We start from the raw sequence: 115,343 nt of genomic DNA, 5'->3' as shown, positions 1-115,343 counted from the left end.
CTCACAAGGGCACCGGACCGATCGAGGCGCTCGCCACGATGATTCTGGCATTGCAGACCATCGTGAGCCGTAACGTCTCGCCATTCCACCCGCTGGTACTGTCCATCACCGAACTGCACGGCGGGCACGTGTGGAACGTGGTGCCCGACAAGGCCAGCTTCCAAGGCACCGTACGCTACTTCCATAAGTCCGACGGCGAACTGGTCGGCCGTCGTTTCGAGGAACAGGTCAACGCCATCGCTGCAGGGTACGGCATCACCGCCGATATCGATTGGGATGATTTCCAGGATCCGCTCGTCTCCGACGAAGGACTGTCCAAAGCCGTTGCCGACGATGTGCGCGAATACGCCCAACTCGAGCCGATCCACCCTTCGATGGCGGGGGAGGATTTCTGCGAGTACGGCAAGGTCACATTGCCCGTATTCGCTTTCATCGGATCCAATGGCGAGGCGGGATGCCCGGATTGGCACAGCCCGAACTTCGTGGGACTCGACGAGTCGTTGCAGGCCGGTGTGGAATTCTACGCCAACGCGGCGCTTACCGTGCTCAATGAGCTTGCATGATGCCAGACTGAACGGAATGGTGCGGGCGAACGGCGCGCATGTGGTTTTTCATGCCATATGCGCGCCGTTCGCGTGGACGATACGCACAGCGCAATAGACTAGGCAAGTATGACTGACATTCGTTTCGCCCTCGCCCAAATCGACACCTGCGTAGGTGACCTCGACGCCAACGCCGACAAGGTCATGCACTACGCGCATCTGGCGGCAGCGCAGCACGCCAGGGTGGTCGTGTTCCCGGAAATGACCCTGACCGGCTACCCGATCGAAGACCTCGCCCTACGTGGCACCTTCCGCAAAGCCGCATGGGACAAGGCCAACTGGCTTGCCACCGAACTCGCCGCAGACGGGCTCGACGACCTGTTCGTGGTGGTTGGCACCGTGGGCACCGACCGTGAGAACTCCAAACCACGCAACCGACTCGTCGTACTGCACGATGGCGTGGTCTGGGCCGGTTACGACAAACACTTCCTGCCCAACTACGGCGTGTTCGACGAATTCCGCATCTTCAGCCCCGGCAACAAATCCACGGTGCTCGACGTGGACGGCGCACGCATCGGCGTGGCCATCTGTGAGGACATCTGGCAGGATGGCGGCCCGGTCGCCGAACTCGCCGAACAGAACATCGATCTGCTGCTGACCATGAACGGCTCGCCGTATGAGGAGGGCAAAACCGACACCCGCTTCGACCTGGCGGTACGTCGTGCGGCCGAGGTGAACGCGCCGATGATCTACCTCAACCAGGTCGGAGGGCAGGACGACCTCGTGTTCGACGGCGGCAGCTTCACCGTCGATGCCGACGGCACGTTGCTGCAGCGCTCGCCTATGTTCATGGAGGACCTGGCACTCTTCGATCTCGACACCACCGCCGAACGTCAGAACATCGGCGTCATCGCAGCCAAACCCGATCCGGACGAGGAGGTGTACACTGCGTGCGTATTGGGATTGAAGGACTACATGGCCAAGAACCATTTCAAGGGTGTGTGCCTCGGTCTGTCCGGCGGCATCGACTCCGCGCTGGTGGCGGCCATGGCGGCCGACGCTGTGGGTGGCTCCAATGTGTACGGCATTTCCATGCCAAGCATGTACTCGTCCGATGGCTCCAAGGACGATGCGGCCGATTTGGCGAACAACATCGGCGCGCATTACGACATCCAGCCCATCGAACCGCTATTCGTGGCCTATCAGAAACAGCTCGATCTGGAAGGCGTGGCCGCCGAAAACCTGCAGGCCCGCATTCGTGGCGTGATCGTGATGGCCTACTCGAACTCCAAGGGCCTGCTTGCGGTGGCCACCGGCAACAAATCGGAGCTCGCCTGCGGCTATTCCACGATCTACGGCGATGCGGTCGGCGGCTATGCTCCGATCAAGGATCTGCTCAAGACACGCGTATGGGAGATTTCCCGTTGGCGTAATAAGGCGGCCGCCGACGGCATGGGCATCGGTGGGTTGCGTATCGTTGGCAATGAGTCCGGTTCGGCGGGTGTCGCGCTACCCGACGGCGTGATGATTCCCGTCAACTCGATCGAGAAGGCGCCGAGCGCCGAGCTGCGCCCAGGTCAGAAGGATTCCGATTCGCTCCCTGAGTATGCGTTGCTCGACCAGGTGCTCGCCATGTACATCGAACATGCGCACGGGCGCGCCGACCTGTTGGCCGATGGCTTCGACGAAGCCACCGTCGACACGGTGATGCGCCTGGTGGACCGTGCCGAGTGGAAGCGCCGCCAGTATCCGCTGGGACCGAAGGTCACCGCGCTCGCGTTCGGGCGTGACCGCCGGCTGCCGATCACCAACGCCTTCCGTGAGTAGACCGCAAAGCGAGTAAAGGAGCATGGATATGGAAAAGCAGTGGTACTTTAACACGGTGACCGAGCAGCCCGAGCTGGGCATGATCTCCCCGGCCAGCCATCGCATGGGCCCGTACAAGACCCGCGAGGATGCTCTCGACGCATGGAAAATCGTGCAGGAGCGCAACATCAAGTGGGAGGAGCAGGACCGCGAATGGAAACGCTGGTCGGAGGATTCGAAGGATTCCGCCGGCGACAGGCCCGATTCGGTCTGATCTGATTCGTTCGGTCCTGCGCCGTTCAGCGTAGGCGGCGGCTATGTTGCCTGCGCAGAAGAAATGCCAGCGCCAGAACGGTGTGGTCGTTGAGGTTGCGCGGATTGTAGCCGGTGACGGCGGCGATGCGGTTCAGATGGTTCTGCACCGTGTTCTTATGCAGGAACAGTTCCTTGGCGGCGGCGTTGATGCTGCCGTTGTGCCTCGTGTAGGCGTCGAACGTGGTCTCGAATGCGTCGACCACGTCATCGTCCAGCTCACCGAACACCAGTCGCGTCAGTGCCTGCGCTCGTTCCGGGGGAATCTCGGGAATGATGAGCCCCATGTCGAGGTCCGCATACCGGGTGAAGGTCGAAAGCCCCTCGTCTTCGCCGCCGTAACGCCGAAGCGCCGTTGACGCGGTCGTCGCGAGAGGCGAGGCGTCGTTGCGTTCGGCGGCTACCGGCCGGGGTGGAACATGGGTTCCGACGCCCCACTGCAACGCGGCCAAGGCCTGGTCGTAGCTATGCCGACAATCATGCATGGTGGATGCCCTGCCGCCGACGCCGCAGTGCACGGCATGCCCGGTGAGAGACGAAATCAGCGACCCCGTGGCGCGAATGACGGATTCAGCGGCCTCGTCATCGGAATCGATGATGAGCAGCAGACATTCCTGCGGGGTCAGTGCGGACAATACGTCGGAACGTCCCTCGCCCTGCCGCTGCAATGCGGAGACGATCCGCTCCTGATGCGTCAGCAGGTCATGGGGATCACCGCAACGTATCGACGCGATCATGCACGGCAGGCCAAGGTCGATGCCCAGCATGGATGCGAGGCGTTCGCTGTCCGTCGCATTCCCGCTGCCATAGGCCAACGCCGTGATCAGCGAGTCTAGCAGGGTCCGGCGATTGAACCGGGCCAGCTGGTCGAGATGCTCACGGATCAGTATCTCGGTCATTTTCTGCAATACGGTGCCGAAGGGTTCGACCTCATCACGCTCGCCAGTGATGCCGATCACCGCCACCGGCTCGCCGTCGAACTGCACCGGCACGTTGACGCCGTTCCTGGCGCCGGCAAACCGATGCCCGTCATCCACGCACACGGTTTGCCTGCTGGCGATGGCCAGTCGCGCGCCGTCATGCCCGGAGCCGATGCGTGTGGGGTCGGTGCTGGCGATGATGATGCCGTTGGTGTCGAAGAAGTTGATTTCGTGGCGCAACGCATCCTTGAGATGCGTCACGATGTCGGTGGCGATATTCGGATCAATCTCCATACGAAAATAGTACACGTACCATTTCCTTTGGCTGGATAGGGGGAATGTTTCTAGGGCAAGGCACATGGCTTTGAGCCGGTGACCGGGCGGATAATGAATGCAGCGAAATGATTTCGTATCCATCGTTACGAAAGGTGTCAAAGTGGACATTTCATTGCATTGGTGGGCGGCACTACTTGGTCTGGCACTCGCCATCGTTCTGATTCTGCGCAAGCTCAACACCACCTACGCGCTGATGCTCGGCGCCGTGGTCGGATGCGTCATAGGGGGTGCCACACTATCGCAAACTGTTGATATCGTGGTCTCAGGAACACAAAGCGTGATGGGTACCGTGGTACGCGTGCTTGCCGCGGGCGTGCTGGCCGGGGTGATGATGGAATCCGGGGCGGCCAATCGCATCGCCCAGACCATCGTGGTCACCTTCGGCGAGAAACTTGCGATTTTCGCGCTGGCACTCGCCACGATGGTCATCTGTGCCGTAGGCGTGTTCATCCCCGTGGCGGTGCTGATCGTCGCGCCCATCGCCATTGAAGTCGGCTCGAAGATGCAGGTATCCAAGTTGGCGCTGCTCGTGGCGCTTTCCGGCGGCGGCAAGGCCGGCAACATCATCTCCCCGAATCCCAACACCATCGCCGCGGCCTCCGGCTTCGACATCCAGCCCTCCGAAGTGATGGTCTCCAGCTTCATCCCGGCGCTATTCGGCCTGGGCATGGCGGTGCTGCTGGCCACGCTGGTGCAGCATCGTGGCCAGATCGTCACCATGGACGACCTGAACGTCGGCGAAAAAACGAGTGCGCACGGCGGCGGCAAGGCCACCCGCGAACTGCCTTCCATCGGCAGGGCCATGGTCGCGCCCGTGGTCGCCATCGCGCTGCTGCTCATCAATCCGCTGGGTTCGGTGCTGGGCATTACGACGCTCACCATGTTCCAAGTCGACGCGATGTACATTCTCCCCTTCGCGGCCATCGTGGGGTTGTTGGCCATGGGCCAGGGGCGGCGCATCCTCGATTACACCAAAGCCGGCATAACGCGCATGATCGATGTGGTCATGATCCTGATCGGCGCGGGCGCTCTCGGCGGACTCATCACCAACTCCGACCTTCCCGACCAGATCGTGCGCCTGATCACCGCCGCCGGTGTGCCCGGCGCGCTGCTCGCGCCGATCGCCGGCATCCTGATGGCCGCCGCCACCGCATCCACCTCCACCGGCGTGATTCTTGGTGCAAGCTCCTTCGGCGAGACGATCCTCGCCTTCGGCACCACGCCGGTGGCCGCCGCAGTCACCATGCAGGCCGGTGCCACGGTGATCGATGCGTTGCCGCACGGCAACTACTTCCACGTCTCCGCCAAATCAATGAACATGTCCATCGGCGAGAGGCTGGGCGTGCTGCCCTTCGAAGCCCTGATCGGCCTGACCATGACGGTTGTGGCCGTGGTGATGACCATTGTGTTCTAATGCCTGTCCGATAACCTAATCATCCATACCCCTTCCGGAAAGGACTCCCATGAAAATCGTCATTGCCCCCGACTCGTTCAAGGGATCGCTCACCGCACGCGAAGCGGCGCAGTCCATCGAAGCCGGCATTCTCAAAGTGCTGCCCGGAGCCGAATGCGTCAGCGTCCCCATGGCGGACGGCGGCGAAGGTACCGTGCAATCGCTGGTGGATGCCACCGGCGGGCGCATCGTACGCGTGCCGGTCACCGATCCTCTCGGCCATCCGACGAACGCGGAATACGGCATTCTGGGTGACGGCCGTACGGCGGTCATCGAAATGGCCGCGGCAAGCGGCATCCAATACGTCGACGAAACCACACGCAATCCGCTGATCACCACCACCTATGGCACCGGCGAACTGATCAGGAACGCACTGGGGCAGGGCGTCAGCGACATCATCGTGGGACTGGGCGGTTCGGCCACGAACGACGGCGGTGCGGGCATGGCGCAGGCATTGGGCGTGCGGCTGCTGGACGGCAACGGCACCCCGTTGCCGTTCGGCGGTGCGGCGCTGGCCCGACTCGCCACCTTGGACGTATCCGATCTCGATCCAAGGCTCGCCGACGTGCGCATCCGTCTGGCTTCGGACGTGACCAATCCGTTGACCGGCGTGCGTGGCGCATCGGCCGTGTTCGGGCCCCAGAAAGGCGCGACTCCCGACATGGTCGAGCGGCTGGACGAAGCGCTGTCCCATTATGCCGCGGTGATTCGCGAGCAGCTGGGTCGTGAGGTGGAAACCGTGCCGGGTGCAGGCGCGGCCGGCGGCCTAGGCGCAGGATTCCTGGCCTTCACCGAGGCAAGCATGAGATCGGGCGTTGATCTGGTGATCGAAGCGACCGGGTTGGCGAGACTGGCCGAAGGTGCGGACTATTGCTTCACCGGTGAAGGAGGCATCGACTTTCAGACGCAGTACGGCAAAACGCCGATGGGTGTGGCCCGTGCGGTCAAGCAGGTATCGCCGGATTGCACGGTGGTGGCGCTGGCCGGCAACGTCGGTGAGGGCATCGACCAGCTGTATGATCTGGGCATCGATGCGATCTTCGGCATCATGCCGGGTGCCGCCACCATGCGCGACGCCGTCGATCATGCGGCAGGCAACCTGACCCGCACCGCCGAGAACGTGGCACGTCTGCTGGCCCGCAACCTGTAGTTGGTCCGTCCGACCTGCGGGAGACGTTGGAAACGCCTAATACCGGGCAAAAACCCCGATATGTGATTTATATCACGTATATTCGGACCGAATTTCAGCCAGTTTTCAGGCGAGGGCCGATAGAATCTTGAATTAGCGACGACGTAACGATGCGTCGCCAACCCTACACCCAGAAGGAGTGGAAATGGCAGCAGTTGATGCAACGGCGGTCTCCCAGGAAGAGCTCGAGGCGAAGGCCTGGGACGGCTTCACCGAGGGCAACTGGCAGAAGGACATTGACGTTCGTGACTTCATCCAGAAGAACTACACGCCATACGAGGGCGATGAGTCCTTCCTGGCCGACGCCACCGACAAGACCAAGCACCTGTGGAAGTATCTGGACGACAACTACCTGGCCGTGGAGCGCAAGCAGCGCGTCTATGACGTGGACACCCACATCCCGGCAGGCATCGATTCCTTCCCGGCCGGATACATCGACTCCCCGGAAGTCGACAACGTAATCGTCGGCGTGCAGACCGATGTTCCGTGCAAGCGCGCCATGATGCCGAACGGCGGCTGGCGCATGGTCGAGCAGGCCATTCGTGAAGCCGGCAAGGAGCCGGATCCGGAGATCAAGAAGATCTTCACCAAGTACCGCAAGACCCACAATGACGGTGTCTTCGGCGTGTACACCAAGCAAATCAAGATCGCTCGCCACAACAAGATCCTCACCGGTCTGCCGGATGCCTACGGTCGCGGCCGCATCATCGGCGATTACCGCCGTGTGGCCCTGTATGGCGTGAACACCCTGATCAAGTTCAAGCAGCGTGACAAGGATTCCGTGCCGTACCGCAACGACTTCACCGAGCCGGAGATCGAGCACTGGATCCGCTTCCGTGAAGAGCATGACGAGCAGATCAAGGCTCTGAAGCAGCTGATCAACCTCGGCAAGGAGTACGGTCTCGACCTGAGCCGTCCGGCCCAGACCGCCCAGGAGGCCGTGCAGTGGACCTACATGGGTTACCTCGCCTCCGTCAAGAGCCAGGACGGCGCCGCAATGTCGTTCGGCCGCGTGTCCACCTTCTTCGATGTGTACTTCGAGCGTGACCTGAAGTCCGGCAAGATCACCGAGAGCGACGCGCAGGAGATCATCGACAACCTGGTCATGAAGCTGCGCATCGTACGCTTCCTACGTACCAAGGACTATGACGCGATCTTCTCCGGCGACCCGTACTGGGCGACCTGGTCCGACGCAGGTTTCGGCGACGACGGCCGTACCCTGGTCACCAAGACCTCGTTCCGTCTGCTCAACACCCTGACCCTTGAGCACCTCGGACCTGGCCCGGAGCCGAATATCACCATCTTCTGGGATCCGAAGCTACCGGAGGCCTACAAGCGCTTCTGCGCCAAGATCTCCATCGACACCTCGGCAATCCAGTATGAATCCGATAAGGAGATCCGTGGCCACTGGGGCGACGATGCCGCGATCGCCTGCTGCGTCTCCCCGATGCGCGTGGGCAAGCAGATGCAGTTCTTCGCGGCCCGTGTGAACTCCGCCAAGGCGCTGCTGTACGCCATCAACGGCGGCCGCGACGAAATGACCGGCATGCAGGTCATCGACAAGGGCGTGATCGAGCCGATCACTCCGGAAGCCGACGGCACCTTGGATTACGAGAAGGTCAAGGCCAACTACGAGAAGGCTCTTGAATGGCTGTCCGAGACCTACGTGATGGCTCTGAACATCATCCACTACATGCACGATAAGTATGCATACGAGTCCATCGAGATGGCTCTGCACGACAAGGAGGTGTACCGCACCCTTGGTTGCGGCATGTCCGGCCTGTCGATCGCGGCCGACTCCCTGTCCGCATGCAAGTACGCCAAGGTCTACCCGATCTACAACAAGGACGCAAAGACCACTCCGGGCCACGAAGACGAATACGTTGAAGGCGCCGATGACGATCTGATCGTCGGCTACCGCACCGAGGGCGAGTTCCCGCTGTACGGCAACGACGACGACCGCGCCGACGACATCGCCAAGTGGGTCGTCTCCACCGTCATGGGCCAGGTCAAGCGCCTGCCGGTGTACCGTGGCGCCGTCCCGACCCAGTCCATCCTGACCATCACCTCCAACGTGGAGTACGGCAAGGCCACCGGCGCCTTCCCGTCCGGCCACAAGAAGGGCACCCCGTACGCTCCGGGCGCCAACCCGGAGAACGGCATGGATTCCCACGGCATGCTGCCGTCCATGTTCTCCGTCGGCAAGATCGACTACAACGACGCTCTTGACGGCATCTCGCTGACCAACACCATCACCCCTGATGGTCTGGGCCGCGACGAGGACGAACGTATCGGCAACCTCGTAGGCATTCTGGACGCCGGCAACGGCCACGGACTGTACCACGCCAACATCAACGTGCTGCGCAAGGAACAGCTCGAGGACGCCGTCGAACATCCGGAGAAGTACCCGCACCTGACCGTGCGCGTCTCCGGCTACGCGGTGAACTTCGTCAAGCTCACCAAGGAGCAGCAGCTCGACGTGATCTCCCGTACGTTCCACCAGGGCGCCGTCGTCGACTAGGACTAACGGGCGCCGCGTGAGGCGGTAATACGACAAGGGGCGGTGCTTGAAAGGCTTCGCCCCTTGTGTTTTGCTTCCGGATAAGGAAGCCTTCACAAGCAATGAAAGGGACACTGATGTCTGAAATCGCACAGTTCCGCACCACCACCAGGCACATGCTTAAAGGCTCGAAGGCCTACGCCAGCCAGACGCTGATGGGAGGCCTGTCCGGCTTCGAATCGCCGATCGGCATGGATCGACGGGACCGCATCAATGCGCTGAAAAGCGGTGACATCGGCTTCGTGCATTCCTGGGACATCAACACATCCGTCGACGGGCCCGGTACGCGCATGACGGTATTCATGAGCGGCTGCCCGCTACGCTGCCAGTACTGCCAGAACCCCGACACCTGGAAGATGCGCGACGGCAAGCCCGTCTATCTGGAGGCGATGATCAAGAAGATCGACCGCTATGCCGACCTGTTCAAGGCCACCGGTGGCGGCATCACCTTTTCGGGGGGCGAGTCGATGATGCAACCGGCATTCGTCTCGCGAGTATTCCGCGCGGCCAAGGAGATGGGCGTGCACACCTGCCTTGATACCTCCGGCTTTCTCAACAGAAACTATACGGACGAGATGATCGACGACATCGACCTGTGCCTGCTTGATGTGAAATCCGGTGATGAAGAGACCTATCGTGTGGTGACCGGGGGAGTGTTGCAGCCCACCATCGATTTCGGCCAGCGCCTCGCCAAGGCCGGCAAGAAGATCTGGATACGGTTCGTGCTTGTGCCGGATCTCACCTCCGCGGAGGAGAACGTCGAAAACGTGGCGAAGATCTGCGAAACGTTCGGCGATGCGGTGGAGCATATCGACGTGCTTCCCTTCCACCAGCTCGGCCGCCCGAAATGGCATGAGCTGCGCATTCCGTACCCACTGGAGGACCAGAAGGGACCGTCGGCGGCCATGAAGCAGCGCGTCATGGACCAGTTCCGCTCCCACGGATTCATCGTGTATTAAAGCCTTGCCTAGGGTTTCGCCGGCGGAAAGCCGTCGGCGAAACCGGTTCGGAGCGGTGAGGAATGCAAATCTTCACATTCGACTCGGAGTGAAATACCCCGAAATACCATAAATTGCATGAGTCTGCCTTAGCCTTGAACTATGGCGGACATCTATGCATTCCCTTTGGGTACGCCCACTGCAGCGCGTGCCAACGGCAAGGAAAGCCATGCCGCCGACATGCCGATGAACAAGCCCCTTGACGTACCCGATGCCGTGTGGAACGCGGTTCTTTCCGTACGGAACATGCAGCGGGTGAACGGCGTGGCCTATCGTGAGATTCCGATACCCTGCGCCCTGGCCGATTTCGGCATCGGCGTGGCGTTGGAGGGCAGCCCGTATCTCGACGAGAAAACCTACTTCCGCAATGATCGCGGCATGATGGGAAGCCATTGCGTGAAGGCGGACGGCTGGATCATGGTGCTGTATTCATGCGAATACCGTGACGATTGGCATTCCCATTGGCGCTGCGTCGCGTTCGCTTCCTTGCCATTGCCCCATGAGGAGGAGGATTGCCTCGCCCCGTCGATGTACTGGGATTCCATGCTCGATCGTCTGGACGGAGCCTACGCCCAGGATGTTTCCGGTACCGTTACGGTTACGCGGAACACCGCCTTCGGCCTGATCCGCAACGTGCCGCGCGCGGGCTGCGAACTTCGCGTGTCTTGGACTCCGCTAGACTATGCCGATGGGGGTCTCGATGCCGGCGCTCAGGTTGAATCGTGGGCTTGGTTCCTCCGGTCCATGACGCAATCTGAGGAGGATGTTCCCGTTGAATGACGAGCCGAGGCTGCAGTCCGAACCGCGCGAGGGCGTACCCGATGTGATTGACACGTTGCCGGCCTTCCGTGATTACTGCGACCTTGTGGCGGCCGGGACGGGCTCGCTGGCGGCCGATGCGGAACGAGCCTCCGGGTACCGTTACGGACATGAGGACTGGCTGGTGCAGTTCAAGCGTACCGGTGCGGGCATCGGTCTGCTCGATCCACAGGCATTGGCGCAAGCGGGAGCCGACTGGAACGATTTCAACCGTGCGGTGGGCGATGCCACGTGGATTCTGCATGATTCCCTGCAGGATCTTCCCGGATTCGCGGATCTCGGCATGGCGCCGCAACGGCTGTTCGACACGGAGATCGCGGCGCGGCTGCTTGGCATGCACCGTTTCGGTTTGGCGGCCGTTACCGAGCATTTCCTGGGATTGACGTTGGCGAAGGAGCATTCTGCTGCGGACTGGTCATACCGGCCGCTGCCTCGTGACTGGCGCAATTACGCCGCCTTGGACGTGGAGCTGCTGATCGAGCTCGAACAGAGCCTGCTTGCCGAATTGAAAAGGCAGGGCAAAAGGGAATGGGCGGAGGAGGAGTTCGCCTACGCGCTGCATGAGGGACTGTGCCCGCGCAAGGAGCATCCGGTGCCGTGGCTGCGCATCTCGCACATCACCGAAATCGCCAGGGACCGGCAGGCGCTTGCCGTGGCGAAGGCGCTATGGGAGAAGCGCGACGAACTGGCCCGTCATTTCGATATCGCGCCGGCCCTGCTGCTGTCGGATTCCTCGATCATCGAAGCGGCGAAACGCAAGCCCCACAATGCGGCGCAGTTCCGTGCGATTCGTTCCATCAACGAACGGGTGCGTATTCAGTCCGACGCCGCTCAGGAGAAGATGTTCGAGCGATATGCTCCCATTCAGCGCAAGGTGAAGCCAAGCCTATGGAAGGCGGTCATCCAACAGGCGCTCGACATGCCGAAGAGCGAATGGCCGACCATGCCGAGCTCTCGGCCGAACAATGACGAATCGCAGACGCATGCGCCGAAATCGATGCGATTTTGGAAGGATCGTTATCCGGAACGATTCAGTACGTTGGAAAAGGCGCGTAAGACGGTGCTGCAGATATCGATCGACACACATACGCCTGCGGAAATCATCATCAAACCGCAGTACCTGCGCAACCTGTGCTGGACGGATGAACCGCAAAAGCGTAACGTCGCCGAATTCCTCAAGGAGCAGGGCGCGCGCGACTGGCAAGTGTCGCTTATCGCAGAGTCCGTAAGTCGCGCTATTATGTAGAGGTTGCCTAACGGCAGACCAGTTGAAGAACCGTATTTTTCAGGAGCGCAAGCGTGAAAATCAGCGTCAGGAATCTTGAGCCGACCAAGGTGAAGCTCACCGTCACCGTCGATCCGGAGGAGTTCAACCCGTATCTCGACGAGGCTCGCAAGGAAATCGCCAAGCAGGTCAACGTGCCTGGCTTCCGTAAGGGTCACGTGCCCGGCAAGATCATCGATCAGCGCATCGGCTTTGGCGCCGTCGCCGGCGAGGCCGTGAACAATGGCGTGCCGGAGCTGTATTCCAAGGCTCTCGAAACCAAGAAGATCCACCCGATGGCCCAGCCGGAGATCGACGTTCAGGAAGTCCCGGAATCCGCCAAGGACGAGACCAAGCTGAAGTTCGTGGCCACCGTCGAACGCCGCCCGGACATCGAGCTGCCGGAAGTGGAAGGCATGGAGATCGAGGTCGAGAAGGCCGAAATCACCGATGAAGACATCAACAACCGCCTGGAAGCCCTGCGTCAGCGCTTCGGCACCCTCGTGGGTGTGGATCGCCCGGCCGCCAAGGGCGACTATGCCAACATCGACCTGAACGCCGAAATCGACGGTGAATCCGTCGATTCCCAGGAGGGCGTAAGCTACGAGCTCGGCTCCGGCACCATGCTCGACGGTCTGGACGAGGCTCTCGAAGGCCTGTCCGCCGGCGAGGAGACCACCTTCGAGGGCACCCTCGAGGCAGGCGAGCACGAAGGCGAGAAGGCCCAGATCAAGGTCAAGGTCAACTCCGTCAAGACCGAAGAGCTCCCGGAGCTCGACGATGACTTCGCTTCCGAAGCCTCCGAGTTCGACACCCTTGACGAGCTGAAGGAAGACCTCAAGAAGGCCGCCTCCCAGGATGCCGAAGGCCGTCAGGCCACCGCCGCCCGCGATGCCTTCATCGCCAAGCTGCAGGAAGGCCTGGAGATTCCGGTCCCGAAGGGCGTCAAGGCCGAAATGGTCGAACAGCAGCTCAAGAACGTGACCGCCGATCCGGACAAGGCCACCAAGGAGCAGAAGGCCGAAGCCGAAGAGACCGTCGAGAAGGAACTGCGCGACCAGATGGTGCTCGACGTACTTGCCGAGAAGATGGACATCAATGTCTCCCAGGCCGACGTGTTCAACTTCCTCGCCTCCATCGCCCAGCAGTACGGCATGGATCCGAACGCCTTCATCCAGGCCATCATGCGCAACGGCCAGCTCGGCTCCGCCGTGCAGGAAGTCGGCCGTTCCAAGGGCCTGCTTGCCGGTATGCGTGCCGTGACCTTCAAGTCCGACGGCGAAACCCTCGACCTGAGCGCCTTCCTCGGCGAAGCCGCTGAGGACGAAGAGGCCGAAAGCGTCGAGGCCGCTTCCGCTGCCGCCGCCGTGGCCGACGAACTCGCCGCCGACAAGGACGCCGAGTGAGTCTGATTCGCTGAATCAAGCATCATAGGAGGTTGGAATCCGAACGGGTTCCAACCTCTTTTCTATACTTACATACGTGAATTCCAAAGGATATGCGGTCGTTGACTTCGAGACCACCGGGCTGAATCCGGCACGCGGTGACCGGGCCATAGAAATAGGCCTGGTGCACGTGGCGCCGGACGGCACTCTTGAAGACGAGCATGAGACGCTGATTCGCGTGCATCGCGATATCGGCGCGCAGTGGATCCACCATATCAGCGCCGTCGAGCTCATTCATGCGCCGGAATTCGAAGGCATCGCGCACGAACTGCGCGACCTGCTTGCGGGGCGTGTATTCGTGGCGCATAATGTGGCGTTCGACTCGAAATTCCTATTGTCGGAATATCGGCGTTTGGGTGCCGATATTCCTGTGAATCCGCATACCATGCTGTGCACCATGAAACTGTCGCGATCCTTGATCGGTGTCGGCAGTCTTGCCGATTGTTGCCGTGAATTCGGCATCGACAACGAGGACGCGCACAGTGCCTTGAGTGACGCGCACGCCACGGCGTTGCTGCTTGGCAGACTTATGGACGCCGATCCGGAATGGAGTGGCTGGCGGCGCCGACTGGATGCCGCCGAAGAGGCAGGGGAGCACTGGCCGGAACTCGCGTCCCTCGAACGACGGGAATGGCTGCCCCGCCGCAGTCACGTCGAAAACAATCTGCAATGCATGATCGGCGGCGCATCGGCAATCGGTGCCGACGATGCGACCGGTTTCAATCCACCGTTGCCGAAGGATTTTCGTCTGCACGTGGGCGACAAAATCGTGCTTACCGGGTCGATGCGTCAGCGGCGATCCGACTGGGAGGCCGAGCTGGAGAGCATGGGGCTTGAAGTCAGGCCATCCGTCACCAAACAGGTGAGACTCGTGGTCGCCGCCGACCCCTATTCCGAATCGACCAAAGCGCGCAAGGCCCGCGATTACGGCATTCCGATCGTGGCGGAACATTGGCTGGAACAAGCCATGATGAACGGCATCGACTACTGATGACGCGCTGTCACGCTTTTTTCGGCATCCGGCTGACCCGTCTCTGAGCAAGGCCTGAGCCAGCGTGTTACAGCAGGAATTTGATTTCGGCGAAGAACTCGCGGACCATGTTGTTGACGAGCATGTCCGGCGGAGAGCCGGCGGCAATGCCTTGCGCATCGTCAAGACCGTTCTTTTGCGCAATCTGCATTGCCCGGAATACGTGGAAGTCGTTGGTGATGATGCCCACTGAAGCGTTCTCATCGGCAATCAGCTTTCTGCTGTTGATGATGTTCTCTTCGGTGGTCTTCGACTTGGATTCCTCCACGATACGGGATTCGGCAATGCCGTTCGTCTTGAGATAGTCGGCCATGCCCTGGGCTTCCGGGAACGGTTCGTTCGATCCCTGCCCGCCGGAAACAATGCAGATGGTCTTCGGATTGTCGTTCAGATATTCGATCGCCTTGTCAAGTCGGAACTTCAGTACGCGGCTCGGCCTGGCCCTATGCACTTGCGCACCGAGTACGATCACATAATCCAGACCGGGTTTGCCCTGCGCACCCATTTTGCTGACTATACAGCCTTCGACCGTTCCGAATGCTACCACCGCGATGCAGATGAGCGCCACGAGAATGCCACGGATCAGACGGGGCATCGCGTCCCACCAGTGGAACAGGAAACCGCCCCCGAGCACTTCGAACAACACCGCGAACACGACCCAGACCATCCAGAAGTTGGTGCCGGAATGCGTTTTGAATACAGCCCACGCATAGCAGACGCATGCGAAAGCCAACACCATGCACGTACCAAACACCACTTGTCTTGCAGTCGTTCCCATAATGCCTCTCTCGCGGTATCTCTGGCGGACTTGACTTCAGCATACCCATCCGGACCCGTACGAAGACCTGATGATTCGCGGGCCATACGAACCATTCGCAAATGCCTTGACGCGAATGGAACGAATCGATACGTGATTTCGTGCCTGCAGATCGTTCTCAGACGGGAGGAACGGCAGAACGGCATGACTCTGATATCGGGCCGTTATCAAGTAATCCGATGAAGCATATGCTATACACGTGCGTATGGCACATGATGTTGTTGTAAGACGGTTGCGTGAGGCGGATTATCCGACGATGGAGGAGCTGGTTCGGCGGACTTGGTATGCCGATGGCGATCCGAACATCTCCCGACGTCTGGCGGCCATCGACGTGCTTGAAGGATTGGCTCGCGCCACGCATGCGATGACGGCTGAACTGAACGGTGAAGTGCTAGGCGTGATCTTGGGTTCGGTCCGTTCCGAAAAGACGCGATGGCATCGATTGCCGTATCGGTTGCGGCAGATTAGGCTTCTGCCGCCGCTGCTGTTCAGCGGGGAGGGCCATCGGCGTCTGGCGGAGGAACTTGAGATTCTGCGGGTTGACGATGACCTGCGTCGCGAGACGGACAAGACGTATGATGCAGAAGTCGCGCTCTTCGTCGTTTCGCCTGCCGCACGCGGCAAGGGCGTGGGCGGCAGGCTGTTCGGCGAGATGATGGGCCTGTTCCGCAAGCTTGGCGTTCGGGAGTATTTCCTGTTCACGGATACGTCCTGCGACTACGGTTTCTACGATCACCGAGGGTTGGTCAGACGGGCCGAACGCCACGTGGATGCGGATGGGAAGCCGAAGACGTTCTTCCTTTACGAAGGCGGGCTCTTATGAAACGTTCAGATTCGCAGCCTAGGCTACAAGATGTTGGCGGACGGTGATGTCCGTGTGAACAATTCAAGGATTGCGAGGTTGCAATGGTCAGGGATATACGAACAATCGCCAATATCGGATCGGGAACCATGGGCCATGCCACGGCATTGCAGTTCGCCGTGGCCGGCTACCCGGTGAAACTGGTCGACTGCTCGCAGGAGTTGCTTGATGCCGGTATGGCGAGGATTCGTTCCGATGCCGAGGAGTTCGCGCAGGCCGGTCTGCTGGCCCAAGGGGAGAGCGTCGAGGATGTGCTGTCGCGCATTACCACCTATACCGATTACGAGCATGGCGCGACAGGCGCGGATTTCATCATCGAATCGATCGTCGAAAAACTTGACGTCAAGCAGAAGGTCTGGAGCGAGATTGAGCAATACGCCCCGGAAGACGCCATTTTCGCAACGAACACCTCCGGACTGAGCCCGACGTCCATCCAATCCGTATTGAAGCACCCGGAACGACTCGTGGTCGCGCATTTCTGGAATCCGGCGCAGCTCATGCCACTGGTCGAGGTGGTACCGGGTGAGAGCACTGCCGAAGAGGTGGAGGACGCCACATTCGAGCTCATGCGCAAGATCGGCAAGAAGCCTGCGAAAATCAGGAAGGAATCATTGGGGTTCGTGGGCAATCGCCTGCAACTCGCCGTACTGCGCGAAGCGTTCAACATCATGAACGAAGGCATCGCCGACGCGGAAACCATCGATACCGTGGTGAAATACAGTCTCGGCCGCCGCTGGAATCTGGTCGGACCGGTCGCCAGCGCCGACCTGGGCGGATTGGATACGTTCTACAACGTCAGCACCTATCTGCTCAAAGACATGGACAACGGCACCGAGCCGAGCCCGTTGCTGGAAGCCAAGGTGCAGGCTGGCGATCTGGGGGCCAAAACCGGTCGGGGCTTCTACGAGTGGACCGGCGAGACCGGGCAGGCGATCATTCGCCAACGTGATGAGAACCTGATCCGCCAGCTTGTCGAAGACGCCCGCAAAGAGGCGTAGGAGTCCGGTAATCAGAAATGTATGGTGCCCTCGGATACGTTCGAGGGCACTGTCACGTTCCGGTGTACGGTGATTGCCAAAGCAGGGGAGCATGTCAAGGAACCGTCAAAAGAATTCTGTGAATCGGAATTCGGCGTTCCATGGCGTGGAGTGAGTGGCATGCGTGACTGGATTATACGTGATGACGGTCTTGATTTTGACCGTTGTACTATTCCGTAATTCATGAGATACCGTAAGTTCTTGCGATTCTGCAGCCATACGTCGGAAGGCAGTCGCAGACGCTGCTTACGACGAAGGATCCTTTCGAAGATATGGATCTTGTCCATATCTGTTTGCTGGGTATGCTACGATAAATACAGATTTCCTGTTTTGTACAAAGAAATGAGGATTTATGGCGCTTGTTCAACCTGATTTTGCAGGTAAAGTGCGGTGCTTTGAAGGAGAAGATGCGTATAGGGAATTCCAGCGTATCTTCGGTTTTTCTGCAAAGTATGTAGTTTCCGCCGCGATGAGGGCTCTCCGGCCGGTCATTGAAACGGATCACATTCATGCGCAGGCAAGTGCGGAAGGTTCCGGTTTCTATCACACGTTCGTGTCAGAAGTGAAAGCGGAGATCGATACCTTGGATAGGTGGACGGCAAACAGGGATGTTGATAATCGTATGTCTCCGCGAGCATACCGTAATGATGGTCTCGTCTTGGCATTTGCCCCAGGCAACGGCGCAACGGGGCGCTCGTCAAGGGAACTTGGACTTAGGCACCTTGGGCCTGTGACTGCTCTTGAATTGCAAAGACATAATGCTCAGACCGATCAGATGACGCTTGATTTCAATCAGCTTTCCGCGGAGGCTTCCTCACGTCCACAAACGTTTTGGTTGATTGTCTATAAACGAGTTGATGATCGAGTTTCGCTGGAGGTATCGCTTCCAATCGCTGATCAGAACGAGTGTAGGATTGTGGGCTGGGATAAGCGTCTTATCTTCGGTGAAATTTCTTGGAATGCAGCTATTGCGGAGGCTGAGAATAATGATGAGCGTAACGAGAGCGGAGATGTGGCTGTCGCCATTTCCGCAAGATGATGGGTCTTGTTTTCTACTTGATTCCACTCGTATTCGTTGCGCGCGCGAAACAGCAGGTTTGAGCAAGGTTCAGCTTGCTCAGTTGATATCCGTTGATCCCCGTACGGTAACGAACTATGAAACGAACGGTGCACCTCAATCTAAAACAGTTGCTTTAGCAGAAGCGTTGAAGGTCATGCCTTCGTTTTTCACTATTCATCCGTCCGAGCCGGCCATTGAGGATCTTTCCGAAACGCAGGTTTGGTTCCGCTCGTTGCGTAAATCAACCGCACGGCAACGCAAATCCGCCATAGGGCATGGGAGGAGTGCCTTACTGCTATTTCATTGGATTGAAAGCCATTTCCGTCTTCCGAACTGCGATCTCCCGATGGAGCAAATGGCGCAGATGCCTCCTGAGGCTTCGGCTTTGGCGTTGCGCGGCGATTGGAGTTATGGGGAGAACCCTCTTCCCAACATGGTTAGCTTGGCTGAGTCGCACGGTATTCGTGTTTTTTGCCTGCCTTCCGTAGGCAAGGAAGTTGACGCGTTCAGCTTCGTGTTTGATGGGCAACCATATATTGCGGTTGATGCGCATAAAACCCCGGAACGTGTTCGTTTTGATATTGCACATGAGATTGGTCACCTCGTGATGCACGAAGCGTCGATGAGCGAGCTTGATGCAGGTACTCGTGATATCGAGAAGGAAGCGCATGAGTTCGCTTCCAATCTATTAATGCCTGAACGCAGGGTGAAGGCTCTGGTTCCGCATCATGCTTTGATTGGTGACATCTTCAAGGCGAAAAAAATATTTTGGTGTGGCTGCCATGGCAATGGCATACCGTGCGCACGCATTGGGAAGGTTGACGGATTGGGAATACCGTTCGATGTGTTCCCGACTGACCAGTATGGGGTATAGAACGGCTGAGTCTGATGGTATCGATACCGAGAAATCACAGGTTTTTGGCTTTGTGGCCAGCACGAATCGTGCGAAAGGAATCTCTGTGAACACCGTTAGCGAGGAGACGGGATTGACAAGCCGGGAGCTGCATGATCTTTCATTCGGCAACTTTATGACGGTCACTTCAGGCGGGCGGGAGACGGCTGATGGAAATGTGACGAGCAAGCCCAAGCTGGTCCTTCACGTCAATAGGAATTTCCAGACGGGAGAGTAGCCATTGTGTTTGCTGTTGATCGTAGGTCTCTTGTGAAGTATCAGGGTTTATTGAACTTCCGTAGGACAGATGGTGTTTCAATCTTATGCGCCAAGACGTGCCTGCTTGTTCCGTTCTCCTGCGGCTTTCAGCGCTTTCGATAGTTCTGCATTGCCTCGCTTCATGTACTTGAGACTGCGATTAAGCACTTTGAGCATTTTCTTCGGCGTAAGCTCGTCGTCTTCGATTTTCTCTTCCTCCTCAAAGGCTGCATCATCGGAGATATTACGTTTGATTGACTCAATTCTCGCTTCCAGCTCGACTATTCGCATGTTGAGCGTGGTGTTGATTCCATTGACGGAGGCAAAATCATCGTATCGGTTGATGAGCACTTCCTTGCAAAAGCCTACCAGTTTTGCACACTCCTCAAGAACGTAGCTTCCGTTCATTGCGAGTGCCATTGACGAAGCTGCGGATAGACCCGACCCACCGGCCGCGCCAAGCAAAGCTCCGCCACCTGCGATGAGCATTGTCCCGCCTGCCATTCCCGCGCCTCCGGCGGCAATTGCGCCACCTCCAAGGAACGCCAGACTTGCGCTGGTGAGCGCTGCTCCGGAAAGGGACGCGGTCTCAGCTCCGAGCGCAGCCGCGAGTACAGGGGCGATTGACGGCGCGAGATAGAATGCGGTGCCGGCTGTGACGACTGCGATGATGGCCGTGCCGGCGAGTCCGGCTACTCGCTTCGTTGTTGCCCCATTGAGCATGTCGCTTGTATTGTTCACTGTTTTGTTGAGTTTCTGCAAGCTTTTGGCGCTGATAGCTTCTTGCTGCGAGCAAAATACCTTGTTGATGTAATTCGAGCAGAGTTTAAGCCCTTTGTAGTTTTTATCATTGTCGCCATGTAGGAAGATATAGGGCTTGAATCTGATAAGTTCCATCGCCACGAGCCATAGCCATGCATCATCCCCGTCTTTGCGAAGCATCTTGATCTCGGTATACAAGGACTCGTCGTCCATGAAATATCCAGTATCTGCGGTCCATATGAGACCGACCGTTTCAGCGATTTTGCCGCTCCATTCGTCAAGCCACATTCTCTTCTTAGCCGTTCGCTTGTCATGCTTCTCGCAGTCGATGTCATACAGCACAATCTGCCGCATGAGCGAGTGGAGGATGCGTGCTTTCTGGAAATCGAGTTTCAAACAGCCGAGATCTGACAATTCGTGCTCATACGCGTCCTCCGGTCTTTCTCCATCCTTCAGCCTCCCGTTCGCTAACGTGGTTCTGGCGTCGACGACGCAGGCCACTACAAAAGTTGCGATTCCAATGTAGTTGATTCGCAACAGGAACTGTACTGGATCTTTGCTCCTCATCGCACGTACGGCGGCATCGGCAACATCAACAGCGGTGAATACCCCGCTGGAGACAGTTATCATGCGGTGCATTGCCGGGGTGTTCCAAGGCAGGATATCTTCAGGCGCTATGTGGTTAAGATCGCCGATGCCTCGGACGTCAAGGTCGGCGATCTCCATAGAAAGTCTACGGCAGAGGTAAAACCCTCGTACGATGCACTGGTTGACAAGCACAGGCATGGTTTGTCTTCCCAATTCGCCGAACATGCCGATTTCCATGCGAAGATCGAATCGTCTCTCGGTGCCTTTAACGATTCTCCCATCTGCATCATGGTCTGCGAGAAGAGTTCCGTTGAATAATCTGGAAAGCCATAGTCTGAAGCCTGTCCCTCCATTTTCGGAATTCTTGAAGAACGGAAGCGTTGACAGTTCCTTCATGAAAGAGAGCAGCGGCCCGGGAATGCCGGTACCACTGCCGATCGCTCCACTTGAGCCGGCCATGTCACTCACCATATGGAAGAACCATCCGATTGTTCCGAAAACGATTTTCTCGTGGAAATTCTTTCCCAGATATTGCCGATCTGATTCATGAATAGGAACCACAATTAGATTTCCTGCCGTATCAGTGCCGACCGACAAGCCAGTGAACTGGGTGAAAATCGACATTGCCAATCCGCCAATGCCGAAATGATGCGTGAAGTCGCGGAAATGATGCTGTTTGCCACCTCCGAAGCTGCTGGTATTTCCATCCGCTGCGAGTTTGTGATTATCTTCGAGTTTCTTGATCGCACCCTTGAGGGAATCTCCCTCGTATCCTTCCGCTCGGGCGGTCTTCATTACTATTCGGTTGACTTTGTCCGTGCCCCATTCGTTTGCGTGGTCAAAGGAAAACTCGCCAGTGAAGAAAGAATCAATTAAGCCTGTGATGACGCCACTACTGACTGCAACGATATAGTCGATTTTGTCTGCGGCATCTACATGTGACTCCCATTTGATGCTTTCAGATAGCTGCTCAGTGATTCCTGAATATGCTTGGCTTGCCGATGTGTCGGATGATTTGTCCTTTGCGGAGCTGCCTTCATTGAAACCTAGTAGCAGCTTCTGTTTCGGGAAAGATAATTCATACCGAACAATGGGCACATCGCCGTCGAAGTCTTCCTGCTGCATGACTAGCCTTTCCCCAATGTCGCACACCATACTTATGGGGTTGCCTGCTCCACATCACTGAATCTGAGCCATGGAGTGCGCAACCCTATGTAGTGACGGACATTTTGTTGCCGTGCCTAATCTGATACAACTATAACAGAGCATATTTATCCCCTAATGATGAATACCCTCGTGCGCTTTTTGCACATCCCTCATAACGATGCCATATGCACCGTCACGGAGTAAAGGATTCGGTTCTATCGCTGCTAGCGCGTATATTGCGTTCTCCTTGTGAACCTAGTATTTGGCGCCATGAACATCTGTTCTTCTTCGCACAAATATCGGTTTACTTTTCTGAAAGCCAATCTTCCCTTGTCATCAGGCTCACATTGCCTGTCCTTTTTTTCGTGCACCAGCGGAACGTCCACATCCTGCGTTTTCCACTGGTACTTGAATCCGCATTTTTCCTGGACGCGCTTGGATTTGATGTTGCCTTCGTAGTAGCCGATCCACACTTTGCGCATGCCGCAGTCCTCGAAGGCATGGCGGAGCATTTCCTTCACGGCTTCCGGCATGATGCCCCGTCCCCAGAAGGGTTTCCCAAGCCAGTAGCCCATCTCGCATTCATCATCCTGGTCGGTCATATCGGTATGGCCATTCAGCTTCAGCTCGATTGCGCCGATGGCTTTGCCGTCTTCTTTCAGACAGACGGCATAAGCCTCTTTGCCGTTAAGAACATTCCTGATCACGCCCCGGCTCTCGTCTAGACACTGATGTGCGGGCCATCCGGCGATCGGTCCCACATCGGGATCGCTGGCGTATGTATATAAGTCCTCCGCATCGCTTTCTTCCCATCGGCGCAGAATGAGTCTGTCGGTTTCAAGTGTCATGCTTCGCTCTCATTTCTTCTTTTCGTGGCAGGAAGCTCCTCGTACGTTGCTTCCGGCAAAATTCCCCCAGGAACCCCTTATTTATCCTACCGCATCCAGCGTAGCCGGCCATCTGAAGTCATGCTACAGGTGAGGGCGGCCGTTGAGCGATCGACTGTCGTTCATACACGAATCTGAATCAGGGAGGTCCTGGAACATATCAGGATTTCAAGACTTCCTTGCGTGTTGAACGGTGCAAGGATCAGCTTCAAAGATAATATTAGGGGGGTATAAGATATTCGCACGCGTGCAGTTCATACATTTCATGTGATATCGAATAGAAGCAGTGTAAATGCAAAAAAAGCACTTCGGGAGTTAAGTGATGTGGCAGAAGAAAATGGAATTGCCAACATGACTTTGGGCAAAAAATAATGCCGAAATGAGTGCGGTCAGAAGAATAATTTAGGCGAGGTGTGACCTGTGAGAAGAGAAATGCAATGCAGTTGGTCTGAAACGCATCCTGTTGCGCATGCGTTGGTTGTAGCGGCTGCTGCCATGGCATTGGCGGGAATAGTCGAAACGTTCATTGAGCTATCGCTGGTGGAGTCGCAGCCATGGTTGTTTATGGCTCAGTGGATCGCGCATATATGGGAAATATGGGACTAATTTCCACAGTGATTACGATGGTGTCCCACATAGTCGTTCTGTTGTTGTATTGGCTCATATTCAGAAAAGATTTGCGGGGTTTCTTCAATGCAAGAAGATTTGGCGAGTTTGTTCTTCTCGGGTGGAGTGTGCTAGCAATAGGTGCATTCAATTTGATTTCAGAGATACTGGAACATGAAAGCTATGGAAATCCCGGCGTGGCACTACTGATGGGAATGCAGCCCGGAATCTGCGAAGAGATCATGCTCCGAGTCATTCCGATTTCCCTTGTCATGAGAAGCAAGGAACGCGAACGATTGGTTATACCGGTTGTTGTATTTACCAGTCTTCTTTTTGGACTGTGGCATGGTTTTAATATTTTATCCGGAGCGAATCCCGTCACCACATTGTTCCAAGTCATTTATGCGACGGGTGTAGGCTTCTTGTTCGCTGCTATCTACCTGAGAACAGGCGATATCTGGATCACCATGTTCCTGCATGCAATCACAGACACCATCTATTTCCTTGGTGCGGAAGCGCAGAGTGGAGACGCCATTCTGTCGCAAAGCACCAGTTTTTTCTGACGCTGTTATTCTGCTGGCATACGCGGTTTTGTATTTTGCCAATGCTTTCTATGTATTCAGAAAGAGTAAAAGAATAGAGATCTCAGATACATGGTCGAGAATATGGAAAGTGAAGACGGAGAGCTAAAGAGAAAGTTATCTAGGTCTCACCCGTACCAAACAGCGGAAGGCCAACAGGGATGTTGATAATCGTATGTCTCCGCGAGCATACCGTAATGATGGTCTCGTCTTGGCATTTGCCCCAGGCAACGGCGCAACGGGGCGCTCGTCAAGGGAACTTGGACTTAGGCACCTTGGGCCTGTGACTGCTCTTGAATTGCAAAGACATAATGCTCAGACCGATCAGATGACGCTTGATTTCAATCAGCTTTCCGCGGAGGCTTCCTCACGTCCACAAACGTTTTGGTTGATTGTCTATAAACGAGTTGATGATCGAGTTTCGCTGGAGGTATCGCTTCCAATCGCTGATCAGAACGAGTGTAGGATTGTGGGCTGGGATAAGCGTCTTATCTTCGGTGAAATTTCTTGGAATGCAGCTATTGCGGAGGCTGAGAATAATGATGAGCGTAACGAGAGCGGAGATGTGGCTGTCGCCATTTCCGCAAGATGATGGGTCTTGTTTTCTACTTGATTCCACTCGTATTCGTTGCGCGCGCGAAACAGCAGGTTTGAGCAAGGTTCAGCTTGCTCAGTTGATATCCGTTGATCCCCGTACGGTAACGAACTATGAAACGAACGGTGCACCTCAATCTAAAACAGTTGCTTTAGCAGAAGCGTTGAAGGTCATGCCTTCGTTTTTCACTATTCATCCGTCCGAGCCGGCCATTGAGGATCTTTCCGAAACGCAGGTTTGGTTCCGCTCGTTGCGTAAATCAACCGCACGGCAACGCAAATCCGCCATAGGGCATGGGAGGAGTGCCTTACTGCTATTTCATTGGATTGAAAGCCATTTCCGTCTTCCGAACTGCGATCTCCCGATGGAGCAAATGGCGCAGATGCCTCCTGAGGCTTCGGCTTTGGCGTTGCGCGGCGATTGGAGTTATGGGGAGAACCCTCTTCCCAACATGGTTAGCTTGGCTGAGTCGCACGGTATTCGTGTTTTTTGCCTGCCTTCCGTAGGCAAGGAAGTTGACGCGTTCAGCTTCGTGTTTGATGGGCAACCATATATTGCGGTTGATGCGCATAAAACCCCGGAACGTGTTCGTTTTGATATTTTCATTCGGCAGCTTTATGACGGTCGTTTCAGGCGGACGGGAAACGGCTGATGGAAACGTGACGAGCAAGCCCAAACTGGTCCTTCATGGCAATGGGAATTTCCAGACGGGAGAGTAGCCATTCGCCTGCCCCCTCCTAGAAGGGAAAAAAGATAGTGCCAAACATACGCATGCTGTATGGAGTATTGCAGTCGTCAACTGGCTTTTTTGCTGTTGCCTCGTGAGATTTCAACTGGGTATTTCCGAGCGTTTTTTGCTGAGTTTGTCAAGTATGATTTCATCAAGGTCGAACCCAAGTTTGTTGGACAACATGATGCTGTAGATGAGCACATCAGCGATCTCCTCATGAACATGTTCCAAATCGTCATTGCGTGGCTCATCGCTCCACTGAAAGCACTCCAGAAGCTCGGCTGCTTCAATGCTGACTGATTTGGCGAGATTGCCCGGCGTATGGAACTGATCCCAGTCACGGGCGGAGACGAAATCACGGATTAGATTGATGGTTGAATTGGAAATCATGATTTCGAGTTTAATGGGTGCAATACCGTGGAAGACAAGAAAGAGGGCGATAATGGCTGTATGACAGCAGATAGACTTCCGGAACCGATTATCGTTCATTTGCCATATGCCGATATCGGTAATGAGGAGACGGCGTGGGAAAGCGTGGTCAATCCCACTGATGGGGCATATGCGTCAGTTGTGGAGAAAAGTGCTTTGCGCTACATTTTCAACTATCCTACGGTATACGTCGTCCATTCGGAGAAGCAGAGCCAGTATAGGAATGTTCCCGAGTACACGGTCTATGTTGGAGAAACGAATAATATAAAAAACCGTACTTTTCAACACCTGCGTTCAGATCCAAATTCGCGCGATGATTGGAAGGAATTCCAGAAGAAACTGGAACAGGATCCGAGATCCGTGTGGCAATATGTTATTGGGAATGAGCATTTCAACAAGTCTCTGACATTGGATATAGAGAATAAGCTGATGCATTATCTGCTTGGCTCGGACGCGGTGAAAAATCTCAACAATCGCAGAACGAATGCCCAAGGCGACTACTATACGCAAGATGAGTTTGATCGGATTTTCTCCGATATCTGGTTGGGTCTGCATCAACAGGATTCCACGTTATTCCCGTCGGAACAGATTATTCGTGATTCCGCATTATTCAAAGCTTCGCCATTCCATCAGCTCAGTGATGACCAGATGAATGCGGAAACTGCGATCATGAATGCGATTGCCGATGTGCTTTCAGATTTCCCCGACTCCTCTCCATCTCGTTTGATTTTTGTGCAGGGTGCGGCAGGTACCGGCAAGACAGTGTTACTGAGCCATCTGTTCTACCGCATATCGACGGAGCTCGGCGTCAATGGGCATCTTGATGATGAGGACGATGAGGATCTGCTCATGGAGAACCGTGGTTCTTCGTTCAATGTAGTCGATCGAAGAAAGGCGTATATTCTCGTCAACCATGAGCAGCAGGTGCATGTCTATAACCAAATCGCAACCAAACTTGGATTGCAAAAGAAGTCGGATGAAGTGGTGCTCAAGCCAAGCCAGTTCATCAACAAATTCAGTGAAAAGAAGCCGAACGGTCGTGGCATTCCGGACAGACCGCAGGGCAAGGCGGACATTGTTCTTGTTGACGAGGCCCATCTTCTGCTGACTCAAGGAAATCAGGGTTATTCCGGAAAGAACATGCTCCATGATTTGCTGCGCAGGTCAAGGGTCGTAGTTGCGGTATTTGATCCCAATCAGATTCTGCAGAATGCGCAGCAGTGGAAGGATGAAGATCTACAGGCCTTGTTCCCCCATCACGAGTTAGATAAGACTTGGTCGTCACGTGATGCTGAGATGGAGCCTTTCGAACGATTTGATAGGTGGGGAGGGGAGTATTTGCTTAGCCATATTCGGCTAAGTCAACAGTTTCGGATTGCGGCGGATGAATCGACCATCCAATGGGTAGACGATTTCGCAGGCGGGGTTCGTATAGGTAAGTGGAAGAAAGACCTCGGTGAGAAGGATCCGAAAACCGGCAAGTACATTCGCAAGCCGTATATAGTCAAGGTATTCGATTCCCCGGTTGAGTTATTCAAGGCAATCAAGGAGAAAGCCAAGCTTAAGGCGGGTGGAGTTGATGGGCATGGTCTATCTAGGGTGGTCGCTACGTATGATTGGTCTTACACCGGCGTTCGTGAGAATCCGGACAGTCCGGATGGTCTGTGGAATGTCGAGATGTTTTGCGATGCCGAAGGGCAATGGCACATGGGTCCTGGATTAAAGGCCAATCGCGGATACAATGAAAAGACCTCGGATGATGACCCTAATTACTTCTGCCATCCATGGAACTATCAAATCAAGCCGCAAGGAAAGGAAAAGAGCCTTTCATCCGATCAAGTATGGGCTGAAGCTTCGCATACTATTAATGAAGTCGGCTCCACATTTTCCATACAGGGTTTTGATTTGAACTATGTTGGCGTGATTATCGGTCCGTCTGTCGCATACCGGGACGGTCAGATCGTCTTCGACAAGTCCAAGAGTTGCAACGCCAACGCAACCAACCTGCGTGAGAAAGAGGATTATTCTCAAAAGAATCTGCGCAATGAGCTTAATGTGTTGCTTAAGCGTGGCGTGCACGGACTGTATTTGTTCGCGGTCGATCCCGAACTACAGGCTGTGCTCAAGAAAGCCATTGGGGAATAATTTGTGTTTGTGTACAGGGCTTACGGATAGCGTGCAATGAAGTCTATCGTACGGCGTATATCAGCCGAATGGAGATACAGGGAACCGCCAAAGGGAAGGCATCAGAATCGTAACCATGCATTGAATCAAGGGTTCGGGATTCGGCTACGCGGTCGCTGCCGATGGGAATGATGATGTGTGCCCGCCGAAAGTTGCGTTGAGGGTTGCTTCATTTACTAGGGTTACGATTCACGAGGTTTATTGCTTCTTTCGTTCGATGCGGGTAGCGGCGCATGGACTTTCTGTTGGGTTAGTCCCGTATAGGTAAGGCGATAGCCCTGAACTACCTCGAACGCGGTCGTTGTATGTTTGAGGTGGCTCTGTACTCGGTGGGACTTTTCCCGTACCATTTGCGAAATGCCTCTGCATAATAGCTGCTCCCGTTAAACCCGACGGCTGTAGCGATCTCCGTTACAGTTCTATCTGTATTGCTAAGAAGAACTGTACTTTTATCGAGTCGATATCGTGTTAAATATATATTGGGTGTTTGCTTGATGTATTTTGCGAACAGTTTACAACATTTACTCTGTCCTACTGCTCCTGAAGCGGCTATATCGGCAAGGGTAATTTTGTTTGTGTAATTTTGTTGTATAAAGCCTATCATATTTCTTAGAATGGAGAGATCGGCATTTTGATTTTTTGTGTTGACTTTCAGAGGGGATATTTTCGTAAAGTTGTATCCATGTATTTAAAAAATAGATTCTGTATTTTTTAATACAGCAGTTTTTTTCATTCCTTGTAGAATACATCATTCTAATGTTTTTAAATATTGTTCTATGCCACGGAGTGTCAGAGTTTAATTTAATATAAGAGGCATTCTTGTTATTTATGACTGGTAGTACAAAATCGCGTTCATAGGCATAAGTTGCACATAATATAAGTGGATGAATAAGAATGCAAATAAAATCGCACTCTTTTTTTCCCTGGTGAGAAGCCGAAATGCATTTGTCTTGCATTTACGAATATTCCTTCGCTCTCAGCCAGAGTAACGATTTCACCGTTGACATTGTATTGCATTTCTCCAGATAAGACGGCAATAAATTCAATATCATCGTGCCAATGGGTGGGTGCGGCATAGCCGGGATAAGAGGAAAGCAAAGCTCTCCGAATGTAAATGGGATAGTCCGTATAGTCATAACGCACCTTTTCGGAGCGATCGTCTCTCATTTCTAAAGACAACATAATTGGCAACCTCGCAGGATTGTTATTGAATCAAACATAATAATGATAGCTATTAAACGGATTTAACAATCTAATTGTATAGAATGAAATTGCTTCTGTCTAGGAAGGTATGACGAAATGAATATAGGACATGTAGCAATCTATGTAAAAGACTTGGAAGAAAGCGCTCGCTTCTTTGAGACCTATTTTCAAGGAAGGCGAAACGAGCTTTATGTAAATCCGAATACTGGTTTTTCATCTTACTTCCTGTCTTTTGATGACTCGACAAGACTGGAGCTCATGAATATACCGGTTATTTCGGAGCCGAATGGTGACCCGCAACTCGGATATGCGCATATTGCTTTTCAGGTCGGTTCAAAAGATGAGGTCGATAGATTGACCGCCAGGTTCGAAAAAGACGGCTACGTAGTCAAAAGTTATCCGAGGACCACCGGAGACGGATATTACGAAAGCAGCATATACGATGCTAACGGCAATGCTATAGAAATTACGGAATAGCAGAAGTTCGGATATGAGGGTGAAACGGAAAAGCGCACTGTAATCCTTTCCGAAAATATAGGGAGTTCGAAGATAGTGGTTTTATTCGGGTCCTATTGCTTTCCCTATGGAGGTAGTGAAAGGTTGCGAAAGATATTGATGGGTTTATAAAGGAGGATGCAAATGAGTGCGATGAAAGAAAGAATGCACACGGGAGAATTGTATCTTCCCGGTGATCACGAGATTATGGAATGGCAGACAAAATGTCTTGACCGTCTTTATGAGTTCAATCAGACCCGGCCAACCGAATTCAAAAAGAGGCAGACTCTAATGAAAGAGATGTTTGCGGAAATCGGTGAAGGCTGTTACGTTGAACCGCCTTTTCATTCTAATTTTGGCGGAGGCCATGTGCATTTCGGGAAAAACATTTATGCGAACTTTAACTTGACTTGTGTAGATGATACGCACATTTATGTGGGGGATTACACAATGTTCGGCCCGAATGTCACCGTTGCTACCGCAGGACATCCGATTCTTCCGGAGCTGCGGAAGAAAGGGTATCAGTATAATGCGCCCGTTTGCATCGGAAAAAAACTGCTGGATTGGTGCAGGGGTGATTATACTCCCTGGTATTACGATTGGTGATAACGTTGTGATCGGTGCCGGAAGCATAGTGACAAAGGATTTGCCGTCTTGCGTTGTGGCGGTTGGTAATCCGTGCAAGATATTACGGGAAGTAGATGAGCGTGATAAAGAGTATTATTTCAAGAATAAAAAAGATACCGCAGGATCTATAGAAAAGGTAAATAGTTCATAATCATGTGATTATGCTTATAAATAGCAAAGGATAAAGCAGTGTGCTTCATCCTTTGCTTGCTGGTGTTTTACTCGTAAATAGTATCTGTGTCGCGATTTCCGTTGTCAAGTTTCTGACACTGTTCATCTTGTCTCACCGTGTCATTTGGTCGGCTTCTTTCAATAACGCGTATGGCCGTGTGGCTAATATGGAACGGTCCCATCAGGAGGTGCGGAAGATGAAGCACATCGTATTCGGCAGCGGAACCAAGAACTTCGTGATACTGCCCGGATTGTCGGTGCACAGCGTGATAGGCTTGGCCGACGCGATTGCGGAGGCGTACAAGGATTTCTGCGAGGAATACACCGTGTATGTTTTCGACCGTGCCGAGAACATACGCGAGGGTTACACGGTCAGAAACATGGCGGAAGACACCGCGGCGGCGATGCGGGAGCTGAGTATTAAGAACGCCGACGTGTTCGGCGCGTCCCAAGGCGGCATGATCGCCATGTATCTCGCCATCGATCACCCGCAAATGGTGAACAGGCTGATTCTCGGCTCGACGCTGGCAAAACCCAACGGCACGTTCAATCATGTCATCGACGAATGGGTACGGCTGGCCAGGGCGAAGGATGAGCTGGGGCTTCTCGAGAGTTTCGCGGACAACGTGTATTCCGAGTCCACCCTGAAGGCCTATCGGGAAACGTTGGTCTCCTCCAATCTGGGTATCAGCGATGAGGAATATCGGCGCTTCATTATTCTGGCCGAAGCCTGCAAAACCTTCGACTGCTACGGAGAGCTTTCCTCCATCCAGTGCCCGGTCTTGGTAATCGGTGCGGAGGGAGACCGTGTCGTGACTGCGGAAGGGTCGAAGCAGATCGCCGAGGCGCTTGGCTGCGAAAGCTACATTTACGATGGCAGCCATGGTCGCGGCGTATACGATGAGGCCGCCGATTATAGGCGGCGATGCCTGGATTTTCTGCTGGGGGTTTCGGCCTGAATCTTTCCGTCGTGACTCGTGGCTTCTGTTAAGTGAGGCGAATCCGATTGGAGTATTGGTCAAATGTGACGCACATACGTTCAGCCTTGTGGGTTACGGTCGTTGTAAGACTATGGCCACAGAACGAGCCAAACGTCCAGGTCCATGCCGGTGTCGGCCAGCCAAATCCGGATCTCATCTTCGGCCACATCCTGGGCCTCGGTTTTCGGATAGCCATAGATGCCGGCGGAAATCAGCGGGAACGCGATGCTTTTGCAGCCGTGCACGGAGGCGATCGCTAGGCAATTGCGGTAGCAGGCGCGCAACAGCTGCTCCTCATCATGGTCACCACCATGCCAAACCGGTCCGGCTGTGTGGATGACGTACTTGGCCGGCAGATCGAATCCCGGCGTGATCGCTGCCTCACCGGTACGGATGGGGGAGAGGCGATTGCATGCGGTCTGCATGCGGTTCGCCCCTGCCGCGCGGAAAATCGCGCCGCATACCCCTCCGCCCATCATGAGGTCCGTATTCGCCGCGTTGACGATGGCGTCCACGTGCATGCCGGTGATGTCCTGATGCACCACGGAAAATGCCACGATCGCTCCTTAGAAATATGCCTCTACAGTATGCAGTTTATTTCAATTCATTCGAATCAATCTACTCGTCCTGATTCAGAGCTGTAAGGAATGATTCATTCATGTGGATGATGATCTAGATCTGCAGAGAGGTTCATTGGATTATCGCTATTGTCGTTTCGGTAACGGAATGGTAGGCGCCACTGTATCTGGACAGAGGACAAAAGTGTGGCGCAGGATGGGTGTCCTGCGCCACACTTACTATCGAGCCTTCACATATGCTCCTAACGGACGATCTTCGCCGGAGCCCCGACAACGGTATGTCCAGCTGGAACGTCGGATAGCACTACGGAATGGGCGCCAACCTTTACGCCATCTTCGATGGTGATGGCCCCTAGGGCCGCAGCTCCTGCGCCGAACAGTACATTGTTGCCGATATGCGGATGACGCCAACCAGGCTGGTTCTTCACGCCACCGAGCGTCACTCCCTGATAGATCACCACGTCATCGCCTATGACAGCGGTTTCACCGATTACGACCCCGGTGCCGTGGTCAATGAGCAGACGCTTACCGATTTTGGCTGCCGGATGTATCTCAATACCGGTCAGCACGCGCGCGAACTGGCATACGAATTGGGCTGCAAGCTGGTGTTCGTGTATCCATAGCTGGTTCGCCCAACGGTGCAACCATACCGCGTGAAGGCCTGAATACGTGAGTATGACTTGAGCGTCCGACGTGATTGAAGGGTCGTAGTCGCGCACCATGCGAATTTCGTCTCGAAGCGTCTCTGACCATTCCTTCCTACGCTTGACCAATCTGACTAGGCAAGGCAGAAACATAGCGGAGGCCAGAGTGCCTGCGGCCATATGGATGATGGAGGACTTCCTATGCTCCATAGCCGAGGTCCTTCTCCACGTCACCGATGGCCTCGTCAAGTATCGACAGGCCCATATCGAGTTCTTCGTAGCTGACTGTGAGCGGAGGAGCGATGCGGAACACGCCTCCCATACCGGGCAGACAGACAATGTTCATATGTAGTCCAAGATCAAAGCAGCGTTTTGTAATCAGATCCCCTATCTTCTCAGAGCGTTCCTTGCTCTGCTTGTTTTTGATGATTTCAATGCCTTGCAGTAGACCACGGCCACGTGCGTCGCCGACGACTTCATGCTCCTCCACAAGTTTCCAAAGTCCTTTGTGCAGGTATTCGCCTTTGTCAACAGCGGCCAGCATGAGATTATCGCGTTCGATGACATTCATCACTTCACAGCCAACGGCCGCGACCAAAGGGTCGTTGACATGGGAGGTATAGAACGTAAATCCATTGTCGCGGGCCTCCTGCTCGATTTCGTCGGTAGTGATCAATGCTGCAAGCGGCAATCCGCCGCCGAGGGTTTTGGACAAGGTCAGGATGTCGGGTACGACCCCGTCATGCTGGCATCCGTACCAGTGGCCGGTTCTGCCGAAACTTGTTTGCGCTTCATCGAAGATCAGCAGCATGTTGCGCTCGTTGCATTTTTCCTTTAATGCGGCGAAATAGCCGGGCGGCGGAACGAGTACACCACCGCCAGAGATAATCGGTTCGACGATACAGGCGGCAAGACTACCAACCGACTGTGCGTCGACCATGTCGAAACCATAATCAAGCTGTCTGCGCCAGTCCAGTTTGCCATCTTCGTCGATAAAATCGGGACGGTATTCGTATGGGGTAGGGATTGCCAATTGTCCGGGCGCACCAGGTACGCCAAGTTTTCGGGCAGACGAGTATGTGGCTCCTGCACTTGCCTCGGTCAGACCATGCCAGGAACGAGAGAACGACACGATTTCGAACTTGCCGGTTACAGTCTTGGCCATACGAATGGCGGCCTCATTGACCTCGGAGCCAGTGGACAGTGGGATGACCTTGCTTAACGGCTCTGGGGCGGTCATGGCGATTCTGGCGCATAAGTTGATACTGGGGCGAGACAGCATGCCGCTGTACAAATGGTCGAGACGCCCGATGGTTTCGCGAATCGTCTTGACCACATCGGGGTTGTTGTGCCCCAGAGTCGAGCTCATCTGACCTGAGGTGAAATCAAGAATCTTACGACCGCTTTCTGTATAGACATAGCTGCCTTCTGCGTGGTCGATGATTTCGGGGATGAAATATGGTGCTCCGTAACGTCCGACATGACGTTCAACATCTTCCCACGGATTGGGGCGCTTTTCGAATGGCGAGGCGATCATGATGCTTCTCCTTGTTGCTTGAGTCATATTTCGCATGTGTCCGATTGGTTACACGTCCAGTATGTTTGTTGCGATTTAACGAAACAGTTTCCAACGTACAGTGTTCCCGTACATTGAGTTTGGTGATCCTTAACAGTGACGCAATGGCAGGGGAGAGCCATTTTGAGGGGAGTCTTACATGCTGAATATTTGGAGATTGCAGCTGCTGGTCCAGTTCGAGGTGCTTGGTACTATGCAACAAGTCGCCGATGTGATGCGTGTGAGCAAATCGACGGTGTCCCAGCAGTTGAATCTTCTTGAGCAGGAAACTGGGGTCACCTTGTTCGAACGGATTGGAAGACAGGTTCGTCTTACCGTCGCGGGAAGGGAGCTTTGCAGGAAGGTTCGGCCCGTGCTCGGACAGCTGGAACTGATTGGCAATTCATTGGGTGAATCCGATGACAAAGTGATAGGAACGGTCCATGTCGCATCCTTCTCCAGCGCGATGTCCGCATTTGTTCTGCCAGCTTTGCGGAAACTGAGTGGTAAGTACCCGCAGCTCGAATCGAAAGCGTCGGAGCTGGAACCTAACTTAAGCCTTCCGTTACTTGATTCCCGTCAGATTGACATTGCAATCGTGGCGTATCTTGGTCGAGGAGGAAGCCTTCAACGTTTCGAACGAGCCGTCACTCCGATTGGGTCGGATCGGATGCAGATTCTGGTAAGTCGGGATAATCCTCTGGCGCTACGTGAATCGGTCAGTGTAGAGGATCTTGCCGATTCGGTCTGGGCCATGGAACAGGCGGATGCCTATCTTCCAAGCTATATGACGAGCTTATGCAAAGCGGCAGGATTCATGCCGAAGATCGGGGGCGTATTCACCTCGTACTCCGCGATGAAAAAAAGCGGTTAAGTTAAATATGATGATCTGTGCATTACCCACGCTGGCAATTGCAGCAGACCTTGATGACTCGATAATCACGTTGCCTCTGATTCCGGGCCATACAAGACGGATTTTCATGGTCACGAGGAACTCCCAGAAGAACATGCACACTATCAACGTGGTCAGCAAAGCGATTCAAGCGGAAGCCCGACGGAAACTTGGCCCCGAAGTCATCAAATAAATTTTGATGAGCAGTTGACGAAACGTTGAAAGGGTGTGAAGGCGATATGCCTTCACACCCTACAACCTAGTGGCTCGCAGAATATCACACGTTCCCCTGCTGGGAGTGATCGAATTGCGGCATATTGTCTTCGTCATAGGTGTAGACACCGATGTATGCGGAACTCGGATCATGCTTGTCATTGAACGCGCCGATACTGGCCATGCCGTGATAGGCGATTCTCTTACCGTTCTTAATTAGAGCCTTGCATTCCTTGTATGTGGAACATTCGATGCCGTTGTCCGTTCCGGATACTGCAGGTAAAGTCTTGCGAATGGTCTCACTGTCGGCGCTTCCGCCCTCCTGTGCAGCCAGCGCGGCGAGGACGACCGCGTCGTATGTTTCTGCGCTGAATGTATACGTAGTCAGCGAATCATCAATGGTCTTAAGCCGTTCACGGAAGTCGCTGGCGGCAACTGCTCCGGGGATGGTACCCTTGTCGCCGTTAAGTAATCCAGCCTCGAATTTGCTCGAATAATCAGACATGTTGCCGTCAAAAAAATACAGCTTGCTGGTATCGATGCCGACTCCAGCCATGCTTTTGACCAATGGGACGGTCTGATCGAATGCGATGACTAGGATTGCATCTGCGCCACTGGCTTTAATGCTTGCGGCCAACGATCCAAAATTCTTTTCAGTGGGGTCAAACGTGTCTTTGCCGCCGTAGATCACATTGACACCTGCAGCCTCGACCTTCTTAACAACGATGTCACGGATACCGATGCCGGCCTCATCGTTAAAGCAGGCGATGGCGAGGTTCTGCACGCCATCCTGCACGATTGCATCAGCCAAGACCACGCCCTGTACCGTATCTGGCGGTACGGTGCGGAAGAAATAATCACTGATTCCTGACAGAGAAGCCGCGGTTGCACCATTCGAGATCATCGTGACCTTAGCTCCCTCAATCTCATGGTATGTATTCTTGACCACGCCGCTTGACGGATTTCCGACGATGACACTTGGGTCCTTCGCCAACACGGACTGTACCGCTGAGGTGTTCTGATCGGCGTGATCCGCATCATTAACATCGGCGATATAGCTATCAATCTTGTTGCCAAGCACACCACCGGCGTCATTGATGTCTTTGATCGCAAGTTTGAACGCCGCCATCTGACCTGGGGCGACATAGCTTAGGGATCCTGTCTCGGGGAATAGCCCGCCGAGCATGAAATCGGTTCTTACTGACGATGAGCCGGTATCGCCTGTCGATGATGATGTGTCGTCGCATCCGGCTAGTGCCGGTGTCGCAATGAGCGTAAGACATGTCAATGCTGCGATGAATGTCTTATCCGAGGTGCTCCTGTTCATAGCCACTTCCTCTCTTCAACCTGACGATGGTAGGTAGTTTGCAAATTTGAGTGCTGGAAATTGAAATGACGTCTGTCATTGGAAGGCCTTCTATGTGCAATGTAGGGGACAGTGATATCAGGCCGATTACCTGATAATGACGGAATAATGAAGTCCGTCAGGAAGAAATGGCCATTATGGTTTAAAAAAAATTGAACGATTCAAGTGAATCTCAAAGGGTGTGCGGACGTTATGGCTGTCGAACTGAACAAATGCAGTGAGTCGCCATAAGTAATGAGATTGAATGGTTTGATGATTCTTGATGCATTGTAACTGCGGTACGAATTGCTATCTTGTCGCGTGTGGCAAAATCTACATTCGTGCCTATGGCGGACGGGAATGTTGACGCTCTCGTGTCCACGTGCATGCCGGTGATGTCCTGATGCACCACGGAAAATGCCATGATCGCTTCTCTCTTATTCGGATACTCCTATCCGAATACGTGCAACTGTACGTTGCTGACATGTCATTGCACGGTCGGTCATGGAGACCACCATCCGACATGCGCGCGAATTCAGCCTTTGTGTGCACGAAGTCGGATGATGGTCTTCTGGACTTTGTCAAAGGGCGCCAGGTTCTGGACTTCTAAAGGTGGATGCGTTTCCAGTCAGCTAGGGCATTGGCGTAAATGGCCTTCTGCTCAGGGGTTGCGAATGAGGCCTCCAGCGAGTATTCCGCGATGGTGGCCAGCTCGTCCAAGCTCATGCCGGTCCGTGCCATGGCGATGTAGTTGTCGCCGATATACCCGCCGAAGTAGGCGGGATCATCGGAATTGAGCGTCACTTTCACACCGGCGTCGAGCAGTTGGCGCACCGGAAGATCGGCCACATCCCGCACCACCTGCAGACGATGGCTTGACAACGGGCACACCGTCAACGCGATTCCGTCGCGGGCGATTCGCGCCACCAGATCATTATCGGCGGCGGCGTGCACACCATGGTCAATGCGTTCGACATGCAGGAAGTCCAACGCCCGACGGACGTAATCGGCCGGACCTTCCTCGCCGGCGTGCGCGACGAGATGCAAACCAAGTCGCGCCGCGCGCTCGTATACATGTCCGAACAGTTCCGGCGGGTACCCGACTTCGGCGGAATCCAGACCGATGCCGAGCAGGTCATCGGCCCGTGAAGTCGCGGTATCAAGCAGCGCCTCGGCTGAATCGACGGGCATGTCCCTGATGATGCTCATGATGAGACCGCCGTCGATGCCGAAACGTTCATGACCGATGCGAAGACCTTCAAGCAGGCCGTCAAGCACCAGATCAAAATCGAGACCATTGCTCATGTGCACTTGAGGGTCGAAGAAGATCTCCGCCCTGCGCACGCCGTCGGCATTCGCCCGTGCCAGATAGGCGAGCATGAGGTCGGTGAAGTCCTGCCTGGTGCGCAGCACGGACATGAGCTGGTAGTACAGGTCCAGAAACGACTGGAGATTCTCGAACTCGTAATGGGCCTTGAGATCGTCGAGATCGGCGAACGGCAGGCTGACGTTGTTGCGCTCGGCCAGCTTCATGGCCAGCTCCGGTTCGAGGGTGCCTTCGATATGCAGGTGAAGCTCCGCCTTCGGCAGCTCGCGCAGAGCCTGTTCGTCGGTCGGGCTGATGCTGGTCATACGGATCCTTTCTTGTGGTCGACGGTGCGACGGTGGTCTATCATCTAATCGGCAATGAGGGTGAGTTGAAGCGGGGCGTCGGCGACGGAGCCGATGCGCATGCGGGCGCCATATCGCCCTTCATATACGGGAACATTGCCCGAGCGGAGAGCCTCGTCGAAACGGATCCACATGAGACTGGCGTGTTCATCATCGGTATCTTCGGCAACAAGCCGGGGGCGTCCGGTAGCGGGGTGGTGCAACGAGGTAAGCGGTTGCGGAATGGAAAGAATCTCCCCGTGGATTTCCTGTATAGACTGAGAAAGCGCACCTTGCGGTCCATCGAAACAACGCAACGTGAGGACGCGATTCGTCATCCTGGCGATCACGGTCTCATCATCGTCGGGTTCGATTTCGACGGTCAGCAGTAAGCCAAGACCGATTTGCCGCAAATCGAACGTCGGATCGAGCGTGCCGAGCTCGTTCAGAACGGCGACGCTCGCCTCGCTCACACGCTGCACGGAAATCCTCATGTTTTCAGTGTAGGCCGGCGGCAATGCTTTACGCGGACCGCGATCAGCGGACTATGATCGCGAGATTGCGGCATGGAGTAAGTCGGACAGTTCAGACTCATGCTACCTGCTTAAAGAGAGGTACAAGCCTGAGGTTCAGCTGCTAAAGTCGGCGACATGAAGATGAGCGACGACGAGTTCGAGCGGGCCATCGAAGACGCGCTCGCGGGCATTCCCGACAGGTTCAAGCAGGTGCTGGAGAACGTGGGGATTGCCATGGCACAGGAGCCGAACGAGCGGGAGTTGGGCACGATGTGCGACGCGGGCGGTGAGTTGCTGGGACTGTATGAAGGGATCTCCATCACACAGCGGACCACGGCCTACAGTGGTGTGATGCCGGACGTGATCACTATTTTCAAGGGCCCGCACGAGCGGGTATGTGCCACCCGCGAGCAGATGGTCGAACAGATCCGCAAGACCGTACTGCACGAGATCGGCCACTATTTCGGCTTCGACGACGCCTACCTGCACGCGCATGGCTACTAGGGGCCGCCAAAATAAAATGCACGTATGGCTGTGCTTCGGCACCACCACGGCGGATGCGGTGGACGTCATCGGACTGGGTGGCGTGGTCGTGCTCGTCGGCATGGGCAAGCTGGAGACCACCATCGATTCGAAGTCGCTTATCGTCAATCAGTGCGACCTGCGTGGCTCGAACGGAGGCACTCCCGACGGGCTAGCTGCGCCGACGGGCTGCCGGACCGTATGACGGCTGGACCTGATGCGCAAAGAGCCCTAACATTACTTACACGGTGACGGATGATAACCGGCAATGATGTCGCAAACAAAGGAGTGATCATGGTCCAACCGAAACTCGAAGGCAAAGTCGCCATCATCACCGGGGCCGCGGCGGGCCTGGGCGAGGGGATCGCGCAAGTGTACGCCAAGTACGGTGCGAAGATCTGCATGGTCGACCTGTCGGCCGATGTCGACAGGAGTGCGGACAAGATCCGTGAAATGTACCCGAATGCCGACATCGTGACCGTTGTGGCCAATGTGGCCGACAAGGATCAGATGATCGCGGCCGCCGGAACAACGGTGGACGCTTTCGGCACGATCGACATCGCCTGCTGCAATGCCGGCGTATGTCAGCTTGCGCCGTTCGAGCGGATGCCTGACGAGATGCGTGACTTCCACATCGATGTGAACATCAAGGGCGTGTGGAACACCTGCCAGGCGGTGGTGCCGCACATGTTGGAGAACGGTGGCGGCGCAATCGTGATCGCCTCCTCCGTGACCGGCGACATCGTGGCCGATGCCGGTGAGGCGGCCTACGCCATGACCAAGGCCGCACTTGTGGGGCTGACCAAATGCCTGGCAGTGGAATACGCCGACCGTAACATCCGAGTCAACTGCTCGCAGCTGGGTTATGCGCGCACCCCGATGGTGGAGAAGATGGCGGTCGAATCCAATCCGGACGATCCGGAATCCGCCATCAACGACATCGCGGTCGGCGTGCCAATGAAACGACTGGCCAAACCGACCGAAGTGGGCGAACTGTTCGCCTTCCTGGGTTCCGACGAGGCCAGCTACATCACCGGCGCGCAAGTGGTCATCGACGGTGGCAGCACGCTGCCGGAGACCATGAGCATCGGCACCAACTGAACAGCCGCATGATGACGGTGCGGGACGGGCGGAACGTTCCCTGATCTTCAAGGGTGGAGCCTATGTCCGCACCGTCATCCGGCTGTGGTTATGCCGGGGTGGGGGTAAGAAAGAGGCATGCGTATTGTGCTTCAGAAAGTCAGCGACGGGTCCGTGGACGTGGTGGACGAGCTCACCGGCGAACGGGATCCCACCTTCGAGCCACAGCGAATCGGCGTCGGGTATGTGCTGCTTGTCGGCGTGGAGGATTCGGACGGCGCCAGGCAGATCGCGTGGCTGGCACATAAAATCTCGAATCTGCGCGTGTTCGAAGACGACAACGGCAAAATGAACCGTTCCATTCACGATGTGAACGGCTCGATCCTCTCCATCTCTCAGTTCACGTTGTATGCGGACGCGCGCAAAGGCAACCGCCCGAGCTTCGTGAAAGCGGGGGCGCCGGACCATGCCGACAGGATATGGCGGCAGTTCAACGAGGCGCTGCGAGCCGAAGGCCTTGTGGTGAAGGAAGGCCGTTTCGGCGCCCACATGCGCGTGAACCTGACCAACGACGGCCCCGTGACCATCATCTTCGATACGGACGAACTGGGAATCTGATGCCGCCCACCGGGAACGGACGGGTCACAGATGCTCGGCAATCCAGTCACGTAGGATGACGGCGTGGTTGCAAGCGGGATCCTTGGCGGCATAGAGCAGGGTGACGTTTCCGGTTCGCAGATGATCGCGCACGTCCGACACGAATTCGGCGGCCTCATCGCGCCCGTCAAGCTGCTCGATGTACCGTGCCCTGAACTCATCGAACTTAGCGGGATCGTGGGCGAACCACTTGCGTAGGTCAGCGGTGGGCGTCACCTCCGTTTTGGTCCAACGGTCAAGACCCGCACGCTCCTTGGAAACGCCACGCGGCCACACCCGATCCACCAGAACACGGTAACCATCGGCAGGCTGCGCGGAATCGTATATGCGTTTGATCTGAAGAACATGCGATTGTGCCATGCAACCCATGCTAGACGGCCGAAATCCCGGCATCAAAGCGATTCCTCCGGCTGCGAACCATAGTCATCGAAAAGACACACAAGACCGAAAAATGAGACTGCATTTGAGACGGTTATCTGGTGCCCACTCTAGGGTTAGGATCATGGGAATCGAGAACAATCACAAGCTCATCGTCAACTGCCTGCCGTTGACGGAGCCGGAGAAGGCGCAATTCATGCGCGCGGCCAAAGGAGTGCCACAGGAATTCGTAGGCGACCCGGCACAGCGGGGAAACATGAACTGGCACGCCCGCATTCCGGAGGACCTCCGCGCATCGGCGACCGCGATCATCGGAAACGTACCTCCGGAGGATTGCTCGAAATGCCCCAGACTCGAATGGCTGCAAACCTGGAGCGCCGGCGTCGACAAATATCAGCGACCAGGCGTACTCCAACCCGGATCCATGCTCACCAACGCCTCAGGCGCATACGGGCAGAGCGTGTCCGAACACATGTTCGCCATGATGTGGGCGCTCATGAAAAACCTGCACATCTACGCCAAAAATCAAGCCAACGCAAACTGGACCGACGCAGGCCGCGCATCAAGCCCCTCGGGCATGACCGCACTGATGATCGGCACCGGCGACATCGGTTCGCACTTCGCCAAACTATGCAAGGGCATCGGCATGGAAACCATCGGCGTGCGCCGTAACCCATCCGTCGAAGCGGAGGGCATCGACCACACCATCGGCTTCGAATCGCTCGAACAGGCACTGCCATACGCCGACGTCATCTCCATGAGCGTGCCATCCACCCCAACCACGTACCATCTGCTGAATGCCGAACGACTGGCACTGCTCAAACCCGAAGCACTGATACTGAACGCGGGCCGAGGCGACGCCATCGACCCCCGAAGCCCTTGCGGCGGCGCTCGCAGGCGGCAGGCTACGGGGTGCCGGCCTCGACGTGACCGAGCCCGAACCATTGCCGGCCGAATCGCCATTGTGGAATGAGCCGCGTTGCCTCATCACCCCGCATGTGGCGGGCGGCAACCATCTGGAGGTGACGGAACGGCGCATCATCGCCATCGCATTGGGCAACGTGCGCTGCTACGCCAACGGTCAGTCGCTCGACAACCGCATGCCACTGAAAGGCTGAGGATTAGCCGCTGGAAAAATCAGCCGTAGATCTGCGTGCCGAACGGCCACAGGGCCAGCTTGGCCATCTTGAATGACTGGATGCCGAAGGGGATGCCGATGATGGTCATGCAGTTAAGCAGGCCCGCGAACAGATAGCCGAGGGCCATCCAAGCACCCGCCAGCACGAGCCAGACGATGTTGAGCAGCACCGATCCGACACCGCCGCCATATTCGACGCTCTTGCCGAACGGCGTGAGCGTCAATTCCGCCATCTTGAACGCCTGCACGCCCAGCGGGATGCCGATGATGGTCGCGCACAGCACCAGGCCGATGATGGCCCAGCAGGCAGCGAGAACCAGTCCGCCGAGAATCAGCCATAGAATATTGCCCAAAAGTCTCATACGGACAATCCTAACGAACCCATGTCGCCACGGATTCAGGAATGCCCTGAATTATCCCTGATTCGCTCCGTGGACGATTTCGTCTCGTCGATTGACGAATGTCCCGCTTAGGGTTGTACCCTCTACACCTGATATGGATAACGAACTGTTTGAGAAGGCGCCGATCCCGCGCGCATATATGACTTTGGCCATACCCGTCGTACTCAGTATGATGGTCACCCTCGTCTACAACACCGTGGACACCTACTTCATCGCGCACACCGGCAACACCGACATGGTGGCGGGCGTTTCCATCGCAACCCCGGTATTCACCGTGATGATTGCGCTTGGCGACATCTTCGGACTCGGCGGCAGCTCCGTGATCTCGCGTCTCTACGGCAAAGGCCGTTTCGACGACGGACGGCGCCTGAGCGTGTTCTGCTTTTGGGGAGCCGTACTCACCGGCGTCATCGTCATCATATTGGGCCTGACCTTCCATGACCCGATCCTCACGATGCTTGGGGCCGACGATTCCACGTGGCAGTATGCCTCGCAGTTCTATTCGCTGATCATTCTCGGCTCGCCGTTCATCATCGTGTCGATGACGCCGAGCAATCTGCTGCGCACCGAAGGCTTCGCAGGCCCCTCCGCGGTCGGTTCGATCGCGGGAACCGCCATCAACATCTGCCTGAACCCGCTGTTCATCCACGTGTTCGGCTGGGGTGCCGCCGGTTCCGCCGGTGCGACCGTCATCGCCAACATCTGCACCGACATCTACTTCGTGTGGTTCCTGCTCAAACGCAGTCGCAACCTGTCCATCGATCCACGACTCATGTTCCGAAGCGGGCGTCTCGATATCAGCAGGCAGGAGGCGAGCGGCATCTTCGCCATCGGCATTCCGGCATCCGTCACCAATCTCATGCAAAGTCTTGGCATCGTCATGGTCAACCTTTTCCTGCTGCCATACGGCAATGACGCGGTGGCGGCCATGGGCATCGCATTGAAGATCGTGATGATCGCCGTGATGATTCTCGTGGCGTTCGCCTTCGGCGGCCAGCCGCTCATCGGCTATAACTATGGCGCCGGAAACATGGGACGGTTGAAGGCGTTGCTGAAGTTCGCATACTCGTTCCTCGGCATGCTCGCATTGGCCATGACCGTGGTACTGATTGCCTGCGCCCGTCCGCTGATGGGATTCTTCAGCACCGACGCCGGCATCGTCGATCTCGGCACCGGCATGCTGCGCGTGCAGCTGTTGAGTACCGTATGCGTGTCGGTGGTGCTCGTGACCACCTGCACGTTCCAGTCCGCGGGCAAGGCTCTGGGGGCGTTGCTGCTGTCCGTCAGCCGGCAGGGTGTGATGCTTGCCATCACCTTGTTCGCCGGCAGCGGATTGGCCGGATACCACGGGGTCATCGCCGCACAGGCCTTCGCCGACCTGCTCACCGCGGTCCTCGCCGTCATGCTGTTCGTGGTTCTTCTGCCTGAGCTGCGTGGCCGGAGGATCGAAAAAAGAGAGATCGCCCTAAGCGACGAATGACATCCGCCATGCATAAGGGGTGTGGGGGGAGGGCCCGACGCCGAAGGAATGCCCGTATGATGGCAGTAGGGAGGAAAGGCGGGAGCTGTGACGTTGGGCAAATGGCAACGAGTGACCGAATGGCCGCTGACCGTACTGGCATTGGTGTTCCTGCTCGCATATTCATGGGAGGTGCTGGCACGGACGCATGTCTCCCTATGCGAAACCACGATCAACGTCATCTGGATCGTGTTCATCATCGACTACGTCGTTTCGATCTCACTGGCGCACGATAAGAAGACCTGGTTCAAGAACAACTTACTGCTGCTCATCTCGATCATGCTGCCGATCTTCAGACCGTTGAGACTGTTGCGACTGGTGGCCGTGTTGAATGTGCTCAATCGCACCAGCGGCATGGCGGTACGCGGCCGCATCACACTCTACGTATGTTCCAGCGTGATACTCCTGATCTACGTCGGTTCGCTTGCGGAATTGGACGTGGAACGCAATGCGCCGGGCACCACCATCACCGATTTCGGCAAGGCCATATGGTGGGCGTTCGTCACCACCACGACGGTCGGCTATGGCGACATGTCGCCGGTGACATGGCAGGGCAAATGCATCGCCGTGGGCCTTATGATCGCCGGCATCGCCCTGATCAGCGTCATCACCGCGACGCTCGCGTCATGGATCGTCGACCGGGTGGGCGATGAGGCCGATAAGCGCGCCAATGAGACGGAATCGGAAACCACGCGGCTGAGAAACAACGTCGCCGAACTGACCGACACCGTCAACCGACTACGTGACGATATCGCGAAACTGCGCGAATCCCCAACGGTTCGGGACGACGGGCGGTAACAAATGATGCCGGACGGAAACCAGCTTCCGTCCGGCATCACTTACGAGTGGATCGGTTATTCGCAGGCAACTCCATCATGGTCGCGGTCCAATGCGGAACGATAGCCCGGCTGACCCTGGTAGATTGGTGCCGCTCCGGCGGCACGCGCGGCGGAGCAATTCTGGTAATAGACACTGGAACCATCGTTTTGCTGTACCTGGGGAGCCGGAGCGGGTTGTTCGGTTTGCGTCTGGGGCTGCTCCGGCTGCTCAGTGGGGGCCTGCTCGGTTTGAGTGGGCTCGGAGGAAGGTTCCTGAGTCGGTTCGGCGGTTGCGGTCTGGGACTGTTCGCCGGTACTCGTGCCGGTATAGTCGGGAACGGTCTGCGTCGGACAAGAGCCCAGCACTTTGTTCATCGCTTCCTTTTCCGCCTGGGTAACCCACAACGCATACTTATGCTTCACACCGATCTGGCGTGCCACGTACTCGCAGCGGAAGCTTTTATTGGAGGGCAGCCACGTAGCCGCATCGCCATCGGATTTTTTCTGATTGGCGGACCCGTCTACAGCCAACAGATTATATGGATCGTTGGCGAATTCGGTTCGCTCGTCCTTGCTGAGTTTCTGCGCGCCCTTCTGCCAAGCGTCGCTTAAGGAGACCACATGGTCGATCTGCACGGCGGTAGAGGTTTTCGCGCCTTTCTTAAACTTGATTTCCTTACCGGTGTATGGGTCCTGCAACTTGCCCGATTTGACCACGCAATCATGCGTACGCCCTTTATGCTTCACGTCCGTCAAATCACGGTTAAGAATGTCATTGCGTGTATCGCATCCGTTATGGTCGACATCCTTCCAGGCCTCGCCGAATTGCGCACGCTTGTATCCGGTCTTCGGCGCACGCCCCTTGACGGTAAGTGTGCCGAGTACATCGGTGGCGAGTTTGCCGGCGCCGGTGTTATCGGTGGGCTCCGCGGCCATGGAGTAATCGGCATGAAAGCCTGCGGCAAAGCCAATCGACAACAGACAGGCCATAATCACGACAATCGGACGACGTACTACTGCATTGTGGTAACGCACAGGTTCCTCTTTCTCATCTCATAATCCCTGAAGTCATCGTAGACCGGTTCCACATGAAGGCAAAAGCACGGCCATAACGATTCGGTCGGGACGTGCGGCGAAAATCGGCGTTATGACTCAAGCTGCATGTGACTCGTACGAACTTCCCGAAGGATTCGAATATTGCTCAAAGCTGAATCCGGTAATCGAAGCGGTCTCCGCCCTGGACCGTGTCAAGGCCGTGGTGAGCATACTGCACGAGCCGGGCGGCTGCCCGTGGGACGGTTCGCAGACGAACCAATCCCTGCTCAAACCCCTGCTCGAGGAAACCTACGAGTATATCGACGCGGTCGAAACCGACGACCGCGAGAACATGCGCGAGGAACTGGGCGATATGCTCCTGCAATCCGTGTTCCAGGCACAGGTGTGCGCACATGACGAGACCGATCCATTCGGCATCGATGAGGTATGCGACCGCTTGGTCGACAAGCTCATCACCCGCCATCCGCACGTATTCATGCCCGATGATGCCGCTGCGACGGAAGCGGATGCTCCGAAATCCGCTGAGGAGACGCTGCAATTATGGGAGAGGATGAAACAGAAGGAGAAGCAACGCAAGTCGGTGCTCGAAGGCATCTCACACGCCCAAGGCGCACTGCCAAGAGCCGCCAAAGTCGTTTCACGCGTCGCCAAATCAGCGAACCGGGCCCAACTCGAACAGGCATACACCGCCGAGTCGCAGCCGTCCGATACCGGCCACGACCACCAGTACGCCGATCGGATCATCGCGATACTGCGTGACGCGCAGCGCAACGGCGTCGACGTGGAATCAGAGCTGCGCTGCCGATTGCGCGACCTGGAATGCGCCATCGAACGAATCGAAAGCGAAAATCGATGACCGGCCCGGCGCAAGTCGGGGCATACGACGACAATCAACGGCATGACCGAATCCAAAGGCAACAACGAAAAAGCGATCGACAGGCGACTGCTCAAACAGTACGCCGAAGACTTCAACGCCGACCGAGCCAACCTCGTGGCCGCCAATGCGGCCGTCTCCGCCGGCGTACTCGAAGCGGCCGCCGACTACAGAGGCCAGCGCTCGCTGCCGCGCGACTTCTCCATCGAACTGAAACAGGGGTCAATCACCAACCAGCGTCGTTCCGGCCGCTGCTGGATGTTCGCCTCGCTCAATACGCTACGGTACGAGCTTATGCATGCGTGGAATCTCGACGACTTCGAATTCTCGGAAACATACCTGTTCTTCTGGGATGCGATGGAGAAGTCCAATACGTATCTGGAAAACGTGCTCGCCACTCTTGATGAGCCGACCGATAGCCGTATCTTCCAGGAAATCAACGACGGTCCCGCCGATGACGGAGGCTGGTGGCAGATGTTCGCCGATCTGGTGAACAAGTACGGGCTCGTGCCGAAGAACGCATACCCGGAGTCCGCGAATTCCAAGGATTCCGACGCCTTCAAACAGTACCTCAACTCCAAGCTGCGCGAGTTCGCGGCCGATCTGCGCGATCGGCATGCGGCCGGCACGTCGATCGACGAGCTCCGTACGTTGAAGAACGAAGACATGTCAACCGTATACCGCATGTGCGCGATCGCACTGGGCGAGCCGCCGGAGACGTTCGATTTTCTGGTGCGTACCAGCGACGACGACAAGAAGGACGCCGATTCCGACAGGAAGGACAAAAAGGCCGGCAAACCGAAGTCCGGCAAGGATGAACGCAGGCAGATCCGCGAATTCGGCATCACGCCGGTCGAATTCTACAGGAAGTACGTGCCGCTTGATGTGAACGACCTGGTCACCCTATGCAATGTGCCGATGGAGTCCCGCCCGTTCAACAGACGTTATCGCATACGCTTTACCGCGAACGTCGCCGAGGCCGGCGATATGGAATTCATCAACGTGCCGCTCGACGTGTTCAAGAAGGCGGCCGTCGACCAGATCAGCGCCGGGCATCCGATCTGGTTCGCCTGCGACTGCACGCAGTTCTCCCTACGGTCCGCCGGATACTTCGACTGCGACAGCGTGCGTGTGGACCAACTATTCGGCACCGAGTTCACCCTCGATAAGGCGCAAGGGCTTGAATACGGCGATTCCCCGAGCGATCACGCCATGACCCTCACCGGCGTGAACCTCGACGCCAACGGCAGGCCGAACCGTTGGAAGGTCGAGAACAGCTGGGGCAAAGACAATGGTGACGACGGATACTACGTGGCATCCGACGCATGGTTCGACCGCTACGTGACCGAAATCATCATCCGCAGGGAATACCTCGATGAGGCCACCCGTGCGTTGCTCGCCACGGAGCCGGTGGAACTCGACCCATGGGAGCCGCTGACCAAGCGTTCCAGATAACGGCGGCAACACCGACAACGGTGACGGCGAGGCGAAAGGCGAAGAGTGACAGGCAAACTCACGTGGCTTTCCGACGAGCTGCATAGCGAATGCGGCACGGCGGTGCTTCAGCGTGCCCGCGGCATCACCGACCAATGGCGTGCCAAGATGCGGGATCTGTACTGCCTGAACGATCCCGAAACGGACCGCATCACACTGAGCTCCTCCGTGCGCGGCACCACTTCGCCGTCCAGCAACTACACGGTGCAGGCCACCGTCGATATGGGCGACCAGTTGTTGCTGGCACGCTACTGCGGCTGCCCGGCCTTCGCGGGCACAGGCCCCGGCCGGGACAGAGGGTACCGCGACAGTTTCGGCTACCGCAGTTTCTCCGATGACGACGAGATCTACGATTACGAGGATGCCGACTACGACGATTACGGCGATTTCGGCAGGGGAGCCGCATACGGCCACGTGGACGACGGCTACGATGATTCCGACGACTACCGGGGCTCCCGCGGTTTTGGCCGGAATCCCCGTCGAAGCGCCGGCGGTCGTTTCACTGGAACCGGGACCGGATCCCGCTACACCGGCATGTGCAAGCATCTCGCCGCGATGATCATGCTGTTCGTGGAGGCGCCGGAACGTTTCCATGGCTACCAGCCGGGTAATGCCACCCCACGGTATATCGCCGACTACATGAGACGAATCGATGCCGAACGGAACACGTCGAACGAGGATTCCCAACTTGATCTGCTCAAACGCATCGCCAATGCGAAACACAGGCTGGACGAAGAGCAGGGTCGTCTGACGCCCGCCCGACATGGCAGGACGGCCGGATCCCGTGGCGGCGATCCGACCATCGTGTTGCCCGGCAGCGTGCATCTCGAACCGACGATCACGCTCGCCGAGGGGGAGACCTGGTCGCTGAGCCTGCGCATCGCCTGCGGCAACGCCTCATACATTCTGAAAGACATCTCAAAATTCGTGTCCGACATGCGATCGGGAGCCTACGAATCATATGGGCGCAAGCTGGCGTTCACCCATACGCCGGCCATGCTCGACCCGTTCTCGCAAAGCGTGCTGGCGTTCCTCAACCGGGTACTCGCCACACGCGCCATCGCACAGAGGCAAAACCACCACCCCTATGGCGATTCCACGAACGTGCAAAGGGACCTGCTGCTCACCGATTGGGAGGTCTGTGACCTGCTCGACCTGCACGACGCATTGCCATTGACCGTCTCAGGTGAAGCGACATCGGGGAACGCGCAAGTCATGGAGGCTGACGACATCGCCAATCCGACGCGACACAAGCCCACCTCCATCATGGTCGGCTCAGGACTGAACCATGCCGGCGAACTCGACATCATCGAAGGGGACCCGGCATTCGGCTTCGCCATGTCATATGAGCGTCACGGCGGGGATTCCGGCGTGCGCATCATCGCAGACAAGGTGATCATGGGCGTGGTGACGGGCCAGCATAGCCGTTACGTGATCTGCGCCCAGGCCAACAACTATGCGGATGCCGCGCTCTACCGCTGCTCCGCCGCAATGGAACCGGCGCTCGGTCCGCTCTCCTCACTATGCATAGGCGACCCGGACGGTGTGTTCATCGCCGAAGAGGACTGGCCCATGTTCGCACGCACCATACTTCCCGCACTCACCGACGCCGGCATCGGCCTGCATGTGCCACAGGAAGTCGCCTATGCGATCGGTGCGGAATGCAGCATCGAATTCTATCTGGACCGTGACCTGCACGGTGTGACCTGTGAGGCCGTGGCGCGATATGGCGACTTCGCGTTCCAGCTGGTCCCCGCCGCCAAGGAACTGCGTGGCGTCATCAATCCCGATTCCACATCCAAGGCTTCGCTGGTCAGACGCGATCAGGAACGTGAGACACTCGCCGTGCAGGTGGTGCGCCAGCTGTTCCCTGCATGGAGCGCCACCGATCTGGCGCGTGTCGGGGAAGAAGACGAAGATGCCATCCTGCTGCTGCTCACCGAAGGCGTGGAGATTCTCGAATCGGTGGGGCGGGTATTCTCCACGGCCGCCTTCGACGGCCTGATGTCTCCATCGAAACCGAGCGTCAAGGTCGGATTGTCGGTCGAATCGAATCTCGTCGAGATTTCGCCGATCGCCGACGAAGTACCGATGAACGAGGTCGGCGCACTGCTTGACAGCTACCGGCGCAAACGTCGTTATCATCGGCTGCGCGACGGCACCTTCGTGGATCTGCGGAGGGCCGATTTGGACGAACTCGACCAGATCGCCTCGGATTTCGACCTGACGGGGAAGCAGCTCAATGGCGGAACCGTCACCGTTCCGGGCTATCAGGCATTTCTGCTGGATGCGCAGGTGCCGGACGAACGCAAAAGCGCATCCTTCACGGCGTATGTCGACGATGTGAAGATCATCGATCCGAACCGTTACGAAGTGCCGCGGGCGTTGCACAATGTGCTGCGACCATATCAGGTGGAGGGCTTCCGCTGGCTCTCCACGCTATGGGACAAGGGTTTCGGCGGCATTCTCGCCGACGAGATGGGTCTGGGCAAATCCGTGCAGCTGCTCGCCCTCATCGAAGCGCGCAAGGGGAACGGGCCGGCGCTCATCGTATGTCCGGCATCGCTTGTCTACAACTGGGCCGCGGAATGCGGAAAATTCACCACCGACCTTACCGTGGAGGTCGTGGCCGGCACCAAGGCGGAGCGCCGCGCCATGCTGCGACGGCTACGGGAAACGGCGGGATCGGGCCTCTCATCATCTTGCGAAGACGGCACGGACGGCGGACCGGACATACTCGTCACATCCTACGATCTGCTACGTCGTGACATCGACGAGTATGCCGGCTGCCGGTTCGCATGCATGGCGCTCGATGAGGCGCAGTACATCAAGAACCACGCCACCAAGGTGGCGAAAGTCGTCAAGCGGGTGAACGCCGAACATCGCTTCGCATTGACCGGTACGCCGATCGAGAACCGTCTGAGCGAACTGTGGAGCATCTTCGATTTTCTGATGCCGGGATTGCTCGGCACCTACACGCGATTCCGCGAGCGCTACGAGCAGCCGATTCTGGCTCCCGGCCCCGAACGGTCCGTCATGGCCGGCAAATTGCAGGCTTTGGTCGGCCTGTTCATCAAACGGCGGTTGAAGAAGGACGTGCTCACCGATCTGCCCGACAAGTTCGAGAACATCGTGACCGTGAAATTGGCGGGGGAACAACGCAAACTGTATGCGGCGCACGAACAGCGGCTTCGTGCCACGCTCACCAAGACGCGGGATGCCGATTTCAACACGAGCAGGATCCGTATTCTTGCGGAATTCACGTTGCTGCGCGAGCTTTGCTGCGATCCGCGCTTGGTGTATGCGGATGCGAAGAACGGTTCGGCCAAGCTTGACGCCATCGACGATTTGGTGGCCAATTGCATGGATGAGGGCAAGAAAGTGCTCGTCTTCTCGCAGTTCACGTCGTTCCTTGACCTGATCGGCACGCGGCTTGCCGAACATGGCGTCGCGTTCCATTCGATCACCGGCGAGACGCCGAAAAGAAAACGCGTGGAACTGGTGGATGCGTTCAACGGCGATGATGTGCCGGTATTCCTGATCTCGCTCAAGGCCGGCAATACCGGTCTGAACCTGGTCGGCGCATCCGTGGTGATCCATGCCGATCCCTGGTGGAATGCGGCAGCGCAGAATCAGGCCACCGACCGTGCGCACCGCATCGGGCAGACGCAGGATGTGAATGTGTACCAGATTGTGGCGAAGGACACCATCGAGGAGCGCATTCTGCGACTGCAGCAGGACAAGAACCGGTTGGCACGCCAATTCACCGACGGTGACGCCTCGGGCGGCATCGGCTCGCTCACCAAGGACGATCTGCTCGACCTGCTGAGTTGACCCAAAGGCGGCCCTCATATGCGGCGGCATGCCGTCGCGCTGGCTTGCCGCGGGGCGGTTTGGGGGTGTCTGCGGGTTTTGCCATAATGAACGGCGTAATGCAGGGGAACCCGTAAAGCCGGGTTGAGATAGGCGTGAGGCCTGACCCTTTGAACCTGATGGTTAATACCAGCGTAGGGAGGCATATCTTTGAGCGATATGACATCTGTAATCAACAAGCCATACGATCCGGCCCGTGGTGTTCGTCTCGACAATCTTCCCCCGTTCGCGCAGCGAATGCGCGAAGCGGCCGATTCAGTGTGGGAGGAAGGCTACCGTCAGCCGTTCCTGCGCGAGCTTGGCGAAGGCACGCTACAGCGTGAAAGGTTCGCCTTCTATCTGCTGCAGGACTACCGGTATCTCGCCGACTACGCCAAGGTGCATGCATTGGCCCTGACCAAGACCGACGATACCGAGGTCATGCAGTTCATGGTCGGCGTGCAAAGCGCGATCTTCAATGTGGAGACCAACGTGCACCGCAAGTATATGGCCGGCTACGGTGTGAGCGAGGAGGAGATGGCCGACGTTCGCCAATCCGCATTCGCGCGCGCATACACGTCGAACATTCTTTCCATCGCCTACGGCAAGGAACTGGTCGACATTCTTGTGGCCGTGCTGCCATGCGCGTGGGTGTACGCCGACTACGGCCAGCGCCTCGCCCGCGAATTCGCGGACACGCTGGACTCCAACCCCTACAGGAGCTGGGTCGACATGTACAGGACCGAGGAGTTCTGGGAAGGCTCCGCATGGCTGATCGAGCATATCGAACGGTTGGCCGAAGGACTGTCCGAGAAGCGCAGGCAGGAGCTTATCGACATTTTCGTAACCGGTGTCGAGAACGAATACATGTTCTGGTCCAGCGCCTACGACATGCAGTACACGTGGAAGCCTGAGTGGGATCAGGGGCGCTGATACCAAGGCATAGGGGCCATCGGCCTTCGATCGTTTGTTTTCATTGCAAAGGTGGGGCGGCATCCGAACCGGATGCCGCCCCACCTTGGTTCAGCGGCTTCTTTTCCGCCCGTGCATTCCCTGCCGGCGGGAGCCGTCTACTCACGAACGAGACGGATGTGCTCCACGTCGTCGCGATGGGAACGACGGTAGAGCACGAAACGGTTGCCGATCACCTGTACGAGCTCCGCATCGAGTTGCTCGGCCAGACCCTCTCCGGCTTCCTTCGCGGTCAGACCGGAACCGTCAAGCACGGAGCCCTTGATGAGCTCGCGCCTTTCGATGGTTTCATCCGCCTGCTTGACGGCGTTCTCGCTCAGATCGTTCTTGCCGACCTGAACGATCGGGTTGAGCTTGTTGGCCATGCCCCGCAACTGCTTGATCTGCTTCTTGGTAAGTGCCATATGTGTTTCGCTTTCTCTACATAGCCGTCCGCAAACTGCCTGCGGCATCAAAGTCCTTCCGGCAACGCTCGCTCTACCATAGCGTGAGGCCGGTAAAACGCCTCCCCATCATTCACGTTCCATCGCCTCGTCGAGCAGACGGTCGATGTCGTCGAACCGTTTGGCGTGCGGATGCCATACGGGATGGCCCGCGGCGACCACCAGCGCCGGATGGGCAAGGGTCGCGAGAGACTCCAGCGGATTGGCGTCCAGCACCACCATGTCGGCGGCCTTGCCTTCCTCCAACGAACCGGTGGATGCGCCTACGTTGAGAATCCGCGCGTTCACGGCGGTGGCCGCATGGATGGCCTCGGCCGGCGTGAATCCGGCGAATTTCACCAGTAGCGCCAGCTCGCGCCACGTATTATATTGCGTTACGAAGGTCATGGCGGTGTCGGTGCCGATGCCCACCGGAATGCCGGCATCATGTGCGGCCCGGGTGCCGTTGATCATACCGTCGACCACCAGCTTCGAATTCTCGGCCTGAATCTCGGTGATGCCGGTCACGTCACGGCTGAACGCGTGCAGCGGGAATCCTGCGGAAAGCGTCGGCACCAGTGCGGAGTAGCCGCGCAACGCATTCGGATTGTGCCTGAGCAGTTCAATCAGCTCATCGTCAAGGCGGCTGCCATGTTCGATGGTGTCCACACCGGCCTTCAACGCCCTGCGCACGCCCTCCGCGCTTTGCGCATGCGCGGCGACGATGAGGCCCGCATTGTGCGCCTCGTCGCAGATGGCGCGCATCTGTTCGATGGTCATCTGAGGGGAACCGGCCTCACCACGCACCTGGGAATCGGTGACGCCGCCGGTCGCGGCGATTTTGATGGCGTCTACGCCATGTTCGATATTCGTACGCGTATGCAGGCGTGACTCCTGCGGGGTCCTGCCCTCCAACGCGATCAGGGGAGCGCCATGGCCGTCGGGAATCGCCATCAGCGGCCCCGAGGCCAGAATGCGAGGGCCCACCATCTCGTTTGCGGCGATCGCATCGCGCAGCGCCACGGCCTCGTAGCCGATATCGCCCAGCGTACGAATCGTGGTGACGCCCGACTCCAGCAGCGTTCGCACGCTCGCTTTCGCCACTGCGTTGACATACGGCTTGCCGACCGGCGAATGCACCATGGCCGCGATGATGCGCTGGCCCTTCGGCGTGGCCATCCTCGGATCCAATGGGCGGCCTTGCGAGAACAGATGCGTATGTGCGTTGATCAGGCCCGGCATCACGTATTTTCCCGTGCCATCAAGATAACGGTATTCGTCCGGAACGGGCGTGCCGAAGCTTGGCGAGACCCGCTCGATCCGGCCATGCGCGCCGACCAGAACCGTCATATCAGGCAATACGGTTCCTCCGGCATCCCCTACGACCAGGCCCACGTGGGCCAAGGCGAACGGTTCGATAATCTTCGACATTCCCGACTTCATCGTCATCATCGCTCCTTAAATCATCGCGATACCGCACATGGAACAACCACTAGCATAATGCCGGTAAGGCGACCAGCGCCACAAGATAGACGACAATCGCGGCCATTGCGATGATATCGCGCATGGTGATGCGCATGATACGCCAGTGGGTGCGTTCCGCGCCCTCCTCGTAGCAACGCGCATCGAGTGCGAGGCTCAGGTTGTCGGCATGCCGGATTGCGCCCGCGAACACCGGTATGATGATGGCCGTCATCGCCTTGATGCGCTGCGTGGGCGAACCGGTCTCTATAACGCCTCCACGTGCCGACTGAGCGTCGACGATGGCTTTCGCCTCGGTGCCGAGCGTCGGCAGGAAGCGTAGGGCCAGGCTCATGACGAGCGCCGTCTCCTGCGTGTGCATGCCGAAACGCCTCCAGGGCGACAGCAGCGATTCGAAGGCGTCGGTCATCGCCGTAGGCGTGGTCGTGTTCAGGAACGTCGCTCCCAGCACGATGACCACGGCGAACCGGCACGCGTACAGCAACGCGATGGCGATGCCGTCGTCGGTGATCGGAATCGGCCCAAGACGCGCCACGATTGTGCCGGAACGCACGAAGAAGACGTTGAGCAGACCGCAGAACACGAACAGCATCAGGAACATGTGCACGGATCCGAGCAGCCGCCACGGATTGAGTCCGGCGGCACCGATGATCGCGCCGGTGAAGATCGCGGCCAGCAGCAGCTGCCAGCCGGAATTGATGGCGAAGGCGGAGAACATCAGCGCCAGCGCGGACACCATCTTCACGCGAGGATCGAGACCGCCGATGAAAGACGGCTTGTGGCCATTGCGTCGGGCCGCCGCCGATGTCTTCTGTGGCGCCTGTGATTCGAGTGTGATGGTGCGATCGGCTATCGCGTCGACCTCCGCCTGCGAATGCGAGATGATGAGCGTGGTCACGCCATCGGCGCGCAACGTCCGGATGAGCTCATGCACGCGCGCGGTCGCCTGCTCGTCAAGCCCGGCGGTCGGCTCGTCCATGATGAGTATGCGTGGATTGCGGGCGATCACGCCGGCGATGGCCACAAGACGCTGTTGGCCGCCGGACAGATCAAAAGGGGAACGATCCCTCAGATGTTCGATATGCAACAGGCGCAGGGCCTGTTCGACCCGCTCCCGAACCTGCGATTCGGTCAGATGCTGGTTACGCGGACCGTAGGCGATGTCATCGGCGACGGTTTCGGCGAACAGCTGCCGTTCCGGATGCTGCATGACGAAACCGACGGTGGTGCGCAGATCCTCACGGGCCTTGCGGCTGAGCGGTTTCGATGCGCCGGATCCGGTGGTTCGCGCGACGGGGATGCCATCGATGACGATGGAACCGGATTGCGGGGTTTCCAACGCGCAAAGCATACGGGCCAAAGTGGTCTTGCCTGCGCCGTTGCGGCCCATGAGCGCCACCGCCTCGCCCCGGCCGATGGTCAGTGAAAGCCGTTCGAAGACGGCTGAGTCGGCATTCGGATAACGGTAGGTAAGGTCCCGTACCGTGATGATGGGAGCGGAGGCAATGGGATCGGACTGTGGCAAGCCGCTTTCAGCCGGACCTTCGACCTCCCTGCTGGAGCGAGCCGAAGGCGCCGGTGGCTGTGGGCGGTCCACGCCGGAACCGGCATTCGCCACGCGGCCCTGCTCCAACCGGATCACACGATCGGCATGTATGAGCTCGTCCGCATGGTGCGTGACCAAAACGATGGTGGTGCCATGATCCTGCAGATCGTCAAGAACATGCATGATGTCGGCGCGCGCCTGCGGGTCGAGCATGGCGGTCGGCTCATCCAGCACCAGCACCTTCGAATCCATGGCGAGCATGCCTGCAATCGCGACGCGCTGCTGCTGGCCGCCGCTCAATCTGGTCGGATCGGCCGTCCGATGGTCCTGCATGCCGACGGCTTCCAGCGAAGCGGTGATCCTGGTCGCGATGCCGTCATGCGCGATCGCAAGGTTCTCCGGACCGAAGGCGACGTCATCCTCGGTGATCGTGGTGACGATCTGATCCTCCGGATGCTGAAAGACGGCACCGATGCCATGCCGAGCCGTACGGTATGCGTCGGCATGGGCACCGGAATCATCGAAGGCGACATTGCCGAGCAGCGTGACGGTTCCCGAATCAGGCGCGACCAGCCCGGCGATCACACGGGACAGCGTGGATTTGCCGGAACCGTTCGCGCCGGTCAGGCAGACGCGCTCGCCCTGCAGGATGGTGAGGTCGACGCCATCCAACGCCCAGGTGGCGCCATGGTCATAGCTGAAGCGAACGTCGTGCAGTTCGATGACGGGAATGTTCGGCATCAGCGGTTCAGCAGGTTCGAGATCGGCTTGTAGATCAGGAACGTGACCACGCCATGGATCGTGAACTTCAATACGTTGAACGGCAGGAGCGCCGGAATGATCAGCGCCACGACCTGTGCGGCGGTCATGTGCGCATAGAACGGCGTGACGATGATGTTGCCCACGATCGCCGCCGCGAGCGCAACGAGGGCGCCGACGACGATGCCGAGCAGCGCTCCCTTGCGGGTCTTGTTCCTGCGGTAGATGAGCGAGGCCGGCACCGATAGCGCCAATGCCACAAGCACCGCCATCAGCGTACCCCATGGGTTGGTGAACAGATGAGGTATGAAGCCGAGTACGCTTACGATCACGGCCGCCGATGGGCCGAACGCGAAGCCCGCCACCAGGCAGACGATGCCCGACGGATCATACTTGAGCCACTGCACGCCCGGGATGATCGGGAATTCGATGAAACTGACGGCCATGGCCAGCGCCACGAACAGTGCGTATATGGCGATGCGTTTGGTGGACCAGCGGCCCGAATCGGCCACTCCCGTGGAATGCTCGTTGTCCGGTCGGGACTGATTGCCGGGCTGTTGCATGCTATGCGAGGATACGCTCATGATGAGCTCCGTTTCTTTCATCCGGACTTTGACCGTTGGCCCCGGATTCTCACCGGATCAGCCGCATTCGCGGGTCGCGGGCTTCGGTAGTGGGCCGTTATGAGTATCGGTCTTGCCGTTACCGCCAGTAAGGGTTTTCACCTTCCCTGAAACTTGCGGAACCATATATACGCTCCGGCATGGATATGGGTGTGTCCGGCTACGGTTTCGTGAGGCCCTACGGGGGAGCAATCGTTATTCATGGCGGGGGAGTGCAATGTTGAGTCGGTTAAGTATGACAAATCATGCAATCGTATTCACCATTTGTGCATTCCGCGCGTGTAGTGGGTATGGCACGAGTTACTATGGCGGGTACCGGTTCGATTACACCCACCCATTACCTGCATAGAGAGGTCAGAGATGATTGAGACTGCACAAGCCTTCGGTGTTGATATCGGCGGCTCCGGCATTAAGGCCGCCCCGGTTAACCTGGAGAAGGGCGAATTTGCTGAGCCTCGTCTGAAGATTCTTACCCCGGAGGTTTCCACTCCGAAGGCCGTCGGTGAAATCGTTCGGCAGCAGCTCGAGCACTTTGAGGTTCCGGAGACCGCTCCGGTCGGCATCGCCTTCCCGGCTCCGATTCACGTGGGCGAGAAGCTCGGCTACATGGCCAACCTGGACCAGTCCTGGATCGGTGTGGACGTCACCGAGGTGTTCTCCGAGGCATGCGGCCGACCGGTCACCGTGGTGAACGACGCCGACGCCGCCGGTCTTGCCGAACAGCAGTTCGGCGCGGCCAAGGGCCAGAACGGTCTGGTCGTGGCCACCACTTTGGGCACCGGCATCGGCACCGCCCTGATTTTCAACGGTGAGCTCATTCCGAATACGGAGCTCGGCCATCTGGAACTGCTCAAGGGCAAGGGCGACGCCGAGAAGTACGCCGCCTCCTCCGTCCGTGAGAAGCTCGACATGGGCTACAAGAAGTGGGCCAAGCGCCTGACCAAGTACTACTCCCTGATGGAGTTCTATCTGGATCCGCAGCTCTTCGTCGTCGGCGGCGGCGTGTCCCGCGTGTCCGAGAAGTTCCTGCCGTACATCGACATCAAGACTCCGATCGTCGCGGCCAAGCTGCACAACGAGGCCGGCATCATCGGCGCTGCATACTATGCAAGCACCAAGATGAAGTGATTTCGTAGCATCGATCGAGCAAAGGCCCGTCTGATTCGTCAGGCGGCCTTTGTGCATGCCGGGGGGAGTAGGGTGGAGGCATGCGTTTTTTCTTCTCGAGTCGACATCAGCGAGCCCAATCCGATTGCGGCGGCGGAATCCGAGGCCAAACACCGTGGTGTGGCTCTTGGCAAACTGAACGATTCCAATCCGACCCGGCACGGCCTTGCCCCGGCGTCGATACCGGAGGTCTACTCCGCCGATCCGAGAGGGCAACGTTATGCGCGCGAGGCATTGGCGACGTTCCTTGACGGGCGGGGGAACGGATGTTGCGAAGCGGACGATCTGTATGTCCTGAGCTCCACTTCGCAAGCGTACTCCTGGCTGATCAAACTGCTATGCGACGCCGGCGACGCCGTGCTTGCGCCGAAGCCGGGCTATCCGCTCATCGAATCCATCGCACGCCTCGAATGCGTCGACATGATCGAATACCAGCAACGATTCGACGGCTCCTGGTATATCGACGTCGCCGAACTCCGCGAAACGCTGGAAGGCGAGGACGGTGGCCGCATCCGCGCGCTGGTGCTCATCAACCCCAACAATCCGACCGGCTCGTATGTCAAGGCCTCGGAACGGGAGGCGATCGTGCAACTGTGCCGCGAGCATGACGTGGCCATCATCGCCGACGAAGTGTTCTACGATTACGATCTCGAGCCCTTCGGGGGCAACGCGCGATTGGCGGGGGAGCGTGGTGCGCTCACGTTCGCGCTGGATGGGTTCTCGAAGATGCTCGCCGCACCGCATGCCAAAGTCGGCTGGATCCAGGTCTCCGGTCCGGCCGGGGACGTCGCCGAGGCCAAGCGCAGGCTTGACGTGATCGCCGACGACTATCTGCCGATGAGCGAAGTCATCGCCAGGCAGGTTCCGTCGATGCTTCGGCTCGCGCCGGAACAGACCTCACATGTGCGGGAGCGTGTGCGCGGCAATCTCAAGACATTGCACGCCATGTTGGATGCGGATCCGAATGGTCTGGTCAGCGTGCTGCGGGCGGAGGGCGGCTGGAATGTGCTTCTGCGCGTGCCGGGCGTGCTTGACGAAAACGCGTTGGTGCTCGCCATGATCGAACGCCATGGCGTTTCCGGGCAGCCCGGCTACTTCTTCGACATGACGTCGAACGGCTATCTGGCGATCTCCCTGCTTCCGGAATCGAAGGATTTCCGGCGTAACGTCCGCATCGTGCTCGACACCGTCAACGAACTGATCGACTAGTCCCCTCCCAATCTGCCGACACTGAGCGGACGTCAGTGTCGCAGATTGGGAAAGTGGGGGTCAGGCTTTGGAGGCCTCGTATCTGGCTCGGATGAGATCGGTGTAGAAGGTGACGGCGGCATGCGGCGTGCCGTCGAAGACCACATCGTGCCCGTCGACCACGAGCGTACGGTCGATGGCATATTCGGAACGGGTGATGAGGTCCGTGTCATGCGTGGCGAAGATCACCTGTCTGTCATAGCTGAACAGCGCCTTGGCCACATGTGCCGAAGCGATTTCATCCAAGCCCTTGGTCGGCTCGTCGGCTACGATTACGGCGGGGGAGAAGCTCAATGCGGATGCGATTGCCAGCAGATGCCGCTTCTCGCCATCCAAGGCCGAGGCGGGCTCCCTCGCAACCGACGCCAAGTCGAAATGGGCGAACAGATTGCCGATGATCGCCTGACGCTCGCTTTCCGGCACCTTGTGTTTCTTCAGGGGCTGGTCGATCGCCTCCCGTATCGAGGGGGCCTTGTAGTAACTGTTGGGAATCTCCTCACGACGCACGCGCCCGACGAAATTCTCGATACGTTTCAGATCGCGCTTCACGGACGGATCGTAATCCGTGCCGTCGGCCGTGAGACGGACCGAACCGGTGGAGGCCGGTAGCGCGCCGTCGAGCAGCTTCAGCAGCGTGGTTTTGCCGGAACCGTTGAGGCCGATCACCGCCACGCGCCTGTCGGAGGGCGTGATGGCCAGCGTTGTGGCATTCAGTCCGACGTTGCCGTCCTCATAGGTGTGGGTGGCGGAATCGAGCGTGAAGGTCACGGAGGAAACGGGTTTGGCGTGTGCGGTGGTGAAAAGCGTACTGAAGAGTCCCATGGGTTTTATTGTATAGTGGCCACCCCGGTCGGCGGCGGCCTGGCGGCCACCAGCCGGAGGGGAGCGGGGTGGATGCGGTCAGGCGAAATAGAAGCCTTGGAAATCGTAGGAGTAGACGCGGTAGATGTAGCTGGTGTTGAGCGCCATCTTGAACTCGGACAACAGCGTGCCGTCGGCTGAGTACTGACCGAACAGGCCTTTCATGCCCGAATCGATGAGGATATTGCCGTTGTCAAGTTCCTGCGCGGAAGAGACATACGGTGAATACGGTACATCGAACGAAGACACCTCACTGTACGTGCCGGCATTCTCGTCGACCAGGTACCTGCGGTACTGCGAGCGTGCCGTGTCGGAAGAGAACTTCGTCGAGATGCCGTCGATCACGGACCAGTCGAAATCGGGCCGTGTCAGGGAGGTGCCGAAGTTGTTGTCGAACATGTACAGGTAATACTGGCCATCCGCCAGCGAATCGTCGGCCACGTAGGTGATCGAGTGCTGGCCGCCCGTGTCGGAGAACGAGCCGGATTTGGTGAGGAACGAGTCGGCCTCGGCGGTGCCGGCCCACACGGAGGCTTCGCCGATCATATAGTCGAGTGTCGGGTTCGATTCCAGATCGTTCACTTTGATGATGGTCGACGTCTCCCTCGCGGAGAACAATGCGGAGCCGTCATCCAGCAATTGGATGGTGTTGCAGTGCAGCCAGTCCCAGCGGTTCTTCGCGCTGGAATCCGATTCGTCGGTGCCCGCATGCGTGGATGAGGCCTTGTAGTCGGCGAACATTTCGCCGAAGTCGAGCAGGCTGGTCACCTTGCCGGTGGTGGTGTCGAGTTTGATGACCTGATCCTGCACGGCGTTGTCGCTGCGGTTCAATTCGGTGGCGAGCATCACGATGTTGCCGTCGCCGTCCAAGGCGTAGTCGTGGTGCAGGATGTAGTCGGAGCCCAGATTGTAAATCTTCTCCAGCTTGCCCAGCCGGTTCATGCCGACCATGTGTTTGGTGGAGGCGGAGAACCACATCAGTCCGTCATCGTCGAACAGGAGACGATGCGAACGGTAATAGAGCACGGGGATTTCGCCGCGCAGCACGCCGTTCGTGTCGTAGTAGAACATGAAGTCCTGCTCGTCGCTGTCGTTGCCGAGAATCGCATACAGGCCATCGCCGAGATCCTCACCGGCCTTGGCGGTTTTGGTCGACTCGAGCTGTACCTCCTCGTTGCCGAGCAGCGAGGCGCCTGTATGCGTGATCGTATGCGTGCGCGTGTCTCCGTCGGCATTCGTCAGCGTGAGGGTGATGGTATTGGGCTTGTCCGGGATGAGGCCCAGCAGTTGGAACTCGTGGGTGCGCTGGTACTTCGATTCCTGATAGGCGGTACGAGTGAAGTCCGCATAACCGTCCGCATGCACGGTATAGCTTACGGCGACGGCGTCGTCGGTGGTGAAATACACGTACAGTGACGTGGTATTGGTGCCGTAGGGGTTTTCCTTGACGAAGATGTCGTCTTCCGTGGCCGCGGCCTGGCTCTTCTCGGTCGCGAGATTCTCGTCGGCCATATCCTGATAGCCGGTCGTATATACGTTTTCAATACGCGCATTGAGTCGTTCGATGCGGTTTTGACGTATCTGTGCCTCCACATTGTCATAGCTCAGCAGGCACGCACCCACCGCGATGGCGGATGTGACGAGCGCGGCGATCCAGCGCTTGGCCTTGGGATGGTTCGGCAATATGGAAAACGTCTTCATAGGCATATGGCTCCGGCATTATTCATCTCTAAGAGAACGGGGGACAATCGTCACTATTATCGGCGCACCTCAAAGCCAACAGGTAAATTCCCTCATCGAATCGTGGAAAAACACTGAATATTCGCTGTAAAGCGTTGCACATGGGATGGGCTACGGCAGCGCGAACCAGGACTGCACCTCGAGGAACAGCGTCGAATTGGAACGAATCAACTCGTCCTCACGCCCGGGCATGAACAGCGACAGTACGGTGACGGCGATCGAGAACAGCAACAGCGCGAGAAAACCGGCGCGAATCAGCCATCCCAGTCGTGGTCGGCAACAGCCAAGCGCGAACAGCAGTGCCGGCAGCGCGGCCAGCGCGAACAACCAGCCGAAATCGGCGATGTACCGCCATCCAAGGCCCCCGAGACGGGAATCGAGCGCCATGACCAGCAGTCCCAGAATCAAGCAGGCCATCAGCATATGCCACATGTCCGCCAGTCCCAGCCGGCGCATGCGGCGTCGAAGGAACGGCAGCGCAAGCGAGGCGAAGACGAGTGGCGTCGTCATGAACAGACCGCCGGGCATCGCCTCGGTGAAGCCCCACGACGGCAATGGTGTCGGCGAAACCGCGAGGAACGGGAACTGACCGGTGAACCGTAACGGCAGGAACAGGTAGTAGCCGCAGGTGAGCAGAAAATTGGCGAATGGCTGGCGATAGCCCGTCATATCGGTGACGGTCATCTGATAGCTGCTGCCGAAATCGAAGATGGAACCGAATCGCACCGCATTGTAGGCAAACAACGGAATGACCACAATCAGCGCAGGCACCAGCACCGCCAATGGCGCACGGAGCAGATGCAGCACATTCGTGCCGTCTCCTCCGCGTCCGCCCTTGCGCCTGGCCCTGAATCGGCGGACGATGGAACGGATCTGCGTCCGGAAAATCGGGAACGCCAGCAACGCCACCACCGTGAACGTCGGACGACAGCCAAGATTCGCGGCGATGCACACCGAACCGGCCGCCAAGTGCGGCAGCGACAGCGACGACGCATCCTCCGCCGCAGGCATATCGTCGGAATCCACGGGAGACAAAGGCTTTGCGGCACCCAGCCACAGCCATAATCCCAATGTGCTCAGGAACAGGGAAGCGGCGATCGGCACCGAATAGAAATTCGTGCGGTACCACAGATAGACGCTGTTGGACGCCAACAGCACGAATACGCATATCATGCTGACGGCCGCGATCGAGGAACCGGGGCGGATGCGTTCGATCAGCCGCACCGTAAGCAGGCAGGCGAACACCAGGAAGCCGAACATGAGCAGCAGCACCGCCGCGCCGGAAGGCAGCATGAGCCCGCCCTCGACCCACAGTGAGGTGGCCACGCGGAACGGCAGGAACAGCATGACCGCCGGAAGCACGCCGAAGTAGGAGTACCAGTGGCCCTGATAATAGGCATAATCCCAATAGATCGGACTGACGCCGCTATTGAGAAGGCGTTGCCGTGTCTCGATGCTGTATGGATCGGCGGCCTCGCGCAGTTCCTTCGGCACTTCCAGGTCAAGCCAGGCGTGGCCGTTGCGCAGTGCCTGCGCCACATGATCGTACTGGTCGAAATCGTAGGTGTACATGCCATCGGCATGGAATTGCAGGGGAACCGCGGAACGGATCTGCCACACGACGTTCCAGACGGTGATGACGGCGGGAACGGCCATGAGCGCGGCAAAGGCCGCGCGTTGACGAACGGAGGAGGCGTCGAGCGGCACCTTCCACAGACGTGAATTCGGTCTCCATAGCAGCAGCAGAACGAATACGACGACCATGAGGCCGATACGGAGCGGGTTGATTTCGAAAGGTACGCGTACGTTGGCCCGTACGGCCTGAATCGGAATCAGCGAACCTTTCGGCTCCAGAATCTGCACGCGCACCGTTCTGCCGGCCTCCGCCTTCACATACAGTGAACGCGGCAGGGACAACGATACGGAACGGGTCGTGCAGGCGGCCCGGTCGGCGTCCGGACGTACCCGAATGGTGGTCAACGGTTGTTCGGTCCCTTTGCTTTCGGCCTCCTGCCGAGCCTTGTCGATCGTCCGTACCGACACGGGATCGATGCGTATATATGCCGACGTGCCGTCGGCGACCACCTGCAGATAGGCTTGCGTCGGATCGGTGACGGTGAGCATGCCGTCGGCGGTGCGTTCCAGCCCCGGTCCCAGCGTGTTGTCCGCGGCGGCGGAATCGCCGCTGGCGGCGAGCGTTCTCCAGAACGGCAGATTGCACAACACGCACTCGATCAGCATCATGATGGCAAGAGCGGATAGAATGGCTGCGCACATGCGGTGGCGTGTCTGAATACGCTGTTTTGAAGAGGTCACGCCATTATTCTAATGGCTGCATGTCGGGTTGGATTGAAAGAATGGCTACCATGTCTCACCTCACATCATCATCGCCTTCAGCGGATGAACCGGGCGCAAACCGGGATATGCTGGATCGCCTTATGCGCGGGGTGCGCAAAACATTGAGGCACCTTCAGGGCGATTACGGTGACTCCGACACGTCCGCCGCCGCTTCCGATAATCCGTTCGGCGCGGCACTGAACGCACCGCAGGATGTGGTCGGCGAGCTGACCCGCAATGCCGTGCGCCTGGGTCCGTTGACCAAACGGCGTATGTTCGACGGCTTTGAAGGCGTTCCCGGACGATTGAGATTGGGCTGGGCCCAACTGCCCCAGACCCGAGGGCGTGCGTTCTCCATCGGCCTGTTCACCGATAAGGATCATTTCGCGCAGATAGCCTTGGCCGACGGCAAGGCGCGTGTATTCGCCGGCGCCGATCCGGCCATGGACGTCCATGGTATGGAGCCTCGATTCGTCTTCGTCAAGGAGGAGGATCTGACCCTGCCTGATGGCATGCGCTTCGGCCATTCGCCGTCCAATCCGCCGAAAATGGTGAAGGCCTCGCAGGGTGGCATGGTCGGGCGGGCCGAAGGAGGGCGCATGATGTGGCTCGCCTCATGGCTTAAGGTCGGCAACCGATACACGCTGGAGCAACTACGCGCCAAACTGCCGCCGGCGATGCGTTACGACCTGGAATTCCGCGATGCGTTGACCATCGCGTTCCTCGCCGCATACATGCTGCCGCAGATGAATGGCCTGCTGATCGGCTTCGGCTCGGGCAACATCTTCCGCCGCCTCAACCGTGAGGCCCCGATGGGGGCCATCCGGCGTTCCATGCGCGACACGATGAGCGCCCGTTCGCATGGCATGCGTGCCTCCGGATTGGAGGACTACTTTGCCGATCTGATGCGTGAGGCGGGCGCGCTCGAACGGAACCAGACGTTGGAGGCGGTGCACGGCGCCGAACCGCTGCACCTGTACACGTCAAGCTACTCGAACTGCTATTTCTTCGCCTGGGATTCCACGTTGCCGTTCGGCGCCGCCCTGCGTGCGCTCAACATCGAAGGCAATCTCAACCGTTTCGCCGCCGTAAGCTCCTGGCTGGAACGTAACGCGCGCATCGGATGCCTGCCTACGGAAGATACGGTCACTCGCGCCGAAGCCGCACAGATCGATCTGGCATTGCTGGAGAATCCGGCATTGATCGCATTGAAGCCCGACGACGAATTCGGCGCGATCCTCGATCCGCACCAGGATAACGGCATTCAGGCCGCCGGCAGACTCGTCGACATCGCCGACGAAACCAGACGACGCATCGCCGAAGCCACCAAAGACGAATCGCCGAACGAGCCATGCATCGCCGAAGGCGGCTCGGAATGGGTGTACCGCCAGACCATGGCACGTCTGCTGCGGAGCCTGCGACTGCCGTACCGGTTCGATGTGGAATTCCGCTGCAGCCTCGAAGACGGCAACGTGGCGATCGGCTTCACCTCGGCAGGGGTGTCCATGATGCCCTCCACCCGATATGATCCGGAACATCATGCATGGGTGAAGATGGGTGATGCGGAACGTGCACGCATGAGCGCCGACTACAACCTGCGCATCGGCCTGCTTATGGCGGCGTTGAGTTTCGGCGCCGATCCGCATGTACGGCGTGTGTCGATGCATATCGACTCCATCGGTCTGGAAGAGGCCATCGCCGAACAGGATTCCGCCATCAGCGAGCTGATGAGCGAGGCCCTGAGCGCATTCGAACGCATCCGCACCGGCGAAATGGGCCCGTCACGGTCCAAGGCGGCGCCAAAGGACGGTGACTTCCATGGGGATCCGTCCCGAACGGCCCCGACACGCCCTTCCGATGCCTCTGCGGATCCGGCCGCGTCCACCGATGAGCACGATGCGGCGCTCGACGACCAATTCGAAGACCTGATGAAGGACATCGACTTCGACGACATGACCTTCAGCATGCCGCAATCCGACGATGGGAACGGCGAGAAGGCGGCAGGCGACATCGGCGATGCCGGCATGATCGCCTCGATGGATGCGGACATCGACGGCAACGGCGATGACGACGATCCGATGAACCAGTTGCGCAAGAACCCGACCGTACGCAATCTGGTGACGGTCACCTTCACACGTGAGGAGTTCCTGAATCGTCTGCATGCGGACGGTCTGACCAACCCCGTACCCACGTACCGCATGTTCGACGCGGAAATGGACGTGGACGGCATGGGTGCGTTGAAACCGGTCGATGCCACGTTCGACCTGCGTGACAGCCGGTTCTCACCGACCGGCTCACAGGAGGAGCCCGAACTCTCCGACAAGAAGTTCAGCAAGGAGAGCGCCAGTCTCTTCGGCTGCGAAGACGTATCGGGCCTGTCAATCCAACGCGTCGACCTGCTGCAACGCGCCGTGGGGGAGTTCCACCAGCTGGCCGCCGCCGACGGCATGCCTTCCGTGGCCAAGGCGCAGCGTGCGATGGACATCATCAACGCCATCGGCGACCCGGAGCTGACGGGGCTCGCCACGCAGGTGACCAGTGCGCTGATCGACGGCAATGACACGCCGGACTTCTCATTCACGCTGGCCGACGATCTCGATGCCGAACGCATGAAGGCGCGCGACCTGCTGTTCAGCGGTCAGATCGACCAGTCCGTGGAGATGATCGAAGCGGCGTTGGACCGTATGGACCAGCTGTTCGCGGCCAATCCGGGCGTGCCACGCTACTTCAACTCCTATGCGGAACGGGTGATCTACAATCGCATGTTCGCCACCGAAGGTGAGCGCACCGTGCTGATTCCCGACAATCTGTTCTACGCCCATATGGAGCTGGCCGACATACTTGCCCAGATCAAGGGCGCGAAGGCCGCGTTGCCCCATCTGAACGCCATGGTGCGCTATGCCCCGGCCTATCCGCTGTCGCATCTGAAGCTCGCCGTGCAACTGGCTCGCGAAGAGGATTGGAATCCGGCCCGTGCGGCATGCCTCAACGCCCTGCATGTGGCCCTGGACCGTGATGACGCCTCCTTCGCCTACTATCGTCTGGCCTACGCCGAATGGATGTGCGACCGTTTCGACATCGCGGCGGCAGCCTATATCATGAGCGATAGCATCGCCTCGGGCCGCATCGGCTCACTGGAAGGCGAATTGCAGGAACTAATCGCACGAGCGCAATCACAATGCATTCCCGTACCGACCTCCGTGCCGGAAGCCACCCAGGTGCTGGAGCAGGCCGGCCTGCCGGTATGGCCGAAAACCGAAGTCGCCTCGCTGGTACGCAAGGCGGCGCGTGTATGCGTGGATGAGGGCATGTTCGTACCGGCGCGCACACTGTCGGTGGCGGCCTCGCGCATGGACGACGCCGAGCGCGACGGTGCCGACGTGGTGCAGATGCAGTTCCTGCGCTCGCTCAACAATTAGCGGAAAGTGACATTCATGACACAGCATGGTGATTCCGAACAGCTTGCCTGGGACTTTGACGGTTCGGCCGGCGGCGACGTCGAACCTGACGTCGCCGCGGCCGCCGACGATGGCGCCTCTCATCCGGTTCCCGGTTCCGAACGGTGGATTGCCGCATTGCAGTCCACCGACGCCGACGCCATGCGACTCGACCGTCTTGACGTCTCCTCGCTGAGTGCCGAAGCGGCCGCCCGGCTGTGGGCGAAGGTCGCGGCCTGGGTGGAATCCGATCAGATCGCCTACTACATCGACGATGCCCCCGTATCGTCCGATGCGGCCTATGATGCGCGGCTTCGCTGCCTGCAGACGTTGGAGTCGCAATTCCCCTCCCTGGATACTCCGCAATCGCCGACCCACCGTGTGGGCGGCACCTTTTCCAACGATTTCGCCTCCGTACGTCATCCCTCGCGCATGATGAGCCTCGACGATGTGTTCTCCATCGAAGAACTGCGCGACTGGTACGACGGTGTGATCCGTGATCTCGACTGGCCGGAATCCAAGCCGTTGCCGATGACCTGCGAAGTCAAGATCGACGGTCTGGCATTGAACCTCGTGTACCGTAACGGCGTGCTCGAGCAGGGACTGACCCGGGGCGATGGCGTGACCGGCGAGGACATCACGCTCAACGTGCGTACAATCTCGACCATTCCACAGAACCTGGCCGGTCCCGAAAACGACATTCCCGAATTCGTGGAGATCCGCGGCGAAGTGTTCATGCGTTGGGATGACTTCGCCACGTTGAACGGTGAGAACGAGGACGCCGGTCGGGCCCCATTCGCCAATCCGCGCAATGCCGCCGCCGGAAGCCTGAGGCAAAAGGATCCGCGCATCACCGCCACGCGGCGTCTGAGCTTCTATGCGCACGGCATCGGCTCGCTGCGATGGGGCGCAGGGCGCACCGGCGGACATGACGTGATCAACGATCAATCCGAGGCGTACGCGCTGTATGAAAAGTGGGGCGTGCCGGTTTCGCCGCACAATCGCGAGGTCACGTCGTTCGCCGGCATTCTTGACATGATCGACTACTACGGCGAGCATCGCGGCGATATCGAACATGCGCTCGACGGCATCGTCGTGAAGGTCGACGATCTTGGATTGCAGCGTGCGCTCGGCGCCACCTCACGCGCGCCGCGCTGGGCCATCGCCTACAAGTACCCGCCGGAAGAGGTCAACACCGAACTGCTCGACATCACCGTACAGGTCGGCCGAACCGGCCGCGTGACCCCGGTCGCCATTCTGAAGCCCGTATATGTTGCCGGATCCACCGTGTCCCGCACCACATTGCACAATCCTTTCGAAGTGGAACGCAAAGGTGTGCTCATCGGCGACACCGTGGTGGTGCGCAAGGCCGGTGACGTGATTCCCGAGCTTGTGGGCCCGGTGCTCGAACGCCGCAGGGAGCGGGAGGAGAGCCTGCACGCGTTCGTCATGCCGACGCATTGCCCGAGCTGTGGTGCGGAGCTGGCGCCGGCCAAGGAGGGCGACAAGGACATTCGCTGCCCGAATGTGGAATCATGCCCTGCGCAGCTGACCGAGCGCATCATCAACCTGGCCTCCCGCAAGGCGTTCGATATCGAACATCTGGGCGACCAATCGGCGATCGCGTTGACCAACCCGGAGGAGGATCGCCCCGATTCCGCCGACACTTACGCGCCGAACGTCACTGAGATTCTCGTCCGGCCCGGCGAGGAGCCGGAGCCCTACGAGCCGGCTACCGGACTGCGGTTGCCGGACATGCAGACGCCGGTGCTTTCCAGTGAGGCGGGCCTGTTCTCGCTGACCGCCGCCGATTTGAAGGATGTACGTGTATGGCGTGAGGCGCCAATCATCGAGATCCATGAAACCGTTGACGCCACCACCGGCAGGACCAAAAGAACACGCAAGCGCGTGGGAGGGTCCGGCCTATGGCATCAGGTGCCCGCATTCTGGACGGCTCCGACCGCGGCGAAGAGACTCACCGCCAAGAAGCGCGCCGAACTGGGGGAGAACAGGCAGTATCCGGAATATGACGTGCCGGTCGACGCCGTGGTGATCCGCGAAGACACCAAGGTATCGCGCACCGGTGCGACCAGCGTGCAACCGGTGTATATCCGCCCCGCTGAGAACACGCGTAAGATGCTCGACGAAATGGATAAGGCCAGGCACGCGGATCTATGGCGTGTGCTGGTGGCGCTGTCGATACGCCGACTTGGCCCGCCGACCGCGCGCACCATCGCCACGGCCTTCGGTTCGCTTGACGCGATCGAGCATGCAAGCGTCGAGGACCTCTCGAAAATCGACGGCATCGGACCGGAAATAGCCGAATCCGTGGTCACATGGTTCACCGACGCGCACAAGCCAGGCAATTGGCGTGGCATGATATTGGATGCGTGGAAGGCCGCCGGTGTGGGAGTGGTGGCCGAAACCAGCGATGTGCCGCAGACCCTGACCGGCAAGACGGTGGTGGTCACCGGGTCATTGGTCGATTTCTCCCGCGATTCCGCCAAAGAGGCCATTATCTCCCGTGGCGGAAAAGCGGCCGGTTCGGTCAGTAGGAAAACCGACTGGGTGGTGGTCGGGGAGAACGCCGGATCCAAGGCCGCAAAAGCCGAGGAACTGGGCGTTCCCATGCTTAACGAGAGCCAGTTCAAACAGCTGTTGAGCAACGGCACGGTGTGATGCAGTTCTCGTAAGCAAACCCATGAGTCTCTGGCATGCCGCATGCATGACCGCTAGGCTGGTACGCGGCAACAAGGAGGAACCATGACAGACGAGCGCATGATCGAAGCGCAAATCTACGAACGTCTCAGCAAGGTGATCGACCCGGAACTGGGCCGTTCCGTAACCGACCTGGGCATGATCGCTTCCATCGATGCGATGCCGGTCACGGGGGAGGACAACACGTACGACGTGACCGTCGCCGTGGAGCTCACCGTGGAAGGTTGTCCGCTCTCGCAGACCATCACGAACCAGATCAACGGCGCGGTGGCCTCGTATCCGGATGCCACATTGCAGCCACATATCAAGGTCGGCTCCATGAGCCACGACAAGCTCACCCAGCTGGTGGCCGGCCTCAAGGCGGAACGCAAACAGAACCCGTTCAACAAGCCCGGCATCAAGACCCGCATCTTCGCCATCGCATCAGGCAAGGGAGGTGTCGGCAAATCGTCGGTCACCGCCAATCTTGCCGCGACCTTCGCCGCATTGGGCTACGACACCGCGGCCATCGACGCCGACATCTACGGCTTCTCGCTGCCGCGTCTGTTCGGCGTACATACGCAGCCCACCAACCTCAACGGCATGCTTATGCCGGTGACGGCCTGGGGTGTGAAGATGATCTCCATCGGCATGTTCGCGGGAGCCGACCGTGCGATTCTTTGGCGCGGCCCACGCCTGCAGCGTTCCCTGGAGCAATTCCTGTCGGATGTGTGGTGGGGCGAGCCCGACGTGCTGCTGCTCGATTTGGCGCCGGGCACCGGGGATATGGCGATTTCCGTGGCGCAGGCCCTGCCGAACGCCGAACTCGTGGTCGTCACCACTCCGCAGCCATCCGCCTCCGACATTGCGGTGCGTTCCGGTTTGGTGGCGTTGCAGGTGCCGATGAAGGTGCGGGGCGTAGTCGAGAACATGAGCTATTTCGAACACAAGGGCGAACGCCTGCGGATTTTCGGCGAAGGCGGAGGCGAACGCGTGTCCCTGCAGCTATCCCAGAATCTGGGATATGAGGTGCCGTTGCTTGCACAGTTGCCGCTGGAGCCGGAACTGCGCGAAACCGCCGAAGCGGGACGCCCCGCGGTGCTGACCGAAGAGGGCGCGTTGCGCTCTGACGGGCTTGGCGCGACCTTCAGACAGCTCGCCGAATCGCTGATGCGCACCCCGATGCAGTGAAACGGTGGCGAAAATCGCGTGCCTTGTGTAGTATCGGGCACTGACACGGGGGCCATTGGGGCTGAGAGGAAGCGAACGCTTCGACCGTATGAACGTATACCGGGTAATGCCGGCGCACGGACGTCTCTCTTTCCCGTGCCTTGATGGACGAGAAAGGCACAACTCATGACTGACATCCAGTCTTCCGCAGTGAAAAAACATTCCAACAAATGGCGCGTGGTCGATATCGTCGTGGCGGCCATCATCGCCGTCGCCTCCGGCGTGATCTTCTGGGCCTGGGACCTTATCTACGCCGTTCCGATCGGCATCTTCGACAGCCTGACACCCGGACTGGGAGGCCTGTTCGACTTCATGTGGCTATTCGCGGGGCCTCTGGCGGCCATCATCGTACGCAAGCCGGGTGCCGCGCTTTTCGCGGAGACCGTGGCCGCGCTCATCGAGGCGCTTATGGGCAATCCATTCGGCATCGGCGGCTCCTTGATCGTCGGCATGTTCCAAGGTCTCGGTGCGGAAATCGGCTTCGCCGTATTCGCCTATAAGAAGTGGAATATCGTCTCCGTCACTTTGGCCGGTGCGCTTACGGGTCTGTTCAATGGCGCCTATGACTGGCTTACCCATTCCGGCTGGACCGTGTTGCAGGGCAGCACGTTCACCATCTGCTGCGTGATCTCCGGCGCGGTGATGGGCGGCGCCTTCATGTGGGTGGTGCAGTTCGCGTTGGCGAAGACCGGCGTACTCGACCGCTTCGAATCCGGACGTGCGCAGGAACTGGTCTGATCATCGGCGCATGCAAGACGGGCGAGGGTTTGCGATGTACCTGTTGCGTACGCCGCGAACCCTCTTCATATGGTCGGGGAATACCGCGGAATGGAGAACCTATAGATGACGACGGATGAAGCCGGAGCCGTGGTCGCGGCCGGTGTGAAGGCGGTCGACTGGGGATGGAGGCATGCATCGCGTAAGGATTTCGCGTTGCGACATGTCGATTTTGAAATCAGGCCGGGGGAGCGTGTGCTGCTGCTCGGCGCATCCGGTGCCGGCAAAAGCACGCTGATGGCGGGATTGGCCGGCGTGCTCGGTGGCGACGATGAGGGCGAGCAGGAAGGCAGCCTGCGGATCGACGGGATCGATTCACGTGCGGCCCGCGGCAGGAGCGGTCTGGTGATGCAGGATCCGGACGCCCAGACGATTCTTGAACGTGCGGGCGACGATACCGCGTTCGGCTGCGAGAATCTTGGCCTTGGACGTGACGTTATCTGGAAGCGTGTGCGCGAATCCCTCGACGTCGTGGGATTGGGGTACATGCGTACGGATCATTCCACGCGCCGGCTGTCCGGCGGCCAGCGGCAACGGCTGGCGTTGGCCGGCGTGCTCGCCATGCATCCCGGACTGCTGCTGCTTGATGAGCCGACCGCGAACCTGGATCCGGAAGGTGTGCAGGAAGTGCATGACGCGGTCAGGCAGGTGCTTGAGCAGGGGCATGAGACGTTGGTGGTGGTGGAGCACCACATTGACGTGTGGCTTGACCTTGTGGACCGTGTGATCGTGTTGGGCAGGCCGAACGATGATTCATATGAAGGCGGCGTCATTGCGGACGGCACCCCCGAAGAGGTGTTCAGCGTCATGGGCGATGTGCTCGCCGAAGGCGGCGCGTGGGTACCGGGGCGTGAAATCGCAAGCCATGCCCCAACCCGATCAGGGCATGGCCGCGATGTGGTGCTGTATGCCGATGATCTGAGTTTCGGCCGCAGCTTCCCCCTGGGCGAGCATATCAATGTACGTTTCCATGCAGGGGAGGTCGCCGCGCTTACCGGCAGGAACGGCGTGGGCAAATCCACCTTGGCGTTGACCCTGGCCGGCCTGCTCAAACCGATTGCCGGCCATGTGCGCGTAGCCGACTCCATGATGCCGGCACGTCGAGAGAATGATCCGTTCACCTGGAAAAGCCGTGATCTGCTCGGCCGTATCGGTATGGTGTTCCAGGAGCCGGAGCATCAGTTCGTCGCCTCCAACGTGCGCGATGAAGTGGCAATCGGGCCGAAATCCATGGGCAAATCCGATGAGGAGACCTACGCCATCGCCGATGGGATGCTGGAACGCATGAATCTCAAACGATTCGCACCCGCCAACCCATTCACGTTGTCGGGTGGCGAGAAGAGGAGGCTTTCGGTGGCGTCCATGCTGGCGGCCGCGCCGAAGGTGATCATTATGGATGAGCCGACATTCGGGCAGGATTTCACCACGTGGACGGAGATGGTGGAACTTATCGCAAGTGCGCGCGACGCGGGCTCGGCGGTGATCATGGTCACTCATGACGAAACCCTGATCAAGACGCTGGATGCGCGCCGCATCGTGGTGAGCGAGGAGGAGTGATGACGGAGACCATTGGCGTTGTACCACATAAGGAGCGTCATGATGAACCGCGGGCGACCTCGCCGTCGTGGTTCATCGCGAAACTGAATCCAGTCAGCCGCTTCATCGGGGCCATGCTGCTGTGCGTGCCGATGTTCCTGTCTTTGGACGTCGTCTCAGCCTCCACGGCGCTGCTGATCGACTTCGCGCTGTTGTGGATCGGTGGCGTGAATCCGTTGATGGTGCTGCGCAGAACATGGATGGTGTGGATCGCCGCGGTGGGGAGTTTCGTCTCCGTGACCTTGTATGGCACCGCTTCCGGTGCGATACTGTTCAGATTCGGTCTTATGGCGGTGTCGGAGGGCTCGCTGTATGCGGGTGCCGCAACGTTCCTGCGTGTCGCCGCCATCGCGGTACCCGGTGTGATCTTCGCGCTTGGACTCGACCCGACCGATCTGGCCGACGGTCTGGTGCAGATTCTGCATCTGCCGTCGAAATTCGTGTATGGTGGCTTGGCCGGCATGCGTATGGTCACGCTGCTGCAGGATGATTGGCGCGCCCTGGGCCTGTCGCGTCGTTCGCGCGGCCTTGGGGACGGCAGCGCCATCAGGCGCGTGTTCATGCAGGCCTTTAGTCTGCTGGTCGTATCGATTCGCCGCGGAACCAAGCTCGCCACGGCCATGGAGGCACGTGGATTCGGCGGCGATGCTCCGCGCAGTCAGGCGCGTACGTCACGTCTGCATGGTGTCGACTGGCTGTTCTACCTGATCTGCATGGCGATACCCGCCGTGGCGTTGCTGCTCGCATACCGTACCGGCTACTGGCACTGGTCCTTCCGTAACTAGGTCCGCAGCGGTTGGGTGGGTCTCATGGAAGACGCCCCTTCTTGTAGACTGGTCGGCGGACGGAAAGCGAGATATGCATGAACATCACGGTGTACCTAGGTGCGCATGAAGGCAATGACCCCACGTTCAAGGAAGCCGTCGTGGAACTGGCGACATGGATAGCCGAAAGCGGCAATCGGCTGGTCTATGGCGGATCCGACGAGGGGCTGATGGGTGTGATCGCCGACACGGTCATGGCGGCAGGCGGCGAGGTGACCGGCATCGAGGCGCAGATGTTCGTGGATCGGGGTGTTGAGCACAACGGTCTCACCGAACTGCATGTCGTGCCGGATATCACGGAACGTCGCACCAGGATGATCGAGCTCGGCGACGTGTTCATCGCCTTTCCCGGCGGTACCGGCACGCTTGAGGAGGTCAGCGAGGTCGTCTCGAAAATCTGCCTCAACCAGCTGACCCGGCCTTGCATCTTCTACAATCTCAACGGCTTCTATGATGATATGAAATCGTTGCTCGACCGCATGATCGCCGCGGGATTCTCCACTCCCGAACGTCAGCATGGCATCTACTTCGCCGACGATCTGAAGGGAATACGGCGCATCATCGCCGACCGACCGTGAACCGATGTCCGCGTCATAGGGAATGCCGCGTCGAAAATGGGTATGCAGCCGCTCCGCCATCAAGGTGGAGCGGCTGTTTCACTATCGCCGAGAAAAGCAGAAATCACGATAAGAACTGGTTTCCGTGGGAATAGTTTCTTTTAATATTGGTATGTGGCTGTAAAATATTTGGCGTGAAGTCCTGCTTTGTATGACGAATGGCCTAGGCTGTAGGTATATGAAACCTTAAGAAAGGATAATCCGACATGCGGGGAAGACCCACCGAGGAGGAGCTGAGGATAATACGGAAGGAGTACCGCCGCTGGGTGGAACGAGACGAGCGTATGTCATACATGGCTCTCCGCTGCTATATGGAACGTCTTGATGCTGAACGTCGCGCGCGAATTACGATGGGTTGACCTGAACCTGAATCATTGGGATGACATCGCGCCCATGCGATGCGCCGTCCCGGTGGCAAGAGGCTCAGGGGCGATGGTGACGGCCATCAAGGTCGGCGATCGATTTCTTCAACCGTGGGAGTATGAGGTCGAATGCATGATTTCGGCACTTCCGTACACGGTGAACAATGAGAAGGACCGGGTGCGGATTTCCATGCGTATGGTGGATTGGAAAACGGACGAGGTGACGTCCGTCTGCTGGATCCGCATCGTGGATGGCGGCACATGGTTCAACAATCGAGGGCATTACCATATCTCGGCGCTTGCCCGCTCGGTGGACTGCAGGGGAATCCAAATGGGGTTCTTCGCATTGCGCGATGCGCTGATATGCATCAAAGGAAACGCCTTACGGAACAAACGCAGCCCGTTGGTGACGTCATATTCCGACTATCGTGACGAACGGACGATCGAATTGTTTCGCAAGATGGGCTTCACCACCGAATACGAGGCCGGGCTGTATGACGGCAAATACCGCCTCTTCACCATCAACCTTGACGAAAACCCGATTCCGGACGCACTTGAGGATCTGTGACGACGCACTGCCCGACATGCGCTACGCGCTCACGTTCGTCGACTCGGCCCACGAACCGTAACCCATCAATTGACCGGAGACGACGCCATCAACCAGCAGCAGTGTTCATTCCTTTGCTGGTCGCAACTCTATGCGATGTCCGCATCGCATGCGTCGGTGCACACCTCCATAGCCTTGGAGGCGGAACCGTCACTGCATTGTTATGTGTAGCCATGGTCGCTTTTTTCGGCTTCGGGGTAAACCAATTCAGACATGCCATCAGCAGGCCCATGTATGAAAACCCTGTTGTCGAGAAGGTGGCCAAACAGGCGAACGGTAAGTCGCCCTGTACGATATCTCCGCGATGGCGTACCTCAGATACGACATCGTGCCCATATACCGTTTCGCCAATCTGCAGGATTGGCCGGGGGAGTTCAGCTTCTCTGCATGGGTATCCTCGGCCAGTACTTGGCCAAAATCTATCTTGAGACCAAGAACCGACCTATCTATATCATCAAAGAGCACAACCGACGTTACCGAATGTGGTCTGATTCCGTTCTTCCCTGTGTCAGTAACGCCATGTCGGGCTGCATGGTTATGTAGAATGATGACAAATTATACGGAGAGGTAGCGCAGCGCATCCCCACCGACGAGAAGGACCACATACCGTTGCCCGACCATTGGACATACACGGACGGACTCCTGCCGTTGGACCCGATCGTCGGCCCGGGGCCGTGGCGGAAACCATGAAGGACAAGTCCGGGAAAAAGTCGGCGGAAGAAAACCAAAGCGGAAAAAGCCAAAGCCAAAAAGACAAAGACATTCCAGAAGATCAAAGCCCGGACGAAAACGACAAAAGCCAAACCCCGGACCATTCAGAAGTCGGAAACGAAACCGACAAGACAAGCCCCGGCCAATACCATCACCGAAACACACACGGACGAATCCAAAACGACAAGGCACCCCACACAGCGAAACCCAATCCAAGCAAAACCGAACACCAAAAAACTCCCTCCCCATCACCAGAACGAATCCAATCCAGCCAAATATCCCAATCAACATAATCCCGTACTAGGGGTGGCAAGAACTTTGATGCGGCTACACGGGGTTTTATGGGGTCCCAGGCGAGGTTTTTGCACCTTGGCGGCTGCCCGGCGGATGCATAAGCCTCCGGCATGGCCATGATCATGGAACGCAACACCGTCCGACTGGCGCCATCGAGCCTGAACATCGCCGGCGTGCAGGCCTCGCCGCTGCTGGAGACCTGCCTCGCCGCACTGTGCCTGGCCTCCGCGTCCGTATCCGGCATGTTCGATTGGGGGTGCATTCCCATGCCCGAACGTTCGCACCATCGTTCAGACTTCATCGAAGACGAGGCAGTCGTCGCCCGCATCGCCGAATGGTCCGTCAACAAGCCGTGCACCGTGGGGGCGGCTTGTTGACCTCCTTATATAGTGGGAGGCCGAAAGTGAGGACGGTCGGCGTGTCTCGGGACACATGCGCCCCGTTGAACAAGGGCACCCGTTCGGGAATCATTTCTCCCGGAAAGTGGGCGAAGCGGAAATGACATATAGACACTGCCCCTTTGAGGCACACCCCCCCGGGGTATGCTTCAAAGGGGTAAGCGAAGCGGAAACATGAGGAGACATGAAGATGACGATGGAAGAAAAGGAGACCGGCCCGGAGCCGGATGCCCCTATCGGGAATGAAACGAACAAGGCCGGCCTGAACCGTCGGACCGTGGCGGTCGTCGCCGCAGTCTGCGCGGCCGCGTTGGCCGTTGCGGGCGGTGTCGGCTACAAGGCGTGGACGGACCATGAGACCGCCGTGGCCGCGCGGGATTGCCGGACCGCGTCGGAAGCCTACCGCAAGGCGGTCAACTCGTACAACGGGCTCGTGGACGGCGACGCGGCCACGGCCTCCTGGATCACCGCCAAGCAGGTGAAGGACGTCAAGGCCGTGGACGGCCTCGCCGAGGCGCTGAAGGCGGCGGAGCCGAAGGTCGTGGCCTGCACGGCCGACTCGAAGGCGGGCTATGAGACGAAGACCGCATTGATCGCGAAGCATACGGCCTGGTACAGGAATCACCGGAGGAGCCTGAAGGCGGCGGTCGGGAGGGTGAACGCGTCGAAGCTGGACAAGGCCATCGACGACGCGAACCAACTGTATAAGGATTCCGATGGCAAGGTGGCGGACGCGAAGACGCGCGACGAGCTGAAGCAGGCCATCGCCGCGAAGGACGAAACGAGGATCGCGGCGGCCAGCAAGAAGGTCAACGATTCCGTCGAGGCGAAGCGCAAGGCCGACGAGGAGGCCGCCAGGAAGAAGGCCGAGGAGGAGGCCGCGGCCGCGCAGGCCGCCGCCGAAGCCGCAGCGGCTCAGGTGCAGCAGCGGTCGTATTCCGGCAGCTCGTATTCAAGTACCGGCGGCTCGCAGTCGTATTCCTCCAATAACGGCGGTTCGTCGAGCGGTTCGGCTGGTTCGTCCAGTGGCGGCAGTTCGTCCAGCGGGTCGTCGTCCAGTGGCGGGTCCTCGTCCGGCGGCAGCTTCCACTTCGTTATCGGCGGCAGTGATGCAGGTGACACCACAAATTATGGATGCCGTCCTGGCATGGTTTGCATGGACGGTGAGTGCAACACCTGCTCATGACCGGCGGCCAAGCCTGATCCTTTTCGACGGGTCCTACCCCCCTGAACCGCCACCTGTCGCACGCCGCGTGCGTGTCCAGGCCGGACGTGGAACCGCACGCCGAACGGGTGCGGCCACCGGCAGGCGCGCGGCGTGCCTGGCCCCGCGAGTTCGGCGCGCGCATATCCGCCAAGACCGTGCTCAGGGCCCTGCGGCGCATGGGGCTCAGGTGCCGGATCCGCGCCGAGAACCCGGTCCTGCCCTCGGGCATGGGATGGCGGTACCGATATCAATGGTGGAGGGACAAGCTCAAGGAGCTGAGCGTCCGCCAGTCGATGGGCCGCAAAGGCGACATCGACGTTACTAAAAAGGCCATCTCGGGGGAGGACGGTAGACGGATCACCGAAAAGTTCAAAACGCTGGTGGAACAGCGTAACCGTATCATTCACGGGTTCCGCATCACATCACCGGGTGGTAAGTAGATTCTGACGACATAAGGAGAGGAAGACGCACGGGCAGTTTCATATCACCGAGGAGTACCCGTGCGTCTTCCTCTCCTTTGTCCAGTAGGCCTTACCGACAACGATAGCCCAAAGCCGTGCCCTGTGACGGACTCATGGCGTTCATGCCGGCCGACATTTGCACGTCGGACTGGACGTACACGTACTGGACGAAGCCGGAGCAACCCCAGTCGTTCGAGATGGTGTCGCCGTACACATACGGATAGCTGGAATATTACATGGCATTCGGCGACCGCCTACCCAGTCTTCGACGCCGGAGCGGTGATGATGGATGATTTGGTTTGCTCGCCGGTTCTCGCTTTCCCCTTAGTTCTGTGGACTGTACTCGATTTGGAGCTTTTGGTCATACGACAGCTCGATTTCAAGACTGATTGGCTGGGTGGCGTCCTTGACATCGAACTCCGTAGTGACGGTGGCCGTGTAGCCGGCCTGAATCTGGCCGTCAGTGATGATGGTACCAATACCCGTTTGCTGACCGTTCTGGAAGGCCCTTGTAAGGAATGATGTTGAATCACTATCGGTGCCGTTGTTAGTCACTTCGGAGGTGAGCGTCGCCTTGGTGCCTGTGACCTCCAGCTTGACCAGTTTTAGATGGAAGTTAACGGAATCGTAAGGTGCGTAGTCGCCTTCCAGCACACTGCCTTCGGTCGCCGTGTATTCGACTGTCTTCGACTCGGTCTTCTTCATAGCCTTGGCATCCGAGCCGGAAGAGGCCGACGTACCAGCGGAGGATGGGGCGCTTGCACTGTTGCCGGTACCGTTCTGTATCGTGGATACGCGCAGGTTCGCCACGATACTAAGCAGCAGCGCGATAACCGACAGGACGACGGTCACCCATTGCATGATCCGCCCGGCATTGCGCGGGGGAGCGGCCTTGTGGGCTTGGGACGGGGTTGGCTGCGTCGGGAGCTGCGGGTTGGCCTGTTCCATCGGTTTGGTATTTGTTTCGTCCAGCATTGGCGTTGTCTCTCTTTCTCTTTATCGGAAGTCGCGGATTCTCAGCGGCACGCGGTTGCGGTGGCTGATTTCCGTCTCGTCCTTCGGGTCGTTCAGCATGTCGAGAATGTTCCGGCAGTCCTCGTCACTGTAGGTGCCGTCCTTGCTGGCGCCGCCGCCGATGAGACTGATTGCACCGCGAACGTTCCGCTTCAAATCAATGACCGTGTACATGAGCATACCCCCTCTCATGGAACGGCCACTGGTGCGTACAGACAAGATACCGGTCGTCCCGGCAGCGGATGCCCCACCAGACCGGTCCTCACTCGCCGGGTTCCGTGTCGCCACTCCAAGTCCCTTCAGGGAACTCCTCGTGGACGAAGTGACGTTCTATTTCCATCCCATCCGTACAGGTTGTCCGACGGCCAGAGTGCCCTGATGTTCATCACCGCCAGAATTCGCTACGTCATCAGCAACCAATGGTCCACACGCCGCTATCTGGACATGTCTCGACTGCCGGGCACTGCCATATCTGGACGCAACAATGAATAATCCTCATATAACGACTAGTATGAAGGAACATTATTTGGAAAGCATAAAAGAAAGTATGTTCATGTGGAAAAACTGAGCGATATTAAGAAAGACTCTATATCAGTTAATTATTTTTTAAATAGTGCTGCATATAGCGGGCTTTTCTCCCTTCTCTCGGTTATCCTTACTGGTCAGGTTTCTGCAACGTCATCTCTATATGTTGGATTGGCACTTGGAATTTTATCCCTTTTTTCTAGAGGAAGTACTATTTTTATAGGCAGTCTGATTGAACGTTCGTCAACCTTATCTCTCACTGAGACTGGTTTCGGATTCATAGTTTTTTCGCTTTTGCTACTTCAGACGGCAATGAGGAGCTTTATTGGCCTCCTTTTTTTTGGATTTAGCTTTGCTGGGACTTGGACTCTCGCTGGTTAATTTTGCCCTAAGAGGGCATATACTTGCTAAAGTTAAGGATAAAAAAATCTCAGGCTACTTTATTCTCTTTAGTGACAATGACAGCCAATCTTGGATCCGCGATTGGCCCTCTAACTTCGAATTATATATATAAGTCTTTCGGGCAGACACTCTTTTTTTATAGTCATTATCGGACTCTATGTTTTTTCTGCTCTACTAGCTCCGATCGTACTAACTCATCGTGTCTTTATACGCAGTGAAGAAAGTAGCGAGCAAAATACCTCTTCTATCGTGAGGACCATTAAAGACTCAGTGAAAAGTTCTGGCACTATTCTTGCTATCCTGGCGGTGCTTGTAGGCAGTATAATGAACGGTCAGCTTTTTTGCGGGAATGGCATTGGAATTCTACTCGTTATCCGATAGCCCAGTTATAAGAGGATTGTTCTATTCTATTGATGCCATATCAGTCATAGCACTGCAAATGCCGGTGAGTAAACTCGTTTCACGAGGTATGGCTAATGGACATGATGCTACCTCATTCATAATCAAAAGCTTGGGGATCTATGGAGTTTCCTTCGCGTTATTTGCCTGTGGAGTTTCGTCTTACTGGTGGATATGCATTGTATCATTGATTGCTTTCTCCATTGCGGAATGTATCTATGCACCATTAATCAATATTGCTCTAGTGGAAGTACAGCCGGATAAACCTTTGGTGGACATTCTGAATTATCGGCTAATAATTGCAGCTATTGGTGAATCAGTAGGTTCATTCCTTGGTGGTTGGATTGTTCCGGCACTACGCCCTGAAGGAATGACACCTTGGTACTGGTGCGCATTAGCGCTGGTGGGAATGATACCGACAATCGCTGCTAACCAAATTGAAAAAACGTGGGAAAAGGGCTATCTGCCACTAAAGGAGGAGTCACATGCACCCGCGAAAATTATTCATACTTGAGAAGATATCGACAAATGCCCTCGAACATCCCAATAGCGAGGATGCTAAGGATAAAAAGGAAGGAATGCGATGGAGCAGCTTCCCGATATTAAGAGAAATGACGGTCTCTCTGCTTCCTGGTGTTCTGAAAGCGATGGAAGTAACTACGCGGTTTCATCACCGTTATGCATCAGGGATGATTCCATCCGTTCGTTGCAGGAAAGGGATGGGAGGCAATATGTCTTATTGGATAAACTTTCCTTAGCAGCGTTGACTGAAGCAGCTTCAGGATGCCTCGACCTTGACAACATTGTTATCGATGTAACTCGAAATGGGCGCGAACAAGTTGGCCGCCCTGTTCTTCCTTCAATGACGGGTTGGATTAGCAGTTCGATTCCGTTTTTCCACCAGCACGGAGGATTTGATTCGATTGATGAAGAATTACTTGCTATTAGCGCAGAATATGGAAAAATGTTACGGCAGGAGACCGCTTGGAACTCATTTCGGGCGAACTCTCCTCATGCATATCCGGAATCTTGTCCCGCGTTCTTTCTGAATGTAACGCGTTCTCCCCATAGGAACGAAGTGTTTTCATTCTCAGCAGACCTAACCCGAGGAAGCACGTATCCGTATTCGTATGGTTATCCAATTGAAGTGAGGGCGCAATATTTTAATGATGAGGTCAAGGTTAGTGTCTCATATAACACCGTGTATTTCAGTAAGGAGAGGATGAGACAATTCATAGAATCTTTTAGGAAGCATTTCCTTTTGATATCTCATGTTTTGGCGAATGCGCCGGAGGAGGAATGATATGAAAGTATTATTGTTACAGCAACCCAAATCTTTCTCGAATTATCCAAAATGGATCGAAGAGGTCCAAGAACGCTTTGATTGTTTAGAGGTCATGGTCTTCACATCGAGCGATCGAGTCATATGCCATGGTTGGCCGAATTCCGTCATCAAAGAAATCGAGGTTTCTGATTATTCCTCTGATAGCGCTACTGCGGAATTCTTTGATGTTGTTAAGGAATTCAAGCCGGATAGGATAGTTTCTGGCTCGGAAGAAGATGTGCTGAGGGTTGCAGAGGCGAGAAGCTTATTTGGAATTCCTGGTTTAAAGTATGCGCTAGCGTTAAGCTGCCGAGATAAAGTTACGATGAAGCAGTCGGCCCTTAATGCTGGGTTAAAGATTATTCCCTATACCTCTTGCAAATGCTTTGGAGATATTATTTCGGCGTTCGATCGTTGGGGGACGGTCGTTCTCAAGCCTCGATGGGGTGCAGGGTCTGCGGGCATTGCGATACTGCATTCGAAGGATTACTTATCCGCTTTAGCCACTAAGCCGGAAATTGTCAAAAGCGTACATTCAAACCAGTATTATCTGGAGGAATACTGTTCTGGTTCTGTCTACCATGTGGATGTGGTCTATGTCGATTCTGATTTGATCCTGATTTCACCATCACGATATTTTTGTCCCACCGCTAGACTTCGAGAAACAAAATACTGGTTCCGTAATGTTAGACGAGAACGACGCTGACTACTCTGAACTGCTCCGACTGACAAAGCAATTAATTAGATCTTTCAAAGATCAGACGATCCCAAATGTGATGCATATTGAATTCTATAAGAATGAAACTGGTGACTTCATATTTGGGGAAATGGCAGCACGCAGAGGGGGAGGACTAATTAAGCAAGAGCTGATTGCTGCCTATGGCATAGATCAGAGTAAGGCTAACTTCTTATTGGAACTTGGTCTTGGCGATGCGAATATGAATATCGTACGATCGTCCCAATATGGCATGCTACTAGAAACTGCTGGATTGAACTGGCCAAAGGAAAAGGAAATTCCGGATTGGGCAGTTTTAGAATCTGTGGGGAAGAAAAAAAGGTATCGCTCATAATTCTGTTGATTCTGACAGGAAATTCCTCATTTCCGGTGATAATGAAGCCGAAATCATTCAACGTTCCAATCATCTTATAAACGGGTGATACGACGATTAGGAATTTGCTCTTTGCAAGGAAACGATTGTGACTAATTATGTGACGGCTTCTAGAGGTGATGAACTGTTATCCGGAATTGATGATTCTGTTGAGTCTAAACTCTTCCATAAAATAGTGACACTGGGATCGTTGGGGATGATGGAGGCCAGTATTTGCGTTTATAAGGGAAGTGCGGTAGTGAGTAGCTTGACTACATCGAGATGGTCAACAGATCAAGAAAATGGTATGTTTTTCAGCAAACTTTTTAGGGTTACCCATCGGTTCTCTGATTGCGGGTCTGGTAGGAGACTGCAAAGGAAGAAAAGTAGCGGATCAAGTTAACGTATTACTTTTCGGCGGATTCACTGTACTCGGTGCCTTTTCCCTAATATGACGCCGACCATCCGTTGTTAGGCGTGCTAGAGGTCGAGGCCCTCACGGGCATCCCGGCGAAGATCATCCGCGCCAATGTGCGCAATGGTCTTCTCAAGGCATGCATGGCGGACCGTTCGACCATGCACATCCGCCGCGTGGATTTGGATGAATGGCTTGCCTCGCTGCCTGCGTGGCAAGCACGAGAAAACCCCACTCGCGTCCGATTGTGAACGAAGTGGGGTTTTCTCGTGTTCTGATAGGTGCAGTAGGGTATTCTGAACAGTGCGAAAAGCCTACTGCCGACTACGTTTTGCCTTAATGACCATCAGATGTGGAAGTACAGCTCGTACTCCAGCGGGGTCGGGGCCAGACGGGCCTGATCGATCTCGCCGCGCTTGATGCCCAGCCAGGTCTCGATCAGATCGTCGGTGAAGACGTCGCCGGCGGTGAGGAAGTCGTGATCCTCTTCCAGAGCGTCCATGGCCTCGGCCAGGGAGCTCGGTACCTGCTTGATGCCGGCATGCTCTTCCGGCGGCAGCTCGTACAGATCCTTGTCGACCGGCTCCGGAGGCTCGATGTGGTTCAGGATGCCGTCCAGGCCTGCCATCAGCTGAGCGGAGAAGGCGAGGAACGGGTTGCAGGACGGATCCGGAGCGCGGAATTCGATACGCTTCGCAGCCGGGGAGGTGCCGGCCAGCGGAATACGGATGGCGGCGGAACGGTTACGGGCGGAGTACACCAGGTTGACCGGCGCTTCGAAGCCCGGAACCAGACGGTGGTAGGAGTTCAGGGACGGGTTGGTGAAGGCCAGCACGGAGGAGGAGTGCTTGATCAGGCCGCCGATGTACCAGCGGGCGATGTCGGACAGGCCACCGTAGTTCTTCTCATCGTAGAACAGCGGCTTGCCGTCCTTCCACAGGGACTGGTGGCAGTGCATGCCGGTGCCGTTGTCGCCTGCGATCGGCTTCGGCATGAAGGTCGCGGCCTTACCGGCCAGAGCGGCGGTCTCGTGAATGACGTACTTGTACTTCATCAGGTCATCGCCCGCGTGCTGCAGGGAGTTGAAGCGGTAGTTGATTTCCTGCTGGCCCGCACCGGCGACCTCGTGGTGGGAACGCTCAAGGGTCAGGCCGACCTTCTGCAGGTTGGCGACCATGTCGTCACGCAGATCCTGGGTGTGGTCGATCGGCGGGACCGGGAAGTAGCCGCGCTTGACGCGGTTCTTGAACGCGATGTTCAGGGTGCCGTCGTCTTCGGTGTCGACGCCGGTGTTCCACGGAGCCTCGATGGAATCCACCTCATAGAAGGAACGCTGCATGCTGTTCTCGAAGCGTACCTTGTCAAAGATGAAGAACTCGGCTTCCGGAGCGAAGGAAGCGGTGTCGGCGATGCCGGTGGACTTCAGGTAGGCCTCGGCCTTGCCTGCAACCTGACGAGGATCGCGGGAATACGGCTCATCGGTCAGCGGGTCGACGATGGAGAAGGCCACGTCGAGGGTCTTGTGCTTGCGGAACGGATCGATGAATGCGGTGGCAACATCCGGCACCAGCTTCATGTCAGACTCGTTGATGGCCTGGAAGCCTTCCACGGAGGAACCGTCGAACGGCATGCCGTCGGTGAAGGCGTCCTTCAGGAACTCGCTTGCCGGCACGGTGAAGTGCTGCTGAACGCCGATCAGATCGGTGAAGCGAACGGAGACGTATTCAACGCCTTCCTTGTTGATAAGGGCCTCAGCATCAGCCTTGGTTTCGAGTGCAGTCACGGGACCGCTCCTTTCGAATAAGTAACTTACAGGCTCTTAGTCTAGAAAAACGCGTTTCACGCACTCGCCACTTGGGTTACGAGAATGTTTCGAGATGACGTATCCCCGCCATGATCGCATGGAAAATAGGGGTTGCGATGTTTCGAAAGACGAAATGGGAAGGCTGCGATCCGTCCATAACATGAACGGATGGAACGGATAAAACGACCGTCGTGACAAATTGAAGAATCCCCGATCTGATCATACAGATCGGGGATTCCCGGTGCGTTCGCATACATGTACCGTCAGCGACCACGCATGGCTCGTCGGCTGATCCTCTGCGGATGCATCGGATCAACGCCCTTCGGGATGTTCATGCCGTTTTTCATCTGCAACGTGCGCAGACGTTCGTTCAGAACGTTCAATTCGGTTTTGGTAAGCATGAAACGGCGCCTCGGATGGATGGCCGCAATCAGCCTGTTCTTATGATGCGTCGGTTCATAGGACTTGCATTTGAGCACGGTCTTGCGCAGATTCTTCAGGCTGACCTGCTTCGGTCCCTTGCCTACGCAGATTCGATAGACCGGGATCTCGGAACCGGCGGTCACGCCCTTGATGCTGTGCTCCTGGCGGTCCATGGCACGCGTCACTCGGTTGTAATCGCCTTCACCGAGCAGATAGATGCCGTTGTAGCCGGTGCCGCGCCAAATGGCATCCTTGGTCTTCGGATCGACCCACACCGGCTCCTGCGGGAAGTTGAAGCCCGCCCTGCTGACGTTGCCAAGCACGCTGATGGCCGCGCCGGAACGCCCCTCGAGCTTGGCATAGCCGACCTTGTCGGCTCGGTTGGTGAGCATCATGGTGGCGAGCAGCAGGCCGATCATGATGGCAAGGATTATCGAGGTGATCCAGCCGATAATCGACCACTTGAATACGATGCCAAGCACGACGAACACGATGATCGGTGCCACGAACACGCTTCCGCATAGCCAGGGGAGCGCCTTGTCTTCCGCATAGGTGTACCTGAAGATCTGAATGACCTGTTTGATTGTGTTCTGCTTCTTCTTTGGCTCTTCTTTGTCTGCCATCAACTTCCTCACTTGGTTACGTGGTTGAACACACTGGAACAGCAGTTTATCAGGTGCTATGCCATAGTGAAAGTCATAGGCCACGCATCCGTCGCCTTCGTGCGTCGGTCAGCGGGTATGGAGAGGTCTGCCATCCGCCTTGAGCAACGCTTCGCCGAACGTCTCGCTGAACGTCGGATGCGGGTGGATCAGACGGGCCGCATCATGCAAAGGCACGTGATTGCCTACCAGTTGCTCGGCTTCCGCAATCAGATCGCTGGCGATGGGGCTGACGATGTGGGCACCCAGTACCACCGGCACATCGGGATTGTCGGCATAGGCGCCGCTGACGATGGATAGCGACCCTCCCGTACCGCTCATCAGCATGCGCGAGTTCGACAGCATCGGGTACACGGTTTCCTTGGCGTCGACCACATCCTCGCGCGCCTGTGCCGCATCAAGGCTCAGGCCCACGCATGCCGCCTCGGGGAAGGAGAACACGACCTGCGGAATCGTGTCGTTGTCAACCGGCTTCGGATCAAGCCCGGCGATCTTCTCCGCGATGGTGATGCCCTGCTCAAAGGCACGGTGCGCCAGGGAATGACCTGAGGTGATGTCACCCAAAGCCCACACATGGTCGAGGTTGGTGCGGCCGAACGCATCGGTACCGACAAACCCTCGGGCGTCACGCTCCAACCCGCAAGCGTCGAACCAATCGGCGTCGGTGTTCGGTACGCGCCCGATGGCGGCGAGCACGACCTCACCGTAGACGCTTGCATCCTCTTCGGAGCCCTCCCGTGTGTAGTGCACGGTCGCACCTAGATTGGCGCCGGTCTCCACATGGGTCACATGGCTATGCGTGATGATATTCACGCCACGTCGTTTCAACTCGCGGGTCAACGTCACCGCCGTGCGGCGTTCCCATGCGGAGAGCACCCGGTCCTTGCGGATCAGCAATGTCACGTCGCAACCGGCGGTGCGCCACATGGAGGCGAATTCCAGCGCCACGGCGCCGGCGCCGATGATCACCGCACTTGAGGGGAAGGTATCCAGTTCCAACGCCTGTGTGGAATCGATGAGCGCACCGGCGAACGGATTGTCCGGTAGGGGCAAAGGCCTCGAACCGGTGGCGATCACGATGTCCTCCGCGGTGATCTCCAGTTCGCCTTCGACCGGTTCGCCGACGCCCGCCTTCGCGAATCGCAATACATGGTCAAGATCCGCAACAGGTGCGACACGTATGTTTCCGCAATCCCGCATCGCGGCCTCGCCTCGTACGACGGTGACGCCGCGATGCGCCAATAGCCCTGTCAATCCCTTGATCATGGTGTCCACGGTCTGCGTGCGGAACGTGCGTAGCCTGCCGAAATCAAGGCTCTCCACAGACACGTTGATGCCCATCGCCCTGGCATGGCGCATGTTCTCCACGCTATGCGTGGCGGTGAGCAGCGTCTTCGAGGGAATGCAACCTCGATTCAGGCAGGTGCCGCCCAGTGTGGCGTCACGTTCGATCAGCACCACTGATTTGCCGAGTTCCGCGGCGCGCAACGCCGTGGAATAACCGCCTGGCCCCCCGCCGATGACCGCGATATCGAAATGTTCCTGTGTCATATCAGTCCTTGATGTCGTTGTTCTCAAACCGTGCGATAGCTGATTCCATGCTAATAGAAAAGCCGCCAGCTCAGCTGACGGCAATACATGTGTGTAGGGGTGTCACTCCGGCCAGTGGCCACGCTTGGGATAACGTGGCTTCGGCAGGCGCCAACGGCGGATCTGGATGGCGCGGCTCCATGCGTAGGAGGCGGAACGCATGCCTTTGGCCACGGACTTCTCTCCGTACTTTTCGATGAGCTTCTTCTTGAGCTTGCGCCACATGATCGCGATGTCGATGATCACGGCGAACAGGTACACATACATCAGCGCCATCAGCGGCAAAGCCAGGGACGGCCACTTGTAGGTCACGAAGATAGAAGCGACCAGGATGACGAAGGCGACCGGGATGAAGAACTCTCCGAGATTGAATCGGGCGTCGACATAATCGCGGATATAGATACGCCATGGCAGACGCTCGGCCTTCGGCATGTGGTTCACGTCACCGGTCTGCATGGCCTCGTATTCGGCGTTCTCACGCTCGCGCATACGTGCCTTCGCGGCCTTACGGCTGGCGTCGCGGTCCTTCGGGACCAGCGGACGCAGATTCTGCGCCTGGGCGTCCTTGCGTTTCGGAGTCGGGCGGCCTTTGCCGACGGCAGGCTCCTGCGCCTTCTGCTCGACAGGCTCCTGGGCCTTGTCTTCCTTCTTAAACAAACTCATGTCTATGAGGGTAAGGTGACGTATCGACGCTTCGACGGCATGTCTCCGTTGCCACGGAAAGCCGAATACGATTGTGGATACAATGGCTTGCATTAGCCGTACTCGATTGATATTAAGGAGAATCATGGCAGCATTACGTGCCGATGACATCCGTGCACGCGTGGAGGGTGATTGGGAACGCATCGTCGACGTACTCAACCGGAAGATCGCATTGCGGTCGGTTTCCGCGAAAGGCATCACCGCCGAACATATGAGACGTTCCGCGGAATTCGTGGCCGAGGAATTGAGAAAGGTCGGCGTCGATGCCAAGGTCGTGCAATCGCATAATCCCGATGGCACACCAGGCGCATGGGAGGTCATCGGCTCGAAGATTGTTGATGAGCATGCGCCGACCGTGCTGCTCTATGCGCACCATGACGTACAGCCGGTGCCCGATGCAAGTGCCTGGAACACCGATCCGTTCGTCGGTACGCAGATCGATACGCGATTGTACGGCCGTGGAGCCGCCGACGACGGCGGCGGCATCGCCATTCATTCCGGTGCGTTGAAGGCGCTTGGCGACGATCTGAAGGTCAATATCAAGGTGTTCATCGAGGGTGAGGAGGAGATGGGCTCGCCGAGCTTCATCCCGTTCATCGAGGAGCATCGTGACGAATTCAGCTCCGATGTGATCATCGTGGCTGACTCGGGCAACTGGTCCGCCGAAATCCCGTCGCTGACCACCTCGCTGCGTGGCAACACCGACCTCGACGTGCATGTCAGGGTGCTACATCACCCGGTGCATTCCGGTCAGTATGGCGGACCGATTCTCGATGCGAACACGCTTGCGTCCATGCTGATCGCCTCCATGTATGACGAGCAGGGCGATCTTGCGGTGCCGGGCATCGCCTCCGAAGAGCCGATCGGCGGCTTGCAGCGGGATATGGACGAGGCCACCGTGCGTGCGGACGCCGGTATCGTCGGTTCCTATCATCTTGCCGGCACCGGTTCGCTTGCGGCCCGTCTGTGGACCAAGCCCAGCGTCACCGTCATCGGCTTCGACGCGCACCCGGTGGAGGGTTCCTTCAATGTGATCTCCCCGGAGACCACATTCCGTCTGAGCCTTCGAACCGCGCCGAACCAACGCCCGGAAGAGGCCCAGGAGGCGCTTGCCAGGTTCATGGTCGAACGTGCCCCGTTCGGTGCCGAAGTGTGGGTCGACAAGCTCGACAACGGCATGGGCTGGGCCATGGATCCCGATGCCGAAGCCACCAAGGACGCCATGAAGGCCATGGAACAGGCCTTCGGCGTGGCGCCGGTCAACAAGGGCGAGGGCGGCTCCATTCCGTTCATTCCGGAGCTGCAATGCATCTTCCCGGAGGCCCAGGTGCTCGTCACCGGCCCTGAGGACCCAAAGGCCAATGCGCACAGCCCGAACGAGTCCATCAGCCTGCCGAGCCTGAAGAACAACGTGGTCACCGAGGCCCTGTTGCTCGACAAGCTCGCCAGGTAGCGACGATCACGGCTTCCGGCGAATCGGAGCGAGCTCGAACACCTCGTCGGAAGCCTTGGACACTTCAGGACTGTGCGTCACGACGATCACGCAACGGCCATCGTCGTGAGCCAATGATTGGAAGATGCCCATGATGTCGTCCTGCGTGGCCAGATCGAGATTGCCCGTCGGCTCGTCCGCCACGATGACGGACGGGTTGTAGCTCAGTGCGCGGGCAATCGCCACACGCTGCTGTTCGCCGCCGGACAGGTGCAGGATCCGTTCGTTCGCATACTCCTCGGGTAGATGCACCTGCCTGAGCAAATCGTTGATGATTTCCTTTTTCGGCTTATCGAACGTCTTGCCGGAGGCATCCATCGACAGTATGATGTTCTCCCCGACGGTCAGATTCGGCAGCAGATTGAAGCTTTGGAAGATCACGCCGATATCATGGCTGCGATACCGGTATCGGTCCTGCTTCGACAGGTCGTTCCCGTCATAAAGGACCCTGCCATCCGTGGGATTGGTCAGGCCGGAGATCAGCGACAGCATCGTGGTCTTGCCGGCGCCGGACGGGCCGGTGATCGCATACACCTTACCGGCATGGAAATCATGGCTGATGCCTTTGAGCACCTTCTTGCCACCTTTGGTGTAGGCATAGCTCACGTCGTCGAGTCGGAGTGTCGGCATGACGGCATCGGAGCCGGTGGCGTCGGTGGCGCTCATGTTGTCCAGGGTTTCCTTCATTTCCGTAGTCATCGAACAAATCCTTTCAGGAACGATCGGCCAGAATCTGCAACGGTTCATACCGCAGCACGAACACCACGGCGACCAATGCCGCGATCAGCGTCAGCCCAAGTCCGACCAACAGCAGTTGCCCGACTACGGCCAGATTGACGGTGGCGTTGATGGAGGAGACGTAGTTCGCCGCGCGGTCCATCATGCCGCCCGGACCGCCCTGCGGCTGTTTGGCGTTATCGGAGGAATCGGAGGATCCGGTGGCGCCGGAGTCCGACTTGGAGGAGTCGGTCGACTTGGAGGAGCCTTCCTTTTGGGAATCCGTGGAGGAACTGGCGCCGTCGGCGCCTGCACCCTGCATGTCACGTCCGAACTGTTCACGTTGGCTGGCCTGCTGCGACTGCTGCTGCTCGACCTGACTTGACAGCAGCTGATTGGAGACCGGCACGGAGGCGGCCGCGCCGATGCCCGCGCCCAAGGCAAGACCGATCATCGTGACGATCAGCAGCTCCAAGGTGAACTGCATGGCGACCTTGACCTTGTTTACGCCGATGGCCGTCAGCACGCCGATCTCATACTTGCGTTCACGGACGTTCAGCAAGGTGATGACCACCAGCACCACACCTCCGACGGCGAGTACCACGATCAGCAGCGTCAATGCGAACTTCGACAGGTTGTTGAGCGGCACCAGGCTGGATTCATAGTTTTCCACATCGGCGGAGGACACGGTGTAGTCGCTGCTCAGTCCGGCCTTTTTCGCGTCCTTGGCGAAGGCTTCGTAATCGGATTTGCTGGCGAACACGTAGGTGTAGTTCAGCTGGGTCGTGGGTGTGGAGGAGTCGGAATCGCCTGACGAGTCGGAATCCGCATCAAGGCCGAGAGACTTCAGCGTGGAGACCGAAGTGTAGATGGCGTTCGCCGGATCGGAGGCGGTGGAGGCCATCGGGCCGCCCATGGCCTGGTTGGAGTCGGTGGAATTCTTATAGATGCCGACGACGGTCAGCTTGTAGGTGGTGCCCGAATCGTTGGGGTTGGCCACGCTGATGGTGTCCCCCACGGAAAGGTTGTTGAAATCCGCGAGCGATTTGGAGATGATCACGTTCCCGTCGCTGCTTTCGTTGTAGCCGAAGACCTTGCCATCGACCATGGTGAAGCTGCCGTTCGCCGCATTGGAGACCGCCTCGTCGGAAGAGAAGCCGACCAGTGAGAAGTCTCCGTTGACGGCTGTGGTGCCGTTGTCCCCACCACCCGGCTGGCCGCCGTCGCCCCCGGGGCCGCCGTTGCCTTGAGGCTGGCCGTTGCCATCGGAGGATGAGCCGGAGTCGTTGGAAGCGGAGGAACTCGATGAGCTGGTCGAATCGGTGACCGGCTGGAAGTCATCGGTTGCGGCGAGCCCCACGGTCTCGGTATAGTACGTGGACTTCACGGAGGAGGAGGCCTTGGCGTATTTCTGATAGTCGCTGAGTGAAAGCTGCTTGTCGGCCAGTGCGCTGCGCATCGCATCGAAGTCCGGTTTGCCGTCTGAATCGCCGGAGTCGGATTTCGATTCGCTGATGAGCTTATTGCGGTCAAGACTGATCTGTGCGGTGATGGTCGTGTTCTCCAACCCGCTGTTCCGGGCGGTTGCCGCCGCCTGCCGGATGGACAGGCCGATGGTCGCCGCGGCGGCGATGATGGTTACGATCACGATGATCAGTATGTTGCGACCCTTGTTTCTGGTCACGCTTTGCCATGCGTTCTTTACGACGAACATGATGATCCTTGATGCCGAAGATGCTGTACGATACGTCGTCGCGATCGACGTGAGACCGATGATAGGGGTCATATCTTGGCGTATGGCGCAAAGAACGCTTGACTCAAACTGAAATGAATCTGGATGTTCGCTGAATTTCAATGTGGCATGAACGGGGTGTGCGATGGAACGATGGTGTTAGGCTAGCGCGTATGCCTATTACAACCGAAGTCATTGCGAACCCCAAGGCGGGACGTATCCGACGTGTCGCCGAGCTTACGGAACGCAAAGGTCGAAAGCGTGCCGGCCGCTTCCTGGTGGAGGGGCCTCAATCGGTACGAGAGCTGCTGACCTGGTACCCCGACGTCGTGCAGGATCTGTATGTGGAGGCGATCGGCACCGAACCCGACGCCCCGTTCCTCACCGATACGGTGGCGCAGATGGCGGGCAAGGCCATGCAGGCCGGCGCCTATGTGCACAAGGTGACGCATGCGGTGATGCGGCATATGAGCTCCGATTCACAGGGCGTGCTCGCCGTGGCGGACATGCGGGGATTCCTGGACGCCGCCGGAAGCGTGGAATCCCTCGACGATGACGCCATGGTGGCCGCATTCTGGCAGGTTCGCGATCCGGGCAACGCGGGAACCGTGATCCGTTCCGCGGACGCCGCCGGCTGTGCGGCGGTGATGTTTGTCGACGAGTGCGTAGACATCTTCAACCCGAAGGTCATCCGCTCCACCGCCGGTTCCCTGTTCCACCTGCCGGTGCTTGCCATGGGTACGGACGAGTTCTTCGCGTGGTGCGACGATCATGGTCTCGCCGTGTATGCGGCGGACGTGTACGGTACGGATGCGCGGCTTCCGGAACCGCTGACCGATGTCCTCTCCGAACCTCGGACGACCGCCGGGGCCAAGGCGGTATTGTTCGGCAACGAGGCACGTGGATTGACGTCGGAGGTGCTGAACCGTACGGATCGCATCGTGTCGATTCCGATTTACGGCAAAGCCGAGTCCCTGAACCTCGGCACCAGTGCGGCGGTGATGCTGCTGAGCCTGGCTATGTCGAGTCATGTTGAAAGAATGTGAAGTCGGAAAACGTTGAAATTGCGCGTTTTTTCGCGTGAAACAAACGGGAAATTAGAAAGGTATCTCGTGGCAGAAGGTGCGGTATTCGACGCCCAAGCGGTAACCGATGCGGTTGCCGAGGGCATCGCGAAAATCGAAAACGCCTCCAGCATGGAGGAATTGAAAGCCATCAAGACGCAGTACGCCGGCGCGGAATCCGCGATGACGCAGGCCAGCAAGGCCATCGGTGCGTTGCCGAAGGATCAGAAGAAGGAAGCCGGCCAGATCATGGGTAGGCTGCGTGCCGATTTCGGTCGCGCGTACGGTGTCAAGGAACAGCAGGTCAAGGCCGAGGAAGAGGCCCGTGCGCTGGCCGCCGAAACCGTGGACATGACCCTGCCGGTCAATCGCAAGCCGCTGGGTGCGCGCCACCCGCTGCCGAAGCTGATGGAGGATGTCGAGGACTTCTTCGTCTCCATGGGTTGGCAGATTTCCGACGGTCCGGAAGTGGAGACCGAATGGTATGACTTCGATGCCCTGAATTTCGGACCGGATCACCCCGCGCGCCAGATGCAGGACACCTTCTACGTCAAGGGCAATCAGGCCAAGGACGCCGCCGGCTTCGTCGGCTCCAACATGGTGCTGCGCACCCAGACGTCCTCCGACCAGGTGCGAGGCCTGCTGACCCGCGGCGTGCCGTTGTACATCGCCTGCCCGGGCCGTGTGTTCCGCACGGACGAACTTGACGCCACCCACACCCCGGTGTTCCATCAGGTCGAGGCCCTCGCCGTCGACAAGCACCTGACCATGGCCGACCTGAAGGGCGTGCTCGACAAGCTCGCCGTGGCCATGTTCGGCCCGGAGGCCAAAACCCGTCTGCGCCCGAGCTATTTCCCGTTCACCGAGCCGAGCGCCGAGCTTGACCTGTGGTTCCCCGACAAGAAGGGCGGTGCGGGATGGCTCGAATGGGGCGGCTGCGGCATGGTCAACCCGAACGTGCTCAAGTCCGCCGGACTTGACCCGGAAGTCTATACGGGCTTCGCCTTCGGCGTCGGCGTGGAGCGCACGCTGCTGCTGCGCCATGACATCAACGACATGCACGACCTGGTCGAAGGCGACGTGCGATTCAGCGAACAGTTTGTGATGGGGGAGTGATTGACCCATGCCAATGGTTGACATTGATTGGCTCAAGGACCATGTCGAGGTTCCGGAAGGCCTTACTTACGAACAGCTTGCCAAGGATCTGGTGAAGGTCGGTCTCGAAGAGGAGGAGATCCACACCTCCCAGCTCATCGGACCGATCGTGGTCGGCTACGTGGTCGATGCCACGCCGGAGCCGCAGAAGAACGGCAAGGTCATCAATTGGTGCCATGTTGACGTCGGCGATGAATACAACGAGACCGACGAGAACGGCAACAAGGTGCCGCGTGGCATCATCTGCGGCGCGCCGAACATGGCCGCAGGCGAGAAGGTCGTCGTGACCCTGCCGGGCGCGGTGCTGCCGGGCGACTTCAAGATCGAACCCCGCAAGACCTACGGACACATCTCCAACGGCATGTGCGCCTCCGAGCGTGAGCTTGGCCTGGGCGACAACCACGACGGCATCATCCTGCTGCGTAAGTATGGCTTCACTCCGGAGGAATACGAAAAGCTCAAGCCGGGTGACGATGCCATGCACCTGCTGCATCTCGACGAACCGTTGCTGGAGATCAACATCACCCCTGACCGCGGCTATGCGTTCTCCTATCGTGGCGTGGCCCGCGAATACCATCACTCCACCGGCGCGACCTACACCGATCCGGCCGTCGCGCTGAATGAGAAGGCGCCGGTCACCCAAGGCCTGCCGGAGGGCACGAAGACGGATATCGAAGTGATTGTCGAAGACAACAATCCGATCCATGGCGTGGTCGGCTGCGACCGTTACTACGCCCGTGCGGTGCATGGCTTCGATCCGGCAAGCCACACTCCGAATTGGATGCGTCGCCGTCTGACCCGCGCCGGCATGCGCTCCATCTCCTTGGCCGTGGACGTCACCAATTATGTGATGCTCGACCTCGGCCAGCCGATGCATGCCTACGATCTCGACAAGATCGAAGGCCCGATCGTGGTGCGTCGCGCCGCCGAAGGCGAGACCCTGACCACATTGGATGGCAAGAAGCACGACCTGAACGTTGAGGACCTGCTCATCACCGATTCGCCGAACGGCGAACGCGGCTCACGCATCCTCGGCATTGCGGGTGTAATGGGTGGCCTGTATGGCGAGGTGACCGCCGAGACCAAGAACATCCTGCTTGAGTCTGCACATTTCGATCAGGTGTCGATCGCACGTTCCGCGCGCCGCCACAAGATCCCGTCCGAGGCCTCCCGTCGTTTTGAACGCGGTGTGGATGACCAGCTGCAGCCGGCCGCCGCACAGATGGCCGCCGAACTCATGGTCAGATACGGCAGTGGAGAGCCGAGCGAACACCCCACCGACGTGAACACCGTCGGCTGTGCGCGCACCATCCATTTCAAGGCCACCGAAGTGGCCCGTGTGGCCGGACTTGACACCGATGTGAACACCATCAGCGGCATCCTGACCGACATCGGTTGCTCCGTCGCGGGTGGCGGCAACGGTGAATTCTCCGTGACCCCGCCGAGCTGGCGTCCGGACCTCAACGAGCCGTGCGATCTGGTCGAGGAAGTGGCCCGTCTGGTCGGCTACGACGAAATCCCAGTCACTGTGCCGCCGGCTCCCGTCGAGGGCAAGGTCGGCCTGACCGCCGAACAGCTGCGTAAGCGTCAGGTCGCTGATGAGCTCGCGGAATATGGCATGGTCGAAACGTTGAGCTATCCATTTGTCGGAGACGAGGACTACAAGTACTTCGCCTACGACAAGGACGAGATCAAGAAGATCAGCGTCGAGATCGCCAACCCGCTCGCCGGGGATCGGCCGTTCCTGCGCCGCACCATCATTCCGACCCTGGCCCAGACCGTACAGCGCAACCTGCGTCGTGGTGTGGAGAATGTGTCGCTGTATGAAATCGGCCACGTGTACCTGTGGGATCCGAACGCCCCGGCCATCCCCGCGCTGCCTGGCGCGGTGCGTCCGACCGACGAGCAGCTGGAGGCACTTGACGCCGGCCTGCCGGATCAGCCGATGCATGTCGCGGGTATTCTGACCGGCGATGCCGTCGACACCGGCTGGATGGGCGAACGTCGCGCCGTGGACTGGAGCGATGCCGTTGAGGCCGTGCACCGTATTTCCGATCGCATCGGAGCGGGCCTCACGCTGGACCAGCCGAAGGCCGAGGATGTTCCGGCGCAGTGGCATCCGGGCCGTGCCGCCCGTGTAATGGCCGGTGATGTTTTCATCGGCATGGTCGGCGAGCTGCATCCGCATGTGAACGAGGCGTTGGATCTGCCCGCGCACTCCGCCGCCTTCGAACTCGACCTGACCGCGCTGTTCGCCACCTTGAGCGGCAAGCCGGTGCAGGCCAAGCCGATTTCCACCTTCCCGCCGGTCAAGCAGGATCTGGCCTTCACCGTGCCGACCGATGTCGCCGCAGCTGCACTGCAGCAGGCCATCGTCGAGGCCGCAGGCGATAGCCTGGAGGACATCAAGCTGTTTGACGTGTACACCGGCGACCAGCTGGGCGAAGGTGTGAAGTCCTTGGCCTATGCCGTCACATTCCGCGCTCCGGATAAGACACTGACTTCCGAAGACAGCGAGGCGATTCGTAAGCGTATTGTTGACGAAGCGGCCAAGCTGGGCGCGCGGTTGCGTGCCTGACGTTTCGAACAACGATAGATAAGAGGACGATGATGAACGAACCGGAGCAGTACCAGTCGAACAATCCCGATGAGCATCAGGAGACGGCCGGTGCCGCCCCGGCCTCGTCATCTTCCGAAGGCTCGAATGCGCCTCAATACGGACGGTATGCCCAACCTGAATATGGCGCGATGGCCAACCAGTATCCTTCCGGATACAATCCGTATGTCTATGGTGCACCGGAAAACGAGACTCAGGATTCCAGCCGGCAGAATGCCGGGGCGCAGCAGCCCCAGCAGTACAGCGGACAGCCGGGCAACCCATACCAGAATCAGCATCCGTATCAGAACAATCCCTACGGCTGGAATGCCGGTCCGCAAAACCAGTACGGTCAGCAGCAGCCGAACGGTCGCCAGCCGCGGATGCGGGGCAACATCGATCTGAACGACCCCAATCAGAACCCACTATATGGGCATTGGGATTCCTATGCGATTCTTTCGCTGGTGTTCACCATTCTTCTGCCGGTGCCGGTGGTGCCCGCCTTGATGGGCGCCGTGGCCATGTGGCGTACCAAAACCTTTCATATGAAAGGATTCTGGCTGGGAGTGGCCGCGCTGGTGATCAACGTACTCTACACCATCGGCGTGATTTGGATGGCAATGCACGGCATCTCCTCCACCGAACTCTATGACCAGCTATTGCAGCGTATGCTCGGCGGCGGGTCGGGGTCATCCGGATCTGATTCGCTTTCCGCCTGATTGCCGCCGTGCCGTGCGCGTCGGCACATCGCGATGACCACTATCCGACACGTTCTGAATGCATAATTATGCAATGTACTGCATAAAGTGTATGCTGAGGGTGTTTCAGTGAGTCAAGGAAAAGAGACGTGACATGGCCAAATATACGGTAGCCGTGGCTGGTGCGACCGGATATGCGGGGGGTGAGGCGCTCCGTATACTTGCCGCCCATCCGAATTTCGAGGTGACATGCGTCGCAGGCCATTCCTCGGTGGGAGACAGGCTCGGCAAGCACATGCCGCATATCCCGCAGCTGGCTGACCTGGTGGTGGAGGACACCACCCCTGAGGTGCTTAACGGGCATGACGTGATTATTCTCGCACTGCCGCATGGCGCTTCCGGGGCGCTGGGCTCCGAGCTTGATCCGGATGCCGTGGTGGTGGATCTGGGCGCCGACCATCGACTCGAGGAGCGGTCGGCATGGGATGAATTCTACGGCGGCGACTTTTATGAGCATTGGACCTACGGCATGCCGGAACTCATCACCGGTACCACGGCCGATGGTTTGTATATTCGGCAGAGGGAAGCCCTCCCGGGTTCCAAGCGCATCGCGGGACCGGGCTGCAACGTGACCGCCACCACATTGGCTCTGCAGCCGGGCGTGGCACAAGGCCTGATCGAACCGAAAGACATCGTGGCCGATCTGGTGGTCGGCTACTCCGGCGCCGGCAAAAACCTGAAACGCGCCAACCTGCTGGCTGCCGAGGCGTTCGGATCGGCTCTGCCATATTCCGTGGGCGGCACGCATCGGCATATTCCCGAGATTCTGCAGAACCTTGCTCATGCGGCCGGTAGGGAAGCCGACGCCGCCGATGAATTCACACTTGGATTCACGCCCATTCTGGCGCCGATGGCGCGGGGCATCCTCGCATCCGTCTCCGCCAAGCTTACCGATAAGGCTCTGGGCATGAGCGATGCCGAAATTCGACAGGCATGGCTCGACGCCTATGCAGGGCAGGATTTCATGGTGATGCTGCCGGAAGGCGTGATGCCGGCCACCGCCAACATCATCGGCTCGAACGCTGCCCACATGCAGGTGGTCGTCGACCATAAGGCCAGCCGCCTGCTGGCGTTCGCGGCCATCGACAACCTCAACCGGGGCACCGCCGGACAGGCCGTGCAATCGTTGAATGTGGCATTGGGACTTCCTGAAGACGCAGGACTTACGAAGATTGGAGTGGCACCATGAGTGTAACGTTCGCACAAGGATTCTCCGCAGCCGGTGTGGCCGCGGGCATCTCCGCAGTCGAAGGCAAGAAGGATCTGGCGCTGGTGGTCAACAACGGTCCGCTGGATGCGGCGGCCGCCGTGTTCACCACGAACCGTTTCTGCGCGGCGCCGGTGCAATGGTCTCGTGCAGTCGTCTCCGACGGCCATGTCAAGGCCGTGATCCTGAATTCCGGCGGTGCCAATGCCTGCACCGGCAAGCCTGGCTATGAACAGTCCCGAGCCACCGCCGAAAAAATCGCCGGACTGCTGGGCGCATCCGCAAACGATATCGCGGTATGCTCCACCGGTCTTATCGGCGAACTGTTGCCGCTCGACCATGTGCTTGCCGGCGCGCAGGCAGCATTCGACGCACTGTCCGATGGTGCCGAAGCCGGAGCGGATGCCTCCCATGCCATCATGACCACCGACACCAAGCCGAAAACCGTTGAACTGGAAGGCTCCACTGGTTTCCGTGTCGGCGGCATGGTCAAGGGATCGGGCATGATCGCCCCGCAACTGGCCACGATGCTATGCGTCATCACCACCGATGCCGTGGTGAGCGCGGGCCAACTTCAGGCCGCGCTGAACGCAGGCGTGGAGATGTCGTTCAACCGCATCGACGTGGATGGCTGCATGTCCACCAATGACACCGTGCTGCTGTTGGCTTCCGGCGCCTCCGGAGTGGAGCCGGATCCGGACGAGTTCAACGAACTTGTGGCCGAAGCCACCGCATCGCTGGCACGACAGATCGTCGGTGACGGTGAAGGCGCAAGCCATGATATCCGTATCGCGGTCACCGGAGCCACCACCGAGGACGCCGCACTGGCCTGCGGTCGGGCGGTTGCCGCGTCCAATCTGCTCAAGTGCGCCATCGCGGGCAACGATCCGAATTGGGGCCGAATCCTGAGCTCTTTGGGCACGGTTTCGCCGGAAGACGCACCGTTCGAAGCCGAAAAGGTCACGGTGGATGTCAATGGCGTGCGCATCTGCGAGAACGGTGGGGCCGGGCGTGACCGGTCCGAGGTCGACATGACGCCGCGTGAGGTGCATATCGATATCGACCTCAACGCGGGAGACGCCGAAGCGACCGTCTGGACCGATGATCTGACCCACGAATATGTGCATATCAATGCAGACTATGAAAGCTGAACACAGGTAATGACGACAGAACTTAAGGGACCCGGTTTCCATTTCGATGTGCATACCGACCTGCGCGCCGACCAGAAGGCCGAAGTGCTGATCGAAGCGCTACCATGGCTTGAGGAATTCGCCGGACAACGCATAGTCATCAAGTATGGCGGCAACGCGATGATCGATGACCATCTCAAGCAATGCTTTGCCGAAGATATGGTGTTTCTGCGCCAGGTGGGCCTGCATCCGATCGTAGTGCACGGCGGCGGTCCGCAGATATCCCAGATGCTCAAGGCCTTGGGCATCAAATCGGAGTTCAAGGGCGGCCTGCGTGTCACCACTCCGGAGGCCATGGACGTGGTGCGTATGGTGCTGACGGGCAAGGTCTCCCGTGACCTTGTCGGTCTGATCAACGCGCATGGGCCGTTCGCGGTTGGCCTGTCGGGCGAGGACGGCGCTCTGTTCTCCGCCATGCAACGCAAGCCCATGATCGACGGCGAACCCACCGATATCGGTCTGGTCGGCGATGTGGTGAGCGTTGACGCCTCCGCCGTGGAGGATCTGATCAACGCCGGCCGCATTCCCGTGGTCTCCTCGGTGGCCCCGAATGAGGATGACGCCACCGAAGTGCTGAACGTGAACGCCGATTCCGCAGCCGCCGCTTTGGCGGCGGCGCTGGGTGCCAGTAAGCTGGTGATATTGACCGACGTTGACGGCCTGTATGCCGACTGGCCGGATCGTGATTCCCTGATCGGTCGCATTGGCGTGGAGAATCTGCGCGACATGCTGCCCGATCTGGAAAGCGGCATGCGTCCGAAGATGGAGGCCTGCGTGCGGGCACTCGATGGTGGTGTTCCACGCGCCCACATCATCGATGGCCGTAAGCCGCACTCCATATTGAATGAGATTTTCACCACCGCCGGTATCGGAACCATGGTCGTTCCCGAGGACGGCGTCGAAATGAGGAGCTCCTATGGCAACTGAACAACTGGAAACGATGGGAAGCGAAGATGCGAAGTGGCTGGGGGAGTACTCCCAGGTGCACATGAACGTGTTCGGCACCCCGCTACGCGTAATGGATCATGGAGAAGGCGCCCATATCTGGGACGTCGACGGTAACGAATACCTCGATTTTCTGGCGGGTATCGCCGTGAACTCCCTTGGCTACGCCCACCCGAAGTGGGTCAAGGCCGTCAGCGAGCAGGCGGCCAGGGCCGCGCATGTGAGCAACTATTTCGCCACCGAACCACAGATCAGACTCGCGGCCAGGCTCGTCGAACTGGCCGGGGCCCCGGATGGCTCCCACGTGTACTTCGGCAATTCAGGTGCGGAAGGCAATGAGGCGGCATTGAAGCTCGCCAAACTCCATGGACGTACCCTGCCGGGTGCGCTGCCGTCGATCGGAGGTAAGCCGGCACGCATCCTCGCGTTGACGCATGGTTTCCATGGCCGTACTCTGGGCGCGCTTTCCGCAACATGGAAGCCAGCCATTCGCAACCCCTTCGAGCCGCTTGTCCCGAATATCGAATTCGTTGAAGCCGGCGACGCATGCGCGTTGCAGGACGCCTTCGCCGAAACCGGGCAGGGGCACCATGGGAAGGGACCGGTCGCGGCGGTCATCATGGAACTCATCCAAGGCGAGGCCGGTGTGCGTCCGGTCGGGGCCGATTATGTGAAGAGGGCCCGTCAACTGTGTGACGAACATGGCGCCCTGCTCATCATCGATGAGGTGCAGACCGGCATCGGCCGCACCGGCTCCTGGTTCGCCTTCCAACGCAAGGACCTTTCCGGCGGCATCACCCCGGATATCGTCACCTTCGCCAAGGGTGTGGGCGGCGGTTTCCCCATGGGCGGCATGATCGCCTTCGGATCCAAGCTTTCGGCGCTGTTCACCCCGGGTTCGCACGGCTCCACATTCGCAGGCAACCCGTTGGGCGCTTCCGCGGCCCTGGCTACGTTGAGCGTCATCGAGCAGGAGCATCTGGTGGCAAACGCCGAGGCACGAGGCGAACAGCTGCGCAACGGCATCGCATCCTGCGGCAATCCGCTATTCGTGTCGGTGCGTGGCCGTGGCCTGCTCGACGCGGTGGAACTATCGCACCCGTGCGCGCATGCCGCCATGAACTGGGCCTTGGAACATGGCCTCATCGTGAACGCCGTGACCCCGAGCGCACTGCGCCTCGCCCCGCCGCTGATCGTCACCGAACAGGACGTCGATCAGGCCGTATCCGTACTCGCCGGAATTCCCGCCGATCTGCCCAACGACTAATACTTGAAAGGAGCCAGCGCATGGCAACTCCCGAGCTGCGTCACATGCTGCGTGACGACGACCTGAACCACGAAGAACAGAAGCAGGTGCTGGAACTGGCCATCAAGTTCCATAAGAACCGTTTCCATCATCAGCCGTTTGCCGGACCGCAGGGCATCGCCGTGTTGTTCGACAAACCCAGCACGCGTACCCGTTCCAGCTTCTCCATCGGTGTCGCCGAACTCGGCGGCTATCCGCTGGTCATCGACAAGTCCGGTTCGCAGCTGGGCCGTGGCGAGCCCGTCGCCGACACCGCACGCGTGCTGGACCGCATGGCCTACGGTGTGGTCTGGCGTACCTTTGGCCAGGACCGTGTCGAGGAAATGGCCAGATACTCCACCCATCCGGTGGTCAACGCCTTGACCGATGAATTCCATCCATGCCAGATTCTCGCGGATTTCCAGACCATCGCCGAACATCGTGGCGGAGTCGACAACCTGAAGAACCAGACCATCGCCTATCTGGGTGATGCGGCCAACAACATGTCGAACTCCTATCTGCTTGGTGGCGCCGTGGCGGGCATGAACGTACGTGTGGCCGGTCCGAACGGATACCTTCCTGATCCGCGGATCGTGGCTGACGCACAGGCCATCGCCTCCGAAACCGGCGGTTCCATCCTCGTGACCACCGATCCGAAGGAGGCCGTGGCCGGCGCCGACTGCGTGTTCACCGATACCTGGGTTTCCATGGGGGAGGAGGCCGAATACGCCATTCGTTCCAAGCCTTTCTGGGACTATCAGGTGAATGCCGACCTCATGGCCCTTGCCAAGCCGGATGCGATTTTCCAACACTGCCTGCCGGCCTACCGCGGCAAGGAAGTCACCGCCGAAATCATCGACGGTCCACAGTCCGTGGTCTGGGATGAGGCCGGAAACCGTCTGCACGCCCAGAAGGCGCTGCTGACTTGGCTGGCAGGCAAGGCCCGCGGCGATGAAAGCCTGTTGGTCTGATGACCGACCACACTCCTGCGTTGCAGCGCCCCGCCACCCGTGCCGCTCGACTGAGCGCCATCGAGCAGGCGCTGCTTACGCGCATCGTCACTTCGCAATCCCAACTGTCGGGCATTCTCGCGGATCAGGGGATTGCAGTGACCCAGGCGACGCTGAGCCGGGATCTTGACGAGATTCATGCCACGAAAACCAGACTCGCCGACGGAACCGTCGCTTATGCCATCGGCGTGCAGCAGCCGGATGAAGGCCCTGCGACAAGTCCGGACGCCAAAGCCGAGCAACAGATTAGCCGGGTGCTGTCCGGTCTGGTCACTTCGGTGGCGGCTGCACGCAATCTCGTCGTGGTGCACACTCCCTCCGGGGCGGCGCAATATGTGGCCAGCGTCATCGACAGGCAGCCGATAGAAGGGGTGCTCGGCACCATTGCCGGCGATGATACCGTCATGGTGATCTGCGCTGATGATCCCAGCGCGAAGCAACGTGCGCAATGGCTGCTTGACGTCGTGTCGAAAGGGTGAACAACCATATAGTGGACACGACGCACCATATATGCATAAATATACGGAGCAATGCATATACTACTGAATAACATCTGTTGTGAGAAAGGGAAACCATGAGCGATCAGAATCGTCTCGTCCTGGCGTACTCCGGTGGTCTGGACACCTCCGTCGCCATTTCGTACCTGAAGGAACGCACCGGCAAGGATGTCGTGGCCGTATCCCTCGATGTCGGCCAGGGCGGCGAAAGCCTCGAGACCATCAAGCAGCGTGCTCTGGCCTGTGGCGCCGTCGAAGCCTACGTGGTCGACGCCCGTGACGAATTCGCCAACGAATATTGCATGAAGGCCCTGAAGGCCAATGCCATGTACGAGGGCGTGTATCCTCTGGTCTCCGCCATCTCCCGTCCGCTTATCTCCAAGCATCTCGTGCGCGCCGCCCATCAGTTCGGTGCCGACACGATCTCTCACGGCTGCACCGGCAAGGGTAACGATCAGGTGCGTTTCGAGGTGTCCATCGCCTCCATCGACCCGACTCTGAAGGCCATCAGCCCGATTCGCGACCTGTCGCTGACCCGTGATGTCGAGATCGCTTTCGCCAAGGAACACCAGTTGCCCATCGTGCAGACCGAAAAGAGCCCGTTCTCCATCGATCAGAACGTGTGGGGCCGTGCCATCGAGACAGGTTTCCTCGAGGATCCGTGGAATGGGCCGACCAAGGACTGCTACTCCTACACCGACGATCCGGCGTTCCCTCCGGTCGAGGACGAGGTCGTCATCGAATTCAAGCAGGGTGTGCCGGTCAAGATCGACGGCCATGATGTGACCCCGCTGCAGGCCATCGAAGAGATGAACCGCCGTGCGGGCGCGCAGGGCATCGGCCGAATCGATCTGATCGAGGACCGTCTGGTCGGCATCAAGTCCCGCGAACTGTACGAGGCTCCGGGTGCCGTGGCCCTCATCACCGCCCATCAGGAGCTCGAAAACTGCTGCCTCGAACGTGAGCAGCACCGCATCAAGCGTGATATCGACAAGCGTTGGGGCGAACTGGTCTATGATGCGCAGTGGTTCTCTCCGGCGACGCAGTCCCTGAACGCCTTCATCGAAGATACCCAGAAGTACGTTTCCGGAGAGATTCGCATGATTCTTCACGGTGGTCGTGCGGTGGTGACCGGTCGTCGTTCCGACACCTCGCTGTACGACTATAATCTGGCTACTTACGATTCCGGCGACAGCTTCGATCAGAAGTCCTCCAACGGCTTCATCGATATCTACGGCCTGCCGAGCCGTGTGGCCGCTGCACGCGACGTCAGGTTCGGCAACGGCATCGAGGTTCCGGACAACACCGTCGAGTGATTCGGATTTCAGGCTCCAGCAGGCGGAAGCTGCCATGCGCACAGTGTGGTTGAGGATGGCCGAACGTCTTGGAAGGCGAACCATCCTCAGTCGGATTCGACCGACAGCTCCTACCGGCGGGAGCCTTATGTGTAAGGTATGTATCTATGACTGAAAACAATACTGAGCATCTTGCATTATGGGGTGGTCGTTTCAAATCCGGCCCCTCCCCGGAACTGGCCCGACTGAGCAAATCCACCCAGTTCGATTGGCGCCTGGCCGACGACGACATCGCAGGGTCGCGTGCCCACGCCCGTGCCCTTGGACGGGCAGGCCTGCTGACCGCCGACGAGCTGCAGCGCATGGAGGATTCCCTTGACGAGCTGCAGCGCCGTGTCGACTCCGGTGCCTTCGCTCCGATCGAAGATGACGAGGACGAGGCCACCGCGCTGGAACGTGGTCTGTTGGAGATCGCCGGCGACGAGCTCGGCGGCAAACTGCGTGCCGGCCGTTCCCGCAACGACCAGATCGCCGCCCTGATCCGCATGTGGCTGCGCCGTCACAGCCGTATCATCGCCAAAATGCTGCTCGGACTCGCCGCGACACTGATCGAACAGTCCGAAAAGGCTGGACGCACCGTCATGCCGGGGCGCACCCACATGCAGCACGCCCAGCCGGTGCTGCTGGCCCATCAGCTCATGGCCCATGTATGGCCGCTGTTGCGCGATGTCGAACGCCTTGCCGATTGGGACAGGCGCATCGATGCCAGCCCATACGGCTCCGGCGCCCTTGCCGGTAACACCCTTGGTCTCGAACCGGTCGCGGTGGCCCGTGAGCTCGGCTTCTCCAAGGTGACCGCCAACTCCATCGACGGCACCGCCAGCCGTGATCTCGTCGCCGAATTCGCATTCATCGCGGCCATGACCGGCGTCGACATCAGTCGACTGTCCGAAGAGATCATCATCTGGAACACCCAAGAATTCGCCTTCGTGCATCTTGACGATGCCTACTCCACCGGCTCTTCGATCATGCCGCAGAAGAAGAATCCCGACATCGCCGAACTCGCTCGCGGCAAGTCCGGCCGACTCATCGGCGACTTGACCGGTCTGCTGGCCACCCTGAAGGGTCTGCCGACCGCCTATGCCCGTGATCTGCAGGAAGACAAGGAAGCCGTGTTCGACCAGGTCGACACCCTTGAAGTGCTGCTACCGGCCTTCACCGGCATGGTCGGCACCATGACCTTCAATAAGGAACGCCTGGAGGCTGAAGCCCCGACCGGCTTCGCCCTCGCCACCGACATCGCCGAATGGTTGGTCAAGAACGGTGTGCCGTTCCGCCATGCGCATGAGCTTTCCGGCGCCTGCGTGAAAATCGCCGAGGAACGCGGCCAGGAGCTGTGGGATCTGACCGACGAGGACTTCATTGAGGTGTTCCGGGACTTCCTGCCGGCCGACAAGGCGCCGCAGGTGCGTGAAGTGCTGTCCACCGAGGGCTCCGTCTCCGCCCGCAACGGCAAGGGCGGCACGTCTCCGCTACGTGTTCGCGAACAGATCGTCGCAGCCAAGACCGCGGTGGAATCCCTGCGTGCCTTCGCCAACTCCGTCAGCGACGGCACCGCCTACAAGACCCCGGAATCCCTACTGAAATAATGCTGACCCGCATACAGATTCAACGGCTGGTCCACAAGCACGGCCGGGAAATCTTCGAGCATGAGCATATGCAGATCGAAAAGAGCTGCTATCAGCACGGCGTGGTGACCACGTTCGCGCATTCCGTGCGCGTGGCCTGCCTCGCCGTATGGATGGCGGACCGGCTGCACCTGTGGCGCAAGGTCGATCTGCATTCGCTCATCCGGGCCGCCCTGCTGCATGACTACTTCCTCTACGATTGGCACGACTGGGACAACGGGGAGCATCGTCTGCACGGCTTCACCCACGGCAACACCGCCGTACGCAATGCCGTCCGCGACTTCCGGCTCAATCATATCGAACGCGACAGCATTGCGAACCACATGTTCCCCCTGACCCCGAGGCCGCCACGATACATCGAGGGCTATCTGGTCACCATGGCCGACAAAATCAGCGCCACCAGGGAAACCTTCTCCATGGATCGATTCAGCAAACCGAAATCCGGAAAACCGGATCGTGGGGAATGACCTTCACATGCTGGCGCTGGAATACCTTTTCCTCTGGTTCGTGCTGTACAGCTTCATCGGCTGGATCTACGAATCGGTTCTGGTGTCCGTCATGGAACGCCGCTTGGTGAATCGCGGCTTCCTTAACGGCCCGCTGTGCCCGATCTATGGAGCCGGTGCGGCGCTGGCGATCGCGTTGCTGCATAACCTGCATAATCCGATTGCGATTTTCCTGATCTCCGCAATCGGGGCGAGCATGCTCGAGTACGCCACCTCCTGGGCCATGGAGAAGATGTTCCACGCACGATGGTGGGATTATGGCGACTATCGTTTCAACCTGCAGGGCCGTATCTGTCTGCTGGGGGCACTGGTGTTCGGCGTCGCCGGCGTGGCCATCGTCGACGTCATCCAGCCGCAGGTCAACGTTTGGACGACGATGATCCCGCTTCCCATCGTGCACTGGCTGTGTTCGATATTCGCCATCCTGATCATCATCGACACCGCCGTCACCGTGATGGGCATCGTCGACCTTGGCGAGAACCTGTCCGCATTCGGCGACGTCATCCAAGGCTATGCGGAGAAGGCCGGCGATTCCTGGCAGTGGGGCAGGGACGCCTTCGTCGATACAGTACGTGGATGGTCGGAATCGTCGCAGGAGATCATCTCCAAAATGCAAAGCAGCGCCATGTCCATGCTCAACAGGCAACAGCGGCGCATGATCAGCGCATTCCCGCACATGAAATCGACGGAATCCACAAAATACAGCAAAATCATGGAAACCGTGCGTGAGATGCTGCGTCGGCGTAAGTGAGTCAACCCGTCCGTGCAACGATCACGAGACCTGCGCCGTTGAGGAATCCTGGTAATCGGTGATGCCTGCGCCGATGTTCGGATGTTTCGCCGAATACGCCTGGTCCATGCAGTAGACGGCCAACAGCGCCACGGCGACGACGCCAAGTTTCTTCGCATCGATTCGGCTGAGCAGGTTATCAAGCGCAGGCGCCAGCAGATATACGATCGCCAGGCCTCCGAGGCCGAATGTAAGCAGTCCTTCGGCACAGATCCTGCCGTTGAGATTAAGGAAGTAGCCGGTATAGTCCCACCAACGCTGGCCGTCGTGCGTCATCTCCAGATACCATGACGAGAAATACTCCAGACAACCGCACAGCACCACGGCGGCGGCGAATTCGAACGCCGGTTTGTCGCGTAGCCGTTTGAGCAGCGTCAGAATGATGGTGCCGCCGGTGCCGTAGATCGGCAGCCATGGGCCATGCAGGGTGCCACGGTTCACAAAGGTGCCTTCGGTGATGAAGGCAAGGCTCACCTCCCACACCCAGCCAACGAAGCAGAAGATGAAGAACATCATGATCAGATTCACCAGCGAATAGCTGCGGTTGGCACTGATGGTGCGCGATTCGCGGAATGAGAACGGCATCGGTGCCGGCGCGAGACGACCCGGATAGACAGTGCCGTCAAGAATCTCCTGACCGATGCGGATCTGTTGGGAATCCTCCCGATATTCCTCGTAGCGCGCCACCTGATTGGAGTGCATGATGCGAATGCCCAGCCACTGGGAAAGAAAGCCGGTGAAACCCCGCGGCCTGTCCGCCGCGACTATCGTGGAGCGCATCTGATCGACGGCTTCGGCCACATCCGCGTAGGCCTTCCGAATCTCCTCGGCATCGGCCTTGGCGAACAGACGGGTATCGCATAGCAGTTCGGATCCCTCGACGCCATGCCGTTTGGCGAGCGCGCGCAGATACACATAGTATTCGGTGAAGAACGACGCATGGTAGCCGTTGGAATAGAAGATGCCGCTGAGACCGACCGTCACGATGTCGAGCAGATGCCAGCCCAGGAACGTCAGCTGCGCTACGAAGCATTCCCATTTGTGGCCCTTCATCATACGACGGGACAGGCCGATGGCCTTGGCGGCGCCGATGGTCGGGTTTTCGGCGATTATGTATGGTACCAGGAAATACGAATAGTGTTTGATGATGCCGCCTATGATGGTCAGTGACCATAATGACAGAAAGAGGTTCTTCACGAACATGGTCCATGCCATGCGCGGCCACTGCCGTGTATGCAATGGGTAGAGGAACCGGCTTGCGGGGATTCTGCCGTAGAGGCGTCCCTCAAGCAGCATGCGGCGCATGACGACACGGTACGTCTGTTGGATGAACAGCCAGACGAACAGGTATACGGCCATGGAAACCATGACCGGTACGATGACCGTGGCCCTGGCGTTATGAGCGATGGAACGCGTTGCATCGGCGATGGACACGATGACCGCACCCGATGAGAACGAGTTGAGCAGGGAGGCGAAAACGCCGCGTGATCTGCCGAACATGGCGTTGGTGTCGTTGCGGACGATCTGCTCCTGATTGAGCTTGACCCGTTGACGGGCGGTGTCCTCCCTGCCGAGCAGGAAATCCTGAAACACGTCGGACAGATTCGAAGAGGCCTGCGTCCGTCCCTCACCGGTCTGGGTGGCGGCGAGGGACGGGATGTCGAGATTGATGCCCCACAGCGACGAGGAGTATTCGACTCCGAAAAACGCGGCGAACAGGCAGATCACGACAATCATCCAATAATGCCTGCGTAGCTGACGCTTGGCCTGTATCTTCATTTCCTTACGATTCATGGGCGGGCTTCTCTCTCGGCGATAATCGGCTGGTATCAACTGTAGCGGGACAAGGGGGAATCGTCGGGATGATCGGTGAAAAACGTCGCGTCCGGCTGTCGTCGTCTTCTGCGAGACTGTAGGGTGCGCAAAAGCGCGGTAGTGACCCACAATTCGATAGGGAGAAATAACAGTCATGGCTCACGTCATCGATTTCAAGGAGGCCGGCTTCGATTCCGTCCTCGATGAACTGGAATGGCGCGGGTTGATTTCCCAGTCCACCGACCGGGATCGACTCGCCGAAGCGTTGAACGGGGAGCCCATTTCCTATTATTGCGGTTTCGATCCGACCGCGGCCTCCCTGCATATCGGCAACCTGGTGCAGCTCATCAACATGCGCCACCTGCAGGCGGCCGGCCATCATCCGATCGCACTGGTCGGAGGCGCCACCGGTCTGATCGGCGATCCACGTCAGTCCGGTGAGCGTACGCTCAATCCGAAGGATGTCGTCGCCGGCTGGGCCGAACGCCTCAAGAAGCAGATCGGCGGCATTCTGGAGACCGAGGGCGACAATCCGGTGCGTTTCGTGTCCAACTATGATTGGACCGCCTCCATGACGGTCATCGATTTCCTGCGTGATGTCGGCAAGAACTTCCGCTTGGGCACGATGCTTGCCAAGGACACCGTGGCCCGTCGACTGAATTCCGAAGAGGGCATCTCCTTTACCGAATTCAGCTATCAGGTGCTGCAGGGCAACGATTTCCTGCACCTGTTCGACGAGTACCATTGCATGCTGGAAATCGGCGGTTCCGATCAGTGGGGCAATCTCACCTCCGGTCTTGACCTGATTCATAAGGTGCGTGGCGTGGATGTGAACGTGTTCACCAGCCCGATCATCACCGATGCCCAGGGCAAGAAGTTCGGCAAGTCCGAGGGCAACGCCGTGTGGCTCGATGCCACCATGCTCAGCCCCTACAAGTTCTACCAGTTCTGGTTCAACCGACCCGATGTGGAGATGGAAAGCCTGCTCAAGGCGTTCACGTTCCTGCCAAAGCATGAGATCGAACGTCTGGTCGAGGAAAGCAGGACCAATCCGGGCGCACGTGAGGCGCAGCGCACCTTGGCATGGGAGGTCACCAGCCTTGTGCATGGCGAAGACGCGACCCGTCAGGCCATTGATGCCGCGGGCGCGTTGTTCGGACGTGGCGCGGACCTGTCCGGCATTGACGAGGCCACGCTTGAAGCCGCAATCGAGGGGCTTAAGGTCGAAGACGAGAATGGCGGGAGGAGCTTCGCACCGGCGGCAGCGGGCGACCGAGTGGCGGAGGCCGGCATGCGGGCTGGTCTGTTCAAGTCGATCTCCGAGGCACGCAAGACCATCAAGTCCGGTGGCGTATACCTCAATAACGTGCGTGTGGAGGATCAGGAACAGACGCTTGGCGAAGCGGACTTCCTGCATGGACGTTTCGCATTGATCCGCCGTGGCAAGAAGGCGCTGGGCGCCGTCGAAAACGTCTGATCGCCCTGAACACCAACGTATATAGCAAAACGACACAGAGAATACCTAAGGATTAAGAATGGCAGAAGAACAGCGCGCAAATCGCGGCAAATCCTACGGCAACCACAAATCCTACGGCTCGGGAAGGCCGGGCAACCACAGCGGCAAGGGGTTCAAGCCGCGCGGCAACGGCGGCAAGTCCTACGGACACAGGTCCGGTGGCTTCCATAATGACGACCATAAGGGCGGCTATCGCAAGGGCAATGGCGGCGGATTCCGCCGTGACCGCGACTTCCATCGCGATGGCGAAGGTGAAGGCCAGGGGCGCCGTTCCTTCCATAACGGCCCTCGTAAGTTCGGCCGTGACGGCGAGCGTTCCGGTGGCTACCGCGGCGGTCGCGGCAACGACAACCCGCGGTATCAGCGCGACGGAGAGCACCGCGGTTTCCGTCGTGATGATCGCCGTGATGGTGATCGTCGTGACTTCCGTCGTGATGATGGTGAGCGTCGCAACTTCCACCGTGATGGCGATCGTCGTGACTTCCGTCGTGATGATCGTCGTAACTTCCACCGTGGAGACGGTCGAGCGTCGTGACTTCCACCGTGATGGCGATCGTCGTGACTTCCGTCGCAACGATGGCGAGCGTCGCAACTTCC

The 115,343-nt window shown here is 58.2% G+C and carries 101 protein-coding genes, 3 pseudogenes and 2 riboswitches (1 of these 106 running past the window's edge); of the genes and pseudogenes, 72 read left to right on the top strand and 32 right to left on the bottom strand.

What is annotated here, in order from left to right:
* The 3 genes from BMOU_RS00480 to BMOU_RS00470 all read left to right on the top strand — a co-directional run.
* Window positions 1-563, top strand: the final stretch of a protein-coding gene (locus BMOU_RS00480) for a M20 metallopeptidase family protein (RefSeq protein WP_034873755.1). The gene continues 586 nt to the left of window position 1, outside the view; only the last 563 of its 1,149 coding nucleotides appear in the window; the start codon falls outside the window, past its left edge; the stop codon is at window positions 561-563.
* Between the two features lie 108 nt (window positions 564-671).
* Window positions 672-2,369 carry an NAD+ synthase gene (locus tag BMOU_RS00475; protein WP_034873753.1) on the top strand — a complete coding sequence of 566 codons (1,698 nt, stop codon included), beginning with the start codon at window positions 672-674 and terminating at the stop codon, window positions 2,367-2,369.
* Window positions 2,370-2,391: 22 nt separating this feature from the next.
* Window positions 2,392-2,622, top strand: a complete 231-nt coding sequence (locus BMOU_RS00470; RefSeq protein ID WP_034873751.1) for a hypothetical protein — start codon at window positions 2,392-2,394, stop codon at window positions 2,620-2,622.
* A gap of 25 nt (window positions 2,623-2,647) precedes the next feature.
* Here the strand turns inward: BMOU_RS00470 and BMOU_RS00465 are convergent, their stop codons facing one another.
* Window positions 2,648-3,889, bottom strand: a complete 1,242-nt coding sequence (locus BMOU_RS00465) for a CdaR family transcriptional regulator (RefSeq protein ID WP_235143623.1) — start codon at window positions 3,887-3,889, stop codon at window positions 2,648-2,650.
* 82 nt (window positions 3,890-3,971) lie between these two features.
* On the opposite strand from BMOU_RS00465, the gene BMOU_RS00460 reads away from it, so the two are divergent.
* The 8 genes from BMOU_RS00460 (at window position 3,972) to BMOU_RS00425 (ending at window position 14,635) form a co-directional block, all read left to right on the top strand.
* Window positions 3,972-5,330 (top strand): GntP family permease, encoded by a 1,359-nt coding sequence (locus tag BMOU_RS00460; RefSeq protein ID WP_051428837.1) that lies wholly within the window; start codon window positions 3,972-3,974, stop codon window positions 5,328-5,330.
* A 49-nt stretch (window positions 5,331-5,379) separates the two neighbouring features.
* A complete protein-coding gene (locus tag BMOU_RS00455; RefSeq protein ID WP_034873748.1) occupies window positions 5,380-6,519 on the top strand; it encodes a glycerate kinase in 1,140 nt (379 codons plus the stop codon).
* 184 nt (window positions 6,520-6,703) lie between these two features.
* Complete coding sequence (gene pflB, locus BMOU_RS00450) at window positions 6,704-9,079, top strand: formate C-acetyltransferase (protein ID WP_034873746.1); 2,376 nt, start codon at window positions 6,704-6,706, stop codon at window positions 9,077-9,079.
* A 116-nt stretch (window positions 9,080-9,195) separates the two neighbouring features.
* Window positions 9,196-10,077: a pyruvate formate-lyase-activating protein gene (pflA, locus tag BMOU_RS00445; protein WP_034873744.1), complete on the top strand. Its 882-nt coding sequence runs from the start codon at window positions 9,196-9,198 to the stop codon at window positions 10,075-10,077.
* Window positions 10,078-10,218: 141 nt separating this feature from the next.
* On the top strand, window positions 10,219-10,896 hold the full coding sequence (locus BMOU_RS00440; RefSeq protein ID WP_034873742.1) for a DUF3000 family protein: 678 nt from the start codon (window positions 10,219-10,221) through the stop codon (window positions 10,894-10,896).
* On the top strand, window positions 10,880-12,181 hold the full coding sequence (locus BMOU_RS00435) for an HRDC domain-containing protein (protein WP_034873740.1): 1,302 nt from the start codon (window positions 10,880-10,882) through the stop codon (window positions 12,179-12,181). Before BMOU_RS00440 ends, BMOU_RS00435 begins: the two co-directional genes overlap by 17 nt.
* A gap of 53 nt (window positions 12,182-12,234) precedes the next feature.
* A complete protein-coding gene (gene tig, locus BMOU_RS00430) occupies window positions 12,235-13,605 on the top strand; it encodes a trigger factor (protein WP_034873738.1) in 1,371 nt (456 codons plus the stop codon).
* Window positions 13,606-13,681: 76 nt separating this feature from the next.
* The gene (locus BMOU_RS00425; protein ID WP_171001940.1) at window positions 13,682-14,635 is read left to right on the top strand and encodes an exonuclease domain-containing protein; all 954 of its coding nucleotides are present in this window, start codon (window positions 13,682-13,684) and stop codon (window positions 14,633-14,635) included.
* A 67-nt stretch (window positions 14,636-14,702) separates the two neighbouring features.
* Here BMOU_RS00425 and BMOU_RS00420 read toward each other — a convergent pair whose 3' ends face one another.
* On the bottom strand, window positions 14,703-15,452 hold the full coding sequence (locus BMOU_RS00420) for a YdcF family protein (RefSeq protein ID WP_034873735.1): 750 nt from the start codon (window positions 15,450-15,452) through the stop codon (window positions 14,703-14,705).
* A gap of 244 nt (window positions 15,453-15,696) precedes the next feature.
* On the opposite strand from BMOU_RS00420, the gene BMOU_RS00415 reads away from it, so the two are divergent.
* From BMOU_RS00415 to BMOU_RS00400, 4 genes are all read left to right on the top strand, one after another.
* Window positions 15,697-16,314 (top strand): GNAT family N-acetyltransferase, encoded by a 618-nt coding sequence (locus BMOU_RS00415; protein WP_034873733.1) that lies wholly within the window; start codon window positions 15,697-15,699, stop codon window positions 16,312-16,314.
* Window positions 16,315-16,397: 83 nt separating this feature from the next.
* Window positions 16,398-17,351 (top strand): 3-hydroxyacyl-CoA dehydrogenase family protein, encoded by a 954-nt coding sequence (locus BMOU_RS00410; RefSeq protein WP_034873731.1) that lies wholly within the window; start codon window positions 16,398-16,400, stop codon window positions 17,349-17,351.
* Between the two features lie 391 nt (window positions 17,352-17,742).
* A complete protein-coding gene (locus tag BMOU_RS11440; protein ID WP_003841521.1) occupies window positions 17,743-18,429 on the top strand; it encodes a hypothetical protein in 687 nt (228 codons plus the stop codon).
* Between the two features lie 58 nt (window positions 18,430-18,487).
* On the top strand, window positions 18,488-19,324 hold the full coding sequence (locus BMOU_RS00400; protein WP_235143622.1) for an ImmA/IrrE family metallo-endopeptidase: 837 nt from the start codon (window positions 18,488-18,490) through the stop codon (window positions 19,322-19,324).
* A 339-nt stretch (window positions 19,325-19,663) separates the two neighbouring features.
* Here BMOU_RS00400 and BMOU_RS00395 read toward each other — a convergent pair whose 3' ends face one another.
* Window positions 19,664-22,075, bottom strand: a complete 2,412-nt coding sequence (locus BMOU_RS00395) for a hypothetical protein (protein ID WP_034874384.1) — start codon at window positions 22,073-22,075, stop codon at window positions 19,664-19,666.
* A 245-nt stretch (window positions 22,076-22,320) separates the two neighbouring features.
* Window positions 22,321-22,944, bottom strand: a complete 624-nt coding sequence (locus BMOU_RS00390) for a GNAT family N-acetyltransferase (RefSeq protein ID WP_235143621.1) — start codon at window positions 22,942-22,944, stop codon at window positions 22,321-22,323.
* 593 nt (window positions 22,945-23,537) lie between these two features.
* Here BMOU_RS00390 and BMOU_RS00385 point away from each other — a divergent pair.
* From BMOU_RS00385 to BMOU_RS00380, 3 genes are all read left to right on the top strand, one after another.
* On the top strand, window positions 23,538-24,152 hold the full coding sequence (locus tag BMOU_RS00385; protein ID WP_235143620.1) for a CPBP family intramembrane glutamic endopeptidase: 615 nt from the start codon (window positions 23,538-23,540) through the stop codon (window positions 24,150-24,152).
* A 301-nt stretch (window positions 24,153-24,453) separates the two neighbouring features.
* Window positions 24,454-24,762, top strand: a complete 309-nt coding sequence (locus BMOU_RS10785) for a hypothetical protein (protein WP_081738434.1) — start codon at window positions 24,454-24,456, stop codon at window positions 24,760-24,762.
* 58 nt (window positions 24,763-24,820) lie between these two features.
* A complete protein-coding gene (locus tag BMOU_RS00380) occupies window positions 24,821-25,417 on the top strand; it encodes a M78 family metallopeptidase domain-containing protein (protein ID WP_235143619.1) in 597 nt (198 codons plus the stop codon).
* Window positions 25,418-25,560: 143 nt separating this feature from the next.
* Here BMOU_RS00380 and BMOU_RS00375 read toward each other — a convergent pair.
* Window positions 25,561-25,885 (bottom strand): annotated as a pseudogene (locus BMOU_RS00375) (nucleotide pyrophosphohydrolase).
* A gap of 27 nt (window positions 25,886-25,912) precedes the next feature.
* Between BMOU_RS00375 and BMOU_RS00370 the strand changes: the two are divergent.
* Entirely contained in the window at window positions 25,913-28,069 is a 2,157-nt protein-coding gene (locus BMOU_RS00370) for a DUF2075 domain-containing protein (protein ID WP_034873729.1), read from the top strand.
* A gap of 322 nt (window positions 28,070-28,391) precedes the next feature.
* Here the strand turns inward: BMOU_RS00370 and BMOU_RS11755 are convergent, their stop codons facing one another.
* Together BMOU_RS11755 and BMOU_RS10775 are read right to left on the bottom strand one after the other, a co-directional pair.
* Window positions 28,392-28,712: a helix-turn-helix transcriptional regulator gene (locus BMOU_RS11755; RefSeq protein WP_081738433.1), complete on the bottom strand. Its 321-nt coding sequence runs from the start codon at window positions 28,710-28,712 to the stop codon at window positions 28,392-28,394.
* Between the two features lie 248 nt (window positions 28,713-28,960).
* The gene (locus BMOU_RS10775) at window positions 28,961-29,290 is read right to left on the bottom strand and encodes a cupin domain-containing protein (protein ID WP_081738432.1); all 330 of its coding nucleotides are present in this window, start codon (window positions 29,288-29,290) and stop codon (window positions 28,961-28,963) included.
* Window positions 29,291-29,407: 117 nt separating this feature from the next.
* Between BMOU_RS10775 and BMOU_RS00365 the strand changes: the two genes are divergently transcribed.
* From BMOU_RS00365 to BMOU_RS00355, 4 genes are all read left to right on the top strand, one after another.
* Complete coding sequence (locus BMOU_RS00365) at window positions 29,408-29,788, top strand: VOC family protein (protein ID WP_034873727.1); 381 nt, start codon at window positions 29,408-29,410, stop codon at window positions 29,786-29,788.
* 162 nt (window positions 29,789-29,950) lie between these two features.
* A complete protein-coding gene (locus BMOU_RS00360) occupies window positions 29,951-30,412 on the top strand; it encodes a maltose acetyltransferase domain-containing protein (protein WP_235143618.1) in 462 nt (153 codons plus the stop codon).
* Window positions 30,336-30,584 carry a DapH/DapD/GlmU-related protein gene (locus BMOU_RS11435; RefSeq protein ID WP_235143617.1) on the top strand — a complete coding sequence of 83 codons (249 nt, stop codon included), beginning with the start codon at window positions 30,336-30,338 and terminating at the stop codon, window positions 30,582-30,584. Before BMOU_RS00360 ends, BMOU_RS11435 begins: the two co-directional genes overlap by 77 nt.
* A gap of 217 nt (window positions 30,585-30,801) precedes the next feature.
* Window positions 30,802-31,563, top strand: coding sequence for an alpha/beta fold hydrolase (locus tag BMOU_RS00355; protein ID WP_235143616.1), 762 nt, complete (start codon window positions 30,802-30,804; stop codon window positions 31,561-31,563).
* Between the two features lie 110 nt (window positions 31,564-31,673).
* On the opposite strand, the gene BMOU_RS00350 is transcribed toward BMOU_RS00355, so the two are convergent.
* The 3 genes from BMOU_RS00350 to BMOU_RS00340 all read right to left on the bottom strand — a co-directional run bounded on the left by BMOU_RS00350 (window position 31,674) and on the right by BMOU_RS00340 (window position 34,370).
* A complete protein-coding gene (locus tag BMOU_RS00350; protein ID WP_034873723.1) occupies window positions 31,674-32,141 on the bottom strand; it encodes a macro domain-containing protein in 468 nt (155 codons plus the stop codon).
* A 263-nt stretch (window positions 32,142-32,404) separates the two neighbouring features.
* Window positions 32,405-33,016: a serine O-acetyltransferase gene (gene cysE, locus BMOU_RS00345; RefSeq protein WP_034873721.1), complete on the bottom strand. Its 612-nt coding sequence runs from the start codon at window positions 33,014-33,016 to the stop codon at window positions 32,405-32,407.
* Window positions 33,006-34,370, bottom strand: coding sequence for an aspartate aminotransferase family protein (locus BMOU_RS00340; RefSeq protein ID WP_235143615.1), 1,365 nt, complete (start codon window positions 34,368-34,370; stop codon window positions 33,006-33,008). Before BMOU_RS00340 ends, cysE begins: the two co-directional genes overlap by 11 nt.
* A 151-nt stretch (window positions 34,371-34,521) precedes the next feature.
* Between BMOU_RS00340 and BMOU_RS00335 the strand changes: the two genes are divergently transcribed.
* Window positions 34,522-35,235 carry a LysR family transcriptional regulator gene (locus BMOU_RS00335; protein WP_034873717.1) on the top strand — a complete coding sequence of 238 codons (714 nt, stop codon included), beginning with the start codon at window positions 34,522-34,524 and terminating at the stop codon, window positions 35,233-35,235.
* Between the two features lie 295 nt (window positions 35,236-35,530).
* Here BMOU_RS00335 and BMOU_RS00325 read toward each other — a convergent pair whose 3' ends face one another.
* The 3 genes from BMOU_RS00325 to BMOU_RS00315 form a co-directional block, all read right to left on the bottom strand.
* Window positions 35,531-36,793 carry an ABC transporter substrate-binding protein gene (locus tag BMOU_RS00325; protein WP_034873713.1) on the bottom strand — a complete coding sequence of 421 codons (1,263 nt, stop codon included), beginning with the start codon at window positions 36,791-36,793 and terminating at the stop codon, window positions 35,531-35,533.
* 624 nt (window positions 36,794-37,417) lie between these two features.
* Window positions 37,418-38,443 (bottom strand): adenosine deaminase, encoded by a 1,026-nt coding sequence (locus BMOU_RS00320; protein WP_034873711.1) that lies wholly within the window; start codon window positions 38,441-38,443, stop codon window positions 37,418-37,420.
* Window positions 38,444-38,487: 44 nt separating this feature from the next.
* The gene (locus tag BMOU_RS00315; RefSeq protein WP_034873709.1) at window positions 38,488-38,955 is read right to left on the bottom strand and encodes a D-aminoacyl-tRNA deacylase; all 468 of its coding nucleotides are present in this window, start codon (window positions 38,953-38,955) and stop codon (window positions 38,488-38,490) included.
* 156 nt (window positions 38,956-39,111) lie between these two features.
* On the opposite strand from BMOU_RS00315, the gene BMOU_RS00310 reads away from it, so the two are divergent.
* The 4 genes from BMOU_RS00310 (at window position 39,112) to dtd (ending at window position 41,196) form a co-directional block, all read left to right on the top strand.
* The gene (locus BMOU_RS00310) at window positions 39,112-39,480 is read left to right on the top strand and encodes a metallopeptidase family protein (protein ID WP_034873707.1); all 369 of its coding nucleotides are present in this window, start codon (window positions 39,112-39,114) and stop codon (window positions 39,478-39,480) included.
* Between the two features lie 16 nt (window positions 39,481-39,496).
* Window positions 39,497-39,703 carry a hypothetical protein gene (locus tag BMOU_RS00305; RefSeq protein WP_034873705.1) on the top strand — a complete coding sequence of 69 codons (207 nt, stop codon included), beginning with the start codon at window positions 39,497-39,499 and terminating at the stop codon, window positions 39,701-39,703.
* A gap of 89 nt (window positions 39,704-39,792) precedes the next feature.
* Entirely contained in the window at window positions 39,793-40,599 is an 807-nt protein-coding gene (ucpA, locus tag BMOU_RS00300) for an SDR family oxidoreductase UcpA (protein ID WP_034873703.1), read from the top strand.
* A gap of 117 nt (window positions 40,600-40,716) precedes the next feature.
* A complete protein-coding gene (gene dtd, locus BMOU_RS00295; RefSeq protein ID WP_034873701.1) occupies window positions 40,717-41,196 on the top strand; it encodes a D-aminoacyl-tRNA deacylase in 480 nt (159 codons plus the stop codon).
* A gap of 24 nt (window positions 41,197-41,220) precedes the next feature.
* On the opposite strand, the gene BMOU_RS00290 is transcribed toward dtd, so the two are convergent.
* Window positions 41,221-41,595, bottom strand: coding sequence for a DUF488 domain-containing protein (locus BMOU_RS00290; protein WP_034874378.1), 375 nt, complete (start codon window positions 41,593-41,595; stop codon window positions 41,221-41,223).
* 142 nt (window positions 41,596-41,737) lie between these two features.
* Here BMOU_RS00290 and BMOU_RS00285 point away from each other — a divergent pair.
* Window positions 41,738-42,731: pseudogene (locus BMOU_RS00285) on the top strand (D-2-hydroxyacid dehydrogenase).
* A 19-nt stretch (window positions 42,732-42,750) separates the two neighbouring features.
* Here the strand turns inward: BMOU_RS00285 and BMOU_RS00280 are convergent.
* The gene (locus BMOU_RS00280; protein ID WP_034873699.1) at window positions 42,751-43,113 is read right to left on the bottom strand and encodes a YccF domain-containing protein; all 363 of its coding nucleotides are present in this window, start codon (window positions 43,111-43,113) and stop codon (window positions 42,751-42,753) included.
* A gap of 133 nt (window positions 43,114-43,246) precedes the next feature.
* On the opposite strand from BMOU_RS00280, the gene BMOU_RS00275 reads away from it, so the two are divergent.
* A complete protein-coding gene (locus BMOU_RS00275) occupies window positions 43,247-44,632 on the top strand; it encodes an MATE family efflux transporter (protein WP_034873697.1) in 1,386 nt (461 codons plus the stop codon).
* 87 nt (window positions 44,633-44,719) lie between these two features.
* Window positions 44,720-45,469: a potassium channel family protein gene (locus tag BMOU_RS00270; RefSeq protein ID WP_034873695.1), complete on the top strand. Its 750-nt coding sequence runs from the start codon at window positions 44,720-44,722 to the stop codon at window positions 45,467-45,469.
* A gap of 56 nt (window positions 45,470-45,525) precedes the next feature.
* On the opposite strand, the gene BMOU_RS00265 is transcribed toward BMOU_RS00270, so the two are convergent.
* The gene (locus tag BMOU_RS00265; protein WP_371851392.1) at window positions 45,526-46,425 is read right to left on the bottom strand and encodes a GmrSD restriction endonuclease domain-containing protein; all 900 of its coding nucleotides are present in this window, start codon (window positions 46,423-46,425) and stop codon (window positions 45,526-45,528) included.
* Between the two features lie 211 nt (window positions 46,426-46,636).
* On the opposite strand from BMOU_RS00265, the gene BMOU_RS00260 reads away from it, so the two are divergent.
* From BMOU_RS00260 to tenA, 4 genes are all read left to right on the top strand, one after another.
* Complete coding sequence (locus BMOU_RS00260) at window positions 46,637-47,401, top strand: MazG nucleotide pyrophosphohydrolase domain-containing protein (RefSeq protein WP_171002094.1); 765 nt, start codon at window positions 46,637-46,639, stop codon at window positions 47,399-47,401.
* A gap of 42 nt (window positions 47,402-47,443) precedes the next feature.
* The gene (locus BMOU_RS00255) at window positions 47,444-48,874 is read left to right on the top strand and encodes a C1 family peptidase (protein ID WP_034873690.1); all 1,431 of its coding nucleotides are present in this window, start codon (window positions 47,444-47,446) and stop codon (window positions 48,872-48,874) included.
* Window positions 48,875-48,919: 45 nt separating this feature from the next.
* Complete coding sequence (locus tag BMOU_RS00250) at window positions 48,920-52,747, top strand: DEAD/DEAH box helicase (RefSeq protein ID WP_034873688.1); 3,828 nt, start codon at window positions 48,920-48,922, stop codon at window positions 52,745-52,747.
* Window positions 52,748-52,839: 92 nt separating this feature from the next.
* Window positions 52,840-52,945, top strand: a riboswitch (TPP riboswitch).
* Window positions 52,946-53,698, top strand: a complete 753-nt coding sequence (gene tenA / locus BMOU_RS00245; protein ID WP_034873687.1) for a thiaminase II — start codon at window positions 52,946-52,948, stop codon at window positions 53,696-53,698.
* A gap of 137 nt (window positions 53,699-53,835) precedes the next feature.
* Here the strand turns inward: tenA and BMOU_RS00240 are convergent, their stop codons facing one another.
* From BMOU_RS00240 to BMOU_RS00225, 4 genes are all read right to left on the bottom strand, one after another.
* Window positions 53,836-54,141: a YhbY family RNA-binding protein gene (locus tag BMOU_RS00240; protein WP_034873685.1), complete on the bottom strand. Its 306-nt coding sequence runs from the start codon at window positions 54,139-54,141 to the stop codon at window positions 53,836-53,838.
* 108 nt (window positions 54,142-54,249) lie between these two features.
* Window positions 54,250-55,608, bottom strand: a complete 1,359-nt coding sequence (locus tag BMOU_RS00235) for a metal-dependent hydrolase family protein (RefSeq protein ID WP_034873683.1) — start codon at window positions 55,606-55,608, stop codon at window positions 54,250-54,252.
* Window positions 55,609-55,651: 43 nt separating this feature from the next.
* Window positions 55,652-57,928, bottom strand: a complete 2,277-nt coding sequence (locus BMOU_RS00230) for an energy-coupling factor transporter ATPase (RefSeq protein ID WP_034873682.1) — start codon at window positions 57,926-57,928, stop codon at window positions 55,652-55,654.
* Complete coding sequence (locus BMOU_RS00225) at window positions 57,928-58,530, bottom strand: ECF transporter S component (RefSeq protein ID WP_051428834.1); 603 nt, start codon at window positions 58,528-58,530, stop codon at window positions 57,928-57,930. The genes BMOU_RS00230 and BMOU_RS00225 overlap by 1 nt, the downstream gene beginning before the upstream one ends.
* Before the next feature lie 5 nt (window positions 58,531-58,535).
* Window positions 58,536-58,688, bottom strand: a riboswitch (FMN riboswitch).
* A gap of 241 nt (window positions 58,689-58,929) precedes the next feature.
* On the opposite strand from BMOU_RS00225, the gene ppgK reads away from it, so the two are divergent.
* Entirely contained in the window at window positions 58,930-59,697 is a 768-nt protein-coding gene (gene ppgK / locus BMOU_RS00220; RefSeq protein ID WP_034873678.1) for a polyphosphate--glucose phosphotransferase, read from the top strand.
* Window positions 59,698-59,769: 72 nt separating this feature from the next.
* Entirely contained in the window at window positions 59,770-60,945 is a 1,176-nt protein-coding gene (locus BMOU_RS00215) for a pyridoxal phosphate-dependent aminotransferase (protein WP_034873676.1), read from the top strand.
* A 60-nt stretch (window positions 60,946-61,005) separates the two neighbouring features.
* Here the strand turns inward: BMOU_RS00215 and BMOU_RS00210 are convergent, their stop codons facing one another.
* From BMOU_RS00210 to BMOU_RS00200, 3 genes are all read right to left on the bottom strand, one after another.
* Window positions 61,006-61,806: an ATP-binding cassette domain-containing protein gene (locus BMOU_RS00210; RefSeq protein ID WP_034873674.1), complete on the bottom strand. Its 801-nt coding sequence runs from the start codon at window positions 61,804-61,806 to the stop codon at window positions 61,006-61,008.
* Between the two features lie 78 nt (window positions 61,807-61,884).
* Complete coding sequence (locus BMOU_RS00205) at window positions 61,885-63,552, bottom strand: aryl-sulfate sulfotransferase (RefSeq protein WP_034873672.1); 1,668 nt, start codon at window positions 63,550-63,552, stop codon at window positions 61,885-61,887.
* Window positions 63,553-63,696: 144 nt separating this feature from the next.
* On the bottom strand, window positions 63,697-65,862 hold the full coding sequence (locus BMOU_RS00200) for a hypothetical protein (protein WP_034873670.1): 2,166 nt from the start codon (window positions 65,860-65,862) through the stop codon (window positions 63,697-63,699).
* A gap of 146 nt (window positions 65,863-66,008) precedes the next feature.
* Here BMOU_RS00200 and BMOU_RS00195 point away from each other — a divergent pair, with 146 nt between their 5' ends.
* The 12 genes and pseudogenes from BMOU_RS00195 to BMOU_RS00145 form a co-directional block, all read left to right on the top strand.
* A complete protein-coding gene (locus BMOU_RS00195) occupies window positions 66,009-69,341 on the top strand; it encodes a tetratricopeptide repeat protein (protein ID WP_034873667.1) in 3,333 nt (1,110 codons plus the stop codon).
* 15 nt (window positions 69,342-69,356) lie between these two features.
* The gene (gene ligA / locus BMOU_RS00190; RefSeq protein WP_034873665.1) at window positions 69,357-72,038 is read left to right on the top strand and encodes an NAD-dependent DNA ligase LigA; all 2,682 of its coding nucleotides are present in this window, start codon (window positions 69,357-69,359) and stop codon (window positions 72,036-72,038) included.
* Window positions 72,039-72,122: 84 nt separating this feature from the next.
* Window positions 72,123-73,247 carry an Mrp/NBP35 family ATP-binding protein gene (locus BMOU_RS00185; RefSeq protein ID WP_034873663.1) on the top strand — a complete coding sequence of 375 codons (1,125 nt, stop codon included), beginning with the start codon at window positions 72,123-72,125 and terminating at the stop codon, window positions 73,245-73,247.
* A gap of 165 nt (window positions 73,248-73,412) precedes the next feature.
* On the top strand, window positions 73,413-74,024 hold the full coding sequence (locus BMOU_RS00180) for an ECF transporter S component (RefSeq protein ID WP_034873661.1): 612 nt from the start codon (window positions 73,413-73,415) through the stop codon (window positions 74,022-74,024).
* Window positions 74,025-74,129: 105 nt separating this feature from the next.
* Entirely contained in the window at window positions 74,130-75,620 is a 1,491-nt protein-coding gene (locus tag BMOU_RS00175) for an ABC transporter ATP-binding protein (protein WP_034873657.1), read from the top strand.
* Window positions 75,620-76,444 (top strand): energy-coupling factor transporter transmembrane component T family protein, encoded by an 825-nt coding sequence (locus BMOU_RS00170; RefSeq protein WP_034873655.1) that lies wholly within the window; start codon window positions 75,620-75,622, stop codon window positions 76,442-76,444. The genes BMOU_RS00175 and BMOU_RS00170 overlap by 1 nt, the downstream gene beginning before the upstream one ends.
* 77 nt (window positions 76,445-76,521) lie before the next feature.
* Window positions 76,522-77,061: an LOG family protein gene (locus BMOU_RS00165; protein WP_034873653.1), complete on the top strand. Its 540-nt coding sequence runs from the start codon at window positions 76,522-76,524 to the stop codon at window positions 77,059-77,061.
* Between the two features lie 534 nt (window positions 77,062-77,595).
* On the top strand, window positions 77,596-78,030 hold the full coding sequence (locus BMOU_RS00160; RefSeq protein WP_235143613.1) for a hypothetical protein: 435 nt from the start codon (window positions 77,596-77,598) through the stop codon (window positions 78,028-78,030).
* Window positions 78,031-78,755: 725 nt separating this feature from the next.
* On the top strand, window positions 78,756-79,073 hold the full coding sequence (locus BMOU_RS11130; RefSeq protein ID WP_137648317.1) for a hypothetical protein: 318 nt from the start codon (window positions 78,756-78,758) through the stop codon (window positions 79,071-79,073).
* A gap of 111 nt (window positions 79,074-79,184) precedes the next feature.
* Window positions 79,185-79,451 (top strand): hypothetical protein, encoded by a 267-nt coding sequence (locus BMOU_RS00155; RefSeq protein WP_034873649.1) that lies wholly within the window; start codon window positions 79,185-79,187, stop codon window positions 79,449-79,451.
* 211 nt (window positions 79,452-79,662) lie between these two features.
* Window positions 79,663-80,658 (top strand): hypothetical protein, encoded by a 996-nt coding sequence (locus tag BMOU_RS11265; protein WP_160118305.1) that lies wholly within the window; start codon window positions 79,663-79,665, stop codon window positions 80,656-80,658.
* Window positions 80,659-80,711: 53 nt separating this feature from the next.
* A pseudogene (locus tag BMOU_RS00145) lies at window positions 80,712-80,990 on the top strand (hypothetical protein); the annotation flags it as partial.
* 474 nt (window positions 80,991-81,464) lie between these two features.
* Here the strand turns inward: BMOU_RS00145 and BMOU_RS00140 are convergent.
* Window positions 81,465-82,115, bottom strand: coding sequence for a DUF4352 domain-containing protein (locus BMOU_RS00140; protein WP_034873645.1), 651 nt, complete (start codon window positions 82,113-82,115; stop codon window positions 81,465-81,467).
* A gap of 21 nt (window positions 82,116-82,136) precedes the next feature.
* Entirely contained in the window at window positions 82,137-82,328 is a 192-nt protein-coding gene (locus tag BMOU_RS11260) for a hypothetical protein (protein ID WP_137648314.1), read from the bottom strand.
* Between the two features lie 381 nt (window positions 82,329-82,709).
* Here BMOU_RS11260 and BMOU_RS11430 point away from each other — a divergent pair, with 381 nt between their 5' ends.
* From BMOU_RS11430 to BMOU_RS00125, 6 genes are all read left to right on the top strand, one after another.
* A complete protein-coding gene (locus BMOU_RS11430; protein ID WP_235143612.1) occupies window positions 82,710-83,060 on the top strand; it encodes a hypothetical protein in 351 nt (116 codons plus the stop codon).
* Between the two features lie 370 nt (window positions 83,061-83,430).
* Window positions 83,431-83,994, top strand: a complete 564-nt coding sequence (locus BMOU_RS11425; protein WP_235143611.1) for an MFS transporter — start codon at window positions 83,431-83,433, stop codon at window positions 83,992-83,994.
* Between the two features lie 69 nt (window positions 83,995-84,063).
* Complete coding sequence (locus BMOU_RS11420; RefSeq protein ID WP_235143610.1) at window positions 84,064-84,783, top strand: hypothetical protein; 720 nt, start codon at window positions 84,064-84,066, stop codon at window positions 84,781-84,783.
* Between the two features lies 1 nt (window position 84,784).
* Window positions 84,785-85,510: an ATP-grasp domain-containing protein gene (locus BMOU_RS11415; RefSeq protein ID WP_235143609.1), complete on the top strand. Its 726-nt coding sequence runs from the start codon at window positions 84,785-84,787 to the stop codon at window positions 85,508-85,510.
* Window positions 85,488-85,874: an ATP-grasp domain-containing protein gene (locus BMOU_RS11410; RefSeq protein WP_235143608.1), complete on the top strand. Its 387-nt coding sequence runs from the start codon at window positions 85,488-85,490 to the stop codon at window positions 85,872-85,874. Before BMOU_RS11415 ends, BMOU_RS11410 begins: the two co-directional genes overlap by 23 nt.
* A 495-nt stretch (window positions 85,875-86,369) precedes the next feature.
* Window positions 86,370-86,558, top strand: a complete 189-nt coding sequence (locus BMOU_RS00125) for a DNA-binding protein (RefSeq protein ID WP_235143607.1) — start codon at window positions 86,370-86,372, stop codon at window positions 86,556-86,558.
* A 95-nt stretch (window positions 86,559-86,653) separates the two neighbouring features.
* Here BMOU_RS00125 and glnA read toward each other — a convergent pair whose 3' ends face one another.
* The 4 genes from glnA to BMOU_RS00105 all read right to left on the bottom strand — a co-directional run bounded on the left by glnA (window position 86,654) and on the right by BMOU_RS00105 (window position 91,449).
* Entirely contained in the window at window positions 86,654-88,090 is a 1,437-nt protein-coding gene (glnA, locus tag BMOU_RS00120) for a type I glutamate--ammonia ligase (protein WP_034873639.1), read from the bottom strand.
* Window positions 88,091-88,374: 284 nt separating this feature from the next.
* The gene (locus tag BMOU_RS00115) at window positions 88,375-89,157 is read right to left on the bottom strand and encodes a DUF4191 domain-containing protein (protein ID WP_034873636.1); all 783 of its coding nucleotides are present in this window, start codon (window positions 89,155-89,157) and stop codon (window positions 88,375-88,377) included.
* A gap of 108 nt (window positions 89,158-89,265) precedes the next feature.
* Window positions 89,266-90,747, bottom strand: coding sequence for a dihydrolipoyl dehydrogenase family protein (locus BMOU_RS00110; RefSeq protein ID WP_034873634.1), 1,482 nt, complete (start codon window positions 90,745-90,747; stop codon window positions 89,266-89,268).
* 102 nt (window positions 90,748-90,849) lie between these two features.
* Window positions 90,850-91,449 (bottom strand): DUF3043 domain-containing protein, encoded by a 600-nt coding sequence (locus BMOU_RS00105; RefSeq protein WP_034874372.1) that lies wholly within the window; start codon window positions 91,447-91,449, stop codon window positions 90,850-90,852.
* 124 nt (window positions 91,450-91,573) lie between these two features.
* On the opposite strand from BMOU_RS00105, the gene BMOU_RS00100 reads away from it, so the two are divergent.
* The gene (locus BMOU_RS00100) at window positions 91,574-92,941 is read left to right on the top strand and encodes a dipeptidase (RefSeq protein WP_034873633.1); all 1,368 of its coding nucleotides are present in this window, start codon (window positions 91,574-91,576) and stop codon (window positions 92,939-92,941) included.
* Window positions 92,942-92,947: 6 nt separating this feature from the next.
* Here the strand turns inward: BMOU_RS00100 and BMOU_RS00095 are convergent, their stop codons facing one another.
* Both BMOU_RS00095 and BMOU_RS00090 read right to left on the bottom strand, forming a co-directional pair.
* The gene (locus BMOU_RS00095; RefSeq protein ID WP_034874370.1) at window positions 92,948-93,646 is read right to left on the bottom strand and encodes an ABC transporter ATP-binding protein; all 699 of its coding nucleotides are present in this window, start codon (window positions 93,644-93,646) and stop codon (window positions 92,948-92,950) included.
* A gap of 46 nt (window positions 93,647-93,692) precedes the next feature.
* Window positions 93,693-95,411, bottom strand: a complete 1,719-nt coding sequence (locus tag BMOU_RS00090) for an FtsX-like permease family protein (RefSeq protein ID WP_034873631.1) — start codon at window positions 95,409-95,411, stop codon at window positions 93,693-93,695.
* 191 nt (window positions 95,412-95,602) lie between these two features.
* On the opposite strand from BMOU_RS00090, the gene BMOU_RS00085 reads away from it, so the two are divergent.
* The 14 genes from BMOU_RS00085 (at window position 95,603) to BMOU_RS00020 (ending at window position 111,376) form a co-directional block, all read left to right on the top strand.
* The gene (locus BMOU_RS00085; protein ID WP_034873629.1) at window positions 95,603-96,475 is read left to right on the top strand and encodes a TrmH family RNA methyltransferase; all 873 of its coding nucleotides are present in this window, start codon (window positions 95,603-95,605) and stop codon (window positions 96,473-96,475) included.
* A 66-nt stretch (window positions 96,476-96,541) separates the two neighbouring features.
* On the top strand, window positions 96,542-97,609 hold the full coding sequence (pheS, locus tag BMOU_RS00080) for a phenylalanine--tRNA ligase subunit alpha (RefSeq protein WP_034873627.1): 1,068 nt from the start codon (window positions 96,542-96,544) through the stop codon (window positions 97,607-97,609).
* 7 nt (window positions 97,610-97,616) lie between these two features.
* On the top strand, window positions 97,617-100,226 hold the full coding sequence (pheT, locus tag BMOU_RS00075; protein ID WP_137648311.1) for a phenylalanine--tRNA ligase subunit beta: 2,610 nt from the start codon (window positions 97,617-97,619) through the stop codon (window positions 100,224-100,226).
* Between the two features lie 32 nt (window positions 100,227-100,258).
* Window positions 100,259-100,963: a hypothetical protein gene (locus tag BMOU_RS00070; protein WP_034873623.1), complete on the top strand. Its 705-nt coding sequence runs from the start codon at window positions 100,259-100,261 to the stop codon at window positions 100,961-100,963.
* A gap of 133 nt (window positions 100,964-101,096) precedes the next feature.
* Window positions 101,097-102,191 (top strand): N-acetyl-gamma-glutamyl-phosphate reductase, encoded by a 1,095-nt coding sequence (gene argC, locus BMOU_RS00065; protein WP_034873620.1) that lies wholly within the window; start codon window positions 101,097-101,099, stop codon window positions 102,189-102,191.
* Window positions 102,188-103,360 (top strand): bifunctional glutamate N-acetyltransferase/amino-acid acetyltransferase ArgJ, encoded by a 1,173-nt coding sequence (gene argJ / locus BMOU_RS00060; RefSeq protein ID WP_034873618.1) that lies wholly within the window; start codon window positions 102,188-102,190, stop codon window positions 103,358-103,360. Before argC ends, argJ begins: the two co-directional genes overlap by 4 nt.
* A 9-nt stretch (window positions 103,361-103,369) precedes the next feature.
* A complete protein-coding gene (gene argB, locus BMOU_RS00055; protein ID WP_034873615.1) occupies window positions 103,370-104,326 on the top strand; it encodes an acetylglutamate kinase in 957 nt (318 codons plus the stop codon).
* Window positions 104,316-105,611: an acetylornithine transaminase gene (locus tag BMOU_RS00050; protein WP_034873613.1), complete on the top strand. Its 1,296-nt coding sequence runs from the start codon at window positions 104,316-104,318 to the stop codon at window positions 105,609-105,611. Before argB ends, BMOU_RS00050 begins: the two co-directional genes overlap by 11 nt.
* Before the next feature lie 20 nt (window positions 105,612-105,631).
* Window positions 105,632-106,600 (top strand): ornithine carbamoyltransferase, encoded by a 969-nt coding sequence (gene argF / locus BMOU_RS00045; RefSeq protein ID WP_034873611.1) that lies wholly within the window; start codon window positions 105,632-105,634, stop codon window positions 106,598-106,600.
* A complete protein-coding gene (locus tag BMOU_RS00040) occupies window positions 106,600-107,118 on the top strand; it encodes an arginine repressor (protein ID WP_034873609.1) in 519 nt (172 codons plus the stop codon). The genes argF and BMOU_RS00040 overlap by 1 nt, the downstream gene beginning before the upstream one ends.
* Before the next feature lie 95 nt (window positions 107,119-107,213).
* Entirely contained in the window at window positions 107,214-108,452 is a 1,239-nt protein-coding gene (locus BMOU_RS00035) for an argininosuccinate synthase (RefSeq protein ID WP_034873607.1), read from the top strand.
* A gap of 146 nt (window positions 108,453-108,598) precedes the next feature.
* Window positions 108,599-110,080 carry an argininosuccinate lyase gene (gene argH, locus BMOU_RS00030; protein WP_034873605.1) on the top strand — a complete coding sequence of 494 codons (1,482 nt, stop codon included), beginning with the start codon at window positions 108,599-108,601 and terminating at the stop codon, window positions 110,078-110,080.
* Entirely contained in the window at window positions 110,080-110,586 is a 507-nt protein-coding gene (locus tag BMOU_RS00025; RefSeq protein WP_034873603.1) for an HD domain-containing protein, read from the top strand. The genes argH and BMOU_RS00025 overlap by 1 nt, the downstream gene beginning before the upstream one ends.
* 7 nt (window positions 110,587-110,593) lie before the next feature.
* Complete coding sequence (locus BMOU_RS00020; protein ID WP_034873601.1) at window positions 110,594-111,376, top strand: putative ABC transporter permease; 783 nt, start codon at window positions 110,594-110,596, stop codon at window positions 111,374-111,376.
* Window positions 111,377-111,397: 21 nt separating this feature from the next.
* Here the strand turns inward: BMOU_RS00020 and BMOU_RS00015 are convergent, their stop codons facing one another.
* Complete coding sequence (locus BMOU_RS00015) at window positions 111,398-113,209, bottom strand: DUF975 family protein (RefSeq protein WP_034873599.1); 1,812 nt, start codon at window positions 113,207-113,209, stop codon at window positions 111,398-111,400.
* 175 nt (window positions 113,210-113,384) lie between these two features.
* Here BMOU_RS00015 and tyrS point away from each other — a divergent pair, with 175 nt between their 5' ends.
* Both tyrS and BMOU_RS10755 read left to right on the top strand, forming a co-directional pair.
* The gene (tyrS, locus tag BMOU_RS00010; protein ID WP_034873597.1) at window positions 113,385-114,707 is read left to right on the top strand and encodes a tyrosine--tRNA ligase; all 1,323 of its coding nucleotides are present in this window, start codon (window positions 113,385-113,387) and stop codon (window positions 114,705-114,707) included.
* A gap of 58 nt (window positions 114,708-114,765) precedes the next feature.
* Window positions 114,766-115,281 (top strand): hypothetical protein, encoded by a 516-nt coding sequence (locus BMOU_RS10755; RefSeq protein ID WP_412093554.1) that lies wholly within the window; start codon window positions 114,766-114,768, stop codon window positions 115,279-115,281.
* Window positions 115,282-115,343 lie beyond the last annotated feature (62 nt).

This window comes from Bifidobacterium moukalabense DSM 27321 (assembly GCF_000522505.1).
GTDB lineage: Bacteria > Actinomycetota > Actinomycetes > Actinomycetales > Bifidobacteriaceae > Bifidobacterium > Bifidobacterium moukalabense.
This window is presented reverse-complemented; position numbering and strand designations above follow the sequence as displayed.

Coding starts and splice junctions, on each gene's coding strand:
- BMOU_RS00475 (WP_034873753.1), top strand. CDS start 672: ATGACTGACATTCGTTTCGCCCTCGCCCAAATCGACACCTGCGTAGGT.
- BMOU_RS00470 (WP_034873751.1), top strand. CDS start 2,392: ATGGATATGGAAAAGCAGTGGTACTTTAACACGGTGACCGAGCAGCCC.
- BMOU_RS00460 (WP_051428837.1), top strand. CDS start 3,972: ATGCAGCGAAATGATTTCGTATCCATCGTTACGAAAGGTGTCAAAGTG.
- BMOU_RS00455 (WP_034873748.1), top strand. CDS start 5,380: ATGAAAATCGTCATTGCCCCCGACTCGTTCAAGGGATCGCTCACCGCA.
- pflB (WP_034873746.1), top strand. CDS start 6,704: ATGGCAGCAGTTGATGCAACGGCGGTCTCCCAGGAAGAGCTCGAGGCG.
- pflA (WP_034873744.1), top strand. CDS start 9,196: ATGTCTGAAATCGCACAGTTCCGCACCACCACCAGGCACATGCTTAAA.
- BMOU_RS00440 (WP_034873742.1), top strand. CDS start 10,219: ATGGCGGACATCTATGCATTCCCTTTGGGTACGCCCACTGCAGCGCGT.
- BMOU_RS00435 (WP_034873740.1), top strand. CDS start 10,880: ATGTTCCCGTTGAATGACGAGCCGAGGCTGCAGTCCGAACCGCGCGAG.
- BMOU_RS00420 (WP_034873735.1), bottom strand. CDS start 15,452: ATGGGAACGACTGCAAGACAAGTGGTGTTTGGTACGTGCATGGTGTTG.
- BMOU_RS00415 (WP_034873733.1), top strand. CDS start 15,697: ATGGCACATGATGTTGTTGTAAGACGGTTGCGTGAGGCGGATTATCCG.
- BMOU_RS00410 (WP_034873731.1), top strand. CDS start 16,398: ATGGTCAGGGATATACGAACAATCGCCAATATCGGATCGGGAACCATG.
- BMOU_RS11440 (WP_003841521.1), top strand. CDS start 17,743: ATGGCGCTTGTTCAACCTGATTTTGCAGGTAAAGTGCGGTGCTTTGAA.
- BMOU_RS00395 (WP_034874384.1), bottom strand. CDS start 22,075: ATGCAGCAGGAAGACTTCGACGGCGATGTGCCCATTGTTCGGTATGAA.
- BMOU_RS00390 (WP_235143621.1), bottom strand. CDS start 22,944: ATGACACTTGAAACCGACAGACTCATTCTGCGCCGATGGGAAGAAAGC.
- BMOU_RS00385 (WP_235143620.1), top strand. CDS start 23,538: ATGGTTGTTTATGGCTCAGTGGATCGCGCATATATGGGAAATATGGGA.
- BMOU_RS11755 (WP_081738433.1), bottom strand. CDS start 28,712: ATGATAGGCTTTATACAACAAAATTACACAAACAAAATTACCCTTGCC.
- BMOU_RS10775 (WP_081738432.1), bottom strand. CDS start 29,290: ATGTTGTCTTTAGAAATGAGAGACGATCGCTCCGAAAAGGTGCGTTAT.
- BMOU_RS00365 (WP_034873727.1), top strand. CDS start 29,408: ATGAATATAGGACATGTAGCAATCTATGTAAAAGACTTGGAAGAAAGC.
- BMOU_RS00360 (WP_235143618.1), top strand. CDS start 29,951: ATGAGTGCGATGAAAGAAAGAATGCACACGGGAGAATTGTATCTTCCC.
- BMOU_RS11435 (WP_235143617.1), top strand. CDS start 30,336: ATGCGCCCGTTTGCATCGGAAAAAAACTGCTGGATTGGTGCAGGGGTG.
- BMOU_RS00355 (WP_235143616.1), top strand. CDS start 30,802: ATGAAGCACATCGTATTCGGCAGCGGAACCAAGAACTTCGTGATACTG.
- cysE (WP_034873721.1), bottom strand. CDS start 33,016: ATGGAGCATAGGAAGTCCTCCATCATCCATATGGCCGCAGGCACTCTG.
- BMOU_RS00340 (WP_235143615.1), bottom strand. CDS start 34,370: ATGACTCAAGCAACAAGGAGAAGCATCATGATCGCCTCGCCATTCGAA.
- BMOU_RS00335 (WP_034873717.1), top strand. CDS start 34,522: ATGCTGAATATTTGGAGATTGCAGCTGCTGGTCCAGTTCGAGGTGCTT.
- BMOU_RS00325 (WP_034873713.1), bottom strand. CDS start 36,793: ATGAACAGGAGCACCTCGGATAAGACATTCATCGCAGCATTGACATGT.
- BMOU_RS00320 (WP_034873711.1), bottom strand. CDS start 38,443: ATGACCAGCATCAGCCCGACCGACGAACAGGCTCTGCGCGAGCTGCCG.
- BMOU_RS00315 (WP_034873709.1), bottom strand. CDS start 38,955: ATGAGGATTTCCGTGCAGCGTGTGAGCGAGGCGAGCGTCGCCGTTCTG.
- BMOU_RS00310 (WP_034873707.1), top strand. CDS start 39,112: ATGAAGATGAGCGACGACGAGTTCGAGCGGGCCATCGAAGACGCGCTC.
- BMOU_RS00305 (WP_034873705.1), top strand. CDS start 39,497: ATGCACGTATGGCTGTGCTTCGGCACCACCACGGCGGATGCGGTGGAC.
- ucpA (WP_034873703.1), top strand. CDS start 39,793: ATGGTCCAACCGAAACTCGAAGGCAAAGTCGCCATCATCACCGGGGCC.
- dtd (WP_034873701.1), top strand. CDS start 40,717: ATGCGTATTGTGCTTCAGAAAGTCAGCGACGGGTCCGTGGACGTGGTG.
- BMOU_RS00290 (WP_034874378.1), bottom strand. CDS start 41,595: ATGGCACAATCGCATGTTCTTCAGATCAAACGCATATACGATTCCGCG.
- BMOU_RS00280 (WP_034873699.1), bottom strand. CDS start 43,113: ATGAGACTTTTGGGCAATATTCTATGGCTGATTCTCGGCGGACTGGTT.
- BMOU_RS00275 (WP_034873697.1), top strand. CDS start 43,247: ATGGATAACGAACTGTTTGAGAAGGCGCCGATCCCGCGCGCATATATG.
- BMOU_RS00265 (WP_371851392.1), bottom strand. CDS start 46,425: ATGGCCGCGGAGCCCACCGATAACACCGGCGCCGGCAAACTCGCCACC.
- BMOU_RS00260 (WP_171002094.1), top strand. CDS start 46,637: ATGACTCAAGCTGCATGTGACTCGTACGAACTTCCCGAAGGATTCGAA.
- BMOU_RS00255 (WP_034873690.1), top strand. CDS start 47,444: ATGACCGAATCCAAAGGCAACAACGAAAAAGCGATCGACAGGCGACTG.
- tenA (WP_034873687.1), top strand. CDS start 52,946: ATGACATCTGTAATCAACAAGCCATACGATCCGGCCCGTGGTGTTCGT.
- BMOU_RS00240 (WP_034873685.1), bottom strand. CDS start 54,141: ATGGCACTTACCAAGAAGCAGATCAAGCAGTTGCGGGGCATGGCCAAC.
- BMOU_RS00235 (WP_034873683.1), bottom strand. CDS start 55,608: ATGACGATGAAGTCGGGAATGTCGAAGATTATCGAACCGTTCGCCTTG.
- BMOU_RS00230 (WP_034873682.1), bottom strand. CDS start 57,928: ATGCCGAACATTCCCGTCATCGAACTGCACGACGTTCGCTTCAGCTAT.
- BMOU_RS00225 (WP_051428834.1), bottom strand. CDS start 58,530: ATGAGCGTATCCTCGCATAGCATGCAACAGCCCGGCAATCAGTCCCGA.
- ppgK (WP_034873678.1), top strand. CDS start 58,930: ATGATTGAGACTGCACAAGCCTTCGGTGTTGATATCGGCGGCTCCGGC.
- BMOU_RS00210 (WP_034873674.1), bottom strand. CDS start 61,806: ATGGGACTCTTCAGTACGCTTTTCACCACCGCACACGCCAAACCCGTT.
- BMOU_RS00205 (WP_034873672.1), bottom strand. CDS start 63,552: ATGCCTATGAAGACGTTTTCCATATTGCCGAACCATCCCAAGGCCAAG.
- BMOU_RS00200 (WP_034873670.1), bottom strand. CDS start 65,862: ATGTGCGCAGCCATTCTATCCGCTCTTGCCATCATGATGCTGATCGAG.
- BMOU_RS00195 (WP_034873667.1), top strand. CDS start 66,009: ATGCTGGATCGCCTTATGCGCGGGGTGCGCAAAACATTGAGGCACCTT.
- ligA (WP_034873665.1), top strand. CDS start 69,357: ATGACACAGCATGGTGATTCCGAACAGCTTGCCTGGGACTTTGACGGT.
- BMOU_RS00185 (WP_034873663.1), top strand. CDS start 72,123: ATGACAGACGAGCGCATGATCGAAGCGCAAATCTACGAACGTCTCAGC.
- BMOU_RS00180 (WP_034873661.1), top strand. CDS start 73,413: ATGACTGACATCCAGTCTTCCGCAGTGAAAAAACATTCCAACAAATGG.
- BMOU_RS00175 (WP_034873657.1), top strand. CDS start 74,130: ATGACGACGGATGAAGCCGGAGCCGTGGTCGCGGCCGGTGTGAAGGCG.
- BMOU_RS00170 (WP_034873655.1), top strand. CDS start 75,620: ATGACGGAGACCATTGGCGTTGTACCACATAAGGAGCGTCATGATGAA.
- BMOU_RS00165 (WP_034873653.1), top strand. CDS start 76,522: ATGAACATCACGGTGTACCTAGGTGCGCATGAAGGCAATGACCCCACG.
- BMOU_RS00160 (WP_235143613.1), top strand. CDS start 77,596: ATGATTTCGGCACTTCCGTACACGGTGAACAATGAGAAGGACCGGGTG.
- BMOU_RS11130 (WP_137648317.1), top strand. CDS start 78,756: ATGAAGGACAAGTCCGGGAAAAAGTCGGCGGAAGAAAACCAAAGCGGA.
- BMOU_RS00155 (WP_034873649.1), top strand. CDS start 79,185: ATGGCCATGATCATGGAACGCAACACCGTCCGACTGGCGCCATCGAGC.
- BMOU_RS11265 (WP_160118305.1), top strand. CDS start 79,663: ATGACGATGGAAGAAAAGGAGACCGGCCCGGAGCCGGATGCCCCTATC.
- BMOU_RS00140 (WP_034873645.1), bottom strand. CDS start 82,115: ATGCTGGACGAAACAAATACCAAACCGATGGAACAGGCCAACCCGCAG.
- BMOU_RS11260 (WP_137648314.1), bottom strand. CDS start 82,328: ATGTACACGGTCATTGATTTGAAGCGGAACGTTCGCGGTGCAATCAGT.
- BMOU_RS11425 (WP_235143611.1), top strand. CDS start 83,431: ATGGCATTGGAATTCTACTCGTTATCCGATAGCCCAGTTATAAGAGGA.
- BMOU_RS11420 (WP_235143610.1), top strand. CDS start 84,064: ATGGAGCAGCTTCCCGATATTAAGAGAAATGACGGTCTCTCTGCTTCC.
- BMOU_RS11415 (WP_235143609.1), top strand. CDS start 84,785: ATGAAAGTATTATTGTTACAGCAACCCAAATCTTTCTCGAATTATCCA.
- BMOU_RS11410 (WP_235143608.1), top strand. CDS start 85,488: ATGTTAGACGAGAACGACGCTGACTACTCTGAACTGCTCCGACTGACA.
- BMOU_RS00115 (WP_034873636.1), bottom strand. CDS start 89,157: ATGGCAGACAAAGAAGAGCCAAAGAAGAAGCAGAACACAATCAAACAG.
- BMOU_RS00110 (WP_034873634.1), bottom strand. CDS start 90,747: ATGACACAGGAACATTTCGATATCGCGGTCATCGGCGGGGGGCCAGGC.
- BMOU_RS00105 (WP_034874372.1), bottom strand. CDS start 91,449: ATGAGTTTGTTTAAGAAGGAAGACAAGGCCCAGGAGCCTGTCGAGCAG.
- BMOU_RS00100 (WP_034873633.1), top strand. CDS start 91,574: ATGGCAGCATTACGTGCCGATGACATCCGTGCACGCGTGGAGGGTGAT.
- BMOU_RS00095 (WP_034874370.1), bottom strand. CDS start 93,646: ATGAGCGCCACCGACGCCACCGGCTCCGATGCCGTCATGCCGACACTC.
- BMOU_RS00090 (WP_034873631.1), bottom strand. CDS start 95,411: ATGTTCGTCGTAAAGAACGCATGGCAAAGCGTGACCAGAAACAAGGGT.
- BMOU_RS00085 (WP_034873629.1), top strand. CDS start 95,603: ATGCCTATTACAACCGAAGTCATTGCGAACCCCAAGGCGGGACGTATC.
- pheT (WP_137648311.1), top strand. CDS start 97,617: ATGCCAATGGTTGACATTGATTGGCTCAAGGACCATGTCGAGGTTCCG.
- BMOU_RS00070 (WP_034873623.1), top strand. CDS start 100,259: ATGAACGAACCGGAGCAGTACCAGTCGAACAATCCCGATGAGCATCAG.
- argC (WP_034873620.1), top strand. CDS start 101,097: ATGGCCAAATATACGGTAGCCGTGGCTGGTGCGACCGGATATGCGGGG.
- argJ (WP_034873618.1), top strand. CDS start 102,188: ATGAGTGTAACGTTCGCACAAGGATTCTCCGCAGCCGGTGTGGCCGCG.
- argB (WP_034873615.1), top strand. CDS start 103,370: ATGACGACAGAACTTAAGGGACCCGGTTTCCATTTCGATGTGCATACC.
- BMOU_RS00050 (WP_034873613.1), top strand. CDS start 104,316: ATGGCAACTGAACAACTGGAAACGATGGGAAGCGAAGATGCGAAGTGG.
- argF (WP_034873611.1), top strand. CDS start 105,632: ATGGCAACTCCCGAGCTGCGTCACATGCTGCGTGACGACGACCTGAAC.
- BMOU_RS00040 (WP_034873609.1), top strand. CDS start 106,600: ATGACCGACCACACTCCTGCGTTGCAGCGCCCCGCCACCCGTGCCGCT.
- BMOU_RS00035 (WP_034873607.1), top strand. CDS start 107,214: ATGAGCGATCAGAATCGTCTCGTCCTGGCGTACTCCGGTGGTCTGGAC.
- argH (WP_034873605.1), top strand. CDS start 108,599: ATGACTGAAAACAATACTGAGCATCTTGCATTATGGGGTGGTCGTTTC.
- BMOU_RS00025 (WP_034873603.1), top strand. CDS start 110,080: ATGCTGACCCGCATACAGATTCAACGGCTGGTCCACAAGCACGGCCGG.
- BMOU_RS00020 (WP_034873601.1), top strand. CDS start 110,594: ATGCTGGCGCTGGAATACCTTTTCCTCTGGTTCGTGCTGTACAGCTTC.
- BMOU_RS00015 (WP_034873599.1), bottom strand. CDS start 113,209: ATGAATCGTAAGGAAATGAAGATACAGGCCAAGCGTCAGCTACGCAGG.
- tyrS (WP_034873597.1), top strand. CDS start 113,385: ATGGCTCACGTCATCGATTTCAAGGAGGCCGGCTTCGATTCCGTCCTC.
- BMOU_RS10755 (WP_412093554.1), top strand. CDS start 114,766: ATGGCAGAAGAACAGCGCGCAAATCGCGGCAAATCCTACGGCAACCAC.